The 112780-nt window shown below is 69.2% G+C and carries 111 protein-coding genes and 1 pseudogene (1 of these 112 only partly in view); 62 read left to right on the top strand and 50 right to left on the bottom strand.

Annotated elements, in window-relative coordinates:
* From AVL48_RS03515 to AVL48_RS03505, 3 genes are all read left to right on the top strand, one after another.
* On the top strand, positions 1 to 1574 hold the 3' portion of the coding sequence (locus AVL48_RS03515; protein ID WP_061983616.1) for a helix-turn-helix domain-containing protein. 343 nt of this gene lie to the left of the window's left edge; only the last 1574 of its 1917 coding nucleotides appear in the window; the start codon falls outside the window, past its left edge; it ends in the stop codon at positions 1572 to 1574.
* Between the two features lie 91 nt (positions 1575 to 1665).
* On the top strand, positions 1666 to 3300 hold the full coding sequence (locus AVL48_RS03510) for a tannase/feruloyl esterase family alpha/beta hydrolase (RefSeq protein WP_244162287.1): 1635 nt from the start codon (positions 1666 to 1668) through the stop codon (positions 3298 to 3300).
* A 72-nt stretch (positions 3301 to 3372) separates the two neighbouring features.
* Positions 3373 to 4692: an MFS transporter gene (locus AVL48_RS03505; RefSeq protein ID WP_061983617.1), complete on the top strand. Its 1320-nt coding sequence runs from the start codon at positions 3373 to 3375 to the stop codon at positions 4690 to 4692.
* Positions 4693 to 4895: 203 nt separating this feature from the next.
* On the opposite strand, the gene AVL48_RS03500 is transcribed toward AVL48_RS03505, so the two are convergent.
* Positions 4896 to 5513 carry a PucR family transcriptional regulator gene (locus AVL48_RS03500; RefSeq protein ID WP_061983618.1) on the bottom strand — a complete coding sequence of 206 codons (618 nt, stop codon included), beginning with the start codon at positions 5511 to 5513 and terminating at the stop codon, positions 4896 to 4898.
* Positions 5514 to 5871: 358 nt separating this feature from the next.
* Here AVL48_RS03500 and accD point away from each other — a divergent pair, with 358 nt between their 5' ends.
* The 12 genes from accD to AVL48_RS03440 all read left to right on the top strand — a co-directional run bounded on the left by accD (position 5872) and on the right by AVL48_RS03440 (position 20447).
* Entirely contained in the window at positions 5872 to 7545 is a 1674-nt protein-coding gene (accD, locus tag AVL48_RS03495) for an acetyl-CoA carboxylase, carboxyltransferase subunit beta (RefSeq protein WP_061983619.1), read from the top strand.
* Positions 7546 to 7575: 30 nt separating this feature from the next.
* Complete coding sequence (locus AVL48_RS03490) at positions 7576 to 8175, top strand: acetyl-CoA carboxylase biotin carboxyl carrier protein (RefSeq protein WP_061983620.1); 600 nt, start codon at positions 7576 to 7578, stop codon at positions 8173 to 8175.
* The gene (locus AVL48_RS03485; RefSeq protein WP_061983621.1) at positions 8172 to 9533 is read left to right on the top strand and encodes an acetyl-CoA carboxylase biotin carboxylase subunit; all 1362 of its coding nucleotides are present in this window, start codon (positions 8172 to 8174) and stop codon (positions 9531 to 9533) included. Before AVL48_RS03490 ends, AVL48_RS03485 begins: the two co-directional genes overlap by 4 nt.
* A 55-nt stretch (positions 9534 to 9588) precedes the next feature.
* Positions 9589 to 10551, top strand: coding sequence for an NAD-dependent epimerase/dehydratase family protein (locus tag AVL48_RS03480; RefSeq protein WP_061983622.1), 963 nt, complete (start codon positions 9589 to 9591; stop codon positions 10549 to 10551).
* Complete coding sequence (gene rfbH, locus AVL48_RS03475) at positions 10548 to 11858, top strand: lipopolysaccharide biosynthesis protein RfbH (RefSeq protein WP_061983623.1); 1311 nt, start codon at positions 10548 to 10550, stop codon at positions 11856 to 11858. The genes AVL48_RS03480 and rfbH overlap by 4 nt, the downstream gene beginning before the upstream one ends.
* 32 nt (positions 11859 to 11890) lie before the next feature.
* Positions 11891 to 13117: a nucleotide disphospho-sugar-binding domain-containing protein gene (locus AVL48_RS03470; protein ID WP_061983624.1), complete on the top strand. Its 1227-nt coding sequence runs from the start codon at positions 11891 to 11893 to the stop codon at positions 13115 to 13117.
* Positions 13118 to 13271: 154 nt separating this feature from the next.
* The gene (locus AVL48_RS03465; RefSeq protein ID WP_061983625.1) at positions 13272 to 14861 is read left to right on the top strand and encodes an FAD-dependent oxidoreductase; all 1590 of its coding nucleotides are present in this window, start codon (positions 13272 to 13274) and stop codon (positions 14859 to 14861) included.
* A gap of 215 nt (positions 14862 to 15076) precedes the next feature.
* Positions 15077 to 16549, top strand: a complete 1473-nt coding sequence (locus tag AVL48_RS03460) for an NDP-hexose 2,3-dehydratase family protein (RefSeq protein ID WP_082857532.1) — start codon at positions 15077 to 15079, stop codon at positions 16547 to 16549.
* The gene (locus tag AVL48_RS03455) at positions 16546 to 17586 is read left to right on the top strand and encodes a Gfo/Idh/MocA family protein (RefSeq protein WP_061983626.1); all 1041 of its coding nucleotides are present in this window, start codon (positions 16546 to 16548) and stop codon (positions 17584 to 17586) included. The genes AVL48_RS03460 and AVL48_RS03455 overlap by 4 nt, the downstream gene beginning before the upstream one ends.
* Positions 17586 to 18326 carry an NAD-dependent epimerase/dehydratase family protein gene (locus tag AVL48_RS03450; protein ID WP_061983627.1) on the top strand — a complete coding sequence of 247 codons (741 nt, stop codon included), beginning with the start codon at positions 17586 to 17588 and terminating at the stop codon, positions 18324 to 18326. Before AVL48_RS03455 ends, AVL48_RS03450 begins: the two co-directional genes overlap by 1 nt.
* Before the next feature lie 13 nt (positions 18327 to 18339).
* Entirely contained in the window at positions 18340 to 19647 is a 1308-nt protein-coding gene (locus tag AVL48_RS03445) for a nucleotide disphospho-sugar-binding domain-containing protein (protein ID WP_061983628.1), read from the top strand.
* A 2-nt stretch (positions 19648 to 19649) separates the two neighbouring features.
* On the top strand, positions 19650 to 20447 hold the full coding sequence (locus tag AVL48_RS03440; RefSeq protein ID WP_061983629.1) for an FkbM family methyltransferase: 798 nt from the start codon (positions 19650 to 19652) through the stop codon (positions 20445 to 20447).
* A gap of 212 nt (positions 20448 to 20659) precedes the next feature.
* On the opposite strand, the gene AVL48_RS03435 is transcribed toward AVL48_RS03440, so the two are convergent.
* Entirely contained in the window at positions 20660 to 22186 is a 1527-nt protein-coding gene (locus AVL48_RS03435; RefSeq protein WP_082857531.1) for a right-handed parallel beta-helix repeat-containing protein, read from the bottom strand.
* A gap of 581 nt (positions 22187 to 22767) precedes the next feature.
* Here AVL48_RS03435 and AVL48_RS03430 point away from each other — a divergent pair.
* Entirely contained in the window at positions 22768 to 24030 is a 1263-nt protein-coding gene (locus tag AVL48_RS03430; protein ID WP_061983631.1) for an FAD-dependent monooxygenase, read from the top strand.
* A gap of 47 nt (positions 24031 to 24077) precedes the next feature.
* On the opposite strand, the gene AVL48_RS03425 is transcribed toward AVL48_RS03430, so the two are convergent.
* The 4 genes from AVL48_RS03425 to asnB form a co-directional block, all read right to left on the bottom strand.
* A complete protein-coding gene (locus tag AVL48_RS03425; RefSeq protein ID WP_061983632.1) occupies positions 24078 to 25100 on the bottom strand; it encodes a methyltransferase in 1023 nt (340 codons plus the stop codon).
* A gap of 40 nt (positions 25101 to 25140) precedes the next feature.
* On the bottom strand, positions 25141 to 25998 hold the full coding sequence (locus tag AVL48_RS03420; protein ID WP_061983633.1) for an LLM class flavin-dependent oxidoreductase: 858 nt from the start codon (positions 25996 to 25998) through the stop codon (positions 25141 to 25143).
* A gap of 103 nt (positions 25999 to 26101) precedes the next feature.
* Positions 26102 to 27670 (bottom strand): MFS transporter, encoded by a 1569-nt coding sequence (locus AVL48_RS03415; protein ID WP_061983634.1) that lies wholly within the window; start codon positions 27668 to 27670, stop codon positions 26102 to 26104.
* An 85-nt stretch (positions 27671 to 27755) separates the two neighbouring features.
* Positions 27756 to 29612: an asparagine synthase (glutamine-hydrolyzing) gene (gene asnB, locus AVL48_RS03410; protein ID WP_061983635.1), complete on the bottom strand. Its 1857-nt coding sequence runs from the start codon at positions 29610 to 29612 to the stop codon at positions 27756 to 27758.
* Positions 29613 to 30137: 525 nt separating this feature from the next.
* Here asnB and AVL48_RS03405 point away from each other — a divergent pair.
* Both AVL48_RS03405 and AVL48_RS03400 read left to right on the top strand, forming a co-directional pair.
* Positions 30138 to 31556, top strand: coding sequence for a right-handed parallel beta-helix repeat-containing protein (locus AVL48_RS03405; protein ID WP_158070209.1), 1419 nt, complete (start codon positions 30138 to 30140; stop codon positions 31554 to 31556).
* A complete protein-coding gene (locus tag AVL48_RS03400; protein ID WP_061983637.1) occupies positions 31553 to 32737 on the top strand; it encodes a cytochrome P450 in 1185 nt (394 codons plus the stop codon). The genes AVL48_RS03405 and AVL48_RS03400 overlap by 4 nt, the downstream gene beginning before the upstream one ends.
* A 9-nt stretch (positions 32738 to 32746) precedes the next feature.
* Here AVL48_RS03400 and AVL48_RS03395 read toward each other — a convergent pair whose 3' ends face one another.
* From AVL48_RS03395 to AVL48_RS03380, 4 genes are all read right to left on the bottom strand, one after another.
* Entirely contained in the window at positions 32747 to 33508 is a 762-nt protein-coding gene (locus tag AVL48_RS03395; RefSeq protein ID WP_061983638.1) for an SDR family NAD(P)-dependent oxidoreductase, read from the bottom strand.
* Between the two features lie 4 nt (positions 33509 to 33512).
* A complete protein-coding gene (locus AVL48_RS03390; protein ID WP_061983639.1) occupies positions 33513 to 34262 on the bottom strand; it encodes an SDR family NAD(P)-dependent oxidoreductase in 750 nt (249 codons plus the stop codon).
* 99 nt (positions 34263 to 34361) lie between these two features.
* Positions 34362 to 35411, bottom strand: a complete 1050-nt coding sequence (locus AVL48_RS03385) for an aminotransferase class I/II-fold pyridoxal phosphate-dependent enzyme (protein WP_061983640.1) — start codon at positions 35409 to 35411, stop codon at positions 34362 to 34364.
* Positions 35408 to 36451 (bottom strand): methyltransferase, encoded by a 1044-nt coding sequence (locus tag AVL48_RS03380; RefSeq protein ID WP_061983641.1) that lies wholly within the window; start codon positions 36449 to 36451, stop codon positions 35408 to 35410. The genes AVL48_RS03385 and AVL48_RS03380 overlap by 4 nt, the downstream gene beginning before the upstream one ends.
* A 127-nt stretch (positions 36452 to 36578) precedes the next feature.
* On the opposite strand from AVL48_RS03380, the gene AVL48_RS03375 reads away from it, so the two are divergent.
* The 3 genes from AVL48_RS03375 to AVL48_RS03365 are packed head-to-tail and all read left to right on the top strand — an operon-like array spanning position 36579 to position 39465.
* Entirely contained in the window at positions 36579 to 37835 is a 1257-nt protein-coding gene (locus AVL48_RS03375) for a cytochrome P450 (protein WP_082857528.1), read from the top strand.
* A complete protein-coding gene (locus AVL48_RS03370) occupies positions 37829 to 38062 on the top strand; it encodes a ferredoxin (RefSeq protein WP_208616201.1) in 234 nt (77 codons plus the stop codon). Before AVL48_RS03375 ends, AVL48_RS03370 begins: the two co-directional genes overlap by 7 nt.
* Positions 38059 to 39465 carry an MFS transporter gene (locus AVL48_RS03365; RefSeq protein WP_061983642.1) on the top strand — a complete coding sequence of 469 codons (1407 nt, stop codon included), beginning with the start codon at positions 38059 to 38061 and terminating at the stop codon, positions 39463 to 39465. Before AVL48_RS03370 ends, AVL48_RS03365 begins: the two co-directional genes overlap by 4 nt.
* Before the next feature lie 256 nt (positions 39466 to 39721).
* Here AVL48_RS03365 and AVL48_RS03360 read toward each other — a convergent pair whose 3' ends face one another.
* The 17 genes from AVL48_RS03360 to AVL48_RS03280 all read right to left on the bottom strand — a co-directional run bounded on the left by AVL48_RS03360 (position 39722) and on the right by AVL48_RS03280 (position 54949).
* The gene (locus AVL48_RS03360; protein WP_061983643.1) at positions 39722 to 40888 is read right to left on the bottom strand and encodes a nucleotide disphospho-sugar-binding domain-containing protein; all 1167 of its coding nucleotides are present in this window, start codon (positions 40886 to 40888) and stop codon (positions 39722 to 39724) included.
* Complete coding sequence (locus tag AVL48_RS03355; RefSeq protein WP_169812899.1) at positions 40888 to 42804, bottom strand: AfsR/SARP family transcriptional regulator; 1917 nt, start codon at positions 42802 to 42804, stop codon at positions 40888 to 40890. The genes AVL48_RS03360 and AVL48_RS03355 overlap by 1 nt, the downstream gene beginning before the upstream one ends.
* 699 nt (positions 42805 to 43503) lie before the next feature.
* On the bottom strand, positions 43504 to 44760 hold the full coding sequence (locus tag AVL48_RS03350; protein ID WP_061983645.1) for an FAD-dependent oxidoreductase: 1257 nt from the start codon (positions 44758 to 44760) through the stop codon (positions 43504 to 43506).
* A 121-nt stretch (positions 44761 to 44881) separates the two neighbouring features.
* The gene (locus AVL48_RS03345) at positions 44882 to 45196 is read right to left on the bottom strand and encodes an antibiotic biosynthesis monooxygenase family protein (RefSeq protein WP_061983646.1); all 315 of its coding nucleotides are present in this window, start codon (positions 45194 to 45196) and stop codon (positions 44882 to 44884) included.
* Entirely contained in the window at positions 45196 to 45528 is a 333-nt protein-coding gene (locus tag AVL48_RS03340) for an antibiotic biosynthesis monooxygenase family protein (protein WP_061983647.1), read from the bottom strand. Before AVL48_RS03340 ends, AVL48_RS03345 begins: the two co-directional genes overlap by 1 nt.
* Positions 45528 to 46280, bottom strand: a complete 753-nt coding sequence (locus tag AVL48_RS03335; RefSeq protein ID WP_061983648.1) for an SDR family NAD(P)-dependent oxidoreductase — start codon at positions 46278 to 46280, stop codon at positions 45528 to 45530. The genes AVL48_RS03340 and AVL48_RS03335 overlap by 1 nt, the downstream gene beginning before the upstream one ends.
* Before the next feature lie 28 nt (positions 46281 to 46308).
* A complete protein-coding gene (locus AVL48_RS03330; RefSeq protein WP_061983649.1) occupies positions 46309 to 46779 on the bottom strand; it encodes an anthrone oxygenase family protein in 471 nt (156 codons plus the stop codon).
* Between the two features lie 15 nt (positions 46780 to 46794).
* Positions 46795 to 47262, bottom strand: coding sequence for an SRPBCC family protein (locus AVL48_RS03325; RefSeq protein ID WP_061983650.1), 468 nt, complete (start codon positions 47260 to 47262; stop codon positions 46795 to 46797).
* 1 nt (position 47263) lies between these two features.
* Positions 47264 to 47524, bottom strand: coding sequence for an acyl carrier protein (locus AVL48_RS03320; RefSeq protein WP_061983651.1), 261 nt, complete (start codon positions 47522 to 47524; stop codon positions 47264 to 47266).
* Complete coding sequence (locus AVL48_RS03315; RefSeq protein WP_061983652.1) at positions 47521 to 48783, bottom strand: ketosynthase chain-length factor; 1263 nt, start codon at positions 48781 to 48783, stop codon at positions 47521 to 47523. The genes AVL48_RS03320 and AVL48_RS03315 overlap by 4 nt, the downstream gene beginning before the upstream one ends.
* 98 nt (positions 48784 to 48881) lie before the next feature.
* On the bottom strand, positions 48882 to 49331 hold the full coding sequence (locus AVL48_RS03310; RefSeq protein ID WP_244162284.1) for an anthrone oxygenase family protein: 450 nt from the start codon (positions 49329 to 49331) through the stop codon (positions 48882 to 48884).
* Positions 49332 to 49336: 5 nt separating this feature from the next.
* Entirely contained in the window at positions 49337 to 50218 is an 882-nt protein-coding gene (locus tag AVL48_RS03305) for an NAD(P)-dependent oxidoreductase (protein WP_061983654.1), read from the bottom strand.
* Between the two features lie 5 nt (positions 50219 to 50223).
* Entirely contained in the window at positions 50224 to 50604 is a 381-nt protein-coding gene (locus AVL48_RS03300) for a SchA/CurD-like domain-containing protein (protein WP_061983655.1), read from the bottom strand.
* Positions 50604 to 51341: an SDR family NAD(P)-dependent oxidoreductase gene (locus AVL48_RS03295; RefSeq protein ID WP_061983656.1), complete on the bottom strand. Its 738-nt coding sequence runs from the start codon at positions 51339 to 51341 to the stop codon at positions 50604 to 50606. Before AVL48_RS03295 ends, AVL48_RS03300 begins: the two co-directional genes overlap by 1 nt.
* 33 nt (positions 51342 to 51374) lie before the next feature.
* Positions 51375 to 52901 (bottom strand): peptide MFS transporter, encoded by a 1527-nt coding sequence (locus AVL48_RS03290; RefSeq protein ID WP_061983657.1) that lies wholly within the window; start codon positions 52899 to 52901, stop codon positions 51375 to 51377.
* Positions 52901 to 54505: an FAD-dependent monooxygenase gene (locus AVL48_RS03285; RefSeq protein ID WP_061983658.1), complete on the bottom strand. Its 1605-nt coding sequence runs from the start codon at positions 54503 to 54505 to the stop codon at positions 52901 to 52903. Before AVL48_RS03285 ends, AVL48_RS03290 begins: the two co-directional genes overlap by 1 nt.
* 60 nt (positions 54506 to 54565) lie before the next feature.
* Positions 54566 to 54949, bottom strand: coding sequence for a SchA/CurD-like domain-containing protein (locus AVL48_RS03280; protein ID WP_061983659.1), 384 nt, complete (start codon positions 54947 to 54949; stop codon positions 54566 to 54568).
* 146 nt (positions 54950 to 55095) lie between these two features.
* Here AVL48_RS03280 and AVL48_RS03275 point away from each other — a divergent pair, with 146 nt between their 5' ends.
* From AVL48_RS03275 to AVL48_RS03255, 5 genes are all read left to right on the top strand, one after another.
* A complete protein-coding gene (locus tag AVL48_RS03275) occupies positions 55096 to 55716 on the top strand; it encodes a PadR family transcriptional regulator (RefSeq protein ID WP_061983660.1) in 621 nt (206 codons plus the stop codon).
* Positions 55717 to 55806: 90 nt separating this feature from the next.
* On the top strand, positions 55807 to 56523 hold the full coding sequence (locus AVL48_RS03270) for an SDR family NAD(P)-dependent oxidoreductase (protein ID WP_061983661.1): 717 nt from the start codon (positions 55807 to 55809) through the stop codon (positions 56521 to 56523).
* A 79-nt stretch (positions 56524 to 56602) separates the two neighbouring features.
* Positions 56603 to 56938: a TcmI family type II polyketide cyclase gene (locus AVL48_RS03265; protein ID WP_061983662.1), complete on the top strand. Its 336-nt coding sequence runs from the start codon at positions 56603 to 56605 to the stop codon at positions 56936 to 56938.
* Positions 56935 to 57360, top strand: coding sequence for a cupin domain-containing protein (locus AVL48_RS03260; RefSeq protein WP_061983663.1), 426 nt, complete (start codon positions 56935 to 56937; stop codon positions 57358 to 57360). Before AVL48_RS03265 ends, AVL48_RS03260 begins: the two co-directional genes overlap by 4 nt.
* The gene (locus tag AVL48_RS03255) at positions 57357 to 58637 is read left to right on the top strand and encodes a beta-ketoacyl-[acyl-carrier-protein] synthase family protein (protein WP_061983664.1); all 1281 of its coding nucleotides are present in this window, start codon (positions 57357 to 57359) and stop codon (positions 58635 to 58637) included. The genes AVL48_RS03260 and AVL48_RS03255 overlap by 4 nt, the downstream gene beginning before the upstream one ends.
* Positions 58638 to 58697: 60 nt before the next feature.
* Here the strand turns inward: AVL48_RS03255 and AVL48_RS03250 are convergent, their stop codons facing one another.
* Positions 58698 to 59318: a hypothetical protein gene (locus AVL48_RS03250; protein ID WP_061983665.1), complete on the bottom strand. Its 621-nt coding sequence runs from the start codon at positions 59316 to 59318 to the stop codon at positions 58698 to 58700.
* Positions 59319 to 59650: 332 nt separating this feature from the next.
* Between AVL48_RS03250 and AVL48_RS03245 the strand changes: the two genes are divergently transcribed.
* Complete coding sequence (locus tag AVL48_RS03245) at positions 59651 to 60418, top strand: dioxygenase family protein (RefSeq protein ID WP_061983666.1); 768 nt, start codon at positions 59651 to 59653, stop codon at positions 60416 to 60418.
* A 93-nt stretch (positions 60419 to 60511) separates the two neighbouring features.
* On the opposite strand, the gene AVL48_RS03240 is transcribed toward AVL48_RS03245, so the two are convergent.
* Positions 60512 to 61108, bottom strand: a complete 597-nt coding sequence (locus tag AVL48_RS03240; RefSeq protein ID WP_061983667.1) for a TetR/AcrR family transcriptional regulator — start codon at positions 61106 to 61108, stop codon at positions 60512 to 60514.
* Between the two features lie 516 nt (positions 61109 to 61624).
* On the opposite strand from AVL48_RS03240, the gene AVL48_RS40775 reads away from it, so the two are divergent.
* The 8 genes from AVL48_RS40775 (at position 61625) to AVL48_RS03205 (ending at position 69765) form a co-directional block, all read left to right on the top strand.
* Entirely contained in the window at positions 61625 to 61843 is a 219-nt protein-coding gene (locus AVL48_RS40775) for an alpha/beta hydrolase-fold protein (RefSeq protein WP_425266076.1), read from the top strand.
* Positions 61803 to 62060, top strand: coding sequence for a hypothetical protein (locus tag AVL48_RS40770; protein WP_425266075.1), 258 nt, complete (start codon positions 61803 to 61805; stop codon positions 62058 to 62060). Before AVL48_RS40775 ends, AVL48_RS40770 begins: the two co-directional genes overlap by 41 nt.
* A gap of 177 nt (positions 62061 to 62237) precedes the next feature.
* Complete coding sequence (locus tag AVL48_RS03230) at positions 62238 to 63461, top strand: MFS transporter (RefSeq protein WP_061983812.1); 1224 nt, start codon at positions 62238 to 62240, stop codon at positions 63459 to 63461.
* A 215-nt stretch (positions 63462 to 63676) separates the two neighbouring features.
* Entirely contained in the window at positions 63677 to 64138 is a 462-nt protein-coding gene (locus tag AVL48_RS03225) for an amidohydrolase family protein (protein WP_061983668.1), read from the top strand.
* Positions 64099 to 65745, top strand: coding sequence for a PucR family transcriptional regulator (locus AVL48_RS03220; RefSeq protein WP_061983669.1), 1647 nt, complete (start codon positions 64099 to 64101; stop codon positions 65743 to 65745). The genes AVL48_RS03225 and AVL48_RS03220 overlap by 40 nt, the downstream gene beginning before the upstream one ends.
* 123 nt (positions 65746 to 65868) lie before the next feature.
* Complete coding sequence (locus AVL48_RS03215) at positions 65869 to 67257, top strand: serine hydrolase (protein WP_061983670.1); 1389 nt, start codon at positions 65869 to 65871, stop codon at positions 67255 to 67257.
* A complete protein-coding gene (locus tag AVL48_RS03210; protein WP_061983671.1) occupies positions 67254 to 68156 on the top strand; it encodes a serine hydrolase in 903 nt (300 codons plus the stop codon). Before AVL48_RS03215 ends, AVL48_RS03210 begins: the two co-directional genes overlap by 4 nt.
* A gap of 10 nt (positions 68157 to 68166) precedes the next feature.
* Positions 68167 to 69765: an ABC transporter substrate-binding protein gene (locus AVL48_RS03205; RefSeq protein WP_061983672.1), complete on the top strand. Its 1599-nt coding sequence runs from the start codon at positions 68167 to 68169 to the stop codon at positions 69763 to 69765.
* A 54-nt stretch (positions 69766 to 69819) separates the two neighbouring features.
* Here the strand turns inward: AVL48_RS03205 and AVL48_RS03200 are convergent, their stop codons facing one another.
* Positions 69820 to 70134: a hypothetical protein gene (locus AVL48_RS03200; RefSeq protein ID WP_061983673.1), complete on the bottom strand. Its 315-nt coding sequence runs from the start codon at positions 70132 to 70134 to the stop codon at positions 69820 to 69822.
* Between the two features lie 134 nt (positions 70135 to 70268).
* Positions 70269 to 70682: a hypothetical protein gene (locus AVL48_RS03195; RefSeq protein WP_143104753.1), complete on the bottom strand. Its 414-nt coding sequence runs from the start codon at positions 70680 to 70682 to the stop codon at positions 70269 to 70271.
* Between the two features lie 368 nt (positions 70683 to 71050).
* Here AVL48_RS03195 and AVL48_RS03190 point away from each other — a divergent pair, with 368 nt between their 5' ends.
* The 7 genes from AVL48_RS03190 to AVL48_RS03165 all read left to right on the top strand — a co-directional run bounded on the left by AVL48_RS03190 (position 71051) and on the right by AVL48_RS03165 (position 74041).
* Complete coding sequence (locus tag AVL48_RS03190; RefSeq protein ID WP_244162283.1) at positions 71051 to 71392, top strand: WGxxGxxG family protein; 342 nt, start codon at positions 71051 to 71053, stop codon at positions 71390 to 71392.
* A 207-nt stretch (positions 71393 to 71599) separates the two neighbouring features.
* Positions 71600 to 72070 carry an Asp23/Gls24 family envelope stress response protein gene (locus AVL48_RS03185; RefSeq protein WP_061983676.1) on the top strand — a complete coding sequence of 157 codons (471 nt, stop codon included), beginning with the start codon at positions 71600 to 71602 and terminating at the stop codon, positions 72068 to 72070.
* Positions 72067 to 72363 carry a hypothetical protein gene (locus AVL48_RS03180; RefSeq protein WP_061983677.1) on the top strand — a complete coding sequence of 99 codons (297 nt, stop codon included), beginning with the start codon at positions 72067 to 72069 and terminating at the stop codon, positions 72361 to 72363. Before AVL48_RS03185 ends, AVL48_RS03180 begins: the two co-directional genes overlap by 4 nt.
* Positions 72360 to 72536: a hypothetical protein gene (locus AVL48_RS39455; protein WP_167386328.1), complete on the top strand. Its 177-nt coding sequence runs from the start codon at positions 72360 to 72362 to the stop codon at positions 72534 to 72536. The genes AVL48_RS03180 and AVL48_RS39455 overlap by 4 nt, the downstream gene beginning before the upstream one ends.
* Before the next feature lie 4 nt (positions 72537 to 72540).
* Positions 72541 to 72948 carry an Asp23/Gls24 family envelope stress response protein gene (locus AVL48_RS03175; RefSeq protein WP_061983678.1) on the top strand — a complete coding sequence of 136 codons (408 nt, stop codon included), beginning with the start codon at positions 72541 to 72543 and terminating at the stop codon, positions 72946 to 72948.
* Positions 72945 to 73472, top strand: a complete 528-nt coding sequence (locus tag AVL48_RS03170; RefSeq protein WP_061983679.1) for a DUF6286 domain-containing protein — start codon at positions 72945 to 72947, stop codon at positions 73470 to 73472. Before AVL48_RS03175 ends, AVL48_RS03170 begins: the two co-directional genes overlap by 4 nt.
* Complete coding sequence (locus AVL48_RS03165) at positions 73469 to 74041, top strand: Asp23/Gls24 family envelope stress response protein (RefSeq protein WP_061983680.1); 573 nt, start codon at positions 73469 to 73471, stop codon at positions 74039 to 74041. The genes AVL48_RS03170 and AVL48_RS03165 overlap by 4 nt, the downstream gene beginning before the upstream one ends.
* Before the next feature lie 12 nt (positions 74042 to 74053).
* On the opposite strand, the gene AVL48_RS03160 is transcribed toward AVL48_RS03165, so the two are convergent.
* The 5 genes from AVL48_RS03160 to AVL48_RS03140 form a co-directional block, all read right to left on the bottom strand.
* Entirely contained in the window at positions 74054 to 74689 is a 636-nt protein-coding gene (locus AVL48_RS03160; protein ID WP_061983681.1) for a carbonic anhydrase, read from the bottom strand.
* Positions 74690 to 74824: 135 nt separating this feature from the next.
* Positions 74825 to 75481 (bottom strand): DJ-1/PfpI family protein, encoded by a 657-nt coding sequence (locus AVL48_RS03155; protein ID WP_061983682.1) that lies wholly within the window; start codon positions 75479 to 75481, stop codon positions 74825 to 74827.
* Positions 75482 to 75524: 43 nt separating this feature from the next.
* Entirely contained in the window at positions 75525 to 76703 is a 1179-nt protein-coding gene (locus AVL48_RS03150) for an MBL fold metallo-hydrolase (RefSeq protein WP_061983683.1), read from the bottom strand.
* A gap of 246 nt (positions 76704 to 76949) precedes the next feature.
* The gene (locus tag AVL48_RS03145) at positions 76950 to 77567 is read right to left on the bottom strand and encodes a CGNR zinc finger domain-containing protein (protein WP_061983684.1); all 618 of its coding nucleotides are present in this window, start codon (positions 77565 to 77567) and stop codon (positions 76950 to 76952) included.
* The gene (locus AVL48_RS03140) at positions 77567 to 78784 is read right to left on the bottom strand and encodes an MFS transporter (protein ID WP_061983685.1); all 1218 of its coding nucleotides are present in this window, start codon (positions 78782 to 78784) and stop codon (positions 77567 to 77569) included. Before AVL48_RS03140 ends, AVL48_RS03145 begins: the two co-directional genes overlap by 1 nt.
* 160 nt (positions 78785 to 78944) lie before the next feature.
* Here AVL48_RS03140 and AVL48_RS39450 point away from each other — a divergent pair, with 160 nt between their 5' ends.
* Positions 78945 to 79463 (top strand): hypothetical protein, encoded by a 519-nt coding sequence (locus tag AVL48_RS39450; protein WP_244162282.1) that lies wholly within the window; start codon positions 78945 to 78947, stop codon positions 79461 to 79463.
* A 71-nt stretch (positions 79464 to 79534) separates the two neighbouring features.
* Here the strand turns inward: AVL48_RS39450 and AVL48_RS03130 are convergent, their stop codons facing one another.
* Together AVL48_RS03130 and AVL48_RS03125 are read right to left on the bottom strand one after the other, a co-directional pair.
* Positions 79535 to 80218 (bottom strand): TMEM175 family protein, encoded by a 684-nt coding sequence (locus AVL48_RS03130; RefSeq protein ID WP_061983686.1) that lies wholly within the window; start codon positions 80216 to 80218, stop codon positions 79535 to 79537.
* Complete coding sequence (locus AVL48_RS03125) at positions 80218 to 80721, bottom strand: DUF6790 family protein (protein ID WP_061983687.1); 504 nt, start codon at positions 80719 to 80721, stop codon at positions 80218 to 80220. The genes AVL48_RS03130 and AVL48_RS03125 overlap by 1 nt, the downstream gene beginning before the upstream one ends.
* 56 nt (positions 80722 to 80777) lie before the next feature.
* Between AVL48_RS03125 and AVL48_RS03120 the strand changes: the two genes are divergently transcribed.
* From AVL48_RS03120 to AVL48_RS03110, 3 genes are all read left to right on the top strand, one after another.
* Entirely contained in the window at positions 80778 to 81197 is a 420-nt protein-coding gene (locus tag AVL48_RS03120; RefSeq protein ID WP_061983688.1) for a MarR family winged helix-turn-helix transcriptional regulator, read from the top strand.
* 192 nt (positions 81198 to 81389) lie between these two features.
* Positions 81390 to 82019, top strand: coding sequence for a DUF1707 SHOCT-like domain-containing protein (locus AVL48_RS03115; RefSeq protein ID WP_244162281.1), 630 nt, complete (start codon positions 81390 to 81392; stop codon positions 82017 to 82019).
* Between the two features lie 367 nt (positions 82020 to 82386).
* A complete protein-coding gene (locus tag AVL48_RS03110; protein ID WP_244162280.1) occupies positions 82387 to 85713 on the top strand; it encodes a fibronectin type III domain-containing protein in 3327 nt (1108 codons plus the stop codon).
* A gap of 167 nt (positions 85714 to 85880) precedes the next feature.
* Here AVL48_RS03110 and AVL48_RS03105 read toward each other — a convergent pair whose 3' ends face one another.
* Complete coding sequence (locus tag AVL48_RS03105) at positions 85881 to 86783, bottom strand: LysR family transcriptional regulator (RefSeq protein WP_061983818.1); 903 nt, start codon at positions 86781 to 86783, stop codon at positions 85881 to 85883.
* A gap of 179 nt (positions 86784 to 86962) precedes the next feature.
* Here AVL48_RS03105 and AVL48_RS03100 point away from each other — a divergent pair, with 179 nt between their 5' ends.
* Genes AVL48_RS03100 through AVL48_RS03085 form a run of 4 tightly spaced genes read left to right on the top strand, consistent with a single transcriptional unit; the run spans position 86963 to position 90461 of the window.
* The gene (locus tag AVL48_RS03100; protein WP_061983689.1) at positions 86963 to 87448 is read left to right on the top strand and encodes a nuclear transport factor 2 family protein; all 486 of its coding nucleotides are present in this window, start codon (positions 86963 to 86965) and stop codon (positions 87446 to 87448) included.
* On the top strand, positions 87445 to 88335 hold the full coding sequence (locus AVL48_RS03095) for an alpha/beta hydrolase (protein ID WP_061983690.1): 891 nt from the start codon (positions 87445 to 87447) through the stop codon (positions 88333 to 88335). Before AVL48_RS03100 ends, AVL48_RS03095 begins: the two co-directional genes overlap by 4 nt.
* Entirely contained in the window at positions 88332 to 89153 is an 822-nt protein-coding gene (locus tag AVL48_RS03090; protein WP_061983691.1) for an NAD(P)H-binding protein, read from the top strand. The genes AVL48_RS03095 and AVL48_RS03090 overlap by 4 nt, the downstream gene beginning before the upstream one ends.
* A gap of 30 nt (positions 89154 to 89183) precedes the next feature.
* Positions 89184 to 90461: an MBL fold metallo-hydrolase gene (locus tag AVL48_RS03085; protein ID WP_063816550.1), complete on the top strand. Its 1278-nt coding sequence runs from the start codon at positions 89184 to 89186 to the stop codon at positions 90459 to 90461.
* 84 nt (positions 90462 to 90545) lie between these two features.
* Here the strand turns inward: AVL48_RS03085 and AVL48_RS03080 are convergent, their stop codons facing one another.
* The 7 genes from AVL48_RS03080 to AVL48_RS03050 are packed head-to-tail and all read right to left on the bottom strand — an operon-like array spanning position 90546 to position 97032.
* Positions 90546 to 92075 (bottom strand): FAD-dependent oxidoreductase, encoded by a 1530-nt coding sequence (locus AVL48_RS03080; RefSeq protein ID WP_061983692.1) that lies wholly within the window; start codon positions 92073 to 92075, stop codon positions 90546 to 90548.
* Complete coding sequence (locus AVL48_RS03075; RefSeq protein WP_061983693.1) at positions 92072 to 92803, bottom strand: class I SAM-dependent methyltransferase; 732 nt, start codon at positions 92801 to 92803, stop codon at positions 92072 to 92074. Before AVL48_RS03075 ends, AVL48_RS03080 begins: the two co-directional genes overlap by 4 nt.
* Positions 92800 to 93120, bottom strand: a complete 321-nt coding sequence (locus AVL48_RS03070) for a lycopene cyclase domain-containing protein (RefSeq protein ID WP_061983694.1) — start codon at positions 93118 to 93120, stop codon at positions 92800 to 92802. Before AVL48_RS03070 ends, AVL48_RS03075 begins: the two co-directional genes overlap by 4 nt.
* Entirely contained in the window at positions 93117 to 93458 is a 342-nt protein-coding gene (locus tag AVL48_RS03065; RefSeq protein ID WP_061983695.1) for a lycopene cyclase domain-containing protein, read from the bottom strand. The genes AVL48_RS03070 and AVL48_RS03065 overlap by 4 nt, the downstream gene beginning before the upstream one ends.
* Positions 93459 to 94421, bottom strand: a complete 963-nt coding sequence (locus AVL48_RS03060; RefSeq protein WP_061983696.1) for a phytoene/squalene synthase family protein — start codon at positions 94419 to 94421, stop codon at positions 93459 to 93461.
* Complete coding sequence (crtI, locus tag AVL48_RS03055; protein WP_061983697.1) at positions 94418 to 95935, bottom strand: phytoene desaturase family protein; 1518 nt, start codon at positions 95933 to 95935, stop codon at positions 94418 to 94420. Before crtI ends, AVL48_RS03060 begins: the two co-directional genes overlap by 4 nt.
* Positions 95932 to 97032 (bottom strand): polyprenyl synthetase family protein, encoded by a 1101-nt coding sequence (locus AVL48_RS03050; protein ID WP_061983698.1) that lies wholly within the window; start codon positions 97030 to 97032, stop codon positions 95932 to 95934. Before AVL48_RS03050 ends, crtI begins: the two co-directional genes overlap by 4 nt.
* A 421-nt stretch (positions 97033 to 97453) precedes the next feature.
* Between AVL48_RS03050 and AVL48_RS03045 the strand changes: the two genes are divergently transcribed.
* The 5 genes from AVL48_RS03045 to AVL48_RS03025 all read left to right on the top strand — a co-directional run bounded on the left by AVL48_RS03045 (position 97454) and on the right by AVL48_RS03025 (position 103423).
* Positions 97454 to 98344 (top strand): MerR family transcriptional regulator, encoded by an 891-nt coding sequence (locus tag AVL48_RS03045; protein ID WP_061983699.1) that lies wholly within the window; start codon positions 97454 to 97456, stop codon positions 98342 to 98344.
* A gap of 93 nt (positions 98345 to 98437) precedes the next feature.
* Complete coding sequence (locus AVL48_RS03040) at positions 98438 to 99466, top strand: Rieske (2Fe-2S) protein (protein WP_061983700.1); 1029 nt, start codon at positions 98438 to 98440, stop codon at positions 99464 to 99466.
* Complete coding sequence (locus AVL48_RS03035) at positions 99453 to 100685, top strand: NAD(P)/FAD-dependent oxidoreductase (protein WP_061983701.1); 1233 nt, start codon at positions 99453 to 99455, stop codon at positions 100683 to 100685. The genes AVL48_RS03040 and AVL48_RS03035 overlap by 14 nt, the downstream gene beginning before the upstream one ends.
* Positions 100686 to 100737: 52 nt before the next feature.
* Positions 100738 to 101814: an NAD-dependent epimerase/dehydratase family protein gene (locus tag AVL48_RS03030; protein ID WP_061983702.1), complete on the top strand. Its 1077-nt coding sequence runs from the start codon at positions 100738 to 100740 to the stop codon at positions 101812 to 101814.
* A gap of 16 nt (positions 101815 to 101830) precedes the next feature.
* Positions 101831 to 103423 carry a phytoene desaturase family protein gene (locus tag AVL48_RS03025; protein ID WP_061983703.1) on the top strand — a complete coding sequence of 531 codons (1593 nt, stop codon included), beginning with the start codon at positions 101831 to 101833 and terminating at the stop codon, positions 103421 to 103423.
* On the opposite strand, the gene AVL48_RS03020 is transcribed toward AVL48_RS03025, so the two are convergent.
* Positions 103414 to 103875 (bottom strand): SRPBCC family protein, encoded by a 462-nt coding sequence (locus AVL48_RS03020; protein ID WP_061983704.1) that lies wholly within the window; start codon positions 103873 to 103875, stop codon positions 103414 to 103416. The two genes, AVL48_RS03025 and AVL48_RS03020, sit on opposite strands and share 10 nt — an antisense overlap.
* A 228-nt stretch (positions 103876 to 104103) precedes the next feature.
* Between AVL48_RS03020 and AVL48_RS03015 the strand changes: the two genes are divergently transcribed.
* The 3 genes from AVL48_RS03015 to AVL48_RS03005 all read left to right on the top strand — a co-directional run bounded on the left by AVL48_RS03015 (position 104104) and on the right by AVL48_RS03005 (position 107308).
* The gene (locus tag AVL48_RS03015; protein ID WP_061983705.1) at positions 104104 to 104442 is read left to right on the top strand and encodes a peptidase inhibitor family I36 protein; all 339 of its coding nucleotides are present in this window, start codon (positions 104104 to 104106) and stop codon (positions 104440 to 104442) included.
* A gap of 444 nt (positions 104443 to 104886) precedes the next feature.
* A complete protein-coding gene (locus AVL48_RS03010; protein ID WP_061983706.1) occupies positions 104887 to 105357 on the top strand; it encodes a hypothetical protein in 471 nt (156 codons plus the stop codon).
* A 76-nt stretch (positions 105358 to 105433) separates the two neighbouring features.
* Positions 105434 to 107308 (top strand): helix-turn-helix domain-containing protein, encoded by a 1875-nt coding sequence (locus AVL48_RS03005; protein WP_061983707.1) that lies wholly within the window; start codon positions 105434 to 105436, stop codon positions 107306 to 107308.
* A gap of 105 nt (positions 107309 to 107413) precedes the next feature.
* Here the strand turns inward: AVL48_RS03005 and AVL48_RS03000 are convergent.
* Positions 107414 to 107851, bottom strand: a pseudogene (locus tag AVL48_RS03000) (tannase/feruloyl esterase family alpha/beta hydrolase); the annotation flags it as partial.
* Between the two features lie 277 nt (positions 107852 to 108128).
* Here AVL48_RS03000 and AVL48_RS02995 point away from each other — a divergent pair.
* A complete protein-coding gene (locus AVL48_RS02995; RefSeq protein ID WP_061983709.1) occupies positions 108129 to 109484 on the top strand; it encodes a type I glutamate--ammonia ligase in 1356 nt (451 codons plus the stop codon).
* 89 nt (positions 109485 to 109573) lie between these two features.
* Positions 109574 to 110002, top strand: a complete 429-nt coding sequence (locus AVL48_RS02990) for an AfsR/SARP family transcriptional regulator (RefSeq protein WP_244162279.1) — start codon at positions 109574 to 109576, stop codon at positions 110000 to 110002.
* 135 nt (positions 110003 to 110137) lie between these two features.
* Here AVL48_RS02990 and AVL48_RS02985 read toward each other — a convergent pair whose 3' ends face one another.
* Complete coding sequence (locus AVL48_RS02985) at positions 110138 to 110578, bottom strand: hypothetical protein (protein WP_244162278.1); 441 nt, start codon at positions 110576 to 110578, stop codon at positions 110138 to 110140.
* A 277-nt stretch (positions 110579 to 110855) separates the two neighbouring features.
* Here AVL48_RS02985 and AVL48_RS02980 point away from each other — a divergent pair, with 277 nt between their 5' ends.
* The gene (locus AVL48_RS02980) at positions 110856 to 111101 is read left to right on the top strand and encodes a hypothetical protein (protein WP_244162277.1); all 246 of its coding nucleotides are present in this window, start codon (positions 110856 to 110858) and stop codon (positions 111099 to 111101) included.
* Here AVL48_RS02980 and AVL48_RS02975 read toward each other — a convergent pair.
* On the bottom strand, positions 111084 to 111467 hold the full coding sequence (locus AVL48_RS02975) for a hypothetical protein (RefSeq protein WP_061983711.1): 384 nt from the start codon (positions 111465 to 111467) through the stop codon (positions 111084 to 111086). The genes AVL48_RS02980 and AVL48_RS02975 overlap by 18 nt on opposite strands.
* A gap of 422 nt (positions 111468 to 111889) precedes the next feature.
* Between AVL48_RS02975 and AVL48_RS02970 the strand changes: the two genes are divergently transcribed.
* Positions 111890 to 112741 carry a poly(ethylene terephthalate) hydrolase family protein gene (locus AVL48_RS02970; protein ID WP_061983712.1) on the top strand — a complete coding sequence of 284 codons (852 nt, stop codon included), beginning with the start codon at positions 111890 to 111892 and terminating at the stop codon, positions 112739 to 112741.
* Positions 112742 to 112780 lie beyond the last annotated feature (39 nt).

Raw genomic sequence — 112780 nt, 5'->3', positions numbered from 1 at the left:
TCAAGGCCGCGTCCGGGAACGTCTCCGGGCTGCTGGTCGGATTGCGCCTGGCGCCCGGCTGCGGACTCGGCGGCATGGTCGCCCGCACGGGTGAGCCCTACAGTGTGGCGTCCTACCGGCGGGACAGCGCTCTCACCCATACCGAGCCCGTCGACCGGACGGTCACCGCCGAGGGCATCGAATCACTCCTCGGTGTCCCGGTGAAGCTCGAACAAGAGGTGATCGGTGTCCTGCTCGCGGCGCACCGTGCGGTACGGACGTTCAGCAGTCGCGACATCAACGCGCTCAGCATGCTCGCCAATCACGCCGCCGTCGCGATCCAGAACTCCCGGCTCCTGACCGCCGCCCAATCCGCGGTCGAGGATCTGCGCGTCGCCAATTCGACCATCGGTTCCCACGTCGACGACCTGGAACGCACCGCTGAGGTGCACGAGCGCCTCACCAAACTGGTCATCCAAGGCAAGGGGGTCGACGAGGTCGTCCAAGCGACCGCCGCCGCGGTTCCCGGTGAGGTCGTGATCGTGGACGAACACGGCGTCGCGATCGCCACCTCGGGCGAAGACGGTGACGCGCCGCTGATGGAGCTGGCCGAAATCGGCGTCGAGGCCCGCCGATCCGGTCACACCCTCGTGCGGGACCACCTGTGCGTCGTCCCGATGATCACCGAGTCCGAGCCCTTGGGCACCATCGTCCACATCGGCCCGTCGACCATCAGTGACACCGACCGGCGCATCTTGGAGCGGGCCGCGCTGGTGGCCGCGCTGGTCCTGGTCACCCGGCGGCGGATGGCGGAAGCCGAAGCGCGGGTGCGCGGCGAACTGCTCGGCGAACTACTCACCCAGCAGACCCAGGACTACGACCTGCTGCGGCGCCGTGCCGCGATCCTCGGCGTCGATCTCGACACCTGCCAGGTCATGGTCGTCGCGCATCTGGAAGGCCCCGCTCGCGAGCGGATCTACCCCGCCATCGCCGCGCTGGCCCGCCGGTTCCGCGGTCTGGCCACCCATCATCACGACGCGGTGGTGCTGTTGGCGCCCGGGGACGAACCGCGCGCGGTCGCTCGCACCGCCTCACGCGAGCTCGCCCGCGCCTCCCGCCACCGGGTCACCTCCGGCGTGGCCCGGGTGCCGCACCCGACCGCGATCATCGCGGCGCATGACGAAGCCACCAGATGCGTGCGCGCCCTGCTGGCACTCGGCCGCCACGGTGACACGGCCGAGGCGGGCGACCTCGGTTTCGTCGGAACCTTGTTCAACGGCCAGCCCGATCTCAGTGGGTTCGTCAACGCCACCATCGGACCGATCCTGGACTACGACCGGGTGAACCGGACCGATCTCCTGCACACGCTCGAAGTCTTCTGCGCCACGAACCACAACGCCCGCACCACCGCGCAGACGCTGCATCTGCACCACAACACCGTGTCCCAGCGTCTCAGCCGCATCAGCCATCTCATCGGCGAAAGCTGGCGTAACGCGGATCAGCTGCTGGAGATCCAGGTCGCCTTGCGCCTGTTCAAGGTCACCGAGGCCGCGAGCACCAACACACCACGGGTGTCACCCCGGAACAGGCAATGACCGGATCCAGTGTGCCGCGCGCACATCGCGATGAACGGTCGTCGCTGCCTAGCCTGATGCCCGCCCCAAGGAACAGCCGATGGAGGTCGTCATGAAGGTCTTCCGAACAGCCGCGATGGTGACCCCGTTGCTCGCCACCCTCGCCATGCCGCTCGCGGCACACGCTCAGCAGTCCGCGTCCGGGCACTGCGCCGGTCTCGACGGCCTCGAAATTCCCGCTGCCGCGATCAGCCTGCCCACCTCCGGCGGTCAGGTCACCGCGACCCGGCTGGTCGCCGCTACCGCGACCACCGGTGAATACTGCCTGGTCGATGCCGCGATCCGGCCCGTGGACCCGGCCGCCCCACCGATCAAGATGCAGGTGGCCCTGCCGACCCAGTGGAATCGTAACGCGCTGATGTTCGGTGGCGGCGGCTACAACGGAACCATCCCCAACGTCGCAGGCAATGTCCCGTTCGGGCCCGCCGACCGACCCGTACCGCTCGCCCGCGGCTACGCCGTTTTCGCCAGTGACTCCGGGCATCAGGCGACGCCGGGATTCCCGCCGAGCACCACCCTCGACGGATCGTTCGGCCTCAACGACGAAGCGGTGCGGAATTTCGCGGGCGACGCACTGAAGAAGACCAGGGACGCGGCGCTCCATCTCATCGGTGAGCGGTACGCGGGCGCGCTGCCGGAACACGGCTATTTCGCCGGGGGCTCCACCGGCGGCCGGGAAGCGCTCGCCGTCGCCCAACGCTGGCCCACCGCGTTCGACGGGGTGATCGCGGTCTATCCCGCGTGGAACGCCGCCGGCCTCGACCTGTTCTTCGGCTACGAAACACAAGTCCTTTCCCAGCCAGGCGCGTTTCTCAACCCGGCCGAACAAGCCCTGCTCTACCGCGGCGTCCTCGCCGCCTGCGATCACCGCGACGGCCTCACCGACGGCGTCGTGTCCAATCCGGACGGTTGCCGTTTCCAGCCCCGGACCCTGCGCTGTCCCGGCGGAAAGGACACCGCGGACAGCTGCCTGTCCGACACTCAGATCAACGCGGTCGTACGGATTTCCTCGCCGGTGTACTGGAAGTACCGCCTCGGCAGCGGGGAACGCGGCTACCCGGGATTCCCGTTCCTGTCCGGCGCCAAGATGAGCACTCCACTGCTCGGCATGGGAACCCGGGCACCGGCCCACCCGATGCCGACGACCGCCGGCTACGGGCCGCAGTTCTGGGACCAGTGGACGCGGTACTTCGTCACCCAGGACCCGTCCTTCGATTCGCTCACCCTCGACCCGCTGGCCCCCGGCGAATGGCAGCAGCGGATCAGCGACCTGTCGAAACTGCAGGACGTCAACGATCCTGATCTGCGTCCCTTCGCCCGGGCGGGTGGCAAGCTCCTGCTCCTGCACGGCGCCGCCGACGAGCTGGTCAGCGCACGCTCCACCGCCGAGTACTTCCGACGCGTACAGCGCACCGTGGGCCGGCAAGCCACCGACCTGTTCGCCAGGTTCTACCTCGTGCCCGGTGCCAACCATGTCAACGTCGGCGCGGCCTTCGCCGCCGGGTGGGATTCGCTCAGCGCACTGGAAACCTGGACCTCGGAAGGGAAAGCGCCCGTTCAGCCGACGGTCACCGACGTCAACGCCGGGGCAGGGCAACGCACCCGGCCCTTGTGCCGGTACCCGACGTGGCCCCGCTACACCGGCGGTGACCCGGACGACGCCCGGAGCTTCACCTGCCAGAGATGACCTCTCTCCCCAGTTGAAGGTTTTCACCCACGGCTCCGCCGTGAAGCCATTTGCCTGATCTTTGGAGTCTCAATGACGAGAACAACCACTGCCACCACGCCCCGGACCAGTATGGGCCGCGTCGTCGCCGCCAGCCTGATCGGTACCGCCGTCGAGTGGTACGACTTCTTCCTCTACGGCTCCGCCGCGGCGCTGGTGTTCAACAAGTTGTTCTTCCCCAACAGCGATCCGCTCGTCGGCGTGATGCTGGCGTTCCTGACCTACGCGCTCGGCTTCGTGGCCCGCCCCATCGGAGGCCTGGTCTTCGGGCACTTCGGTGACCGGCTCGGCCGGAAGAAGCTCCTCATGGTGAGTCTCCTCCTCATGGGCGCGTCCACCGCCGCCATCGGCCTGCTCCCCACCTACGGGTCGATCGGCATCTGGGCGGCCGTGCTGCTGACCACCTTGCGGCTGGTGCAAGGCTTCGCCGTCGGCGGCGAATGGGGCGGGGCCGTGCTGCTGGTCAGCGAACACGGCTCGGCCGAACGCCGGGGCTTCTGGGCCAGCTGGCCACAGGCCGGCGTTCCGATCGGCAATCTGCTCGCCACCGCCGTCCTGGCGATCCTCGCCGGGACGATGGACGAGGCGGCCTTCCTCGGCTGGGGCTGGCGCATCCCGTTCCTGCTCTCCGCCGCACTCGTCGTCCTCGGGTTCTGGATCCGCACGGCGGTCGAAGACGCCCCGTCGTTCATCAAAGCGAAAGCGCTGGCGGACGCCGGCGAAGCCCCGCGCCGGACACCCGCCATGGAAGCGCTGCGCCGCCACCCCAAGGAAATCGCGATCTGCATGGCCGCCCGGGTAGGAGAAAACGTCTCCTACTACGTCATCACCGCGTTCGTGCTCACCTACGTCACGACCCACCTCAAACTCTCGAGTGGCGTCGTACTGACCGCGCTTCTGGTCGCCAACGCCGTCCATTTGGTGGCGATCCCGTTGTTCGGCGCGCTGTCCGACCGAATCGGCAGGCGGCCGGTGTACCTGGCCGGCGCGCTCGGGATGGGCGTCTGGGCGCCGGTGTTCTTCCAGCTGCTCGACACCCGCCGGCCCCCGCTCATCATCGTGGCCGTGGCCGGTGGCCTTCTCATGCACGCGGCCATGTACGGCCCCCAGGCAGCGTTCTTCGCCGAACAGTTCGACATCAGCGTCCGCTACAGCGCCACCTCCATCGGCTACCAGGTCACCTCGATCGTGGCAGGCTCCCTCGCGCCGATCATCGCCGTCGCGCTCCTGCAGCGCTACGGCACCGGCACGCCGATCGCCGTCTACATCGCCATCGCCGCCGCGATTTCGGTCATCGGCATACTGGCGGCCAAAGAAACCCGGCGCCGCGACATTTCGCGCCCCAGTACATGATGGCCCCCTTCCTTGCGCCTAGCGCAAGGAAGGGGGCCATCATGTACTTCGAGGGTTCGCGCCGTCTCTCAGCGGGGAGTGCTTGACTGCAAGCAAGTAGCGAAGGCCTCCTTCCCTACCTTCAGGGTAAGCAAGGGCCTTCACGGCAACGTGAACAAATGAAACGTCGGAAAGTGTCCTTAAGGACAGACGCCACGTTTGCCTTACCCCTCACGAAGACGCGTGCAGTTCGTGCAGTAGTAGCGCGAGTTGGATTTCGAGCTTCCGGTCCGGAGCTTGCCGATCCGGTCCAGGCGTTGCCCGACGGTGTTGACGTGGACGTGGATGCTGTCCTTCGTGCGGGGAATGCTGCAACCGCTCGCGAAGTAGGCTTTGAGCGTGCGGAGCAATTCTGTGCCACGGCGGTGGTCGTAGTCGAAGACCGGGCCCAGCGTCTCGCGGATGAAGCAGGCGTGATCCGCGTGGTCGGCGAGCACCAGGCCGATGAACCCCAGCTCCGCCATGGAGGCCCCGGTGCCCTCGCGACCCAGCCGGAGCAGCGCGCGCAGACAACGGTTCGCCTCTTGGTAGGCGGCGGCGAGGCCGGGAGGACCGCAGGCCGGGCCTCCTGCCGCGACGGTGATCGGCAGTCCCGTGCTGGAGCCGAGCGTGGCGGCGATGCGGGCGGCGAGCTCCCCAGGCGCGTCGGTGGAAGCCAGTAGGACGTGTTCGGCGTGGATGCCGCTGAGTACGGCGAAGGGGGTGGCTGCCGCGGCCAGGCGTCGCCGGGACATCCCGGTGGCGTGGAAGATCAGTATCGCGTGCGGGGCGGTCAGGTCCACGCCGAGGCGGTGGTCGTCATCAAGGTCAAATGACAAGACGAGGCCTTGCCCTCGGCCTCGAGGGCGCGGATCACCTCGACCTTCCACCGCAGGCGTTCGGGGCCTCGGCACTCCAGGCCGTTCCAAGCGAACTGTCGTGGCCATCCGGGGTGTGCGGGGCATGCGACACGTACCGGCGAGCCCCTTCGCCGGGACCGCTCCGGCCGTCCTCCGCTCCTGGTAGCCCGGGGCCTGCGTCGTCGACAGCTCCTGCCGCTGTCCGGGACTGGTCGACCGTCCTTCGTGCGGCCGTAGAGCGTGAAGGTGCAGGGTCTGCCTCGCCGGTGCGCCACGCCGGCCCCCGACGGAAGGAGCGGCGATGTCCAGCCAGACTGCCGAGCGGGCGACCGGGGGTGAGACCGCGCGATGGCTCCGGTGTGCCGGGTGCGGGACCGTGCTCTACGCCCGGCGGGTCGAGCGGGAACTCGGGGTGTGCCCGGACTGTGGTCACCACCATCGTCTCGCCGCGGCCGAGCGGATCCGCGGACTGCTCGACGAGGGCTCGGTCGTGCCGATCGAGGCGGACCTCGTGGACGCGGACCCGCTGAACTTCACCGACCGGGTGGCCTACCCCGATCGGCGCGCCGCGGCACGGGCCGCGACGGGGTTGCGCGAAGCCGTGGTCTGTGCGCGCGGCACCGTGGACGGGCACCCGGCGGTGCTGGCCGTGATGGACTTCCGTTTCCTCGGGGGCAGTCTCGGCGGCGCGGTGGGAGAGCTGATCACTCGCGCGGGTGAGGTGGCGCTGCGACGTCGTGAACCGTTCGTCATCGTCAGCGCGTCCGGGGGCGCCCGGATGCAGGAGGGGCCGCTGTCGCTGATGCAGATGGCCAAGACGAGTCAGCTCATCGGCAGGCTGGACGAGGCAGGTGTGCTCGTCGTTTCGATCGTCACCGACCCCACTTTCGGTGGAGTGGCCGCTTCCTACGTCACACTCGCCGACGTGATCCTCGCCGAACCCGGTGCCCGCTTGGGTTTCGCCGGGCCCAGGGTGATCGAGCAGACGATCAGCCGCCCGTTGCCGCCGGGATTCCAGACCGCGGAGTTTCTGATGGCGCACGGGTTGATCGATGCCGTGCTTCCGCGTGCCGAGTTGCGCGCCAGGCTGGCGTCGCTGCTGGCGGTGACCGCGAAGGCCGGTGCGCCCAGTTCGTCCACAGTGGACTTCGACGGGGTGGTGCGGAACCCGGACGCGTTACCGGAGGTCGATCCTTGGGTGGCCGTGCGCGACGCCCGCGACATCACCCGGCCCACGGCGTCCGACTACCTCGGTCGCTTGTGCGCTGACTTCGTCGAGCTGCGGGGCGACCGGCTCGGCAAGGACTGCCCGGCGATCCTCGGTGGGCTCGGCCTGCTCGACGGCGAGCCGGTCATGGTCATCGGAGTCCGGAAAGGACACAGCGCCGCGGAGCTGACCGCGGCCGACTTCGGCATGGCTTCACCGGCGGGTTACCGCAAGGCGGCCCGGCTGATGCGGCTCGCGGAGAAGCTCGGCATCCCGGTCGTCACCCTGATCGACACCCCCGGCGCGGCGGCCGGGATCGAGGCCGAAGAACACGGGCAGGCGTATGCGATCTCGGAAAGCATCCGGTTGATGGCGGGGCTCGGCGTGCCGACGGTCGCGGTCATCACCAGCGAAGGCGGCAGCGGGGGCGCGTTGGCGCTGGCCACCGCCGACGAGGTCCTCATGTTCGGCGGTGCGGTCTACTCGGTGATCAGTGCCGAGGGCTGTGCGGCGATCCTGTTCGGTGACGCGGCGAAAGCGCCTGTCGCGGCCCGCGCGATGCGGGTCGACGCCCGGCAGCTGCTCGGTCTCGGCATCGTCGACGGCGTCATCCCCGAGCCGGACGGCGGCACTCAGGCCGATCACGACGCGGCCGCTCGCTCGCTCCGCACCGCGCTCACCGCCGCCCTGCGCCGGCTGCGCGAGCTGGACCCGGACGTCCGCTCGCGGCGTCGTTACGAGCGGTTCCGCGCGTTCGCCGATCACTGATCCGTTCACCGCCTGGAAGAGGAGAAGACCGTGACCGAAGAGCTGCGCCAAAACCACTTGCGCGACGCGGAACTCGACACCGACAGCGTGATCGACCCGTTCGGCCGCCGGGACGACACCCGCGGGCTGGAGCTCGACGGCCCGCACGACATCGTGCCGTTGCTGCGCGAGGCGACCAAGGTCGCGGCCGACCTGCTGGGCAGGGGCGGCCGACCGCCGACGGCGTTGCACGTGCGGGCGGGTTCGGTGTCGATCGACCTGTCGTGGCGTGAGCCCGCGCCCCGGACCCACGCGCCGGTCGCGCCCGCCGTGCCCGACGCCGTCGCGCCCGTCCCCGGGCCGTCCGCCGACCCGGCCGGGCACGTCGTTTCGGCTCCCACCGTCGGGGTGTTCTACCGGTCGGCGTCGCCCGGTGCGGAACCGTTCGTCACCGAGGGCGCGACGGTCACCGCGGGGCAGCAGATCGGGATCGTCGAAGCGATGAAGCTGATGATCCCGGTCGAGTGCGACCGCGGGGGCACCGTCCGGGAGATCCTCGTCGGTGACGGGGAACCGGTCGAGTTCGGCACCCCCTTGCTCACCGTCGACCCCGCCGGCCCCAGCCGGCCCGGAAGTTCAGGAGCGGCATGATCTCCAGCGTGTTCATCGCCAACCGAGGCGAAATCGCGGTCCGGATCGCGCGTGCCGCGCGTGACCTGGGGGTGCGGGTGGTTGCCGGTTGTTCGACGGCGGACCTCGGCTCCGGGGTCAGTGTCCTCGCGGACCGGGTCGTCCACATAGGACCAGCGCCGTCGCGCCGCAGCTATCTCGATGCCGCCGTCACCATCCAGGCGGCGTTGCTCAGCGGCGCCGAGGCGGTCCACCCCGGCTACGGTTTCCTGTCGGAGGACGCCGACTTCGCCGAGGCGTGCGCGGCCGAGGGGCTGATCTTCATCGGCCCGCCGCCCGAGGTCATGCGGCGACTGGGGGACAAGTCCACGGCGCGTGCCGCCATGACCGCGGCGGGGCTGCCTCTTCTGCCGGGCGCTGTCGAACCGGTGCGCGACATCGAGACAGCCCGATGCGTCGCCGAGGAGGTCGGCTATCCGCTGATCATCAAGGCCGTCGCGGGCGGAGGTGGGCGCGGCATGCGGATCGTCACCGAGGAAAGCGACCTCGTTCCCGCCTTCGAGGAGACCACCGCCACCGCGCGGGTGCTGTTCAACGACGGCCGGGTCTACCTGGAGCGCTACCTCGCCGGCGCCCGGCACGTCGAGGTCCAGGTACTCGCGGACGCGTACGGCAACTGCGTGCATCTCGGCGAGCGTGACTGCTCGGTGCAACGCCGTCACCAAAAGCTCATCGAGGAGTCACCCGCCCCCCGGCTGCCGGAAGGCTTGGCCCGGCGCATCCGCGAGGCGGCCGTGCGCGGCGCGCTGGCGACCGGCTACGTCGGCGCGGGCACCTTCGAGTTCCTCGTCGGCGAAGACGGCGAGTTCTACTTCATGGAGGTGAACTGCCGCATCCAGGTCGAGCATCCGGTGTCGGAAATGGTCACCGGGGTCGACCTGGTGCAGGAGCAGTTCCGGATCGCGTCGGGGGAGAGGCTCCGGTGCAAGCAGTCCGATGTGGAACTTCGCGGGGTGGCCATCGAATGCCGCATCAACGCGGAGGACCCGGCGCGCGGCTTCCTGCCGACACCCGGGCTGGTGGAGGAGTTCGTACCGCCCGGCGGGGCGTTCGTCCGCGTCGACACCCACGCGCGCAGTGGTTACCGCATCCCGCCCGACTACGACTCGTTGCTGGCCAAGGTGATCGTGTGGGCGCCCGACCGGTCTTCGGCGATCACCCGCATGCGCAACGCCCTCACTGAACTGCGGGTCCGCGGCAAGGGCGTCCACACCACCGCCGCCTACCTCGACGCGGTACTGGCCGATCCCCGCTTCGCGGGCGCCACTCACCACACCCGCCTGCTGGACGATTTCGACGTGCCGGTCGCCGTGGCCTGACCCGCTTCCACCGGGGCTACAACGAAAATCGTGTGGGCGTACCTACGGTCCGGACATGTCGAACAGCACGCCGCGGCTCGGGCGCGGGACGGCGCCGGAACGGGTGGTCGTGCTCGGCGGGACCGGCTTCCTCGGGCGGAACCTGTGCGCCGCACTGGCGGCGGCCGGAAACGAGGTCATCGCGGTGGCCCGTCGTCCGCCGACGACGACGCCGGGCTACCGGTTCCGGCGGTTCGACGTCCTCGGCGGCGGAGCGGCGGAGCTGGCGGCGCTGCTCGCCGAAGAGCGGGCGACGGCGCTGGTCAACGCGGCAGGGGCGGTCTGGCGCGGTTCCGATCAGGACCTGACCGACGCGAACGCCGCGCTGGTGGACGTCTTGCTCGACGCGCTCGGTCTGCTCGAGGTAGCGCCGCGGTTGATCCAGCTCGGCACGGTCTACGAGTACGGGAATCCCGCCGGTGCCGTCGATCTGCGTGAATGCTCGCCCGCCGCCCCCACCAGCCATTACGGCCGCGGCAAACTGCTCGCCACGGAGGCGGTGCTCGCCAGGGACGGCCGAGCGGTCGTGCTGCGGCTCAGTACGGCCATCGGACCCGGGATGCCGGCGGAGAGTCTGCTGGGCTCGGTGGCCCGCCAACTCGCCGACGCGGAAGGACTCGCCCTGGTCGAGCTTCCGATCCTCCGTGGCCGGGGCGACTTCCTCGACGTGCGGGACGTCGGTGACGCCGTCCTCGCCGCGCTGCGCACGCCGGAAGCCGCCGGCCTGTTCAACATCGGCCGCGGTGAGCTCGTCGGAGTCGGCGAGCTGGTGCGGCGGCTGATCGACGTCAGCGGGGTGCCCGCGCGCGTGGTCACCCGGGCCACCGGAGGTTCCCGGCGGACAAAGGGATTCGAGGAACGGCGGATCGCGCGGGAAGCCGCCGGCCAGGTGCTCGGCTGGGCACCGCGCAGGGCTCTGACCGACGCGCTGCGCACGTTGTGGCACGACATCAGCATCGAACGGAGACGGCACGCATGAACGACCCGGCAACGCAGTCCATCCTGGAACAGACCCGAAAGCTGCATCGCAGCCGCCGCACCGACGGGGCGTTCGTGCCCGGTGTCACCCCTATCCTGGCGTCCGGCGCCGTGCTCGACGAGGACGACCGCGCGGCCATGGTGGCGGAGGCACTGGAACTGCACATCGCCTCCGGCGCCACCGCCCTGCGCTTCGAGCGCGAGTTCGCCCGGGCGCTGAAGCTGCGCAAGGCACATCTGACGAATTCCGGGTCGTCGGCGAACCTGCTCGCGATGAGCGCGCTGACCTCACCGAAACTGGGGGACCGGCGGTTGAAGCCGGGAGACGAGGTCATCACCGTCGCCGCCGGTTTCCCGACCACGGTCAACCCCGTCCTCCAAAACGGCCTCATCCCGGTCTTCGTGGACGTCGACCTGGCCACCTACAACACGACGGCGGACCGGGTCGCGGCGGCCATCGGCCCCCGTACCAAGGCGGTCATGCTGGCGCACGCGCTCGGGAATCCGTTCGAGGTCGCCGAGATCGCGCAGCTCGCGACCGACCACGACCTGTTCCTCGTGGAGGACAACTGCGACGCCGTCTGGTCGACCTACGAGGACCGCTACACCGGCACCTTCGGCGACATGACCACGGTCAGCTTCTACCCCGCGCACCACCTGACGATGGGCGAGGGCGGCTGCCTGCTCACCGACAATCTGGTGCTGGCCAGGATCGTCGAGTCCCTTCGCGATTGGGGGCGGGACTGCTGGTGCCCGCCGGGCGAGGACAACCGGTGCCTGAAGCGGTTCGACCACCGGATGGGCGACCTGCCGCACGGCTACGACCACAAGTACATCTTCTCCCACGTGGGCTTCAACCTGAAGACGACCGACATCCAGGCCGGGCTGGGACTGAGCCAGTTGCGCAAGCTGCCCGACTTCGTGGCGGCCCGCAAGCGGAACTGGCGGCGGTTACGGGAGGGGCTCGACGGCCTGCCCTGGCTCGTCCTGCCGGAGCCGACCCCCAAGAGCGACCCGAGCTGGTTCGGCTTCGTCATCACGGTCGACCCGGCGGCGCCCTTCGCTCGCCGCGATCTCGTTCACTTCCTGGAGTCCCGCCGGATCGGCACCCGCCTGCTGTTCGCGGGGAACCTCACACGGCAACCCGCCTACATCGATCAGCCGTACCGGATCTCCGGGGACCTGAGGAACAGCGACGTGATCACCGAGCAGTCCTTCTGGATCGGCGTCTACCCGGGGGTGACCGGCGAAATGATCGACTACATGGTCGCTTCGATCGGCGAGTTCGTCACCGGGCGTAGCCACTAGGTCGGGGCACCGGCACACGGAGGAAACCACGGATGAGAGTCCTCGCGCTGCCGTCGCCGTCCGCGGCGACACACATCATGGCCATGGTGCCGCTGGCCTGGGCCCTGCGGGCGGCCGGGCACGAGGTGCTGTTCGCCGGTACCCCGGACATCGCCGCGTCGGCCCACGCGGCCGGGTTCAGCTACGCCGGCCTCGGCTCTTCGAAGAACTTCAACCGGGATCTCTATGTCGACCCCGGCGACCGGTTCCCCGTCGAGGAGTGGAAACACCGTGAAACGACGCGGTACGGCCGGTTCCTGGTGGAGATGCTCGCGGACCTGCATTCGGTCTACGCCACCGACGCGCTCGCGGACTACGAGCGCTTCGCCCACGCCTGGCGGCCGGATCTGTTGTTGCCGGACTCGACGGCGCTGATCGGCAGGGTGCTCGGCGGGGTGCTCGACGTCCCCATCGCGACCCACCGCTACGGCGTCGACGCGACGGGCGCGGTGTACCACGACAGGGCGAGGTGGAATCTCGCCCCGTTGTGCGGGCGGCTCGGTCTCGCGGGACTGCCCGACTCGGATCTCGTCGTCGATCCTTGTCCGCCGAGCCTGCAGTCGCTGGAAGCGAGTCCCGGCCTGCGGATGCGGTACGTGCCGTTCAACGGAGCCGGGATCATGGCCGACTGGGCGATGCGACCGCCGGAGCGCAAGCGTGTCTGCATCTGTTTCGGCAAGACGCTGCTCTCGATCTGCGGGCCCCGGCCGCTGGTGCGGGTGGTCGAAGCGCTCACCGGGCTCGACGACGTCGAGGTGATCGTCGCGCTCAGCAAATCCGACGTCGGACTGGCCGGTGAGTTGCCGGAGCGTTGGCGGGTCGTCGAACTCATGCCGCTGGACTTGTTCCTGCCCACCTGTGACCTCTTCATCGCGCTCGGCGGCAGCGGTGCCGCGCTCACGGCGGCGGCACTCGGTGTCCCGCAACTCGTGCTGCCGCAGGTGTTCGACCACTTCGACTGCGCGAGCCGGATCGAGGAGGCGGGCGCGGGCCTGTCCATCGACACTCGGGCGGCGCAGGCGGACATCGGCGGCATCCGGAAGGCGATCACGACCATTCTCGGCGACCCGTCCTACGCGGCTGCGGCCCGGCGGGTGCGAGAAGAGAACGAAGCAGGCCTGACGCCCGCCGACGTGGTCACCAGGCTGGAAAAGCTGGTGGCCGCGCATCGAACGGATGAGAACCCGGCCGGAAAAGCCTTCACCGCCATCCCGGGTTGACATAGTCATAATTTGACTAGTACTTTGATGGCTATCGGGCCTTTCCGGCCGGTCGTCGCACCTCCGTCGTGTCGATGCCACCAGGCGGGAACTGTGTCCGCCTGCCGGGGAAGCCGGCCGACGACAGCACGAACAATTCAGAGGGTGAGACGTAATGGCAGTCGAGGAACGCGTACCGGTTCTGGTCGTGGGTGGTGGTCTGGTCGGGCTGGCCACCACTTTGTTCCTGGCCGAGCAGGGTGTTCGCACCCTGCTGGTCGACAGGCACCCCGGTGCCTCGATTCAGGGCCGGGCCCGCGGGATCAATCAGCGGACCATGGAGATCTATCGCGCGCTGGGCCTGGAAGGGGCCATCCGGGAGGCGGGCAAGCCCTTCGAGGACGATTGGGGCGTCGCTCGTTGTGACACGCTGGCCGGCGAATGGCACTGGCTGTTCAACGACGACGCGCCGCGGATCTGGCCCAACCTCAGCCCCGGCGAGTTCTGCCAGGCCGACCAGAGCGCGGTGGAGCCGATCCTGATCGACGCCGCTCGTGAGCGGGGCGCGGAGCACCGCTTCAACACCGAACTGGTCTCGATCGTCACCGACGACAACGGCGCGACCGCGGTCATCCGGGACCGTCAGACCGGCGTCGAGGAAACCGTGTCGGCCGACTACGTCGTCGCCGCGGACGGTCACCGCAGCCCGATCCGTGAGCAGCTCGGCATCCACCGCACCGGCCCCGGCGTGATCCAGCACTCGGTGAGCATCGTGTTCCGCGCCGACCTGTCGGAGTTCGTGCCGAAGCCGGCGCTGTTCTGGATCATCGTGAACGACAAGGTCGGGGCCGGCCTGGTGACCACGGCCCAGCCGAACCGCTGGGGGATGAGCGTCGGTTACGACCCGGCCGCGGGGCAGTCGATCGCCGACTTCACCACCGAACGCTGCATCGCGGACGTCCGCGCCGCGATCGGCCGGGACGACCTGGAAGTCGAGATCGAAGACGTGGCCGCCTGGGAGCAGGCCATCGGCATCGCCGACCAGTACCGCAGTGGCCGCGTCTTCCTCGCGGGCGACGCCGCGCACGTGTGGCCGCCCGCCGGGGCGATGGGCGCCAACACCGGCGTGCAGGACGGCTACAACCTGGCGTGGAAGATCGCCGGTGTGGTGCACGGCTGGGCGGGCGACGACCTGCTCGACAGCTACCACGTCGAACGTCACACGGTCGCCGTCGAACTGTCCGACCTCGTGGTCAACCGGCAGATGAAGCGCAACAGCGCCGAAGTCGAGGACGACACGACCGACGACCAGCTCTGGGCGTTCGGCCAGCGCTACTGGTCCTCGGCGGTCATCGGCGCCGAGCACGACACCGTGTTCGGCGACACGCTGAGCAAGGTGGCGGAGCCGGGTGTGCGCGCGCCGCACCTGTGGGTCGAGCGCGATGGCGCGCGGTTGTCGACACACGACCTGTTCGGCCGCGGGTTCGTCCTGTTCACCGGCACGGACGGCGCCGAGTGGGTCGAGGCCGCCGCCCAGGTTTCGGACAAGCTTTCCGTTCCGCTGCAGGCTTTCCGGATCGGCGCGGCCGCCGCCGGTGCCGACCTCGCCGACGTGGAGAACGGCTGGGACAAGCGGTACACGGTCGGTGCGGGTGGTGCCGCGCTGGTCCGTCCCGACGGCTACGTCGCCTGGCTGAGCCCGGCGACCGGGCAGCCGGCGGAAGCCTTGACCGAGGCACTCCACACGGTACTGCGCAACGGCTGAAGCTGAGAGAAAGGCGGCCCCGCGGGCGGATTCGAGTGATCCGCCCGCGGGGCCGCTTCGCGTCCACGGCGTTGTCCTTTGTGGACTCCGGGAGCGGGTGGCCTTCGCGGGGTTCCAGCCGGGCTCCAGGAGTGATCGAGGCGAACCGGAGACGCTCGGCTCAGGGCAGCACGAGTTGTCTAGTGGCGTCAAGCCGAACTGATGAGGATGTGGCGATGGTGCACATGACTTCGGGGAGGGGAACCCGCCTGCGCACGTTCGAGCGCGCGGTTTCCGTCCGTATCGCAGAGTCCGCGCTCACCTTGAACGGCGTCCTCCGCATGGAACGGTTGCACCGCTGGCTCACCGTGCGCAAGCTCCAGGAGAAGTTCGACGTCCGACGCATCGCGTTCGAGCAACTGCGGAAGTGGTCGGTGGCGCCGGACACCGGGAACCTGTCCCACGAGAGCGGCAAGTTCTTCAGCGTCGAAGGGCTGTCCGTCGCGGTTTCCGACGGGCCGGTGAAGGAGTGGTCGCAGCCCATCCTCAACCAGCCGGAGGTCGGCATCCTCGGCATTCTCGTCAAGGAGATCGACGGGGTGCTGCACTGCCTGATGCAGGCGAAAATGGAACCGGGCAACGCGGACGGGATCCAGCTTTCCCCGACCGTCCAGGCGACCAGGAGCAACTACAGCCAGGTCCACAAAGGACGCCCGGTGCCCTACCTCCACTACTTCCGCGACACGGCGGGACATCGAGTGCTCGCCGACGTGCTGCAGTCGGAGCAAGGCTCGTGGTTCTACCGCAAGCGCAACCGGAACATGATCGTCGAGGTCACCACGGACGTCGAAGTGATCGACGGGTTCAGCTGGGTCACGATCGGCCAGCTCCACAGCCTGCTGTCGGAATACGACTTGATCAACATGGATGCCCGCACAGTGCTGTCCTGTCTGCCGTTCTCGGCCGCGGGCATCGCGTCGTTGTTCAGCTTCGGCGGGGACGACTTCCAGTCCTCGGTCATCCGCTCGTTCTCCGAGGACAACGGCAGCCTGCACAGTTCCGGCGACGTCCTCAGCTGGATCACCGAGTCCAGGGTGGGCAACGACGTCACGACGAAGCTGATACCGCTCAACGAGACGACAGGCTGGCGGCGGACCAGTCACGCCATCACACACGAGACGGAAGCCTTCTTCGACATCATCGCGGTGGACGTGAGCGCCGAAAGCCGCGAAGTCCAGGGCTGGTCCCAGCCGATGATCTCGCCGCGAGGCACCGGTCTCGTCGCCTTCCTGGTCAAGCGGATCTCCGGTGTGCTGCACGTGCTGGTCAACGCCAGGGTGGAGCCGGGCTACCTCGACGTTGTCGAACTCGCGCCGACCGTCCAGTGCTCCCCGGAGAACTACGATCATCTCCCACCGGACGCGCGTCCGCCCTACCTCGACGACGTACTCGAAGCACCGGCAGACGCCGTGCGGTACGACACGATCCTGTCCGAAGAGGGCGGCCGCTTCTTCGAGGCGCAGAACCGTTATCTCGTGATCGAGGTCGGCGACGGCGAACACGAGGACGTGCGACAGGACTTCCGCTGGTTGACCGTGCACCAGCTCACCGCGCTGATCCGGCACAGCCACTACGTCAACGTCCAGGCCCGCAGCCTGGTCGCCTGCCTGCACAGCCTGTCCTGCGGCCTGCCGGGCGGCAACGGATGAGCGCACGAACGGTGTCGACCGGGCACGACGGCGGTCCGGTCCGGCTCGGGGTGCTCGGGGCCTCCTCCGTCGCGAGGCGCCGGACACTGCCTGCGGTCGCCGCCGCCCCGAACGTCGTGCTTACCGCGATCGCCAGCCGTGACAAGGGGAAAGCCGCGCGGATGGCCGGGGAGTTCGGCTGTGTCGCGGCGGCGGACTACGACGCGGTGCTGGCCAGTGCCGACGTCGACGCCGTCTACCTGCCGCTGCCCGCCGCCCTGCACCACCGCTGGGCACTGGCCGCGCTCGCGGCGGGCAAACACGTCCTGGTGGAGAAGCCGATGGCGACCACCGCCGCCGAAACCTCGGAACTGCTGGACGCCGCCGCGCGCCGGGGGCTGGTGATCCGGCAGAACCTGACCTACCCGCACCACCGGCAGCACGCCACGGTACGAGACCTGGTGGAGGCGGGCCGGATCGGTCCCTTGATGGAGTTCCACAGCGCGTTCTGCATCCCTCCGCTGCCCGCCTCCGACATCCGCCACCGCGCGGAGCTGGGCGGTGGCGCGTTGCTGGACGTGGGCGTGTACCCGATCAGCGCGGCGCGTTTCTTCCTCGGCGACGAACTCGAAGTGGCGGGCGCGGTCCTGCGCTGGGACGCCGAGTACGACGTCGACATGGGCGGGGCCGTGCTGCTGCGGTCGGGCGACGGCCGTACCGCGACGCTGAGCTTCGGCTTCGAGCACGGCTACGGCGCCCGGTACCTGTTGTGGGGCGGCAGCGGCCGGATCAGCGTCGATCGTGCTTTCACCCCACCCGCCTGGCTGGCCCCGGTCGTGCGCATCGAGGAGCAAGATCATGTCGAGGAAATCGTGCTGCCCTCCGATCACCAGTTCCGGAATTCACTCTCGGCCTTCGCCGAAGCCGTGCTCGACGCCCGGAGCACGGGCGCGGATCCCGAGCGGGCGGTTCAAGCCGCTTCGGCGCTCGGCCTGGCCGAACTGCTCGCGCGGATCGGCACCGAGGCCCAGCGGGTCCCCGCGACACGGGCTTCGTGATGGAGATCGTCGGTGACGGGTTCGTCGCGCGCGGCCTCGCCACGCTCGCTTCCCGGCATCCCCGCGTGACGTTGCTGGCCGCGGGTGTGTCCAGCACCCAGGCCGCGGGAAAGGCGGAGTTCGACCGCGAAGCCGAACTGGTCACCGAAGTCCTCCGACGCTGCCGCCGCCAGGGCATGGTGGTCGTTTTCCTGTCGACGGCGTCGCAGGCCATGTACGGCACGACCGGGACACCCGCCGCCGAGCACTGGCCAGTGGCCCCGGAATCGCCCTATGGCAGGCACAAACACGCGCTGGAGCGATGTGTCATGGACTCGTCGGTTCCGTGGCTGGTGCTCCGGCTGAGTCATCTCGTGGGTGAGGGTCAGCGCGCGCACCAGCTGCTGCCGAACCTCATTCACCAGATCAGGTCCGGCACCGTCCGGCTGCGCCAGGGCGCCCACCGCGACCTGATCGACATAGCGGACCTGAGGTACGCCCTGGATCATCTGCTGGAGAAGGAGATCACCGGCGAGGTCGTCAACGTCGCGTCCGGCACGCCCCACCGCGTGGAGTACATCGTGCGGGGGATCGAGGACAGGCTCGGCACGAGCGCCCGGCGGCTGGTCATTCCGGGGCCACCCGCCAGGACGGTGGTTTCGACGGAGAAGCTGTGCAGCCTGGTGCCACAGATCCACTCGCGGATCACTCGCGACCGTTACGCCGAACACCTGCTCGATCGCTATGTCCCTTGTTACTAGGCAGGAGTGTCGAATGCGCGTGCTGTTCACGGTGTCGGGCTGGCGTAGCCACTATTTCCCGATGGTGCCACTCGGCTGGGCACTCCAGGCGGCCGGCCACGAGGTCAGGGTCGTTTGCGCCGCTTCGGAAACACCGCACGTGGCGGCGGCGGGGCTGGTGCCGGTGCCGATCTTGAGCGGGACGGAGCAGCTCGTGCACGCCCGCTGGGTGAACGCCGTCCAGGCCCGGCGTGGGAAGTGGCCGTATCCGACTCCGCCACCGCATCCGGAGACCGGGGCCGAAGTGCGCGATCTCGACGAGATCGATCTGACGGCGGTCACGGCACGGCTGCGGTCGGCGGGCGTGGCCGCGGCCAAGCGCAGCGCGGACAACGTGGTCGCGTTCGCCAGGAGCTGGCGGCCCGGCCTGGTCGTGCACGATCCGATCAGCTTCGAGGGGCCATTGGTGGGCCGGGTGCTGGACGTGCCGTCGATCAACCATCTTTGGGGTCCGGTCGGTCCGGAGGAGATGGTGCTCGCCTTCGCCGGGCTCGACGAGACGGCCGGGATCCACGACCTCGTCCAGTTCGACGACGAGTACGTCCTGAACCGTCCGCTGACCGACGCGCTCGCCCGTTACGGCCTCCCCGATACCGCTCCCGAACCCGGATACGTGCTGGACCCCTGCCCGGTGAGCACCGAGCCCGGTCTCGTTTCCGCCGTTCGCCTCCCGATTCGCTACTTGCCTTACAACGGGCCGGGGGAGCTGCCCGACTGGCTGCCGGAACCGGATCGCGGCAGGCCGCGGATCTGCGTCATCTGGGGTAACTCGTCCCGGCAGATCTTCGGTGACCGGGCGCTCGCGGTCCCCGCGGTCGTCCGGGCATTGACCGACACCGCGGCCGAAGTGGTGGTCGCCGCCAATGCCGCGGACCTGCGGGACCTCGGTCCGCTGCCGCCGAACGTGCGGCCGCTGGAGAACGTGCCACTGCACCTGGTGCTGCCGCGGTGCGACCTCGTCGTGCACCACGGCGGGGCGGGCTCCGCGATGACGTCGCTCGCGGGCGGCGTCCCTCAACTCGTCATCTCGCACGGTTTCGACCAGCACGTGATCGCGCGCCGGATCGAAGCCGCGGGCGCGGGCCGGAGCATCGCCGGGCACGTGGCGAACGAGAACGACATCCGGAAGGCCTCGCTCGAGATCCTGGCGGACCCCGCGTATCTCCGGAACACCGCCAGGGTGTGCCGGGAGCTGCGGGAACGGCCGGCGCCGAGTGAGGTGGTCGGGGTGCTGGAAGAACTGGCGCGACGCCGGACGACGACTACTTCGGGAAAGAGCTGAGGATGACCGCCGAACCAGCCCGAGACGCGATCGGGACCTACGAACTGCCGAACGGGGTGCGGGTGAGCTGCGCCGACGAAACCGAGGCGCGGATCCTGTGGGCCGAGATCGACGGGGACACCCCCTACGCCGAGGCGATCGCGGGGGTGGGGGCCGACGAGGTCGTCCTCGACGTCGGCGCGCACATCGGCCTGGCATCGCTGTGCTTCACCGAGCGCGCCCCGGCATCCCGGATCATCGCCTTCGAACCCGCCGCCGCCACTTTCTCCTGCCTGGAAAGGAACTTCGCCGAGCATGTGCCCAACGGCACGGCGCTGAAGCTCGCCGTCGCGGCGAAGAACGGCGAACAGGAATTCGTGTATCACCCCTACGTCAGCTCGAAGTCGACTCTGCACACCGACGAGACCGACGAAGATCTCAACCTCGAGGCCTACCTGGACAACGCCGGCTTCGACGAGCAGGCGAGACCGCTCGTCCGGGAGATGCACAACGTCCGGACGATCGAGACGGTCGAGGTGGTCACCCTCAGTTCGGTACTGGACGAGCACCGGATCGAGCGGGTCGGTCTGCTCAAGATCGACGTCGAGCGAGCCGAACTCGAGGTGCTCGAAGGGCTGCGGGAGGACCTGTGGCCGCGGATCCGGCGGGTGCTGGCCGAGGTGCACGACCGGGAGGGCAGGCTCGGCGCGGTGGTGGCCAAACTGGCGGGCCACGGCTACGACGTCCGCGTCCGCCAGGCCCCGGCCTTCGCCGGCGGCAGTGTCTACATCGTACTGGCGACCCGGGATCAGGATTCGTGAGAGACAAGGGCTGCCGAGGGGGTAAGGCAACCGTGTCGTGGGGGAGTCGGCAGAAGCGGGTAGCGGCGGCAAGTGAAGGCTTTCCCCCAGTACATGATGGCCCCCTTCCTTGCGCCAGGCGCAAGGAAGGGGGCCATCATGTACTTCACGCGAACATGACCGCGTACCTCAAGCTTAGACGCGGAGAGGGCCCGACGCGACGTCCGAGACCGTCAGGGGGTGACCCCGGCCCCTTCGTAGGCACCGATGTTCAGTTTGTCGGTGAGCGGGTTGCCGAAGAAGTCCTTGCCGCCGTTGTTCGCCACGGGCGCACCGTGCTGGATCGCGGGTGACGCCTCCCGGAGCCGGTAGCCGTTCGTCGTCGACATCGACGTCGCCGTACCGGGGGACACCAGCCGCGGGTCGCCGATGATCGAGGTGATGCTGTCGGCCGGAACCCCGGAAACCTGGTAGAACACGTTGTTCACATACTGACCGGTGGTGTCGTTGATGGAAGAGCCCGACGGCTGGCCGTAGAAGATGTTGTTGGTGAAGTGGACGCCGGTCGCGCTGGTGCTGACGTTCGTGACCAGCCGGGGGCTGTTCTGGGCGTAGAACACGTTATTGTAGACCTGGGTGTTCGATGCGTCGCCGCAGGCGATGGTCACCGTGCTGGTGTACGGCTCGTCGGTGCCGGCCGCGTCGTTCTGGCTGAGGTTGTACCGAGCGATCCCGTTGGCGTTCTTCAGTTCGTTACCGGAACACTGCAGCAGGAAGCCGCCCTTGTTGTCGTGCGAGAAGTTGTACTCGATGATCGTGTCGATGTTCGCGTCGTCCAGGCTGAACGCCATCGCCTGGCCCTTGCCGTTCGACACGTCGTTGTACCGGATCCGGGTGCCCTCGGCGTTCCAGCCGTACGCACCCGCACTGTCCTGAGTGGACCGTTCGTTGAAGCCGTCGATGATGTTGCGCTCGATGATCGCGCCCGAACCGTTGAACACCACCATGCCCTCGCCGCCGATGTCGCGCACCGTGTTCTCGGTGAACCGCACCTTCGTCATCGGCACCAGCGGTGAACCGAGCCAGGTGGACAGCATGCCGACACCGATCCGGTCCACGTGCGTGATGGTGCTCTTGGTCACGGTGACGTCGTCGAACCGCGTCGGGGTCTTGGAGCCCGCGGCGTAGAACACCACCCCACCGCTCGGCGGGAACCGGCAGTCGCAGCCGTTGACGTCGTGTACGTCCACATTGGACACAAGATAGTGGCTGCCGACGCCGTAGTCCTCGAGCAGGACGTAGATGCCCGCGCGCTGCTGATTCGCCGCGGGGGCCGGGCCGGTGTTCGTGATGTCGAGGTCGCGCAGCTCCCAGCCCGCGACGTTGCGGAGGTGGATCGCGCTGGCCGCGCCCTTGCCGTCGATGCGGGGCTTGGTGCCGGAGCCGAACCTGCCGACCTTGATGGGGCGGCCCGCCGTGCCGGAACCCGTCGGCGCGAAGGTGCCGGTGCAGGTGACGCCGGCTTTGAACAGGATCGTGTCTCCGGCCAGGTACTTCATGGTGTTGGCTTTCGACAGCTTCCAGGCCTGGTCCGGACTGGTGCCGGGGCCGACGTCGAGACCGCGTGCGCAGTCCACGAAGAACGTGCGGGGGACCTTGGGTGGGTCCGCCGCGGCGGGCGTGGCCGCCACGCTCGCGCCGAGGAGCAGTGAGGCCGCGATCGCCAGGACCTTGGCCACGGCGGGTCGTTTTCCGTGCATGGATGTACCCCCTTGTTCGTTCCTGCGTCTGTGATGTCCTCCGGCCGCCCCCAGGCAGGCCGTCACCCTCGGTTATGTGAATAAGCCCGATTCGTGCGAGCGGGTGTACTCCACTGAGTCCGATACCCGCCGTGCGACACCCGACTTGTCACGCAGAGTCTAAGCACGTCGGTTCGACGGCATCCATTAGTGAAATAACTAACTTATAACTATGTCTAAGGTGACTGGTCGCGTCGTGTCACTGGACGCATGGTCCATTACGTTGGGTATAATCATAAGAGGACTAAGGACTTAATAACTAACTCGAATATGACTGTGTGAGGTGTCGCAGTGCGAACGTGGGACCGCGTCACTTGGTGTCTCCAGTGGACGGCCGTGGGTGACTATTCCGCGCTCCGTTCCGGATGCGACAGTCGTTTTGCCTTGTCGCGGCGCCGATCCGGCCGCTCGTCCATTCCGGACCGGTGAGCGACACCGACCCGTCTGGTCGCGGGCGAGTTCTCCCGACGGGACCAGGGCACGATCACCGATCGCGTTCGACCGCTCACACCACTTCGCCGAAGCAATCTAGGTGGGTATCGATGCCGAATGAGCCGCAACGGGTGCTGGTCCTGATCGTCGGCGGGGGTCTCGCCGGTCTCGCTTCGTCGTTGTTCCTGGCTCGGCACGGGGTGCGCGCGGTACTGGTGGAACGGTGGCCCGGGGTGCGGTCGACGGGTGGCGGGGACGGCGTCGACCAGCGGACCATGGAGATCTACCGGGCACTGGGTCTGGAAGAAGCGATCCGCGGTGACTCGCCGCCTGTCCGCGGGCGGTGGCCGGATCTCTGTCCGTGCGCGTACCACGAGGGGGAGCGGCACGAGGTCGAGCCGGTGCTGCTCGAAGCGGCCCGGCGGCGGGGCGCCGACGCCAGGTTCGGCACCGAGCTGGTGTCGATCGCCACCGACGCCGACGGGGCCGACGCGGTCCTGCTGGACCGCGTCGGCGGACGACGCGACGTCGTGCGCGCGGACTACGTGATCGCGGCGGAGGGGGCAGGCGGCCTCGCCGCGGCCGCTCTGGCCATCCGGCTGGAACTCCAGACGGCCGAACGGCAGGCCGATCCGTGGCCGTACCCGTCCGGCACGGCCGAGTCCTTCCGCGTCGGCCGGGTGTTCCTGGTCGGGGACAGCGCGCACCGGTGGCCCGAGGACGGCGCGCTCCGGGCGGGCCTCGCGGTCCAGGAGGCCCACAACGTGGCATGGAAGATCGCCGGGGTGATCCACGGCTGGGCCGGGCCCGGCCTGCTCGACAGCTACGAGACCGAACGCCGGCCCGTCGCCCTCGAAGTGGAAAAGCGGTTGTCGCGGTGGCCGACGTGGACACCTCCGGCCATGAACGAGGCCGAGGAACAAGTGCTGACGCTGGGGCAGCGGTACCCCGAGGGCGCGCTGGCCGGGGACCGGCCGGCCTCGGTGTTCGGTGACCGGCTCGGCGTGCGGGCCTGTCCCGGGGAGCGGGCTCCGCACCTGTGGCTGGAACGGGCCGGGGCCAGGCTGTCCACCCATGACCTGTTCGACGGCTCGTTCGTCCTGCTGACCACTAGCGGCGGAGTGGGATGGACCTCGGCGGCGACCCGGATCGCGAGCCGCAGGTGCCTTCCGCTGCGGGCCTACCGGCTCGGCCGCAGCTCGGCGGACGCCGATTTCGGCGACGTCCAGGGCCGGGCACCGGACCGCTACCCGATCGGCGACGACGGCGCCGTGCTGATCCGCCCGGACGGCTATGTCGGCTGGCTCACCGACGTCGCGCCGGAATCGCCGGAACTCGTGCTGGGCGAGGTGTTCGACAGGCTGCTGCGGTGAGCTCGCCCCCCGCGGCCTGCCGGTACGTTCCCGGCAGGCCGCGGGCCTCAGGGTTTGCGGCAGATGACGAGGGTGTCGTACGCGCCCAGCGGCTGCTCGGTGATGTCCCGGCAGCCCGCGGCCGTGGCGTGGTCCTTCACCTCGGTCACGGTGTACTCGGAACCGCCGTCGGTGACCAGCAGCATGTCGAGACTGATCACCAGGTTCTCCACATGCTCGGGCTCGTCGTCCAGCATGCGGTCGTAGATGAGCAGGCTGCCGCCGGGTTCGACCGCGGCGTAGGCCTTCGCCACCAGCTCCTTGCGCTGCCCGGGATCCCAGTCGTGCAGGACGTGCCCGAGATTGACCAGATTCGCGCGGGGCAGCGGGTCCTCGAAGAAGTTCCCGCCGTGGAAGGTGGCCCGGCCGGTCAACCCCGTCTCGGCCATCAGCTCGTCGAAGAACGGCTCCATCTGGGGAAGGTCGAAGACCGTTCCCGTGAGCCCCGGGTTGGCGCCGAGCACCTTGGACAGCAGGTTCCCCCGGCAGCCGCCGACATCGAGCACCGTGCCGTGGGGAGCGAAGTCGTACGCGGCGACCAGCTGGGGGCCGAGTACCTGGGTCAGCCCGTCCATCATCCCGATGAACTGGCGCAGCAGACGAGGATCGGCCACCACCAGGTCGAAGTTACCCACCGCCTGCGGCCGGCCGGTGCGCAGCGCCTCGGTCAGCTTGCCCCACGCCGGGTACAGGTTCCGGTTGGACCGCTGCAGAAAGCCGCCGATGTAGTCGTCGGTGCCGCGGATGAGGTACTTCGCCGCCGACGGGCTGTTGTGGAACCGGCCGTCCACGTGGTCGAGCAGGCCGAGCGCGGTGAGCAGGTGCAGCATGTCGGGCAGGCCTCGCCCGGCGACGTCCAGCCGCTCTCGGATCTCTTCGGCGGTGCCGGGGTTTTCCCGCAGGACCCCGAAGACATCCAGTTCGACGGCGGTGAGCAAGGCCTTGGCGTCGGAGAATCGGTTGCCGAGACGGATGATCTGCTCCGCGGTGTCCAAAGTGGACGCCGCGGGGGCGGTGCTGGTGCTGGGCATATGCCGGCTCCTCGGGCTCGGTCGGGTCGGGGTTGGAGAATCAGGCGAAGGCGACCTTGGCCAGCTGGTCGAGCTGTCCAGGGTCCGCGGTGGTGGGGAAGAGCAGCAGTTCGTCGCAGCCGGCCGCGGCGTAGTTGTCGATCGTTTCGCGGAGCCTGCCTTCGTCGGAGATCAGGCCTTTGGCCAGGAACTCGGCTTTCGGCCCGATGTAGGAGTAGTAGTCGCGCAGGTACTGGGCGCCGCGAGAGGCGTTGTCTTCGCCAAGGCCGACGTAGGTCATGGCGGCCATCTTCGGTTTGTCGTCGCGGCCGGCGGCGGCGAACGCGGTGGTGGCCCGCTCGACCAGGTCGGGGTAGGCGGCGGCGCTGCCGCCAGGGGAGATCCAGCCGATGCCGTGCTTGGCCGCGCGGGCGAGCGCCGCCTCGGAGTGCCCGCCGATCCAGATCGGGATCCGATCTCGCACCGGCTTCGGGCCGATGCCGGGCACTTGGCCACCGCCCGACCACACCTCGACGAGGTCCTCGAGCAACCGGTCCAGCAGGGCGCCACGGCGCCGGTACGGCACCCCTGTCGCGGCGAAGTCGTCTTCGCGGCCCCCCGCCGCCACACCGAGCACCAGCCTGCCACCGCTGAGCCGGTCGATGCTGGCGAGCTGCTTGGCCAATTCCGCCGCACTCGGCCGGTATGCGGCGAGCAGGATGGTGCTGGCGAGGGTGATCCGTTCGGTCACCGCGGCGGCCGCCGCCAGCGCGACGAGGCTGTCGTAACTGTCGTAGACGAGCCTGTCGAGGACCGCCAACGTACTGAATCCCAGTTCTTCGGCACGTTTGGCGAAGCCGATCAGCTCGGCGCCCGCGGCGCCCGGCACCGTACTGGGTAGCCCTACTCCGATGTCCATGCGCTTTGCCTTCTCCAATCGGGTTCTTGCCTGGTCGTTCCGAGCCTGCCGAGATCCGGTCGGGTGGCGCTGGAGCGGAACTGGGACCCCACGCCGGGGAAACTCATCCGGCCCGTTTCGGTGGCAGGAGCCGGGAAAGGGCGGCCGCGAGCAGGAGGACGCCCACCTGGATCCACAAGGTCGAGGTGGTGGCGTCCGCGAACGCGCGCTGCTTCGCGTCGGCCAGCGCGGCGACGACGGCCGGCCGGTCCAGCTCCGCTGAGCGGCAGGAAACCGGCTGGGAGAACGGGTTCGTGTCGGCGGCTTGGTCGCGTACGCAGGAGGCGAACGCGGCGGCCGGGGTGCCGGGCGGAGCGGCCGCGGCCTGGTTTCCGCCGTGTGCCACGAGAGCGAAGAAAACGGTCGCCGCCACGCCGACGCCGACGGCGCCGGCGAACTGGAAGATCGCGGACAGGATGCCGCCCGCCGCACCGGCGTCACCTTCCGGGACGTCGCGAAGCTGGATGTTCACCAGCGTGCCGACGACCAAGGCCATCCCGGACCCCGCGACGAACAGCGCTGCGGAGACCGCCAGTGGAGACAGGGCGGTCCCGGTCACGCTCACCAGCGAACTCAGCACGGCGATGCCGAGCGCGAGCAGCACCGACCCGGCGGCGACCGTGCCCCGGCCGAAGCGCGGTACCCTGCCGGCGCCCCAGGTGCCGACGGTCACCAGTGCCACCGCGAACCCGACGAGGCTGACGGCGGTCTGCATGGGGGTCCAGCCGAGCGCGAGCTGCGTGAACCAGACGAGGATCAGGTTCACCGAGATGATGGTGGACATGACCAGCGTCGCGAGCAGACCGGCGGCGGAGAACGAGCGCAGCCGGAACAGGCTCGTCGGCAGCACCGCGTCCCCGCCGCGCCTGCGCTCATGGTCGATCAGCACCAGCAGCAGCGGCACCGCCGCGCCGAGCATCGCGAGCAGCCACCACGGCCAGTTCGCCTCCCTGCCCTGCTGCAGCGGGACGATCACCAGCGCGGTGACCACCGCGATCAGCGTGATGCCGATCGGGTCGAGGCGCGGACGGCGCGGAGACCGGGACTCGCCTACGAGCGCCAGGGTCGCGATCACGATCGCGGCCCCGACCGGGACGTTGATCAGGAAGATCGCCCGCCAGCCGAGGCCGAAGAGATCCCGGGTCGCCAGCAGCCCGCCGAGCAGCGGCGCGCCGACCTGGGCCAAGTTGATCACCGCGCCGTAGATCATGAAGCCGGTCCCGCGTCTTTCCGGCCGGAACAGCAGTTGCATCATCGCGAACACCTGAGGCGTCATCAACGCGCCGAAAGCGCCCTGCAGCAGCCGGGCCACGATGAAGAGTTCGGCATTCGGGGCGGCGGCGCAGCAGGCCGACAACACGGTGAAGCCGGTGACCCCGATCAGGAAGATCCGACGCCGGCCGTGGCTGTCCCCGAGCCTGCCGCCGACCACCAGCACGACCGCGAACGCTAGGACGTAGGCGACGACGAACCACTGGCTCTGCGCGTAGGTGGCCCCCAGATCACGCTGGATCACCGGCACCACCACGGTGACGATGCCGACGTCGAGCAGATCCATGAACGAGGCGAAGGCGAGTACGAACATGGCCAGACCGGCATGGCGCGGCACGGACGGCGCCGGGATGGTCGTCATGGGAAGCCTCTCCGGAACGGGAACACGCGGCACCGTGAAAACGGCCCGGCCCGGCCGCCGGGACGGAAACCGGGCCGCGCCGCGGTCAGATGGCGAGGTCGACCTTGTAGTGGCGGAGCCAGGCGTTGAACTGCAGTGCGGTTTCCACGTTGATCCGGCTCTGCCATTCGTGGGCGGAACCGGTCGGGTTCGCCGCTGTCTCCTTCGAGGCCTTCAGATCGAGCAGGGGCAGCACCGGTGAAGACGGATCCGCCAGCACCCCGGCGAATTCGCGGTGCAGTGCCTCGGTGTACGCCGGGTCCTGGGTCACCGGCCACGGGCTCTTCCGGCGCTCCACAATGGACTTGGGCAGCAGGTCGCCGACGGCTGCCCGCAGGAGGCTCTTCTCGCGGCCGTCGAACGTCTTGAACGCCCACGGGGTGTTGTAGAGGTATTCGATCAACCGGTGGTCGCAGTACGGGATGCGGGTCTCGAGCCCGTGTGCCATCGCCAGCCGGTCGCCGCGGGCGAGCAGCATCGGCAGCCACCTGGTGAAGTGCGCGTAACAGATTTCGCGCATCTTGTGCTCCAGACCGTTTTCCCCTTCCTGGTGAGGAGTTTCGTCGATGGTCTGCTGGTAGTTGTCGGCGTAGTAGGTTGCCATGTCCAGCTTCCGGCTGAACAGTCCCTGATCGAACAGCCCGCGGCCGTGGCCGGTGCTGCGCATCTTGTTTTCGTTGGCCACCCAGGGAAAGGTGCCGGAATTGGTGAAGTCCGGGTCGAACATCCAGCGGAAGCCGCAGAACACCTCGTCACCGACCTCGCCGGTGAGCATCACCGTGGAGTGGTCGCGCACCGACTTGAGCATCAGGTAGTGGGAAGTGTCCATGTCGCCGAGAGTGGACGGCATGTCCTGTGCCAGCAGCACCGCCCGCCGGGTCTCCGGGTCCATCAGGTCGGCGGTCCGGATCATGAGATCGGTGTGATCGGACCGGACCAGCGCGGCCATCTCGGCGGCGAACGGGCCGTCCGGGGTGTCGCGGACGTCGTCCGGCCGAAAGTTCTCTTCGTAGCCCTCGAAAGCGTGAGTGACCGTGCGCACCCGGTCGCCACCGAGTTTCCACATCCACTGGGCGGCCAACGCGGTGATGGCGGAGGAGTCCAGCCCGCCGGACAAGCCGACGCACAGCGGTACGTCCGCGACCAGTTCGCGCAGCACGATGTCGGACAGCAGCGAGCGCACGTGCGCGATGGTGCCGTCGAGGTCCTCCTCGTGCGGTTTGGCCTCGAGCTTCCAGTAGGTCTGTTCGTACAGACCCTTGCGGCTCACCGTGAGCGTGTGGCCGGCGCGAAGTTCCTGCATGTCACGGAACACCGCGGCGCCGGGACGTTTGGCCGTGGAGAAGATCTCCCGGAGTCCGTCCAGATCCACCGTCGGCCGGATGGCGGGATGCGCGAGCAGCGCCTTCGGCTCGGAGCCGAAGATGAATCCGCCGGGGATCTTCGCGTAGAAAAGCGGTTTGATGCCCATCCGGTCACGGATCAGCACCAGTTCCTCGGTCCGCAGGTCCCAGACGGCGAACGCGAACATGCCCTCGAGGCGCTCCGCGCAGCGCACCCCCCACTCCAGGTACGACCGCAGCACCACCTCGGTGTCACTGCGGGTGCGGAACTTGTGCCCCCGCTCACGCAGTTCGGTGCGCAGCTGCTGGAAGTTGAAGATCTCGCCGCTGTAGGCCAAGACCGCGGTGGGGCTTCCGTCCTCGTCGGCGATCATCGGCTGCGCGCCGCCCGCCGGGTCGATCACCGCCGTGCGGGTGTGCCCGAGGCAGGCGTGGCCTCGCAACCAGAGCCCGTGATCGTCGACGCCGCGGCTCGCGATCGCCTCGGTCATCAACTCCACGGTCGGCCGTTCCGTGGCCAGGTCACGGTGGTAGTCGATCCAACCGGTGATTCCGCACATGTGCCAGCCCTCTCGTCGCATCGAAGCCACTTCGACGCAGGCTCGTCAGTGAGGCTCGAACAGGGCTCGACGCCATCTGGAAGCGGCGGCGCGTGAAGGCCCCCTTCCCCCTCGGCTGAGCCGAGGAAGGGGCCTTCACGCTTTCCCTGATTCTGGACGCCGACGTGGCCTCTCGTGCGAGCCCGCTCACGCCGAATTCCACCGCCGACCAGTGGTTATGCGACATTGCCGGGACCCTGACCCTGAAAGCAGGGAAGAGGCCTTCGCGTGTTCGGGCGGGATAGCGGCCCGGGTCCGGGATCCAGGCACGCGAGTCACGCTTCACCCAAGTACATGAACGCCCCCTTCCCTGCGCTAGGCGCAAGGAAGGGGACCTTCATGTACTTCACGACCGGCCGCCGAGGTCACAGCCGCCCCACTGTCACCTTGCCTTCCCTCTCGATAACCGGCGTTCGAGCCCGGTTCGAGCGGTCCCGCCCAGGCTCCTCCCGGTACGGACCTCGGTGGGGAACGGGAGAAAACGCGATGACAGCACTGGGAGCACGTTCGGTGGGTGCGCTGGCGGCCGCACTGCTGGTCATCCTGTCGTCCGCCACGCCGTCGGCCGCGGGCACCCGCCCAGCGACGTACTTTGTGGACTGTCAGCGAGGATCGGACGCGGCATCCGGCACGCGCGCCTCGGCGCCGTGGGCGTCGGTGGCGAGAGCGGGCGCGCAGGCCTACCGGCCGGGCGACCGTATCGCGTTCCGCGCGGGCACCCGGTGCGACGGCATGTTCGCGCCGAAAGGCTCCGGTACACCGAGGAAGCCGATCACCGTCGGGTCCTACGGCTCCGGTGCCAAACCCGCCATCGACGCCAACGGCGCGCTCGCGGCCGTACTGCTGGACAACGTCGAAGGCTGGGAGATCGAGCACCTCGCGCTGTCGAATTTCGGGCCGCCGCCCGGCGCGCACGAGATCCGGTTCGGCGTCTACGCCCGGCTGACCGACTACGGCATCGGACGGCACTACGTCGTGCGTGACGTCGACGTACACGACGTCAACGGCTGCCAGTGCCAGAACCCCGGCGACCCCGATCCGAGCGGGGGGATTCTCTTCAAGGCCGCGGGCACCGAGCGGCCGACCGGCTTCGACGACGTCCTCGTCGACGGCAACACCGTCACCAGGACCGGGCGGACCGCCATCGGCACCTCTTCGGACTGGCAACGCCGTCCCGAGTACCCCAGCGGCACCGGGTCCGCGTACGTGCCCATCACCGGGCTGCGGATCACCGGGAACACGCTGCGCACCATCCACGGCGACGGTATCGGTGTCTACAATGGACTCGACGCGCTGGTCGAGGACAACGTGCTCGACGGCTACGCGATCGGCGGGACGAAGTACACCACCGGCATGTTCGCCTACAACTCGAACGGCACCAGGATCCGCTACAACACCGTCTCGGACGGGAAAGGCGGGCAAACGCTGCCGTCACAGGCCTTCATGGTCGAGTCCGCGTCGCTGGGAACGGTGTACGAGCACAACCTCAGCCGCCGCAGCGACGGCGGCCTGCTGATCGTCTGCAACGACCCCGACGCCACTTCGGACCGCACGGTGTTCCGGTACAACGTCAGCCTCGACGACAACTCGCTCGGCCGGTATCCGAACGGCGACCGCACCGGGGTCTTCACGATGATGTGCGGCGATCCCGGCTCGCTTTCGGTGTACGGCAACGTGGTGCGCACCAGCGTCGCCGAGGTGATGGTGAACAACGTCGGGGACTTCGGCGCGTCGTTCGTCGGCAACCTGTTCTCCGGCCGTCCCGGCGGTTCGCGGATCGACGATCCGAAGAGCACCTACCGCCGCAACGTGTTCCTTTCCATCACCGGCCACCCGGGGACGGGCGCCTTCCCCGCGCCGCCGGTCGACGCGGGTGCCCACCGCGACCGGTTCACGGCGCGATGACCGGCGCGCCCGAACTCGTCTTCCCGCTCGCCGACGCCCACGCGCTCGACCCGGACGCCCGGTTTCGTGGGCTGCGGGACGAGGGACCGGTCCGCGTGCGGCTGCCCTTCGGCTCGGCCGCCTGGCTGGTGAGCAGTTACGAGCACGTCCGGACGGTGCTCGGGGACCGGCGGTTTTCCCGGGCGGACTCGCTCGGCGCGGACGAGCCGCGCGTGGTGCCGATGCCGCAGCGGGCCAACCTGATCCTGAACCACGACGAGCCGGAGCACAGCAGACTGCGCGGCCTGGTGGCCGCCGCGTTCACCCGGCCCGGCGTCCGGCGGCTCGAGGCGGTCACGGAAGCTTTCGTGGCAGGCCTGCTGGATCGGCTGAGCGCGCAGGGCCCACCGGGGGACCTGGTCTCCGCGGTCGCGGCGCCGCTGCCCGCGCTCGTCATGGCCGAACTGCTCGGTGTGCCCGGGGAAAGCCGCGAAGAATTCGTCGAGCTGACCGGCTCCCTGCTGGCGACGGCCCTGGCGAGGCAAACCGCCGAGCAGACCAAGGCCGCGGGGCTCCGGCTGTGGGAAGGGCTCGGTGATCTGGTGCGCGAACGCCGCCGATCGCCGGGCACCGGGCTCGTGGCCGATCTGGTCCGGGGCGGGGTGAGCGACGAGGAAGCCGTCGCGCTGTGCGCCACCGTGGTGATCGCCGGCCACGACGCCACCACCATGCAGCTCGGGAACTTCTGCTATCAGCTGCTCACCGCGCCCAGGCAGTACGACAGGCTGGTCGCCGACCCGGGGCTGATCGAGAACGCCGTCGAAGAACTGATGCGGTTCAGTCCGCTCGGTATCAGCACGGCGTTCCCGCGCCGGGTGACCGAGGACGTCGAGCTCGGCGGAGCGCTTCTGCGGGAGGGGGACTACGTGGTGGTGGCGCTGACCGCGGCCAACCGCGACGGCGAGGTCTTCGACCGGCCGGACGAGCTCGAGCTGACCCGGCGGCCGAATCCGCACCTCGGTTTCGGATACGGACTCCACCGGTGTCTCGGCGCGCAGCTGGCGCTCCTGCAGCTTCGCGTGGTGTTGCACGCGCTGGTCACCAGGTTTCCGGGGCTGGCGCTGGCCGTGCCCGTCGCCGACGTGCGCTGGTCGCCCGGCCTGCTCGCGAGAAGCGCGGAAAGCCTCCCGGTCCGCTGGTAAGGCTTCCGCTCAGCAGAGCGCGCCGTCGACCGTGACGGCGGTGCCGGTGACGTAACCGGAGAGGTCGCTGGCCAGCCAGCGCACCGCGTCGGCGACCTCGTCCGGGGTGGCCAGCCTGCCGAGCGCGATGACCGGGTGGAACCGGGCCAGCAGCGCGGCGCGGTCCGTCTCGGCGAGACCGTCGTAGACCTCGGTGTGGACCATGCCCAGCGTCAACAGGTTGAACCGGATACCCGCGGGGCCGTATTCCTGTGCCAGCGAACGGTTCCAGCCGTGCAGGGCGGCCTTCGACGCGGTGTAGTGCACGCGTCCGGCCAGGCCGAGCTCCGCGGACCTGGAACTGATCGCGACGACCGACGACCCGCGGCCGAGCAGCGGGAGCACCGCGGTGGTCAACCGGTGCACGGCGGTGACGTTGGCGGCGAGGGTGGCCTCCCACTCGGCCAAGCCGAGCTTCGGGTAGTCCGCCCGGACGACCGCCGCGGCGTTGTGCACCACCAGATCCAGCCCGCCGAACCGCTCGGCACAGCGCTGGGCCAGGCGTTCGGCCTCGCCGTCCGCGGTGAGATCGGTCTCGCAGACGAGGTGCTCGCCACCGATGGCGGCGAGTTCGGCCCGCAGTGCCGCCACGGCGTCACCGCTGTCACCATGTCCGCGCGCGCAGGTGACGACGTCGACGCCGTCCTTGGCGAGCGCGAGCACGATTGCCTTCCCGATCCCTCGGGTGCCGCCGGTGATCAGTGCGCGTTTGCCCCGCAGTTCCAGGTCCATGGGCTCAGCGGCCGCCCGCCACGTTGATCACTTCGCCGCTGATGTTGCCGTTGGCCTCGGAACAAAGGAAGACGATGAGCCTGCCGACGTCCTCGGGTTTGCTCAGCTGCCCGCTCGGGGTGGTGGCCGCGGCCTGTTCGACGATCGCCGGGTCGACGCCGTCGAAGCTCTCCGTCAGCGTGCCGCCGGGCGCCACCACGTTGCTCAGCACGCCGCCCTTCGTCCACATCAGCCCGCGGACGAACCCGTTCAGCGCGGACTTCGCGGCGCTGTAGATCTCCGAGCCGTACATCCCGTGCTGGGCCGTCACCGAGGACAGCAGGACGACCCGGCCCCAGCCGCGGGCCCGCATGCCGCCCAGCGCGTACTGGACGGTGCGGAGGTGTCCCTCGCTGTTCTCGCGCAGCTTGGTGTACCAGTCTTCCTGGAAGTTCTCGAACTCGGTCAGATCCTCCGGGTTGATCCAGGTGAAGGTCTGGGCGTTGCACACCACGACGTCGATGCCGCCCCAGTGCCGCTCCACCTCCTCGACGGCGGCCTTGATCACGGCCGGGTCGCCGAGATCGTGCCGGACCGCGAGTGCCCGGTCCGGACCGCCGAGTTCGGCCACCAGCTCGTCGGCCGCTTCCTTGCCCGTGTGGTAGGTGATGGCGACCCGCGCGCCCTCGTCGGCGAACAGGCGGGCCGTCGCCTTGCCGATCCCTCTGGTCGCGCCCGTGATCAGCACCCGCTTGTCCTGCAGTCCCAGATCCATAACGTCACTCCGAAGTCTTGGTCGTGCCGGGCCGGAGGCCGGCCGGTACCTTGACCCTAATCGATATAGCCATACTATGGCTATAGTTCGGCGAGTCCGTCAGTCGCCGCGCAGCGCGGCGGCCAGCACCGGGTACTCGGCCTCGGTGGGCGCGGTGATCCGCAGTCCGCTCACCCGGCCGGCCTGGGAGCCGGAAAAGACCCGGACCACCACTCCGTGCCGGAGCAGCCGCTCGTGTTCCCGTTCGGCGTCCTCCGTGTACACGAACCGGTAGTGCACCGGCACGCCGGTGACCACGCCGGGATACCGCGCGCACAGCAGGGCCTCCATCCGGTTCGCGGTGGCACTCAACCGGCTCCGGCTGTGTGCCACCCAGCCGAGATTGCGCAGCGCTTCGGCGGCGACGAGCGCGTCCAGGTAGGAGATCGACCAGTTCAGCTGCCGGGCCCGGATCGCCGCGCGCAAAGCGGCGTCGGGTGTCCACATCACCCCGGTCCTGGTTCCCGCGATGCCGAACAGCTTGTTGGGCGAGAGCAGCACGACGACGTTGCCGAGCCCGGACCAGATCATCGAACGCCGCGAGCCACCGTCGGCGAAGTCGATGTACGCCTCGTCGACGATCAGCGTGGAGCCGGAGTTGGCCCGGCAGATCGCGGCCAGCTCCTCCGACGGCACGTACAGGCCCAGCGGGTTGTTGGGGTTGGACAGCAGGACACAGTCGTAGTGCCGCATCGCGTAGGCGACGCGGGCCGCTCTGGTCTCCGCGGTCTCCGGTACGCCGGCGGTCGGCCCGACGTGGTTGGTGATCCACCGGATGCTGTCGGTGTAGTCGGGGGTGACCACGGCGGTGCTCCGCGCCGGGAAATGGGCCGACAGCAACCGGATGAACTCAGTGATGCCGCGTCCGGCCACCAGCTCGCCGCCGTCGGCCCCGAGGTACTCGGCGTAGGCCGAGACGAACAATTCCTCGGCGTCGTAGGGATGGGCCCGCAGCGAGCGGATGTCCACCGCGCGCAGCGCCGAACCGACGCTGGTCGGCGGGCCGTACCGGTTGATGCAGGTGCCGAGGTCCAGATAGGCCTGCTCGCCGAGCGCGCGCAGATCCCCGCCCTGCCACTCGGTCGCTTCGGCCGTGGTCGTTCTGGTCATCGGTTCGCGGCCTTGTGCAGTTCGACGAGCGTCTCGTTCTCGTCCAGCGCGACCACGGCGCCCTTCCGGAACCCCGCCGCCTCGGCGAGTTCGGTCAGCTCGGCGATGGTGTACTCGGATCCGCCCGGTGTCACCAAGCGCATGTTGAGGCTGGCGACCAGGTTCTCGACGTGACCGTAGTCGTCGGGCAGCATCCGGTCGAAGACCACCAGCGTGCCACCGGGGTTCACCGCACGGTAGGCGTTCTCGACGATCCGCGTGCGCTCCTCCGGCGACCAGTCGTGCAGGATGTGGCCCAGCACCACCACGTCCGCGGCCGGGATCCGGTCGCGGAAGAAGTCGCCCGCCTGGAAGCGCACGGAGCCGGGACTGCCGATCTCGGCGCGGTACTCGTCGAAGAACGGCTCGATCTGTTCACGGTCGAAGACGGTGATCTCCAGCTCCGGGTGCGCTTCGGCGAGCTGGCTCGCGAGGTTGCCGCGCCCGCCGCCCGCGTCGACCACGGTGCGGCGCCCGGCGAATCCGGCCGCCTTGATCACCTTGGGGCCCAGTACCTGCATCAGCCCGTCCATCATCCGGACGTAGGGCGCGATCATCTCCGGATTGTTGAGCATCACTTCGAAGTCGCCACCCGCTTGGGGCTTGCCGGTGCGCACCGCGTCGCCGAGGCCACCCCACACCGGGTACAGGAAGTGTTTGGCCCCACCGAGGAAGTCCCCGATGTAGCCGGGTTCACCCGGGACCAGGTGCCGGGCGGTGGCTTCGGTGTTGCGGTAGCGGCCGTCCGCGGTCTCGAGCAGGCCGAGCGCCACCAGCAGCTGGAGGAAGTCACGCAGGCCCCTGCCGTGCAGGGCGAGGCGTTCCCGCAGCTCCTCCTCGGTCGCCGGGCCTGCCGTGAGGTTGCCGAAGACGTTCAGTTCGACCGCCGTCAGCAGGGCCTGCGCGTCACAGAAAGCGTTGCCCAGCCGGAGAATGTCGGCCGAACCGTCGGTGTGCCGACCGGCCTCTTCCTGAACGGGCCGGGTACTGGTCTTCGTCATCGGCGTTCCTCTCCTGTTTCCGGGTCGCGATCACCGTGGCGAGTCCCGGTCGAAAATCGCTGGGACGGGGCTGGGCGCGGCGCGCTGACCGCCTTTCCAGCGCCACACCAGCGGGTGGTTGAACTGTGTGCACGAGAAAAACGCCCAGTTCGCCGTCGGCGCACGGCTGACCCGAGAGAGGTGCCAGGTGTCCGGTTCGTGCCCTGTTTCCTACCCCTTCCCGTGGACCCCGCCGCTGGAGATCCCGGAGAAATGGCGTGACCTCCGGGAGCGGCCGATCGTGGAGATCACGCTGCCCAGCGGGGATCCCGCCCTGCTGGTGACCCGGTACCGGGACGTGAAGGCGCTGTTCGCGGACGTGCGGCTGAGCCGTAATACCGCGTGGTACCCGACGTCGCGGATCTCCTTGAACAACAACCTGTTCAGCGATCCGGAAATCGATTCGGACCCGCCCCGCTACAGCGCCGAGCGAGGCCTGGTGACCAGAGCCTTCAGCGCCCGGCACATCGAAGCGCTCCGGCCGCTCGCGGTGTCGATCACCGGCGAACTCCTCGACCGGATGGCCGAAGGCGCGTCTTCGGCCGAACTCAACGAGACGATCGCCTTCCCCTTGCCGATCCGCGTGATCTGCCATCTGCTCGGCATCCCCGAGGAGGACATGGAGGTCTTTCGCGGACTGGTCGACGGTTTCCTGTCGATCAGCAAACTGCCGGACGCCGAGGTGGCCCGCTGCCGCGAGGACCTGTGGAGCTACATCGACAAGTTCATCCGGCTGCGCCGCGAAACCCCGGGTGAGGATCTGACCAGCGCGCTGATCCAGATCAGCGACGGCGATCAGGATCGGCTCTCCGACTACCAGCTGCACCACTGGATCCGCACCCTGCTGATCGCCGGCTACATCACCACCGCCAGCCAGATCGGCTCCAGCATGGCCGTGCTGCTGCACCGGCCGGAGGTCGTCGCGGACCTCCGCGCGGACTACTCGCTGATCCCGTCGGCGGTGGAAGAACTGCTGCGCTACGAACTGATGGGGTCCTCGCTGGGCTCGCTCCGGTACGCGCTGGAAGACATCGAACTCGCCGACGGCTCGGTGGTGCCCAAGGGATCCACCGTGCTGCTGTCGACCGAGGCGAACGTGGACGAGACGGCGTTCCCCGACCCCTTGAAACTCGACATCCGGCGCACCAACAACCATCACCTCACCTTCGGCTCCGGTATCCACTACTGCGTGGGCGCGGCGCTGGCGAGGATGGAGCTGCAGGTGGCGACGGAGGGCCTGCTGCGCCGGTTCCCCGGGTTGCGGCTCGCCGTGCCCGCGGCAGACCTGCCGCGCAAATTCGGCGGGTTCCTGGAGGCGTTCGCGGAAATCCCGGTCGAGTGGTGACCGGTGAGGACTCACTGCGTGTCTCGGCGGATCGGAACGTCTGCGTGGTGAGCAGTCTTTGCGTGTACCGGGTGCCCGAGGTGTTCGACCAGGACGAGGAGGGCCGGGTCAAGGTCGTGGACCGGACCCCGCCCGCCGAACTGGCCACCGAGGTGCGCCGGGCGGCACAGGGCTGTCCGACGCGGGCGATCCGGATCGACGATTCCGGTGTGGAGGAACGACGATGACGCAGGAGACGGCCCGATCGGCGCCCGCCGGTGCCCCGGCGAGCCCTCCGGGTGCCCGCGGTGTCTACGTCGCGCTGGTACTCGCCGCGATCCTCGGCCAGATGTCCGGCGCGATGCCGACGGCCGCGCTCGGGGACATCGCGCTTCGGCTGGAGGCCTCCGCCTCGGCGGTGGGATTCGCCCATTCGCTGTGCTTCCTGCTGGGCGGCCTGGTCGCGGTGGTGGTGGCCAGCTACGCGGACTACTCCAGCAGGCGGCGGCTGCTGATCGGCTCGCTGGTGGTGACCTGTGTGGGGCTGGCGCTCGCCGCGGCCACCCCGAACGTCGAGGTGCTCATGGTGGCGCGCGTCCTGCAGAGCGCGTCGGGGGCCGCGTTTCCCTTGGCCCTGCGGGTGTTGTGGGAAACGATGCCGCCGGAACGGTTCGGTCGTGCGATGGGCGTCATCACCGCGGCGTACGGCGGGGTGGCCGGGATCGACTCGCTGATCGGCGGCTGGCTGACCGACCACGGCGGCTTCCGCGCGGTCTTCGGCTTCATGACCGCGTTCGGCGCGCTCGCCCTGTACGCCGCGGTTCGCGCGGTGCCGGGGTCGGAACCGTCGCGGGACGGCAAAATGGACTGGTGGGGCGCGGCGGTGCTGTGCCTGAGCCTGGCCTCGATCCAGGCGGCGGCGGGGATGGCCGACGGCCCGGTGCGCTGGCTGCTCGTGTTCGCCGGGCTCGGGGTGGCGCTGTTCCTCGTGTTCGTCCGGGTCGAGGCGCGCCGGGCGAACGCCCTGATACCGGCGCGGTACCTGCTCTCGCGGCGGATCTGGCCGATGCTGCTGACATCGGTCCTGCTGCTGACCGGCGTGCTCAGCGTCATCAACTACACGGTCCCGTTGCTCGCGATCTTCCCGGCCGGTGGCTACGGCTACTCGGCGACGATGATGACCCTTCTGTTCATGGTGCCGCCGTGCGCGGTGACCGTGCTGGCGTCACCGCTCGCCGGCGCGCTCGCCCCGCGAGTCGGCTGGCTCCGGATCCTGCGGCTGTCGCTGGCCGGGGTGGCGCCGCTGATCGTGGCCATCGCGCTGGCCCATCGCTCGCAGTGGGTGGTGCTCGGCCTGGTGATCCTGCTCGCCGCGGTGAATTCGGTGGCGCTGACCGCGCTCAACGGGCTCAGCGTCGTACTGGCCCCGCAGGGCAAGGCCGGTGTGCTGCCGGGGATCAATTCCGCGTGTCTCGGTCTCGGCGGGTCGATCGGCATCGCGCTCGCTTCCCAGCTGTCCGGCCGGGCGCCGTCGCCCGGTGACTCGCCGACGGCCGGATTCGCGGGCGCGCTGTGGATGGCGGCCATCGCGACCGCGCTCGCGCTGGTGGTCTCCTTCGCGGTCCGCGAACGGCGGGACGGAGAACTCTGAGCTTGGAAAGTGATCCGGGCTATCGAGGAGTAAGGCGAGCGTAGCGCGTCCTGAAGGCTCCCTTTGAGACGTTGAAGGTCTCGAAGGGAGCCTTCAGGACATCGGGCTTCGACGCTGGGACAGCGGTTAGCGTGTCGGTCGCCGTAACTCTCCATAGAAGCGGCGTGAAAAGGGCCCCGGTGCGGCGACCGCACCGGGGCCCTGGCGGGGCCCGGCCCCTTCCGTGCTGGGGGGTTCGGGAGGGGCGGGCCCGGGTTCAGATCGCGGGGGCCGAAGCCACCCGCTCCAGTTCGGCGACCACCGCGGCCGGTGACGGCTGGGCGCGGATCTCCTCCCGCAGTGCCAGCGCCGCGCCCCGGAAGCCCGGTTCGGAAAGCAGGCGTTCGACCTGGGTCGCGACAGCGTCGTCAGTCGCCTCGTCGCGCGTGAGCACTTCGCCCGCCCCCTTCGCCAGTACGCGGCCCGCGTGCGCGGTGTGATCCGGCAGCTGCGGTACGAGCAGCATCGGGACACCGTTCGACAGCGCGGTGAGGATGCTCCCCGCCCCGCCGTGCGAAACGAGCAGGTCGCAGTGCCCGAGCAGGCCGTCCAGCGGCGCGTCGACGTACAGCGACACGTCGTCCGGCACCGGTCCGAGCAGGTCGAGCTGCGCCGACGAACACGCCAGTACGACACGCACGTCCAGCTTCCGCAGGACTTCGACGACGCTTCCCGCCAGGAAGAGCCGCGGGTGCAGCTTCGCCATCGTGTGCCCCCAGCTGACACACACCGTCGGCCGCCGATCGCGCGGCGGCGGGGCCGGGAGCGGGCCGGGGCCGTTGAACGGGAGGTACCGGATCGGGAGGCGCCGATAATCCGACGGCAGTTGCAGAGACGCGGGCGTGGGGTCGATGGTGCACGCCCCGAAGGGGTCGAACCCGGTGACGCCGTGCCGTTCCGCCAGGGGCGCCAGTGCCGAGGGCAGGACGGTGCGGGCGCGCAGCATCAGATCGGTGCCGTAGAGGTGACGTACCGCGGGCACGCCCGCGGCCGCCGCGCAGATCGGCCCGGCCAGTGCGGTGGGGTCGTACACCACGAGATCCGGTCGCCACCGCCCGGCCAGTTCCACCAGCCCGCCGGTCATGGATTCCGCGTGGGCGAGGAACATCTCCATCGCCCTCGGCCCGCTCCCACCGCGCGCCGCGCCTCCCCAAGGGACATCGGTGTCCTTTGTGGAGGGAAGAACGTAGCGGCGGACCATGTCGGCCGCCGGCACGTCGGTCCCGACGGTGGCGCCCGGCAGCCCGGTTCCGGTCACCCAGGTCTCGGCGGCCGGCTGGCTGGCCAGCAGGACGTCGTGGCCCGCCGAACGCAACGCCCACGCCATCGGCACCAGCGCGTACAGGTGAGAAGGCCAAGCCCAGGCGGTCAGAAGTACGCGCATCAGTGGGCTCGCTGCGCGTATTGAAGCCGGAAGCGCTCCTGCGCAGGGATGTCGAACGTGTCTTCGGTGCCCTCGGTGAGCATCTCCGACAGCCGGGTGTGCTCTTCGATGAGCTGATGCCCCACGGCGCGGATGCAAGGCAGGCAGTGGCAACTGCTCGAGTCGTCCTCTTGGATGGTCACCAGGCACAACTCGGCGAGTTCGTCGAGGATCGTCTCCGCGATGTACTCCGGAACGGACAGACGAGCCGCGAGTTCGGCGGTGGACACCGAGCCCGTCGGCGCCTCGGTCACTATCCGGAACGCGGCCCTGCCCGGCGGGGTCAGGCACAGGTAACTCTGCCAGACCCCGGCGCGTAGGCCGAGCGGATCGCTGGTGGCGCCGCCGTCCCTCGCCAGTTCCGCCTTGATCCAGCGGACGGTGCGGGCGGGTGTCCAATGTGGACGGACTTTGAGCCGGTTCGCCACGGTCTCCAGCGCGCCGGGAAGTCCATCGCACAACCGCAGCAATTCCTTGTCGGCGGCGGCGGGTGTGCCGTCCTTGTCACGGCCCAGGCAACCGGCGAGCAACACCCCGCTCTGCTCGAGGTCCAGTGGTGACAGCTCGATCACCGTGGCCGATGGCGACGGGGCGAGCCGTCGCCTGCTGATCACGATCACCGCGCAGTCGTCCCCGGACGGCATCAGCCCAGTCAGCTGGTCCAGGTTCGTCACGTCCTCGAAGACGGTCAGCAACCGCCGGTCCGACGTGAGCGAACGGAAGCGGAGCATCCGGTCGTGGGTGCCGGACGGAAGGTCGGGGTGCTGGTTGTCGAGCGCGCGGAGGAAGTGGCCGAGGATTTCGTTCTTGTCGACCGGGTTGCCGTCGTCGTCGATGAGCCGGGCGTAGAGCTGGCCGTCGGGGTACTGGTGGCGCACCGAATGCGCGATGTCGATGGCGAAGGCGGACTTGCCGGAAGCGGGCGGCCCGGTCACGACGACCGTCGCGGGGCCACTCGATTCGCCGGCGCGCAACGCGGCCAGCGCCACGGACCGCGGTTCATCCCGGCTGACGAGGTTGTTGTGCCTCGGCGGCAGCTGACACTGTGGTTCGACCAGCGTCACCCGCTGCACCTCGTCGTCCAGCGGCAGGTCCAGTGAACTGTCGGCGTCGAGCACGGCACGGTGCAGCCGTTGCAACTCCTCCGACGGGTCGAGGCCGAGTTCCTGATTCAGGGCGGTACGCAGTTGCTGGTAGACGCGGAGGGCCTCCGCCCGCCGTCCGGCCCGGTGCAGCGCGATGATCAGTTTCGACTGCAGGCTTTCGTTGGTCGGCTCCTGACCGACCAGCCTGGCGAGTTCGCCGATCAGTTCGTGATGCCGCCCGAGCCGGAGGTCCGCCTCCAGCCGGAGTTCCAGCGCGTTGCGGCGGAACTCGTCCAGCCGCAGGATTTCGGCGTGCAGCACCGGTCCCACGTTGACGTCCGCCAGCGCCGGGCCGCGCCACAGCAGGCCGGCGTGGGTGAGGGTGGCGGCAGCGTCGGTCCAGCGGCCTGCCGAACTCTCCAGCCGCCCTTGGTTCACCAACTGCTCGAAGCGGTACGCGTCGAGGCATTCGGGTTCGTAGTTGAGGCTGTACCCGCCCGGTGAGGTCTGCAGGCTGGGAAGCGGTCTCGTGTCGTACTCCTCCGACGTCGGCAGTCCGGTGCGCTGGAGGCGGAGCAGCTTGCGCAGCTGGTAGATGTAAGTCTGCATGGTGGTCGTGACGCTGACCGGTGGGTTGTCCTCCCAAAGCTCTTCCAGGATCTGCTCGTTGCGCACCACCCGGCCGGAATGCAATGCGAGCAGGGCGAGTACCTGACGAAGTTTCGCGGCGGTCGGGGTGATAATCGCGTTGAGGTGGACGACTTCCAACGGTCCGAGCACACTGATTCTCAAGGTGGGCCCCCCATGGCTCGACAAGAAGATTACTCGCGCTAATAGTTTCAAAATGACCAGTCGAGGTCTACGGCCAGATGGGCGATAAAAGAACCACGGACCGTAATACCGTGCCCGGGGGCGCATTTCGGACGGCGCCTGAATTTCTGTCGAAGGGGAGTCGGAAATGTGTCGCCGCCGCTCCGAAGAATGGTGCATTACGGACATATGGCAAGCCGTCGGGGGAGGCGCGGGCGACCGCTCGAGGGCGCGCCGCGGGTCCGCCGGGAGCCGGGTAGTCGACGGCGGCATTCGATGCCACGGTGTAGTTCGATATGGTGAATTACTCCCTCCGGTCCGGTTCAGGTCGGTCGCCCTAAGTGGAAGGCAAGCGGCTGACCGGTGAAAAGAGTGAGCAATTGAACCGAGTTGGGTCAATGATGATTAGGCTTAATGACACTATTCACGATCCCGGTGATCTCGGTGTCCCGCTGGTCGGGCCAGGGGCCTGTGACCTGGCCTTGAAGGTCGTTGCGTCCGTGGGGACGGTCGTCCGAGGGGGTGACGGTGTCCGGTCGACGGGGCGGCGCGGAGATCTCCGCCGACCATCCCCGGCGAAACGGGATGGTCGGCGAAAATCGTTCATTCGATTTATTTTATCGGCCTGCCGGAAGTCGGGGCCGGGTTCACTATTGTATTCGACGGAGGCAACCGGAATTCTCACCGTGAATGGTGCGCGGACTTCTCCACCCCGGCGGCGGGCACCTCGATGTCGAGCTTGCGAATGGACCATTGAGCGATTTTGAGCGACAGCGAGACGGCCTGGGTCGCGTGCTCGGTCACGGCGTCTTGATACCGGCCGAACGCGGCGGGCAGGGTAGTGCCGCCGTCGGCGACCTCACGCAACAACCGGGTGAGCAAGGCCGCGTCCCAGGCGGCGCTGTTCGCCCCGACTCCGCCGGACGGCGGCATCGTATGCGCCGCGTCGCCGAGTGCCACTATCCGTTCCGTGCCCCATGGCCGGACCGGAAGGTCGGCCCGCAGCGAGACCGCGAAGGTGTCTGCGGGGTCGCCGAGTCCGAACAGGCCGCGCAGGCCCGGGTGCCAGTCACGCATCCGGACGGTGGCGAAGCCCGCCAGCTCCCGGCCGTCCAACGCGAAGAACTCCGAGTCCGGCATCGCCAGTTCGTCGCGGTGCACGTTGAGCACCGCCATGTAGTAGTCGTCGCCCGGCGGCAGGTCCAGCCCTGGCCAGATCCGGGCCGCCGCACGCGACGGCGGCTCGCGGAAGACCATCGGCATCAGGCCGAGATGATGCCCGTCGGAGCCGATCACATAGCTGAACGCGCCGCGAAGCCCCTCGGGCAGGCCCGCCCGGTGCACCCCGTCCATCGGCAGGCGGGCGAAGACCGTCCGCACACCCAGGTCCCTGGGTTGCTCCGCCAGGCGAAGCTGGTTCCTTACCGCCGAGTTCGCCCCGTCCGCCGCGACAAGGACGTCCCCGGTCGCGGATTCACCGGAAGCGAAGTGGGCGGTGACGCCGTCCGCGTTCTCCTCGACCCTGATGAGCCGTCGGCCGAACCGCACCACGTCGCCGAGACCGGCGAGCAGGACCCGCCGCAGGGTGACGCGATCGACGGCGTCGATCTTGTCCGGCCCCGGGCCCCGTGGATCCTCGAACTCCGGTGCCCACTGTGGATGTAACTGCTCGTCGAAGGCCAGCAGACCGTGCCCGTGGCGTTCGTTCGAGGTCGCCAGCAGCAGTTCGAGCACCCGTGGCGGCAGGCATTCGCGCATCGCCCGCTCGCCGTCCGGGCTGATCCGCAGTCGGTAGCCTTGGGTCCGTACCCGCGGGGACTTGTCACGTTCGTACACCGTGACGGGCAACCCCGCCGCGTGCAGTCCCTGCGCCAGGATCAGCCCGCCGACGCCTCCGCCGATGATGACCACCCGGGGTCCGTGACGTCCTGCGGACATGCCGTTTCCTCTCTCTTGTCGCCGTGCGTGGCTTCCGCCGCGGGAGCCACGACGCAACCGGCGCCGGCGCCGAGCGCCGCCAAACCTCGCAGTGACCACGAAAACCAGCGGTACCAGGCCTTCAATACGGTTCGCCGAAGCCGTCGAGCACGCGGTAGACGCCGAACGGGCGGGACAGGGCCATATCCCGGTACGGCCGGAGTGGCGCGGTGCTGTCCCGGTGGGACGCGCCGGTTTCCCAGGCGTCGAAGGACTCTTGGTCGGCCCAGTCGCTGATGACGATGAATTCGGCGCTGTCGTGCACCGAGCCGAGCAGTTCGTTGCCGAGCAGTCCGGGGGTCCCGCTCAGCGCCTCACTGGTCCGGCGATAGGCGGCCCGCAGCCCTTCTCCGTCGGCGGTGCGGTGGAACAGCAGAACCCGCACCTTGCCGGGCATCAGCCGCCCCCGGGAAGATGGGCGACCACCCGCATGGTGACCATCGAGCCACCGGAGCGGTACGGGTGGAGCTTCTGGCGGTGGGTCAGGTGCCGGTCGCTCGTCTCGAACTCGCGGAACGCCGGTTCGCTCACCCAGTCGCTGACGATGTAGTAGACGCTGCCGCCGTTCTCGGAATCTTCTTCGTCCGACCGCGAAAGCCATTGGCCGAGGTTCGCCGGATGGGTGACCACCGAGTCGCCGACCTCCGACCAGACGCGCTCGAAGTCGGGCCCCATGCCCGGTTTGATCAGCATCCGCAGCATCACCCGGAAAACCGTGTCGGTGGCCATCAGGAGATGCCCCCGTCCACGCTGAGCACCGAACCGGTGACGTACCGCGCGAGATCGCTGGCCAGCCAGAGCGCGGCACCCGCGACCTCGGCCGGGGTGCCCAGCCGCCGGAGGGCGGTCTTGTCGGAGTAGCGCTGCACCATGGTTTCGCGGGTTTCGGCGGGCATCGCGTCCATCGCCTCGGTGGCGATCACGCCGAGGGCGAGCACGTTGAAGCGGACACCGCGGCTGCCGAACTCCTTCGCCAGCGACCGGCTCAAGCCCTGCAGTGCGGCCTTGGTCGCGGTGTAGTGCGCGCGCAGCGGGATCCCGGCGTCGATGGATTTGGAGCCGATGCTGATCACCGAGCCGCCGGAATCGAGCAGTTCGATCGCCTGCTGGGTCACCAGGTGCACCGCGGTCAGGTTGGTCGCGAGCACCCGGTGCCACTCGTCGAGCGGAAGCTCGGCGTAGGGGATGTGGCTGATCGCCCCGGCGTTGTTCACGACCACGTCCAGCGTGCCGTACTGCGAGCGGACGACCTCGAACAGCCGGTCGATTTCGCTCGCGTCGGTCAGGTCGGCCCTGACCACGTGGTGCTTGCCGCCGATCTCCTTGAGTTCCCGCTGCAGGGTGGCCGCGGCTTCGGAATCGGTGCGGTGACAGGTGATCACGTCCATGCCGTGCCGGGCGTACTCGAGCACGATGCCGCGGCCGACACCTCGGCTCCCGCCGGTCACGAGCGCCGTCTTGCCCCTCAAGCCAAGATCCATCGGAATGCTCCTCGTCTTCTTCGTCGGGTCAGATCCGTGTGCTCAGCAGGAAACCGAGCGCGGCGCAGTTCAGCGCGAACGCGAGCACGGCGAGCGTGCCGCGGACACGATTCCAAGCGCCCCAATGTTTTCGGGGGTCCAGCCGAGCGAAGTCGGCAGGCAGGCTGTCCGGGTCGAGGGTGCGGAGCCACTTGTTCACCGGCACGTTCTTCACCACCGAGATGACCATGGCGGTGACGGTCAGCAGCGCCGCGGCGCCGAACGCCACCCGGCGCGGCCCTTCGTCGGTGAACACCAGCGCCAGGTCGCCGGCGAAGGTGAGGACGAAACACACCGGCATGAACGGGTCGTAGCGGGTGGCGAAGAAGGCGTGAGCCTGGACGTACCGGTCCGGCGGGAGACCGCGCAGCAGCGGCCAGCCGCCGAGCTGCGTGCCGACAAGCACCCCGGCCGCCAGGCCGTTCGCCAGCAGTACCAAGGGAAGCAGCAACCCGAGCACGGTGTCTCCCGGTGGCTAGCGGGCGGCGGCGCGGTGACCGGCGAGCTGCTCGAGCCGGTCCCTGATCAGCTTCTGCTGGATACCGGTGTTGTGGTCGAGCCGTTTCCGCATGCCCTCGTCGTCGATCGGCGCGGTGGGCTTCATCTCGAAGTCCTGTACCCAGCGCATCCGGGTCCCGTCCGGGGTTTCGCTGTACTCCCAGTAGATCCACATGTACTTGAACGGTCCGGTCTGCACCCGCTGTGAACGGACGGTGTAGGTCTCGTGGTCCGGCGTCCGCGCCGAGACCCAGTCCCACACCTTGCCGTTCTCGTCGGGGTGCAGTGCCAGCCGGAACACGATGGTGCCGTCCCGTTCGGAGAGGATCTCGACGGCCGAGTACTCGCTGAAGAGCTCGGTCCAGGACTCGACGTCGTTGGTGCGCTCCCACACCAGCTCCAGCGGGGCCTTGATCAGGATCTCGTTGTCGACGTGACCGGACATCTCAGCGGGCCGTCCTTTCCAGCTGGCGGTTGATGGTTCGCAGGGCTTCGGCCGGGGTGCGCATGTCGAGGGCGACGTCATCGGAGATCGTGACCCCGTATCGGCGCTGGAGCTGGCCTGCCAGCTCCAAGATGGCCAGCGAGTCGTATCCGAGTTCGGCGAACTCGACGTCGTCGATGTCGGCGTCCAGATCGACTCCTTCGTCGACCCCGACGCTGCTGCGCAGGATTTCGCGCAGGTCTTCGATGGTGAGCTGGTTCATCGATGGGCTCCCTGGGTGGTTCCGTCGGGTTCGGTCTTTCGAAGGACGAGGGCCGAGGTGAAGCCGCCGTAGCCGCGCGCGAGCACCAGCGCGCTGGTCAGTGCCGCCTCCCTCGGGGCCGAGCGCACCAGGTCGATGTCGCAGCCGGGAGCCAGCCGGGTGGTGCCGTCGGTATGCGGGATGACGCCGTCGCGCAGCGCCAGCAACGCGGTCGCCACGTCCAGTGCGGCCCCGCCGCCGTAGAGCCGTCCGACCAGCGTCTTCGGCGCGGTGACCGGAACCGCGCGGGCACCGAAGACCTCGGTGATCGCCCGCGCCTCCAAGAGGTCTTCTCGGGCCGAGCCGGCCGCGTCCGCGAAGACGACATCGATCTCACCCGGTCCGAGACCGGCGTCGGCGAGCGCGGCGCGGATCACCCTGGTGAGCGCGGGCGGCCTTGGCGATCCCGGTCGCGGGTCCATCCCGGCCGCGTAGCCCGCCACCTCGCCGTAGGAGTGCGCGGCCCCGCGTTCGCGGTGGGCGTGCTTGCCTTCGACGATGAGGATCGCGCCGCCTTCACCCGGCAGGTAGCCCGAAGCCGCCTCGTCGAACGGCAGATAGGCCCGGCGCGGGTCGGGCTCGGTGGACAGCCTGCCGTTGCTCAGCTGGGCGACCAGGGAGTACGGGCACAACGGCGCGTCGGTGCCGCCGGCGACCACCACTTTGGTGTCCTCGGCGGTGAATTTCCTGGCGTGCCCCAGGGTGTCGAGCCCGCCCGCCTGTTCGGCGCAGATCACCCCGCAGGCGCCCCGCATGCCGTGCCGGATCGCGAGCTGCCCGGTCGTGGCCGCGTAGAACCACGCGATGGACTGGTAAGCGCTGATCCGCGGGCCGTTCTGCCACAGGCTCGCCATCTCGCGCTGGCCGAACTCGACCCCGCCGGACGAACTGGACGTCAGCACGGCCATCTCGAACTCGGGGACCGTCGCCGGGTCGAGCGCCGCGTCGGCCAGCGCTTCGTGGCTGGCCACCAGCCCGGTCTGCGTCCACAGGTCGGTTTCCACCAGCAACCGGCCGGGCAGGTGGTCCTCGGCGGCGAACCCGCGGAGCTTTCCCGCGTGCCGGACCGGATAACTCGCGGGATCGAAGCGGTCGATGTAGCCGATGCCGGAGCGGCCATCGAGCGTGGCCCGCCAGTGTTCCGCCGTCCCGATCCCGGTCGGTGCCACTACGCCGATCCCCGTGACGACCGGTCGATCGGCACCAGCCGAATCGGTCATGATCCTCACCTTTTCTTGTCCGGCAGTCCTTCTGCCTTGGCTTCCGATCTTCAGCGCGGTCACTGAAGTGGTTCTCGAACGGTGCTCGACAGGTCCGCTCAGAACAGCGCGGTCGTGTTCAGCCCGGCGGCGAGCACGGCTATCCCGGTGCGGAGCAGGTGCCAGCGACGCCACAACGGCCGCGGATCGGCCCAGTCGGCCGGGATCGCCGCCGGGTCGAGCCGTTTGACCACCCGGTTGATCGGCACGTTGCAGAAGTGCGAAACCACCGATACCGCGGTCAAGGCGAGCGCGCCCGCCCCGAAGAGCCAGGCCCGCTCCGGCACGAGGAAGGCGAGCACGACGTCGGCCACCGTCGACCCGAGCACGAGCGCCGGCATCGTCGGATCCCACCGTTTTCCGATCAGCTGGTGGCTGTAGACGTACTGGGCCGGTGGCATCGCGAACAACGCGGGCAGCACGGCGAGCGCGACGGCGAACAGCACACCGGCGATCGCGCCGCTGGTCACCGTCACCGTGCCGGCCAGCCAGCGTTCCCACGTCGACACGGTCGTCACCGCGAAGACGGGGTGTCGCTGTGGAATCCTTCCGCGATCACTGCCGCGTCGTCGTCGCCGAAACCGGCGTCGACGACGCGGGCGTACCGGTCCGCGGCCGCGACGGTGACCGGCATGGGCACTCCGCGCCCGGCCGCGTCCTCGCAGCCGAGCCGGAGATCCTTGTGCATCAGCACGCTGCGGAAGGCCGCCGGCTTGTAGGCGCGTTCCCGCATGAAGCGCGCGCGGAAGCCCAGGATCGGCGAATACCAGCCGCTGGCCGAGAAGACGTCCAGCATCAGCGTGCGGTCGATCCCGGCGGATTCGGCGAAATCCAGCGCTTCGGCCAGCCCCGCCGTCTGCACGCCGAGCAGGAGGTTGAAGGCGAGTTTGAGGGTGCTCGCGCGGCCGGTCTCACCGAGCCAGGTCACCTGCTGGCCGAGCGCGTCGAACACCGCGGAGACGTCTTCGCCGGGTGGTTCCTCCCCGGCCGCGAACACCCGCAACCGGCCCTCCCGCGCCATTTCCGGATTGCCCATGACGCAGCTTTCGATCCGGCGCACGCCGGTTTCGGCGAGTTTCGCGGTGGCCTGTATCGAAAACCGCGGGGACACCGTGGAGGTGTCGAGCACCGTGTGCCGGTCGGTGAGCATTCCGGCGAGGTCACCCAGCAGCACCTGGGTCACGGCGTCTTCGTCGGCGAGGCTGACCAATACCAGTGATGCGTCTTCGACGGCCTCGGCCGCTGTGGCGGCGACTTGCGCCCCGGCCGCGCGGAGCGCTTCGGCGCGTGCGGTGGTGCGGTTGAAGACCACGACCTCGTACCGCGCCGCGAGGAGCGCGCGGACCATCCCCGAACCCATTTCCCCGAGGCCGATCGCGGCCACCCTGGCGGTCATGGCGGTCACCGGGCGTTCGGGTGGTCGGCGACCGAAAGCTGGGAAACACAGCGCATGGTCGCGTCGGCGAAGTACCGGGCGAAGCCCTCTTCGGTCACGGTCTCGCGCGGTTCCGCGAGATACGGCGCAAGCGCTTTCTCGATCAGGTGTACTCCGCGTTGGGCGCCGACATGCCTTCCTACCGCGGCGAAGTCGCCTTCGTAGTGCACGACCCGCACCACGACATCCTCTTGCACGAACACCGCCGTGCCGAGCAGGCGGGCGCCTTCGTGGTCGTTCCCGGCGGGTGCCTGCGGTGTCGACATCCGCTGGAACCCGGCGAAGATCTCCGCGATCCGGTCCTCATTGCCCGGCTTGACCCGGTAGCAGATGGCCGCGTAGGGCATCAGACTCCTCCGTCCACGTTGAGGGTGACCCCGGTGATGTAGGCCGACGTGTCCCCGGCGAGGAACAGGACCGCCCCGGCGACATCCTCCGGCCGGCAGATCCGGCCGAGCGCGGTCATCCCGACGATCCGGCCGACGGCCTCCGGCGGCAGCCCGGCGCCGGGCTCGGTCTCGGTGAGCCCGGGTGCGACGACGTTGACCCGGATCCCTCGCGGCCCCAGTTCCTTGCACAGCGCCCGGGTGAAGCCGATCAGCGCGGCCTTCGAGGTGGTGTAGTGGACACCGTTCGCCCGTCCGCGCAGCGCCACCGAGGAGCCGACGGTGATCACCGAGGCGCCGTCGGCCAGCGCGTCCGTGACCGCGTGGGTCACGTGGTACACGCTGGTCACGTTGTGGTCCATCACCCGTTGCCATTCGGACGGGGTGAGCTCGGCGAAGGGCACCACTCCGTCCACGCCGACGTTGTTCACCAGCACGTCGACCGTGCCCAGTGTCTCGGTGGCCGCGGCCGCGAGGGCCGCGGCGCCGCTCTCACCGGTGACGTCGGCCCGCACCACGCGGTGCGTCCCGCCGAGCCGTTCCAGTTCCTTTTCCAACGAGGCGGCCGCTTCCTCGTCGTCGCGGTAGCAGGTGACCACGGAGGCGCCCGCCGCCGCGAACGCGAGCACGGTCGCGCGGCCGATGCCCTTCGTGCCGCCGGTCGCCAGTACTTTCTTGCCGTCCAGTCCTTGGTGCATCCGGAGGTCCTTTCACGAGGTTCGGTAGCGGGGTCAGTCCTGCAACGTGCGCGAAGCGGTGGGAGGCTCGCTCGGCCGCGGGACCTCGTGTTCGCCGGGGTCGTGGCGCAGTGCCGCGGTCAGGCGGCGGCGGCTTCGCAGGAACAACAGTCCGGTCAGGACACTGACCGTGCCGAGGCCGAGGTAGTAGTACTGCTCCGGGATCAGCTGCAGCAGGCGGAGCAGGGCGGCGCCGATCGCGCTGCCGAGACCGGCGAAAAGCCAGTAGAGGCCGAGCATCCTGGCGGTGAACGTGCGCGGCAGCACGTCCGCGGTCGCCGCGATGCTGACCGCCGCGATCACCAGTTCGCCCAGCGCCGAGACCAGGTAGGCGCCGACCAGCCAGAGCGGGGAGACCTTGGCGCCACCGCCGGTCTGGCCCGCGGCGATGGCCATGGTCAGGAAACCGGCGCCGATCAGGCAGAGGCCGATCGCGAACTTCACCGCGACGTTGTGCCGCCGCCCGAGCCGGGGCAGCAGCCGCGCGATCAGGGGGGCGAACAACAGTGTGAACAACGGGATCACCGACTGCATCCAGCTCGCCGGGACGAGGAAACCGGCGAAGTCGCGACGCACGTGATCGCGGGCGAACAGGGTGAGCAGCGAGCCGGAATAGGCGAAGATCATCCAGAACAGGGCGGCACCGCAGAACACCGTGAGGAACGCGGTGAGCCGTCGCCGGTCCGCGCCGGTCAGTTCCGGATTCCGGTGGAGCGAACGGAATCCCGTGACGGTCGCGACCAGCAGCAGTACCGCCGCCGCGCTGACGAGGGTGCGGACGCTCAGCACTCCCGCGAGTGCGGCGCACACCGTGGCTACGGCCGCGACGCCGAGTACCAGCCCGGTCCGGCGGAGCAGCCGTGCCCGTTCGGCCGGGGCGAGCCCGGCTCGCGGGGCGAGGCCGATGGGGCCGAACCGGTTCGCCGCGGTGGCGATTCTCGCGCCTGCCAGCACCATCGCCGCGGCGCATGCCAGGAACGCCGCCGACCAGGAGACGCGTTCACCGAGCCAGCCACAGGCCAGCGGGGCGAGCAGGGAGGAGACCTGGGTCGCGACGAACATCAGCGAGATACCGGACTCCCGGCCCCGGCCGTCCCCGAACATCAGGTTGACCATGGCCTGATGGTTCGGTTTGAACACGGCGTTGCCGATCGCCAGCAGGCCGAGCCCGGCCGCGGCGGGCAGTCCCGCGCTCAGCGCGGCGAACCCCGCGGCGCTCAGCGCGCATCCTGTGAGCATCGCCCTGCGTGCGCCGAGCACCCGGTCGCCGAGCCAGCCGCCCGCCAGCGACAGCATGTAGGTGAACGCGATCCAAGCGCCGAACAGCGCGGCCGCATCGGCACCGAGAGCCAGCCCGCCCGTGCTCACCGGGGCCGCCGCGTACAACACCAGAACCGCTTGCAGACCGTAGAAACCGAAGCGCTCCAACAGGTCCGCGGAAAACAATCTGGAGTACCAGTCCGGCATCCGGAACAAGGTGACCGTCCGGTCACCGAGGGCCTGTTCGGCCGGGGACACCATCACGGCCTCCCCGTCGCGGCGGCGAGTGCCGCGCGCAGCGCGTCTTCGGCGGTGTCAGCGGTGGCGCCGGTGCGCCACGCCACGAAGGCGTCGGGGCGGACCAGGACGGCACCGTGCTCCGGAACCCCATGTGCGGCACCGAAAGTGCCCTGCTCCGGGCGAAGATCGCCGCCCTCGCCGAGTACGTGGCCGCGCACCGGCACCCCGAGCAGCTTGCCGGCCCGCTCCGCCGCTTCCAGCCAGCCGCTGTCACGGGAGCCGGTCAGCAGCACGAAATCGTCGAAGTAGAGGTCGATCGTGGACAGTCGTTCGCCGTCGCGTTCGAGCCAGCAATGCGGTGCCCGGGTGCCGGGGCTGCCGGTCAGCGCGAGTTCGGGCGCGAGCACCGGCGCGTCTTCGGGCACGCCGGTGATCGCGGCGGAACGGTACCGGTAGCCGAGGGTGACGATGACGTCGTCGACCATCTTCGCGGCCGTCACTTCGTCCGCGTGCCCGTGCCGGATCCGGTTGCGCACCATGGCCTGGCTCGCCATCGCCTCACCGACCAGTCGTCGCTCGGCGTCGTAGGAGTCGAGCAGCGGCTCTTCCGCTTTACCCGCCAGCACCGCCGCCAGCTTCCACGCGAGGTTGTGCGCGTCGTGGATCCCGGTGTTGGCACCGAAACCGCCGGCAGGCGGGTGCAAGTGCGCGGCGTCGCCCGCGAGGAAGACCCGGCCGGCGCGGAAGGTCTCGGCGACCAGCTGCGCGCCCCGCCACGGCACCTTGGCCATGATCTCGACGTCCATCTCGGGCCTGCCCGCCGCGATGCGGATGATTTCGCGGCAGCGGTCGTCCGTGAAGTCCGCGCGCGTCTCGCCCTTTTCCGGGAAATACAGCGGCGCCGCCAGCCAGGGGTCGCAACCGTGCAGCCGGGACAGTCCCATCAGGGTGCCGGGGGCCGCGGTCGCGTAGCAGAGGATGAACTTCCGATGGGCCAGCATCGTTTCCAGCTCCGGGGCGCGGAAGTAGATCGACATCGCGTCGAAGACGGTGCCCATCCCGGTCCGCTCGATACCGAGGAGGTCGCGGGTGGTGCTGGCCGAGCCGTCCGCGCCGATCAGGTACTGCGCCCGGACCCGCAGCGGCTGCCCGTTTTCCTCGAGCTGAGCAGTCACCCCGGTTTCGTCCTGGGTGAACGAGAGCAGGCGGGTGCTGTGCTTCAGTGTGCCGCCGGTGTCGGTGACCAGCCCCGCGAGTACCCGCTCGTACCGGTCCTGGCCACAGCCCATCACCCGCTCCGGGCTGATGTGCTCCCCGTCGAGGGAGGGTGCCTCGAGGGTCACCGCGTCGTCGATTTCGGCGAACGTCCTGGTCTGGATGATGCCGCCCTCGAAGTAGGGATGCGAGTCACCCATTTCCAGTGCGCGGATCTTCGAGACGAAGCCCGCCGCGCGGAACAGTTCCATCGTGCGTGCCTGGAGGCCGGGCGCCCTCGGCAGGGTCGAGGTGCCGTCGCGCCGTTCGACGACGAGCGCTTTCACCCCGTGCCGCCCGAGGAAGGCCGCGGCGGAGAGGCCGACCGGCCCGGCGCCGACGATCAGCACTGGTACAGCGATTTCCTGCATGGTTGGTTCCTTCGTTCGACCTTGGACGGGGGAGTTCCTCCGAGGCGGATCGCCGTGTGCTCAGGAAGAAGCGGCGGCCTTGGGCAGGGAAAGCTGGGTGACACTGCGAAGCAGGCTGGCCGTGAAGGTGCGCACGAAACCTTCTTCGGTGTCCGTGTCACGGGGCGTCCGCAGGTACGGCTTGAGCTTGCGTTCGACCTCGCGGACCCCGGGCTGGGCGGCCATGAATTTCGCGATAGCGGTGAGGTCGCCTTCGTACTCGATGAAGCGCACCAGCAGTCCGTCGCGGATGAACACGGCGGTGCTCAGGATGCGGCTCGGCGTGCCGTCCGCGGCCGCGGACGGCACCCGCGAGGTGTCCGGCCTGCGGAAGTCGGCGAACACCTCGACGAGCTCGTCCTCGAACCCGCTCTTGACGTCGTAACTGATCGCGGCGAAGGGCATCGGGTCTCCTCGTGAGCTGTCCGGGGCGGGACTCAAACCGTGTGACAGGGGGCTGGAGAGAGGCTCAAGCGGCTGTCTCGGCGCTTCCGGCGCGGCCAGAGGATCGGTGTCCGATGTAATGTTTCTGTTATGATTATAATCAAGCGGTGATCGGACACTCGAAGGACGAGGAAGCAGACACGGCGACGGTCCGCCGCTCTCCGCTGGCCATGGCCGTCCTGCTGCTGCTCGCCGTCGAGCCCAAGCATCCCTACGGGCTGCGTCAGCGGATTCTCGAATGGGAGAAGGACCGCGTCATCAACGTCAGCCAGCGCAACGCGATCTACCAGACGATGCGCAGGCTGGAGCGGCACGGGCTGATCACCGTGCACGAGACGACCAAGCACGAGAACCGTCCGGAACGCACCGTCTTCCGCACCACCGAGAGCGGCGTCCAGCTGTCCCGGGAATGGGTGCGCGACATGCTGCGCACCCCCGCCGTGGAGTACCCGGAGTTCCCCGCCGCGCTGGCGTTCATCGCCTCGATCTCGCGCTCTGAGGCGATGGCCGCCCTGAACGAGCGGCTCGAAACCAGCGAGCGGAACCTCGCCGCGTTCGAGACCGAGGTCAACGCCCGGCTGGCCGATTTCGGCGGCTCACTGGACCCCATCCACCTCGTCGACACGGACTACCAGCGGACCATGGCGCGGGCCGAGATCACCTGGCTGCGCGGGATGCTCGAAAAGCTGGAAGCCGCCCAGCGGAACGGGGCCGTCGGCGGCACCTGACCCCGGCTTCGACCCGGGGCCGATCCACGGTCCAGCCGCTCTGTCCAGCATCGGACGCGTCAAGCTTCGCCGACGCGATCCGGAGCCCTCATGAACGGCACGAGCACTGCCCTGAACGAACACCGTCCGAACGTCCGCACCGCCCTGGTCACCGGTGCCAATCGAGGCCTCGGCCGAGCGGTGGCCGCCGAACTGCACCGGCGGGGTTTCGAGGTCGTCGTAAGCGCCCGTGACGGGGCGCAGGCACGGGAAGCCGCGGCCGGGCTGGGTGAGGACGTCCGGCACATCCAGTTGGACGTCACCGATCCCGGATCCGTGGCCGCCGCCGCGCGCGCTCTGCCCGAGGTGGACGTCCTGGTCTCCAACGCCGGCATCATGCTCGACACCGGCGCCGACCCGTTGACCGTCCCGCCGGAACTGGTCGAGCGCACGATGGCGGTGAACCTCATCGGCTCCTGGCGGGTGGCCCAGGCCTTCTTGCCCGCCATGATCGGCCGCGGCTGGGGTCGGCTGGTGTTCGTCTCCAGCGCGACCGGTTCCTTCACCGCGGGCCTGTTCATCGGCTGTCCGGCTTACTCGGTGTCGAAAGCCGCGCTCAACGGCCTGACCCAAATGCTCGCCGCGCACGCCGAAGGCACCGGTGTGCTGGTGAACGCCGTCAACCCCGGGCAGACCAGGACCAGGATGATGCCGTCGGCGACCAGGACGGCCGAAGAGTCCGCCGTCGCCATCGCCGACGCGGTGACGTTGCCCGATGACGGGCCCACCGGCACCTTCCGCCGCGGTGACCGGCTGATCGGCTGGTGAGCCGGGTTCGAGCCGGATTCCAGCTCCGGTGTGTCAGATCGGAGCACGCCAGTTTCCCGGCCGTTTCTAGGAGGACGCCGTGCACCGGACCCTGATCGTGGCGCGACTCGAGACACCGGACCCCGGCCGGATCGCGGAGGTGTTCGAGGAGTCGGACGCCACCGGGTTGCCGCACCAGGTCGGCGTCACCCGCCGGACGCTGTTCAGCTTCCACGACCTGTATTTCCACCTCGTCGAGGCCGACGAAGACATCTCCCCGCGGCTGTACCGTGCCCGGCCTGGTGCCGAGTACCAGGACATCCACACCAAGCTGCTGCCGCTGGTGTCGCCGTACGACCCGAACTGGAAAGAACCGAAAGACGCGATGGCCCGGCAGTTCTACGTCTGGTCGGCCGAAAACGGGAGGGAACTGTGACCGAGACCGTCCACAAAGTACACTTCACCGAGGTCGCCGCGAACCGGCGGCGAGGCGGGGAAATGCGGGTCACGCTGAGCCCGCGGACAGTGGCCAGCACGTCCGGCTTCGGCGGGGTGCTGTGGCTCGAGCCCGGGGAGTACGTCTCCGAGCACTACCACCCGCATTCCGAGGAGTTCCTGCACCTCGTCCGCGGCACGGGCACCCTCTACCTGGACGGCGAGCCGATCGAGCTGACCGCGGGCGATTCCCTCCTGGTGCCGATCGGCGCGCGTCACCGCCTGGTGAACGACGGCACCGAGCAGGCCCACTACGTCTTCCACCTCTCCCCGCTCGCGCCGAGACCGGAACTCGGCCACGTGGACACCGAGGAGCCTCCCGCCTCGCACGAGTCGCAGCCCATGGTCGGCGGAGCTCGATGAACCGGAGGGCGGCGGTGACCGGCATCGGCGTGGTGGCGCCGGGGGCGATCGGCCGGAAGGCGTACTGGGACCTGCTCAGCGAGGGCCGGACGGCGACCAGGCGGATCTCCCACTTCGACCCGGCGCCGTTCCGGTCCCAGGTCGCCGCGGAGGTCGACTTCGACCCACTGGCGAACGGGCTGACCCCGCGCGAGGTGCGCCGGATGGACCGGGCCGCCCAGTTCGCCGTGGTCTGCGCGGAGGAAGCCATGCGGGACAGCGGGTTCGACGTGGGGGCGATTCCGCCGGAACGCGTCGGCGTCACCGTCGGCAGTGCCGTCGGCTGCACCGTGGGGCTCGAGAACGAGTACCGGGTGCTGTCCGACGACGGCAAGCACTGGCTGCTCGACCACGAGTACGCCGTACCCCACTTGTACGGGTACATGGTCCCGAGCACGCTCGGCGTCGAGGTTGCTTGGGCGGTCGGCGCGGAAGGGCCTTCCTCGGTGATCTCGACCGGGTGCACGTCGGGGCTGGACGCGGTGTGGAACGGCGCGATGCTGGTGGAGCGGGGGGAGGCCGACGTCGTCTTCGCCGGCGCCACCGAGGCGCCGATCTCACCGATCACGGTGGCCTCGTTCGACGCGATCCGGGCCACCACGCCGAATCTGGACGACCCCGAGCATGCCTCCCGTCCGTTCGACGCCCGGCGTGACGGCTTCGTGCTCGGCGAGGGCGCGGCGATCGTCACGCTCGAGAGCGAGGAGGCGGCGCGGAGCCGCGGGGCGAAGATCTACGGTGTCATCGACGGATTCGCCAATCGCACCAACGCTTTCCACATGACCGGGCTCAAGCCGGACGGCCGTGAGATGGCGGAGGCGATCAACGCCGCGCTCCGGTACGCGAAACGAGACCCCAGCGAGATCGACTACGTGAACGCGCACGGCTCGGCGACCAAGCAGAACGACCGGCACGAGACGTCGGCGTTCAAGCGGAGCCTGGGGTCGCACGCGTTCGACGTCCCGGTCAGCTCGATCAAGTCGATGATCGGGCACTCGCTGGGCGCGATCGGCGCCCTCGAGGTCGTCGCCTGCCTGCTGGCGATCGACAATCAGGTGGTGCCGCCGACCGCCAACCTCAAGGAACCGGACCCGGACCTCGATCTGGACTACGTCCCACTGGTGGCCCGCGAGCAGCGCACCGACGTCGTGCTCAGTGTGGGCAGCGGTTTCGGCGGTTTTCAGACGGCCGTCGTCTTGAGTGGGCCGAACAGCCGAAGGACTTCCAGCCGGACCTAGGTGACTGCCGGGACCGCAGCGGCGCGGCGACTGTGCCGGCACCGCGGTTCCCGGCCTGGACTAGGCCAGTTCGTTGACCGTTTTGCCGTCGCCGTCCAGGATCTTGATGGTCGGCCGGTCGTTCTCGTCGACCTGGAGCACGATTCGCGGACGGCCTTGGGAATCGCACAACGCGAGCTGCGCGCCGAAGGTGGTGTGGCAGCCGAAGGCCGCCCGCGGCGTGGCACGGACGCCGGGCCCGGCATCGGGATCCGGAACACCGTTGATGGTCAAGCCCGCGCCGCCCACGCCGTCCTTCGCGGACAAGCTGAGGCTGATGCCGTCCACCGCGTGCGGATAGTCGAAGGCGATGTGACCGCCGGTGGGGTGGACGAGCAGGCCGCCCTTTTCGTCACCGGTCTCGTCGTTGAAGATCAGATAGGAGCCGTTCTCCGGCCCGGAGCGCCGCTCTGGCGGGTAGGTCCGGCCGTCGATGATCAGCGGCGGCTTACGGCTGTCGAGCAGGAACCGCTGCCGTCCTCGCTTGTCCACCACGGTGAACGACGGGGTCGCCCGGGACTTGTCGTCCACTGTTGAGTCCACAGTGGACTCCTTCGCGTCCGCGGTGCCGCCGGTCAGCAACGCGCCACCGGCGGTCGCCGCCATCCCGAAGACCGCCCGTCGCCCGAGATCCCCTGTCATCGCCCCAGCCTCCTCAAGTCGGTTCCCTGGACGGTAGCAAAGATCGGCGCGAGATGTGACAGTTTGCCAAAATCTGTCACTCAAGGCGGATGAGGGCAAGACGGCGGAATTCCTCGAAATCACCTTCGAATGGCGTAGGCGAAATGCCGTAGCGGGATTCGAGGATTCGGCCCATCAAAGGCCGTTGCCCGCTTCGAAGTATGATGCGCGAGAGTGAACCGTCTCGACAGCGAACGGGTCATGGCGGATGATCAGATACGCGCGGCACCCTGCGAGCAAAACCCTTGTTGCGTTCAGTTCCCTGCTCCCATTATTTGGCGAAAAGGAAATCCATGCATGACGATGATGAGCCAGTAGGCCGGGTGCTCGGCAGGCGGCAGGCGTTGATTCTGCTCGGCGCCGCCGGTGCGACCCTCGCTGTCGCCGGAACCACCACGGCACGTGCCGCCACCCCCATCGCGGGATCACCCGAGGTCTGCACGCTGGATTGTGTGGTCAAGCCAGAGCAGATGGAGGGTCCGTACTTCGTCGACGAGCGGCTCAACCGCTCCGATATCCGCAGTGAACCGGCCACCGGGCAACTGGTTCCCGGCACCGCGCTGATGATCAATTTCACCGTTCAGCAAATTCGTCAGCAGCAGTGCACGCCACTGCCGGGAGCGATGATCGACCTCTGGCAGTGCGACGCGTTCGGGCTGTACTCCGATATTCCGTCTCAGGGAAGTTCCGGCCGTCGTTTCCTGCGCGGTTACCAGAATACCGACCAATCGGGAGCGGCTCGGTTCACCACCATTCTTCCTGGCTGGTATTCGGGACGCACGCTGCATATCCACGTCAAGATACGCACGGTCGGGACGAACGGCCGGCCGTACGAGTTCACGTCGCAGCTTTACTTCACGCCCGAGTTCGGCGCGGCGTACCTCCGGACCGATCCGTACCGGCGGAAGGGGCCGGCCGACACGACCAACAGCCGGGACTCGATCTACCGCAACGGCGGCGCCCAAATGCTGCTGCGTCCCCAGCAGGCCGGGAACGGCTACACGGCGGACTTCGCGATCGGTCTCGATCTGTCGAACACCCAAGTCGGCAGGCCCGACTAGCGCAGGCCCGGTAAGTCGCCGGGGCCGGCGAACGCGGGCGGCGACGGTGGGTCCTGCCCGATAGTGAGCGGCACGCGCACGCGCGCGTGCCGCTCACGGCTTCGGATGTGCTGGTGGACCGGGTCGGTTCTTGCTCATGCGCAGGATCAAGTCGACCGCGTCCTCCGAATGGGCTGCCGGAGTCAGGACCTCTTGGAGGAGCAGGCCGCGAATCGCGGCGATGGTGACGGTGGCCGTGGTGAGCGCTTCGTCGGCGTCGAGCCCTTCGCGTTCCGCGAGCGAGGCCAGCATCTTGGTCAGGTCGTCGAGTGAGTCGATGAACTCACGAAAGTCCTGTGGGCTGTACGCGGCCAGCCCTACGACGTGAAAGAAGCCGCGGACACGCGACAGCTGCTCCGGGCGGGTATAGGTCCGCCAGATTGCCACGACGAGGTCGTCGAAGGTGCCCTGCGGGGCGGCCTCGAAAAGCGCCTCGTTGTCGTGGGATCGCCGCGCCTTGAGCATGGCCGCCAACACTCCCGGAAGCGACCCGAAGTGGTATCGCAGGAGGGCGTGGCTGGTCCCGGCCCGGGCCGCGATTTCCCGCAGTGACACCTCCGGGGCGGGAAGGGTCTCGCCGAAGGCGTCGAGAAGCCGAGCCAGGAGGCGCTCGCGTGCGTCACCGGTGCGTTCCGTGCTTGACAAGATCACTCCCACAGTTTATCCATTGGAAAAGAGCGAAGGGAATGACTTGTGGGAAGTTTTCAGCTTGTCGGCGTCGTCCACGCCGGACGTGTCGTGAAGGACCTCCGATGAGCACCATGTGGCACGGCTGCCTCGCTGACACCGACTACTTCGAGACGCGCTCCAGCGGTGGGCACGACTACGGCGTCTGGGTCACCACGCCGCCGGGCTACGACCCCGCCACTACGCGAGCGCCTGCCGTGTATGTGCTCGACGGCAACTGGGCCGTGGGCATGACGGCCCCGCTCATCGTCACCCAGGCGGACCCCATGCAGCGGATACAGCCCTACATCCAGGTCAGCGTCGGCTACGCGGGCGAAGGCGCCCAGCACTGGGATCGGCTGCGCAACAGAGACCTCGTGCCGCCCGGCGAGCCCATCGCCAAGGAACTTTTCGATGCCGTGGAGATGGGGTGCAAGCGGGCGCGAGGACACGCGAGGAATCCGACGCCTACCTCGCCGAACTGCGCGACACCACGCCGACGTGTTCCTGAGCTTCCTCACCGCGGAACTGCACCCGCGGATCGAACGCGACTACGGCACAGCCACGAGCGGGCACGGCCTTTTCGGCTATTCCTACGGCGGGCTTTTCAGCCTCTACACCTGGCTCACCGGCAACACGCTCTTCGAGAGCATCGGAGCGGGCAGCCCCGGCGTCGCCGGTGAAGACACAGATCTTCACCCAACTCCAAGAGCTGGGTGACCGGCAGCAGGCCGCCAAGCTTCACGTGACCCTCAACGAGCGGGAGCTGCTCGGAGACCTGGCCATCTACCAAAACCTCACGAAGAACACCGCCACCGTCCTGCACCGCCTCACCTCTCTCGGCGGAGCCGTCACCAGCGCCGTCCTGCGCGAAACGCACGTGACCGGCCTGCAGGCCTCATTCCTCAGCTACCTCAGGACTTGCCGGGCCCGGTAAGCGCGAACGCCGCGGCCGGGCGACCGCGGCACAGTTCGATACCCGCGAATCCGCTGGACGTACGGCGCGATCCCGACCCATACTCGGGAGTGGATCATGGCGGGTCCCGGCGTGGACGGGACCTGAGGCCCGCGAGGGCCGCCGACGCCTCGGCGAAAGGACCCCCGCGTGCCGACCATGGCCGCCTCTTCCGGCGTGTCCACCCTTGAGTACTCGAAACGGCGTCGCGCGTTCGCGATCGGTGCCCTCGCTCTCGGCGCGTTCGGTATCGGCCTGACCGAGTTCGTCGTCGTCGGCCTTCTCGGGCCGCTCGGCGAGGACCTCGAAGTGTCCATTCCCGCCGCCGGACTCCTGGTCACCGGCTACGCGGCGTCGGTGGCCATCGGCGCGCCGATCATGACCGTCGCCGGGACCAGGCTGCCGCGCAAGATCATGCTCAGCGTGCTGATGAGTCTCTTCATCGCCGGGAACGTGCTCTCCGCCACCGCCCCCGGATACGGCGTGCTCATGGCGGGCCGCGTCATCTCCGCCTTGTGCCACGGCGCTTTCATGGGCATCGGCCCGGTCATGGCCGCGAGCCTCGTCGCCCCGGAGCGGCGCTCCCGTGCCATCGCGCTGATGATGACGGGACTGACGTTGTCGACCGTGGTCGGGGTGCCGTTCGGGACGGCGCTGGGCCAGCGGCTCGGCTGGCGCTCGGCGTTCTGGGCCATCGCCCTGATCGGCGCGGCCGCGCTCGCCGCGATCATCGCGTTCGTACCCGCGCGGCCGAATGACACGGGAGGCGGGCTTCGCCGCGAGTTCGCCGTGTTCCGCCGTCTCCAGGTCTGGTCGGTGTTGACGGTGACGATGCTGGGCTGGGGCGCGGCCTATGCCGCCATCACCTTCCTGGAGCCGATTTTGACGCGGGTCACCGGCTTCGGAACTTCGACGGTGCCGTGGTTGCTGTTGCTCTTCGGCGCGGGGCTGACCGCCGGGAACCTGCTCGGCGGCAAGCTCGCCGACCGAGCGCTGACACCCACGCTCTACGGCACCATCCTCGCCGCGACCGCCGCGTTGGCCGTCTTCGCTTTCGCGGTGCACGAGCGGGTATCGGCGGTGATTATGGTGTTCGTGCTGGGGGTGGCGAGTTTCGCGATGGTCCCCGTCTTCCAGACCCGCGTGATGGACGTGGCCAAGGACGCGCCGTCGCTCGCCTCTTCCGTGAACGCCGCGGCGTTCAACGTCGGCATCGCCCTCTCCGCCTGGTTCGGCGGGATGGCGATCGACGGCGGTCTCGGACTCATCGCTCCGGTGTGGATCGGTGTGGCGCTGGGTGTGGCCGCGCTCGGCGTCGCCTTGGCCTCCGGCGTCGTCGAGCGGCGCCACCGGCATCGAGGGCGCCGTCCGGAGACATCTTGACTCGGACCCCCTGTGGGGAGCGGCCGGGAAGGCGCACACCGGCGCTTGTCGACCGGTGCCCGCCGACGCGCGATTCATCGATCTCGGCAACCCGAACTCGGGTTCCCGGGTTGGTGCCGCCGGAGGGAAGTTCACGCTGGAATTCATGCGGCGGGACGAACGGGCCGCCCGCGAGTCCTCCTAGGGTCGTCACCAGCGAGGCCAGGAGGACAGGTATGCGCACGCTCTTGCGCGGCGGTCGTGTCGTCGATCCGGCCACCGGGTTCGAAGGCACCGTCGACGTGCTGGTCGGCGACGGCGGAATGCTCGCCGTCGGATCGGGACCGCCGCAGGCCGGGGACCAGGCCGCCGTCGCCGGGTACCTCGTCGGACCGGGCTTCGTCGAGCTGCACAGCCACGTGCGTTCGATCGCGGCCCACCGGCCGCAAGCGATGGAAGGGGTCACCATGGCGCTCGACCCGGAGGCCGGGATGAGGCCGGTCGGCCGGGCTTACGCGGCGACGGCCGCGGCGGGACGGCCGCTGCACGCTCGGCTTCGGCGTGCTGCTCGGATACGCGCCGGTCAGCGTCGAGTCCGGAATACCATTCCGTCCGGTCGAACCAGCCGGTTCGGACGAGGCCGGACCTACCTTCGGGAGTGCGGACACCGGTGCCGAGCAAACCGCATACGAGTCTGAGCCGCGTCATCGAAGCACTCGGGGACGTGCTCCTCGAGCCGATCGCGGTCGGCCGGGACACCCGTCGCCACCTCGGCGGCGTGGTGATCCACGATCCGTACGACGACGCCGAGTTCCCCGACCGGGCAGTGGTCCTCGGGGTCGGGGTGCGCGATCCCGGGGAGATCGTGAAGCTACTGCACGAGGTCGGCGAACGCGGCGCGTCCGCGCTGATCGTGCGCTCGCCGACCTCCGCGCCGGCCGAGCTGGCGCGGGCGGCCGCCTCCTCCGGGGTCGCGTTGGTCGGGCTGGCGAGCAGGGCGTCGTGGACGCAGCTGGCCGCGATGCTCCGCACGTTGCTGGCCGAGGGTGACGTCGGCGACGTCTCCCCGCAGGCACTCGGCGGAATCCCGACCGGCGATCTGTTCGCGCTCGCCAACGCGATCGCCGCGCTGCTCGACGCGCCGATCACCATCGAGGACCGCGACTCGCGGGTGCTCGCGTTTTCCGGCCGCCAGGACGAAACCGACCCGCCGCGGGTCGAAACGATCCTCGGCCGCCAGGTGCCGGAACGCTACACCCGGGGCTTGGAGCAGAGCGGCTTCTTCGACCGCCTCCACCGCGAGACGGGACCGGTTTACTTCTATCCGGACGACGACGATGGCGAGAACCGTCCCCGGGTGGTGGTCGCCGTCCGGGCGGGCGATGAGGTGCTCGGCTCGATCTGGGCCGTGGTCGATCACGCGCTGAGCGAAGAACGTGCGGTGGCGCTGGTGGAAGCTTCGAAGATCGTGGCGTTGCACCTGCTCCGGCTGCGGGCCGGAGCCGATGTCGAACGTCGGCTGCGAGCCGATTTGGTGAGCACCGCGCTCGAAGGCGGGCGCCGGGCCCCGGAAGCCGTCGGGCGCCTCGGCCTGCTGGGCCAACCCGCCGTCGTGCTCGCGATGGGTTTGCTCGACCCGGCCGACGACGGCCCCTGGCTCGCCACCGAACGCCAACGCGTCGCCGACGCCCTCGCCATGCATCTGAGCGCGGTCCAGCCGCGCTCGGCGGTCGCGCTCATCGGCGAGGTCGCGTACGGAATCGTGCCGGTGCCCGGAAACCACGGCGATCATCAGGAACGCGCGGTGCGCGTCGCGACCGCGTTCCTGGAACGAATCGGGCACCGGGTCTCCGCGGCGATCGGCGTCGGACCGCCGGCACTCGAGGGCGCGGACCTGTACGACTCCCGCAGCGGGGCGGACCGGGCGTTGCGGGTGCTGCTCGCCAACGGCGGCGCCAAGCGGGTGATCACGGCCGAAGACGCGCACGTCGACGCGCTGATGCTCGAGCTGGCGGACCTTTCCGCGGCCCGCGGCGACGCCGCGACCGGGCCGATCGCGAGGCTGCTGGCCTACGACCGGGAACACCAGTCCCAGTTCGTGCACACGCTGCGGTGCTGGCTCGATTCGTTCGGGGACATCAACGCCGCGTCGGCGGCGGCATATGTGCATCCGAGCACCTTCCGCTACCGGTTGCGCCGGCTGGCCGAGGTAGGCGGAATCGACCTCGACGACCCACGGGACCGGTTCGCGGCGATGGTGCAGCTGCATCTGCTGCTCCATGGCATGCGGCCCGGAGAAGCCTGACACCCCTGTCCGAGCGGATGAACTTTCCCCGCCGGTCTCCTCGGTCCGGACGAACAAGGGACGTCCCGCCGCGACCTAGCATTCCCGCAACGCCGGACCATCCACACCGGACAAGAGGTGCGCATGTCGAAAATTTCCGAGATCGATACCTGGCTCCGGGAGAACTTCTCCCTCTTGCTGGACAAGCACCAGGTGCCCGGTGCCGCGATCGCGGTGTTCGCCGACGGCGAGGTCGTCGAGCACGCGGCGGGTGTCGTGAACACGGCAACCGGCGTGGAGTCCACAACGGACTCGGTGTTCCAGATCGGGTCGATCACCAAGATCTGGACGATCACGCTGATCATGCAGCTGGTCGACGAGGGCCTGGTCGACCTCGACCGTCCGGTGCGCGACTACCTGCCCGAGTTCCAGGTCGCCGACGCCCGCGCCGCGGCCACGATCACCGTCCGGCAGCTGGCGTGTCACACCGGCGGGTTCGAAGGCGACGTCTTCGCCGACACGGGGACCGGCGAGGACGCGGTGGCGAAGCTCATCCCGTTGCTGTCGGACGTGCCGCAGCTGTTCCCGCCGGGCGAACGGTTCTCCTACAGCAACGCCGGCTACTGCGTGCTCGGCCGCATCGTCGAGGTGCTGCGAGGCAAGTGCTGGGACGACTGCGTGCGCGAACGGCTGATCGGCCCGCTCGGCCTGACCCATGCCGGCTGCGGGGCCGAGGACGCCGTCCGCCATCGTGCCGCGGTCGGTCACATCCTGCCGGAATCGGGCGGCGAGCCGGTGCCCACGAAGGTCTGGTCGCTCGCCCGCTCCAACGCGCCCGCCGGTGCGACGCTGGTCATGCGCCCGCGCGATCTGCTGACCTTCGCCCGCATGCATTTGAACGAAGGTAAGGCCGACGACGGTGTCCAGGTGCTGTCGCCGGAATCGGTGCGCGCGATGCGCGAACGGCAGGTCGCCGTGCCGGATCTCGGCATCATGGGCACGCACTGGGGCCTCGGCTGGGTGGACTTCGGCTGGCAGGGCGGCACGGTGGTCGGCCACGACGGCGGCACGATCGGCCAGTCGGCCTTCCTGCGGGTCGCGGTGGAGCACGACGTCGCGTTCGCGTTGCTGACCAACGGAGGGGCGACGCTGAAGGTCTACCACGAGATCGCCACCAAGCTGATGCGCGAACTCGCCGGGATCACGGTCCCGCCGCTGCCCGAACCGGGTCCCGCGCCGGCCCCGGCCGATCTTTCCCGGTATGTGGGGGAGTACTCGTCGCGGGTCCTCTCCACCGTCGTCACCGCCGAGGGCGGCCGGCTCTGGCTGCGGCGCACCCCGAAGGGGGAGTTCGCCGAACTCGACGAGCCGTCGGGCACGGTGGAGCTGCTGTCGTGGCACGGCGAAACCTTCGTCGCCGCCATTCCGGAAGTCCCCGGCGCCTACGTGGCCCACGTGTTCGTCGGCGACGACGGCACCGGCCGGGCCCGGTTCCTCCACACCGGACGCGCGGACCGGCGGGTGGCGAAGTGAGCGACATCCGCGAACGGATCGAGGCCGTGTTCGCCGCAGCGGGTGCCGAAGGGTCGCTGCACGCGAGGGAAGTCGGTGTGCCGGACGGTGCCGAGGTGTCGGTCGGCGCCGACGATCAGGTGGTCCTCGCCTCGGTGTTCAAGATCCCGATCGCGCTCGCCTATGCCAAGGAAGTGGTGGCCGGACGACTCGACGAGACCGAATACACGAAGGTGACCGCGCGGTACCGGATCGGCGGCATCGGCACCGCGGGCTGCGCCGACGACGTCGAGATGACCTGGCGCGACCTCGCCTGGTTCATGCTCACGATGAGCGACAACGCGGCGACCGACCTGATCTGGAACCGGATCGGCCAGGAGACGATCTGCCGGGCGGTCGCCGACCTCGGGCTGTCCCGCACCCGGCTGATCGGCTCCTGCGAGGACTCGTTCCGGATCGGGATCGCCGAACTCGGCGGGACCGATCTCGCCGAGATCGACGCACTGCTGGCCGCGGCCACCGAAGAACAGGTGCGGAACCTGTCGATGTGCGACCCGGAAAGGGAAACCTCGTCGACGCCGCGTGAGACGACCGAACTGCTCGACGCGATCTGGACCGACCGGGCGGGCGAACCCGAAGCCTGCGAACGCGTCCGGACGATCATGGCCCAGCAGATCTGGCCGCACCGGCTGTCGTCCGCATTCCCCTCCGGTGTGCGGATAGCCGCGAAAACCGGGACTCTGCCGGGCATCCGCAACGAAGCGGGAGTGGTGACCTTGCCCGAGGGCCGCCGGTTCGCGGTCGCGGTGTTCACCCGCGCCCATTCCCTCGACGATCGCCTTCCCGAAGTCGACACGTCCATCGGCGCCGCCGCCCGGCTGGCAGTCGACCACCTCCTTGCCGAGAACGCGACACCGTAGGAGAACTCCCGTGAAAACTGCTCGGCACACCGCCGTGACGGCAGTAGTAGTGGCTTTGACCGTGAGCGCGTGCGGGGCCCCGGCGCCTTCCGGAACGGATCCGACCGCGAACCGGAAACCGGCCGACGGCAAGACCTTCACCTACGCCGTCGGTTCGGATCCGGGAACGCTCGACCCGGCGCTCACCGTGCTCTCGATCGCCGGCGAGATCGGTCGTTATCTTTATGACGGGTTGCTCGGCGTGGACGGCAAGGGGCAACCCGAGGCCGGGCTCGCGGCACAGTGGGAGGCCACCACGACCACCGCGTCCTTCACCCTGCGCAAGGGCATCACCTGTCCCGACGGGAGCCCGCTCACCGCGACGGACGTCGCGGCGAACATCAACTTCGTCGGCGACCCGGCGAACAACTCACCGATCGCGGGCAACACGGTGCAGGTGGGCACGAAGGCGGTCGCCGACGACGCGGCGGGCACCGTGAAGGTCACCAGCGGGGCACCGGACGCGTTCCTGCTGCGCAACGCCGGCAACGTCCCGATCGTCTGCGCGAAGGGCCTCGCCGACCGCAAGACGCTGGCCAGGGGCGAGAACGGCACCGGCATGTTCACCATATCCGAGGTCGTCCCGAACGACCACTACACGCTGACCCGGCGCAAGGACTACAACTGGGGCCCCGGAACCTTCGATCCCGGGCAGAAGGGCTTGCCGGACAAGGTGGTCATCCGGGTCATCCCGAACATGACGACCGTCACGAACCTGCTGCTGTCCGGCGAACTCAACGCCGCACAGGTGAGCGGACCGGATCAGCAGCGCCTGCGGGCGCGCGGGTTGTTCCACGCCGACACCACCGTGGCGTTCGGGGAGTTGTGGTTCAACCAGGCGCCCGGCCGGTTCGGCGCGGACCAGGCGATGCGCCGCGCACTGGTGCAGGCACTCGACCTCGCCCCGGTCGCCAAGGTCCTGACCCGGGACGCCGGCGCCCCGGTCCGGGGCTTGATCACCATGGAACCCCTGGCGTGCACCGGCGACTCCGCCACCGGGCACATCCCCGGCTTCGACCTCGCCGCGGCCAAGACCGCGCTCGAAGCGGCAGGCTGGAAACCGGGCCCGGACGGCATCCGGATGAAGGACGGCAAGCGCCTCGCGCTGACCGCCATCTACGGCACGCAGCTCGGCGCGACCATGACACCGGCCGCCGAGCTGATGCAGCGGGGCTGGAAGGAGGCAGGCGTCGACGTCACGCTCAAGGGCCTGGACAGCCCGGCGACCAGCCAAACCCTGTTCGCCACCGGCGACTGGGATCTCTCGATGGCCCCGGTCAGCTTGAATCTGCCGAGCCAGCTGATCCCGTTCGTGTCCGGCAACCGGCCCCCGGAGGGCACGAACTTCGCGCACATCGACAACCCGCGGTACGACGCGCTGGTCGCCAAGGCGGCCACCCAGGTCGGGACCGCGGGCTGCCCGGACTGGCTGGCCGCGGAGACGGCGCTGTTCGAACGCCAGGACGTCGCACAGTTCGCGAACTCGCTGCTCCCGACCTTCGGGAACAAGGCACGGTTCGAGATCTCGAACACCTTCCTCCAACCGTCGTCGATCCGGATGTACGACTGACGACCGGCGTGGTCGCCGCGGCCGTCGTCGGATACCGACAGGCCAGGCGGCGGCTCAGCAGGCCTTGACGATGACCGAGTGTGCCTTGCTGCCGAGGTCGAGGATTCTCACGTCCTTGTTCCCGGCGGGCACGCGGACCTGATAGGTGCCGGGGTCGACCGGGTAGCCGAAGTAGCTGCCGGCCGGGGCGGCGCCGGTGCCCGCGATCATCCTGTCGCCGCGGTGGATAGTGGTGGAGACCGCTTTGCCGCAGTTGTTGGAGATGTAGATCTTGCCTTTGGTCGCGGCGGAGGCGGAACCCGCGCCGAGGACCGAGATGGCCAGACCCGCGGTGGCCAGAATGGTGAGAGCGCGCCGGGCGGTCGTCATGGTGCTCCTTCAGGTGTGGTCGGACTCAGCCACAAGGTATCCGCGAGCGCGTCCGCACACTGTCGGTCGAACGGACCACATTCCCAAGCACCGCCAGGATGTACGCGAGTTCGTCCGACCGTGGTTCGCCAGGCTCACTGGCTCGATCGCTTCCGGCGGAGCCTGTGCTTGACCCCCTTGGCGTTACGGACGACCGGATCGAGCAGGTCGCGCGGTCCCGAACCATGGTGCTTTCGCGAGGCGCCTTCGGCAGATTTTGCCGGGACCGGAGTTTGAGCCGGTTCGGATCCCGGCTCCGCCAAGGCGGTGTCTTCAGGGTCCGGCCAGTCGGGGACCGCGGATTCGAACCGCGGACCCGCCTGTGCCGGAACAGGGCCGGGGTCACCGGTGCCGGGGTCGGTGACCGGCGCGGCGACGGCCGGTGCTCCGCCGAGGTTCGGCCGGGCCATCGGCGACCGAGGCCCGCTGGGAGCGTGATCCCCGCCCGACCGGGGAACTCGCCTGGGGCCGGCGCCGAGGATCATCTCCGGGGTGACCGCCGGGATCATGAGTGGTGTGTGCGCGGTATCGGCGTTCGGCACCGCCGGTTCACGGGCCACGGGATACCGGGCCAAAACATCCGCTGCCGGAGTCCGGGCCCGGGTATTTGTTCGTTGGCCGACCCGGGCGAGGCCATAGACGCCCAGAAGGCCGAATAGTCCGGTCAGACCCCACAATGCCGCCGTCATTGCCTTCCTCCCTTTCCTCGTTTCGTTGGAAACCGGGTGACCGGTTGGCGGTCGTCTAATCCGAAAAGCCCCGTGTGGGTGACACGAATCGGGTGAATCGCGTGTGAGCGGGCTGGGGGCGGGTACGCAGAAATCGATCGATCTACCACCGAGGGAAGGATCATCGAATGCTTCACAGGACAGCGAAATTGATTTCCGCATGTGCGGTGTCCGCGGCCATTGTTTTGACCGGAGCGGTCCCGGCCGACGCGGCGCCGGCGCCCGCGATCGCGACACCGGCGGGGCAGCAGGCCGACAACAACCCCAACGACCCCAACGACAGGAACGACAGGAACGACAGGAACGATTCCGACGGGGACAATGGTTTATGGGGCCTGCTGGGGCTGCTCGGTCTCCTGGGCCTTGCCGGGCTCGTCCGCCGTGAACCGAAACCGGGTGCGATGGCGGGATATCCGGCCGCGGGTCCGGGGACGCCGCCGGCGAACACCTATCCGCCCGCCGAACCACGACAGAACCCGCCGGGTGCTTGAGCGTCGTCTCCAGCCACCGCCGAAGTGGGTCGGCGCACACACCGCGTGTTCGGGCGCGGTCGTCGGCAGGCTCCGGACGGGAGAGACGGGTGTCACACGATGGGGTCGTGACGATCTTCTCAGGACGGGGTCCCAGTGGTGTGGAAGTAAGGATGGAACGGGCTTGAACTTCCATCGAGACCGCAAGAACCGACCCGAGGAGAAGTCATGACGAATTCGACCGCGGCCAAGGCCCCCAGCCAGTCGGCCCAGGTAGAGAAGACCGGTACGGGCGCGTTGGAGTCGAGCAAGGGCGCCACCACCATCGCCGACACCGTCGTGGCGAAGGTCGCCGGCCTGGCCACTCGGGAGATCTCGGGTGTGTACGACCTGGGCGGCGGTGCGGCCCGGGCGTTCAGCGCGATCCGTGAGCGCATCCCGGGCGCCACGGCCTCGGCGAGCCAGGGTGTCTCGGTCGAGGTCGGCGAGAAGCAGGCCGCGGTCGACCTGCAGATTCTCGTCGAATACGGCGTGTCCATCGCCGACCTCTCCCGCGCGGTGCGCAGGAACGTCATCGGCGCGGTCGAGCAGATCACCGGGCTCGAGGTCGTCGAGGTCAACATCAACGTGTCCGACGTGCACATTCCCGGCGACGACGAGGACGAGGACGCCAAGAGCGACACCGGCCGCGTCCAGTGACCCCCGGCGTCGAGATCGACGCCGACCGCATCGCCGCCGCTGTGCAGGCCCAACCTCATGTCGCGGGCCTGCACAGCGGCCGGTTCGGCGAGATCGCCACCCTCCTGCGTGGTCGCCGGATCCCGGGGATCCGCATCCGCGACGACGAGATCACCATCGGTGTCACCGGCCGCTATCCGGCGACCGCCGTCGAGATCAGTGACGACGTCCGCGCGGCGGTGGGGCCGGTCGGCCTCCCGGTACACGTGCGGATCGGCGATATCGCCTCCGCACCAGCCAAGGAGAAACCATGAATTCCACGCATCTCGGCCTTCTCACCGGCCTCGCACTCGGCCTCGCGGCCGCTTTCGGCGGGTTCAGCGCGTTCATCGTCGTTCTGGTCCTCGGCGCCCTCGGACTGCTGGTCGGCCGTGTCCTCGACGGCAAGCTCGACCTTTCGCAGCTCACCGGCCGTGACAGGGGTTGAGCCCATGACCGCCACCCTGTCGAGCGCGACCCTCGGAACGGCTGCTCCCGCCGACGCCGAAGACCGGGGCATCCTCACCATTTCCGACAGCACGGTGGAGCGGATCGCGGCGCACGCGGTGACCGAGGTCGACGGTGTCGGCGGTGCCGCGAGCCGTGTGCTCGGTGTCGCTGTCGGTGGCGAAGACCTCGACAACAGCGCCAAGGTCACCGCGAAAGTCAGCGGTGGTGCCGCCAGTCTCGACGTCAGGCTTTCCCTCAGCTATCCGATGTCGGTCTCTCGCACCACGGAGAACGTCCGCCGCCATTTGATGCGCCGTGTCGAGGAGTTCACCGGTCTCACGGTGTCGCAAGTGGACATCACCGTCACCGCGCTGCACACCGCCACCGCCGAAACGAGGAGGGTCCAGTGAAACGCCGCCCGCGCCGCAGCATTCCCGCGACCCTCACCGGGATCGTCCTGCTCGCCGCTTGCGCTCTCGTGGCGGTCGTCGCGGTCCAGATGCTTCTCGGTGAGACTCCCTGGATTCGTTACGACACCGTCGCCGGCACCTTGCACGATCTGCGCTGGAGTGACGTCGCGACGGCCGTCATGGGCGGCGTCGCGGTGCTCCTCGGGTTGGTCCTGGTCATGGCGGCGGTGCTGCCCGGCAGGCTCACCGTCCTGCCGCTCCAAGGCGATTTGGACTCCGGAGCCTCGCGTCGGAGCTACCGCTCCACCCTTCGCGCCGCGGCCGCGGCGGTGGACGGTGTGTCCAGCGCGACGGTGAAGCTCAAGTCTCGCAAGGTTTCCGCGAAAGTGATCACGGGGCGGGCGACCACCGATGGTCTCGCCGAAGCCGTTCGCGGCGCGATCGCGCACCGGCTCGACCAGATCGACCCCGCCATCCGCCCGACCGTCAAGGTCAAGGTCCGCAGTGCCAGGAGCGTGTCATGACCAGCCTCAACCGGCCGTCCCGGCTCAATCGCACGTTGCTCGCCTTGTGTGGTCTCGTCCTGATCGCGGCCGGTGTTTTCACCCTGCTGACCCATTTCGGCAAGCTCACCGTCCTGCGACCGGAATCCGCGTTGGTGGCCGGTACGGGGCAGCCGCCCACCTGGACGCTCTACGTCGCCGCCGCGGTCGCGGTCGTCCTGGGTTTGCTCGTGCTGCGATGGCTCATCGCGCAGCTGACCCGTAAGCCCAAGACCCACACCTGGCGCTTCGAAACCGATCCCGCCGCCGGTCGCACCGAGCTGGCCGCGGGCGCCGCGATCGAGCCGTTCGTCGCCGAGGTCTCGAACTATCCCGGCGTCCACGCCGCGCACGCGACGCTCGCGGGGACCCGCCACACACCGGCCCTCGCGCTGGTGATCAGTGCCGAACAGGACGGCGACGTCACCGAGATCCGCCGCCGGATCGACACCGACGGCCTGCCGCGGCTGCGGCAGGCACTCGATCTCGACACCCTGCCGGTGACTGTGGAGTTCCGCTTCTCCGCCAAGACGGGCGCCCGCGCCCTTTAGCCGTTCCCTTCGTCAGCCGGTGGCCTCTTCCGCGGCCACTCCGCGGGTGGTGATCACGCGGGCGCTGCCGTCGGCGAGCCGGTAGGACAGACCGGCGATGGCGGTTTCGCCGGATTCGATCTTGTCGGCGAGGAGCCGGGAGCGGTCGATGAGGAGATCGACGGTCTGGCGGATGTGTTCGGCGATGATGTCGTCGTCTTCGGTGAGTCCGGCGGCGCGGGCGGCGAGCACGCTGGGCGTGACGCGTTCGATGACGTCGCGGACGAAACCATTGGTGCCGAGGCCGTCGGTGAGGGCGGCGCGGGTGGCGGCGACCGCCCCGCAGGAGTCGTGGCCGAGGACCACGATCAGGGGGCAGTCCAGCACGCTGACGGCGTACTCGATGCTGCCCAGCACTTCCGCGCCGGCGACGTGCCCGGCGGTGCGGACGACGAAGAGGTCTCCCAAGCCGCGGTCGAAGATGATCTCGGCGGCCAGTCGTGAGTCCGAGCAGCCGAAAAGGGCGGCGAAGGGGCGTTGTCCAGGCGCGGTTTCGGCGCGTCGGGTGGCGTCCTGGTTCGGATGCTCGGGTGTTCCGGCGACGAACCGCCGGTTTCCGGCCAGCAACAGGTCGAAAGCCTCGGAGGGGGTCAGCTGCGCGTCGATCATGGGGCAGAGAATAACCGGTGGAGAACCGGCGAATCGGACACGAAGCGGGTCTCGTCGCACATGTCACAGGACGCGCAAGCCATTCGGCTGGTCGGGGAGGTCGCGGATGGTGAGGAGGATGCGGAAGGCGCAGGGTCAGCGGGTTCGCGCGGCGGACGGTGAACGCCAGGGCGTTCCGCGGCGTTCGTGGACGAAGAGCTGTTCGATGGCGTGAGCGACGTGCGAGCCGTATTCGCGTTCCAGCAGGTAAAGGCCGAGATCCAGGCCTGACGTCACCCCGCCGGCGGAGACCAGGTCCCCGTCGTCGACGACTCGCGCGTGGACGGCTCGCACACCGGTGGCTTCAAGCGCTTCCATGCCGAGCGGGTGGGTCACGGCGTGGCGGCCTCCGATGAGTCCGGCCATGGCCAACGCGAGCGAGCCTCCGCACACGGTCGCCACGGTCACGTCGGGATTGGCCAGCGCCCGCTTGATCAGCGGCGTGGCGGCGCTCTCGACGAACCTCCCCAGCAGCACGGGGATCGTTTCCTCTTCGTCGGGGTCGCCGTCCACTGGCCCGGAGGCGCCCGGGACGACGAGGTAGCCCGGCCTCTCCGGATCGAGGACGCCGTTCGCTTCCAAGGCCATGCCGCGGGTTCCCGACACGACCCGCCGGGCGCCCTCCGCGGAGACGAACTCGACGTGCAGCGTTCGGCCGGCCTCGTCACTGCCTGCGGCCAGTACTTCGAACGGCGCGATCGCGTCCAGCGGGTCGAACCCGTCGAACAACACGATTTGCGCGGCTTGGGTCATCGACGGAACTCCTTGTGATGGTCCCGGCGGGGTCGCCGGTGGCTCAGCTCGGGTGGACGTTCAGGCTTTGGAGATCGGTGCCGACGACGAGGCGGCCGGAGTACCCCCGCTGTGCCGCCCGCCACCGCGTCACGGGATTGTTCGCCGGGACGAGGTGAGTGAGCACAAGGGTTTTCACGCCCGCGGGCTCGGCGACCTGAGCCCCGACCTGCTCGATCGTCGTATGCGACGAAAGCAGGTGCTCGCGCAACGCGTTGGCCGTCTCGGGTGGAAGGACGGAGACGATCCGCTCGACGAATCGCACGTCGATGACCTCATGGACGAGATAGTCGGCGTCACGTGCGAGATCGATGAGGTTCTCGCTGACCGTCGTGTCCCCTGAGACCACTATCGACCCGTCGGGGGTGTCGAAACGGTAGGCGAAAGCCGGTGCCGTGGGGTGATGGTCGACGAGAGTCGCCGTGATCTCGACGTCGCCGTCCCGCCAGAGGTGGATAGGGGAGGAGAGACGCGGTGGCCTGCCGCCCGGATCGGGCGACCAGATTCCGGTCAGGTCGATGTCGTGGAGCCGGAACAGGCTGTCGGGCCCGGCGAGTGCGCTGTCCCGCGCCCGGTCGTTGAGATCCGTCGCGAAGGCTTGCCGGAGGTAACCGGTCATGCCCACCAGACCGGGTGTCGGATCGCCGGGATTCACCACCGGCGGTTGCGGCCTCCCGGGAGGAAAGACCCGGGGCAGAGTGCTCCGGTCTCCCGGTCCCCACACCTCGATCGGCGGTGTGGTGCGGCCGATCGAATTGGACATGCCGGTGCTGTACATCGCGGGCCAGTCCGTGACGTGGTCGCTGTGGAGATGGGTGAAGAACAGCCCGCGTACGTTGCCGAGCATGTTGCCTTCGTCGACGCCTGGCGGTAATCCAGCCTGTGCCAGGCGCTGATAGGCACCCATTCCCAGATCGACGACGTAGACGCGGTCTTGATGAACGACGGCCGTGGACGTCCCGGACCTCCGGTGGTCGAGAACCGTCGGGCCACCCGCGGTTCCCAAAAGGACGAGCCGGGTCCGGCCGCCGACGTCCGTTCGCTCCGGAGCGGCGTCGGCGATTCCCGTTCCTGCCGCCAGTGATCCCACGGCCGTCGCGCCCATGACCTTGAGGAAACGGCGGCGACTGGAGCCGTCCTGTGCCTGAGCCTCGAGCACGGCGCGGGCGATCACATCACACATGGTGCTCTTTCTGTCGAGTACGCCATCGGTCGGCGGAAGAAGTCTCCGAACCCCGACAACGACACTAAGCAGGTTTGAACCGGCCCGACACTCGTTTGTGGACAACTATCGGCGGGATATGGCCAACTGCCGCGGCGCTCGCACTGTTGTTGCCTCACAACGTTTGGCGGCTCAGGACCTAGCTCCGCTGATGTCGACCACACCGCCGCGAGGTGACCGGCGTCGCCGTCGGCGAGCTTCGCGGTGTCATCCCTTCCTGGAAGTCGAACCGCGCCGGCTGGTTTTCTCCCACGTACCGCAGGCGCTCATGCTGCACCACCGGCGGGAGCCGTTCTTGCTGGTGTCGTAGAACAACCAGCCGCAGCTGCCGTCATGGCCGAGGCACTCTTTGATCCGGTCGAAGTCGGCGTTGATCGCCGTTTCCACGGCGGAGCGGGCGACCGGCCAGAGAACGCAGTCGAGTTCTCCGCGAGGTGACCAGCTCCAGTCCAAACCGGTGGGGGTCGAGACCAGGTCGGCATGTCGCAATGCCTCGGCGTAGGCCTGCTGGAGATGGGCGAGCGCCTGGCCGGGCGGTTCGTCACCTTGGGCGATGGCGGCGAAAATCGCGTAGATGGCCTCGCGTAGTTGTTTGGCGCGCGAAAGGGTGCCCCGGGCGGCCTCGGGGTCACGTCGGACGCGTTTGCGGAGCAGGCCCGCGCGGTTCGCCCCGATGATCCCGGCGTCCGTGGACCACTCGATGAGGCTTGCGAAGTCCGAGAGATAGTCGTGAGCGTCCTTGTCGGGCCGAGTCCGTCGAGGGCCCACGGTGTTGGCGAAATCGAGGCACACCAGGCCTCCGATGTGTTCCAGCGGTTCCGGCATCACGATCCTTCCGGACCTTCCGATCGGTTACGAGAGCGACGTGGCAGGGCCGCCAGTGTGGCGAGGGCGAGCAGGGTGGCGATCGCGAAGGCGGTGGGAAGTCCGGCGTGGTCGACGACGCGTCCGAGCACCGCAGGGCCCACCACGGCGCCGAGGGTGATGAAGGCGACCACCACGCTGAAGCCGCGTGTGGGCTGGTCCGGGAACACCAGCGAACTCCACACCGAGAGCAGCGTGCCGCCGACCATGAAGCCGCAGCCATAGAGCGCGGCGGAGGTCAGGGCGAATCCCCAGCCCGCGGGTGCCAGCCACAGAACGGCCGTCGAGAGGGAAAGGACGATCTGCGCGGCCACGAAAATCGCACGAAGACCGTGATGGCGCACGAACCGGCCCGTGAACACGCCGATCGTTCCCGCGATCCCGATGACCGTCCACAGTGCCGGGGCGACGCGTTCGTTTCCCCCGTTGGCCGTCGAGACCGCGACTCCCGCGAACGACCAGTAGGCCGCACCGATGAGCCCGGATGACGTGGCTGCCACGAACAAGGGCCACGCGTCCCGCCTGCCGGCCAGTTCACGCCATCGAACCGTCGCATGTGGTGGTTCGCGTTTCACCGGTGCGGAGGGCAGTGCGCGGATGTTCCAAGCCAGCACGAGGAACGCGACCGCCGCGGCGCCGAGCCAGACCAGCCTCCATCGAGAGTCCGTGGCGAAGAAAGCGGCCGGTCCCGCGAGCACGACCCCGAAGGTCGTGCCGGTGCTGATCATCGACAGCGCGTGCGTCCGCCCACGGGGCTTCACGGTCTCTTGGACGACGTCGGAATACGGCGTCCAGACCCACCCGGGTGCCATTCCGGACACCGCGACCCCGGCGGCCAGGACCCACGTGCCGGGAGCGACGGCGATGAGCAGCATCCCGATACCGGCGCAGCCCAGTCCGATCCCGATCGGCAAACGCGGCGACCTCCGGCCCGCCCACCAGCCCACGACGCAGAGAGCGACCAGCTCGCCCAGATAGCCGATGCTGGTCACGGCTCCGAGCGCCCCGGTGGAACCGCCGAATTCGGCTTGAAAGCGGGGAAGGAAAAGACCATATCCGTAGCGGCCGAACCCGTAGGCGACCGCGAGGGTCGCCAACCCGGACAGACCGGGAAGCCACGGACCGGCCCGGCCGTCCTCCGCGTTTCGAGCCGTGGTGGCTGCTGCTCCGGTGTGCATGCTGTTCGTCTACCCCGGGAAAGGATTACTTACGCACCGTCTATCGAACTTTCACTGGATAAGGCTAGATGGCCGATTCTGATCAGCATATCCTTGTTCGGGCAGGGCCTGTGCACCGCCAATCGCCGTTATGGTGGTAAGCGCATGGGAGGATGTTCAGATGTCGTCTCGTGCGCATACTGTCGATCCGGCGCGCCTTGCCCAGTGGTGCGTGGAGCATCTCGGCAGTCCGCCGGCGGAGGAGATCTTCAGATCCGGGCACCTCTCCACCGTCATCGGGCTTCGGCTGACCGACGACCGCGAGGTCGTGGTCAAAATTCGTTCGGACACGCCGCGGATAGCGGCCTGCGTCGAGGTCCAACGTCGGATGTTCGAGGCTGGTTATCCGTGTCCCCAGCCGCTCACCGGCGCAGAGCCGCTCGGCGAGGACGTCGCCACCGCGGAAACCTGCATTTCCGGCGGCGCCCTGCTTCCGAGCGCGGACAACGCGGCCCGGGCCTTCGCCGAGGCGTTCGCGCGGCTGATCAGGCTCACCCCACGGCCGACTGAGGTGTCCACGCTCGAACCCGCACCGTCGTGGGCCGCGTGGGATCACGCCGAGGACGGCCTGGACCAGGGCCTACGACGCCGAATATCAAGCCGCGGTCGGGCAACCCATCACCTCGCTGTCCGAGGGTGAGGCTCGCGAGCGCCTGCGCCGCGGTGGGACCGACTCGCGGAGGCCGTGAACGGACCTTTGCGTAGCCCCGGCTATCCGCCCGTGCTCGATCGTGAGCCAGGGGTGGGACACCGCTCGCGAGCCACGACGCGGCGGGCGACGGCGAGTGTGCTGGGCGCGGCGAGCCAGCACAGGTACGCGCCGGTGTCGCCGGTCAGGAACGAGACCGGAATCGACAGCCCGAACACCGCTGCCAGGCAGACACTGCGCGTCAGGCTCTGGGCGAACAGCCGGGGCGGGTCATCGGTCCGGTAGAGGTGTCCGCGCCGGATTTCCCGGATGATCAGCGCGAACGACGCGGATGCCAGGACCTGCACCATCGCATACAGGCTGAACCGGAGCGGAAAGGCGCCGTCGGCGGTGATCACGCGGGTCGCGAACGGCATCAGGACCTGCATGAACAGCCAGGCCAGGGTGAGGCTGATCAGGCGGCCGCTCAGCGAGCGGACATGGGGGAAGATCTCGTGGTGGGCGCGCCAGTGTGCGGCGATCACCACGAAGCCGAGCGCGAAGGCGATGTACTCCTTGCCGTGGGCCGACACCGAGCTCAGCATGGCGCCGGTGGTGTCGCCGTGCGGGATCGGGAGATCCAGTGCCAGCAAGGTGAGCGCGATCGCGATCACCGCGTCGACGAAGGTGGTGAGCCGCTCGGCGGCGGCCGCTCGCGCCTTCCCGATCGAGTCGTCGAGTTCGTGGCAGGTAGGTGCCGTGGGCATCAGACGGCGATGTTCGCGAGGCGCCGGGATCGCAGGGCGAGGATGATCATGACCGCCGGGATCAGGATGTCGTCGACGAGGACTCCGCCGGTGTTGCCGGGTGCGTGGTCGCCGCCTGCGATCCATTGGTGGACGTGGCCGATCGCGGCTCCCCAGAGGAACATTCCGCCGCCGAGGCCGATGGTGACGCGTTCGCGCGCGGAGGCCGAGGCGGCCCGGAAGCCCATGACGGCCAGGCCGAGGTTGGCGAAGGCGATTTCGAACATGAAGGGGGTCCGGTCGAACCCGATCGCGGTGGCCATGACATCCGGGAAGGCGAGGAAGGCGATCGTCATCCACAGGCTGCCGCAGCCGAAGGCGCCGATGGCCCACCAGCGCTGCCAGATCTCGAGCCGTTCTTCGGAAGACGTGGCCCGGCGGGCGTGGATGGCGGCTCCGATGGCGGGCACGACGATCCAGACCAGCGGGAAGGCGGTTTGGGCGAGGTAGGAGAGGTTGTTCACGACCTCAGTCTTACCTAGTTAATATTAACTCGTCAACACTCTGGTACGGTGAAGGAGTGGACGACGGACTCGCAGACTTGCTGCACCGCGTGGTCATGCTCATGGGTGAGGCGACCCGGCGGCGCACCGATGACCTCGACGGTTTGACCTACAGCCAGATACGGCTTCTGGGGACGCTGGAGGACATCGAGCCGACGACGCAGCATCGGCTCGCGCAGGCACTGTCGATCTCCGATCCGGCGGTCAGCCGGGCGCTGCGGCCACTCGAAACGGACGGCCTGGTGCGGATCACCGTCGACCCCGAACACGCGCGGCGACGGCTGGTCCGCCTCACCGAGCTCGGCCGGAAAGCCTTCCATGCCGCCGGAAAGCCTCTCTACGACGAGCTCCGCGAGGCGCTCGTCGCGGCAGGCTTCCCTTACGAGCGCTATCTCGAAGACACCCTTCGGCTGGCCGAAATCCTCGCGTCCGACTGAGGTGCACGACGAACTCGGCTTTCTCGCCGGCGGAGTTCGGTCATTTCTTGTGCGATGCGTGAGCCTCTTCCCGCTATGAATGCTGATGGTCGTTATAGCGCGCGGATCAGGGTGATTTCGAGGATGGCGCGCCGATGAAGAATGTCCTGTGCGGCGGATACATGTCCTATTACGCGTTCTATAGTCGCTGTCATGTCCAACCTGGAGCGATCGGCGATGCGGGTGGCCGATTCCGACCGTGAGCGGATGGCACAACTCCTTTACGAGGCCATGGGGGCGGGACGGCTCACCACCGCCGAAGTGGAAAGCAGACTGGATCTCGTCTACGCGGCCAAGACTTTCGCCGATTTCGAGCCGATCATCGCGGACCTCCCGGCCGCGTCACCCGCTCGGCCGGTGCATCCGGATGACGGCGTGCCGGGGCCGCGGGGGTCGGTCGCGGTCATGTCCGGAGTCGCGCGGCGGTTCGACGGGGTGTTGCCCGCGGAACACGTCAGCCGGGCGTTCTGGGGGAGTGTCCGGCTCGACCTGCGTCACGCGGAATTCCCCGACGGCCTCTGCACGATCAAGGCCAGGGCGGTCATGGGCGGGATCAGGATCGTGGTCCCCGAGGACGTTGTCGTCGATGTCCGTGGTGTCGGGCTCATGGGCGGGTTCGGTGGCGGCCGGAGGCCGGGAGGACAGCGATCGACGGTGGGCGCGCCGGTTCTGCGGGTGACCGGGTTCGCTTGGTGGGGTTCGGTCAAGGTAGTCCGCAAATCCCGGGAGTCCCCGCGGAAGAGCCGGCGCGAGCACCGGTCGTCCCGCCGGGCACGTCGATGAGCATCGGCTCACCGCGGCCGCGAAAGCGCCTGTTGGACAATCTCGACATTCTGCCGGCAGTTGGTCAGAACCCACCGGTCATCGCGTCCTGACCGGTTTCGATATATCCCGCGCTTGACAGGTTTGCGGATGGCGAAGCGCCTGCCCGTGACAAGTGTTTCGAATCGTCCTGCGGGTCTCGGCTTTTCTCTTGCCTGGCCTGTGCTTCGGGTGTGTTAATTCCGTGTGGCATGCCGGTAGCGCGTCTGAATTCGTTGGGTGGACGGGCGGCGAAAGGCATTTTCGTGTCGTTGTTTCTATGGGTTTTGAGTGAGCACTGGGAGAGTGATCTGTGAAGCACAGAAGACGTGATCGAAGACTGACCGGAGTGGTGGCAGTGGCGACCACGACGGCTCTGGTGGCGTTGGGTCTCGTGGCCGGTTCGGGTGCCGGCGTCGCGGCACCCGGTGAGCTCACGCAGACCTATTCGTGCCCGTTCCCGTTGATCGGGAACCAGAACGTATCGGTGACGATCAAGACCACCCAGCCTTCGACGATCGAGGCGGGAAAGCTGACTCCCGCGATCGAGATCGCGGCCGTGTCCAATGCGGGCAAGACCGCGACCGACGGCCTTCGCCTTGTCGGAGCGGAAACCATCAAGGGCACCGCGAAGGCGACTTCGACCGTGACGATGCCCGGCACTCAGGGCGCGTTGACAGTGAAGGTCGACGCGGATGTGCCGAATCAGCCCCTGCCGGCGGCGGGCAACGACCTCGTCGTCAACGCCAAGGGCAGCGCGCCCGCGCTGCGCTTCGATCAGCCGGGAGCCGCGACCCTGGCGGTGAACGGTCTCCAGCTGGTGATGACCCCGCTCAAGGCCGACGGCACCCTGACCGGTCTCGGCACTTTCACTTCGGACTGCACCCTGTCGGAAGGGGCCGCGACCGTCCTGCAGACCTATACCGTGACCGGCGCGCCGGTCACCCCGGAAGCCGTTGTCGGCGCGGGAAATCATCCGCCGCTGCACCAGGTCTACAGCTGCCCGTTCCCGCTGATCGGCAACCAGGACGTGGCGGTCGACATCAACGCCACGCTGCCCGACACGATCACCGCGGGCCAGTTCACCCCGAAGATGGACATCACGGCGGTGTCCAACGCGGGCAAGACGGCGACCGAGGGGCTTCGGCTCGTCGGCGCCGAAACCATCAAGGGATCGGCGCTGGCCACCTCGCTGGTTTCGAGCCCGCAAGGCCACCTGGCCGTCGGTGTGCCGACCGCTGTCCCGCTGCAGCCGATTCCGGCCAAGGGCAACGATCTGGTCATCAACGCGAGCGGGGCCGCGCCGTCGTTGCGGTTCGACCAGCCGGGGACGGCGACCTTGTCGGTGCACGATCTCGTGCTGACCATGACCCCGTTGACGGCCACCGGCGCGGAGACCGGCCTCGGTACGTTCGTCGCCGACTGCACGCCCGCGGCCGGACAGACCAACGTCCTGCACACCTTCACCATCACGCCCGCGCTCGACACCACCGCGCCTTCGGCTCCGGGTGCGGTGACGGTCGGTGAGGTCACGCAGAACAGCGTCGGGCTGTCCTGGGGCGCCGCCACCGACAACGTCGCCGTGACCGGCTACGACGTTTACGAGGGCACCAACCTCGTCAAGGCCGTCACCGGCACTTCGGCCACGATCGACGGTCTGGCGCCGGACAAGGACTACAGCTTCACGGTCAAGGCGAGGGACGCGGCGGGCAATCTCTCCCCGGCCACCGCGCCGGTGACCGCTCACACGGCGAAGGCCCCGGACACGCAGGCACCGACGGCGCCCGCGAACCCCCGCTCCACCGGGACCACGCAGACCAGTGTGACGCTGGCGTGGGACGCCTCGAGTGACAACATCGGTGTCACCGGTTACGACGTGCTTCGCGGTGGCGAAGTGGTCAAGACGGTCACGGACACGAGCGTCACGATCGAGGGGCTGAGCGCCGACACCGAGTACTCGTTCACAGTGGTGGCGAAGGACGCCGCCGGGAACAAGTCACCCGCCAGTTCCGCGGTGACCGCTCGAACGCAGGCCGCGCCGGACACGCAGGCTCCCGCGGCGCCGGGCGATCTCCACTCGACCGGCGCGGCCGCGGCCAGCGTCGGACTGGCCTGGGCCGCTTCGACCGACAACGTGGGTGTGGTCGGCTACGACGTCTACAACGGCACTGCCTTGGTGAAGTCGGTGACCGAAACCAGTGCCACGGTCGACGGCCTTGCCGCCGACACCGACTACACCTTCACGGTCGTCGCCAAGGACGCGGCCGGGAACAAGTCGCAGCCCAGCGCACCGGTGACCGTCCGGACGGCCACTGTCCCCGACACCGAAGCGCCGAGTGTTCCGGGAGGCCTCGCCGCGGCGGATGTCAGCCAGTCCAGCGTCAAGCTGTCCTGGACGGCGTCCAGCGACAACGTGGGTGTCGTCGGTTACGACGTCTACAACGGTGCCAACCTGGTGAAGACGGTCACGGAGACTTCCGCGACGGTCGATGGCCTCACGCCGGACACGGAGTACTCGTTCACGGTGGTGGCGAAGGACGCGGCGGGTAACGCGTCGGCCGCCAGCGCCGCGGCGACCGTCCGGACGCAGGCCGCGCCGGACACGCAGGCTCCCGCGGCGCCGGGCAACCCGCGCTCCACCGGAACCACGCAAACCAGTGTGGCCCTGGAGTGGAACGCCTCGACGGACAACGTGGGCGTCACCGGCTACGACGTCTACAACGGCGCGAACCTGGCGAAGTCGGTCTCCGGCACCACTGCGACGGTCGACGGCCTCGCGCCGGGCACGGAGTACTCGTTCACAGTGGTAGCGAAGGACGCGGCGGGCAACCTGTCGGGCCCGAGCGCCGCGGTGACCGTGCGGACGCAGGCCGCGCCCGACACGATGGCCCCGGGGGTCCCGGGCAATCCGCGGTCCACCGGCACGACCGAAACCACCGTCGCACTGGCCTGGGACGCCGCGACCGACAACGTGGGCGTCACCGGGTACGACGTCTACCAGGGCGCTTCGCTGGTCAAGTCGGTCACCGGCACCACAGTGACCGTGGACGGCCTCGCAGCGGACACGGAGTACTCGTTCACGGTGGTAGCGAAGGACGCCGCGGGCAACAAGTCGGCTCCCAGCGCACCGGTGACGGCGAAGACGAAGCCGAAGACCACGCCTGGCGTGAAGTACAGCTACGACCTGATCGGTAAGTCCCAGCTGAGGAAGCTGACCGGCCCGATCGATCTCCGCGGCGGGATCAACGCGGCGATCACCCTGGCGAACGGGACCTTCGACGCCGATCTGACACTGAACCCGACGAGCGCGAATTTCACGCTCTGGGGCTTCGTCCCGGTCAACGCGAAGGTCGAGTTCTCACCGGTGGGCAAGACCAAGGGCACCTTGGCCGACGGGATGCTTAAGTCGACCTCGGCGGTGACGGTCAAGCTGCCGCGGATCAGCGTCTTCGGGTTCCCGGTCTCGGCGAGCCCGACCTGTCAGACGAAGACGCCGGCCCAGATCCCGCTGCAGTCGAAGGCCGGTTTCGATCCGTTGGCGGGCGGCAAGCTCACCGGGACCTACACCCTGCCGCCGCTGCAGGGCTGCGGAGCCCTGAACGATCTCGTGTCAGGGGTCGCTTCCGGCCCGGGCAACACGGTGGAGGTGAACCTCATCCCGCGTCCGGCCAAGTGAGCTGATCAGACGCGAGGAACCGGTCCTGCCGCAGCCCCGCGGCAGGGCCGGTTTCCTTGCGGACCGGTGCGGGGTGTCGCCCGCCAGCAGGGCCTAGAGCGGCGCGTGCTCTCAGAAGTACGCGCGGACGCGTTGGCTGGTCGACGTCCAAGACCAGGAGCGCCTCCTCAAGCCTCGTAGCCCGTGATCGCCCGGACCTCCGCGATCAGTCGCGTGAGCAACGGCCGCGGCGCGTGGTCGGCCCACACGACCGCGAGGTCGAAGCTCTCCGCGTCCGTCAGCGGGATCCAGCGCACGTTCGCCGACGGCATGAACGCGGCGAGCGGCCGCGGCGCCAACCAGACGCCACGGCCGCGGCCGACCTCCAGCAAGCAGTCCTCCACCAGGGGAACCAGCGGCCCGCGAGGGGCCGGGGTGCCGTCCGGCCGGGGGTCGGCCAGCCAGAACCGTTCCGCTTCCGCGGACACCAGCACGTCCGGGCGCACTACCGGTTCACCGGCGATGTCCGCCAGCGTCAGCGCGGAGCGGCCGGCCAGCGGGTGGGTGGTGGACAGGGCCACCGCCGGGGGATCGGTGCGGACGACCGCGTGGTTCAGCCCGACGTCGCCGAGCGGCAGCCACATGAACGCCGCGTCCGCCTGTCCGCCGGTGAGCAGTTCGAGTTCGTGTTGGGGATGGCGCGCGCCGGTCAGCGTCACTCGCACGCCCTCGACCGCTTTTTCCAGGATTTCCGCGACATCGACGGCGAACAGGGAAGTCGCGATCGGGCAGCAGGCCAGGCGGAGGGTGCCTGACCCGGCCCGTGCGGCGGCGCGCACCCGTCCGGCGAGCCGCTCGACGTCGTCGATCACCGCGGCACCACCGGCGGCCAGTTCCTCTCCCGCGGCCGTGAGCAGGACGCCGCGCGAAGTGCGCACCAGCAGCACCACACCCAGCGCGCGTTCCAGCCGCCGAATGTGTGTCGACACCGCCTGCTGGGTCAGGTGAAGCCCCGCCCCCGCGGCGGTGATGGACCGCTCCCGAACCACCGCCAGGAACGAGTTCAGGTGCCGGAGATCGATGTCGCTCACGACGGACACCCTAGCCACGGCAACGATTTCGCCGACGCCTGGAGGGAAGACGAGCGCCGCCACAACGATGCGCTGTGGCGGACACAACAAACCGTCGTTTCCACGGCGGGCGGTGTGGCGTCCACACTTTTGCCGACCCGGGCCGTCAGGTCCGGAACCGAGACAGGACAGGAGATCCAGTGAGCACGACCGACCTCGTCGACCGCCTCGCGGTGGTCGAGGTGTGCACCCGGCTGGGATGGCACACCGATCAGCGCGAATGGGAAGCGCTCAAGACCGTTTTCGCCGACGAGGTGCGGCTCGACTACACGAGCCTCAACGGCGGCGAACCGGCCGTCCTGACACCGGAGCAGATCGTGGACGCCTGGTCAGGGTTGCTCGGCGGGTTCGACGCCACCCAGCATCTGATCACCGGCCACCTGGTGACCCTCGACGGCGACACCGCCGTCTGCACCGCGTCCTTTCAGGCCACCCACCGGTTGGCGGACCCGTTCGGCGGACCACTGTGGACACTCGGCGGCACCTACCGGTTCGACCTGGTCCGCGCCGGTGACAACTGGAAGATCCGCGGCCTTGTCATGACGGCCAAATGGGCCGACGGCAACAAAGACCTGATGGCGAGGGCCGCCGAAGCCGTCTCAGCACCCCGAGAGGACCGTTCGTGACCACGACCCGGCAGAAGATCACCTTCCCCAGCGGCGGGGCCACCCTTACCGGCACCCTGTTCCTGCCGGGTACCGGGACCCCGGCGCCGGGAATCGTGGTGGCCGGCACCTGGACCAGTGTCAAGGAACTGATGGCCGACCGGTACGCCGAGCAGCTCGCCGAGCGAGGATACGCCGCGCTGTCGTTCGACTTCACCGGTTTCGGCGAGTCCGGCGGCGAACCGCGCGACGTGGAGAACCCGGCGGCCAAGGTGGCGGACATCCACCACGCCGTGACGTTCCTCGCTGGACATCCGTCGGTCGACGGCGACCGCCTCGGCGCGCTGGGGATCTGCGCCGCCGCGATGTACATGGCCGCGAACGCCGCCGAAGACCCCCGGATCGGCTCTCTGGCCCTCGTCGCGCCATGGCTGCACGACACCGCCATCTGCGAGGTCGCTTACGGCGGAGCGGATGCGGTCGCCGAGAAGATCGCAGCCGCCGGGAAGGCCCGCGCCCGTTTCGAGGAGACCGGCGAGATCGAGTACGTCCCGGTGGTGAGCGCCACCGACCCGCGGGCGGCCATGCCGTACGACATCGACTTCTACCTCAACCCGGCCCGCGGCGGGATTCCCGCTTGGCCCAACCGTTTCGCGGTCATGGCGTGGAGCGACTGGCTCACCTACGACTCCATCTCCCTGGCCCCGCGGATCACCCAGCCCACCGTGCTCGTGCACAGCGAGGACGCCGCCATCCCCGACGGTGCCCGCCGGTTCCACGCCGGGCTCGCCGGACCCAAGGACATTTTGTGGTCCCAGGGCACCCAGTTCGACTTCTACGACCAGGAACCACAGGTCACCCTGGCGGCGGACTCCGCGGCCGCGCATTTCGGAAGGACCCTCCGTTGATCCTCGTCACGGGAGCCACCGGGAACGTCGGCGGGGAGGTCGTCCGGGCCCTGGCAGGCACCGGACGGCCGGTCCGCGCCCTGGTGCGGACCGCTGCCGCCGGCCTGCCGGTCGAGCAGGTGCTCGGTGAGCTGAACGAACCGGACACGCTCGGCCCCGCCCTCGACGGCGTCCGCGGGGTCTTCCTGTTGCCCGGCTACCGCGACATGCCCGGCCTGCTCGCGCGGATGCGGCTGGCTGGGGTGGAGCGGGTGGTGTTGCTGTCCAGCCTGGCCACCGTCGCCACCGACACGCGCAACGCCATCTCCCAGTTCATGATCCGCTCCGAGACGGCGGTCCGCGAGTCCGGACTGGCGTGGACGTTCTTGCGTCCCAACGCCTTCATGTCGAACGCGCTGCGCTGGTCGCCGCAGCTTCGCGCGGGCGACGTCGTCCGGGACGCCTTCGGTGACGTGCCCATCGCTTCCGTTGACCCGTATGACATCGCCGCCGTCGCCGTCCGGGCCTTGCTCGACCCCGGCCATGAGGAGTGCGTCCATGAACTGAGCGGCCCGGAACGGCTCCGGCCGGCCGAACGGCTGGCCGTCCTGGCCGAAGTACTCCATCGCGACCTGCGCTTCCAGGCGCTCACCGATGAGGAGGCCCGTGCCGACATGACCGGAAAGGTGCCGGAGGAGTACATCCAGGCCTTCTTCAGCTTCTACGGCGACGGGACTTTGGACGAGTCCCGGATCTACGACACCGTGGAGAAAGTGACCGGGAACCCGCCCCGCACCTTCGCGCGGTGGGCCCAGGCTCACGCCGCCGACTTCCGCTGAACTCGCGTTCCCGATTCCCGAAGGCTCCCGATGGATCACCGACTGCGGCGTTTCTTCGCCGCGGGCCTCGCCGCCGTGTGCGTGGCGGGCTGCTCACCCGACGACACGCCCGCCACGCCGGAGGCGCGGCCGGAACGGTTTGCCTCGCCGAACCCCGGTTCGGTCAACACCTACTGGATCCCGGTGCCGGACGGCCTGGTCGTCGTCGACACCCTGCGCACCCCGGACGACGCCCGGCGGGCGGTCGCCGAAATCCGGAAGACCGGGAAACCGGTCGCCGCCATCCTGCTCACCCATTCCCATCCCGACCACGTCGGTGGCGCGAGCGCCTTCCACGAGGCGTTCCCGCGGGCGCCGATCTTCGCGTCCCGGTCCACCGACCGGGCCATGCGCGAGGACAAGCGCGGTTTCTACCCGCTGGCCCGGTCGGCGAACCCGAACTTCCCCGCCACACTCACCTACGCCGACCGGACCTTCGAAGACGGATCTCCGGTACAGGCGGGCGGAATCGGCTTCGAGACCGCGACGTTCGCCGACGGCGAGTCCGACACCGCGACCGTCTACCACCGCACCGACACCGGCGATCTCTATTCCGGCGACCTCGCGACCGGCGGGGTCACCCCCGCGCTGATCGAGGGCGACACCTGCGGCTGGCTCGGAAATCTCGACCGGCTGAGCGGACGATTCCCCGGCGCCAGGACGATGTATCCCGGACACGGTGCCCCGGGCCAGGCCACCGCGCTGATCGACGAGCAGCGCGACTACCTCCGGCGGTTCCGTGCCTTCGTCCGGCCGGCCGTCACCGCGCAATCCGCCGGTGGTACGACGCTTGTGGCCGACGAGGAGAAGTCGATCATCGCCGAACTGGAGCGCGCCTTCCCCGGGAGGCCGCCGGTGGCCGACCTCCCGACCATCGTGGCGGAGAACGTCAAGGCCGTCGCGCGGGAACTGGCCGGTCCGGGCCCCGCCTGCCCGGCGGAGGGGGACCAGCTTCTGGAACCCGTGCGCCGCTACGTCGACGCGGTCAATTCCGGCGACCTCGACGCGCTCGCCGGTGTGTTCGCCGCCGACGCGGAACTCGTCGACGTCGGACGGAGATTCACCGGCCGCGCCGCGATCCGCGACTGGGCCGGGCGGGAAGTGGTGGGCGGGAAGCTGACGGTCACCAGGATCGACGAGAACCGGCCGGGGTACCAGCGCCTGCTGGTGCGCTTCGCGCCCGGCGGCAACGGGGGCTTCTCCGCTTCGTATGCCTTTACAGTGGCGGGTTCGGCCATCACCCGCGCGGAACTCACCTACGCCGGTTGAGCGCGAGATTCGCCAAGGCATCGCGAGTGGTACCCAGGAAGTCACGCGGGCGGCGGTATCGCGACATGAGCAGCGGACACCGGCTCAACCGGGCATCGAGGTGGCCAGCCGGTTCAGCAGGCGGATCCGGCCGTGGTTGGGGACCGAGCGAATCGGGTGCCCGGCAAGCCCCCAGTGCCCGAGAAGCGAGTTCGCCGCGGTCCAGCCGGTGGCGGCCGCGCGTTCCATGAGGGCGACCGGGAGGTCGATCCGGATGCCGTCGCCCGCGAGCGCCAGTGCCGGGTCGGGTGTTTCCACCGTGGGCCGCCGGGCGAAGTCACCGACTCCGAAGAGCGGGCAGTCTTCGCGCCACAACGTGATATCACCGACGACGCGGGCGTTCCTGGTCTCCGGGTAGATCTCGTGGAGACGGCTTTCCAGTGCTTTCTCCAAGCCGCTCGAGTCGTCGGTGGAGGCCGCGTAGGCGTGCAGTTCGACGACCGAGCCGCCGGTGCGGGCGGCCCAGCGACGGGCTTCGCCCTCGTACCGGTCGAGCAGGCTGATGTTGTCCAGCGGCGGGATGCTGCCGGTGCCGAGGAACGGCGACCGGTGTGGCTCGACCGGGCGGTCGAGCCAGAGCCGCCGGACCAGGAACGGCGGGGCCGTCCGCAAGCCGCCGATGTCGGCCCGCCAGGCCTCCGTGCCGATCTCCGGGGAAGCGGCCACGATTTCGCGCAGGCCGGCGACATCGCAGGCGAGGACGACGCCGTCGAAGTGCTCCGTCCGGCCGCCTGCTTCGAGTGTGAAACCTTCCAGGGTCCGGCCGAGGCCGGTCACCGCCGTGCCGGTGCGGAGGTCGACACGGCGGCCGGTGAGATAGCTCGCGAGCGGGTCCCAGAGCGCCTGGGGGAACGGCTCGGTCGGTACGTCGAAGACGAGACCTTCGCTGGAGCCCAGGAAATACAGGTGGAACATGGTCGCCAGTTCCGCGGCCGACAGTTCGCGCGGGTCGGCGAAGAAGCTGCGGGAGAAGACCTCGAACGCGAGGTGTTTGGCGGCGGGCGGGAAGTTGATCGCTTCGAGGAAGGTCGCGGCGTCGGTGCGGTCGAGCCGGTGATAGATCTCCGGCACGCTGACCGTCGCCAGCGGCAGGGCTTCCCGGCCGCTGAGGTGCAGCAAGTCCTTGCGGGTGAAGGTCGGGCTGCGCCAGGCGAACGCCACCGCGTTCCACGGCGGGGTGCGCGGAAGTCCGGCGAAGGTGTCGATGCGGCCGTGCGCGTCCATCAGCGGATAGTCGGTCAGCGGGGTGAGCCGGTCCAGCCGCGGATCGGTGCGCGCGAGCAGGGCGCGCAGGTTGTAGTACTGGCGGAAGAACGCGTGGAAACCGCGGCTCATGGTCACCGCGGTGCCGTCCGGAAGCCGTTCCGGCCAGCCGCCGACTCGTCCGCCGAGATGGTCTTCGCGTTCGAAGACGGTGACGCTGACGCCGCGTTCGGCCAGTCCGGTCGCCGCGGTGAGCCCGGCGATGCCGCCGCCCACGATCGCGGCGGTGGGCCGCCGTCCGAGCAGCGCGGCGTCGGGCAGGCCCGCCGGTGCCTGGCGGGTGACGCGGCGGCGGTCCCGGGGTCGGGTCACGGTGTCTCCAAGGGTGCGGTGCCGACGACGGTGTGGACGATGCCGCGCTGCCAGCCGCCGACGGTCGCGGTGTGGACGTCGGTGAAGCCGGCTTCGGTGAGGCGCCGGGTGAGTGCGGCGATGCCGTCGAATTCGAGGACGCTGCGGCGAAGATGCCGGTAGAGCGTGGCATCGCCGGTGGTGAGCTTCCCGAGCGGGATGATCACGCCCGCGCAGACGGCGTTCCAGACCAGCCGGGCGCGCCGGGAATCGCGGACGGAGTACTCGTGCACGGCGATCCGGCCACCGGGTCGGAGCAGCTCACGGAGCCGGCGCAGCTGCGTGGTCGGCTCGGTGAGGTTGCGCAGCAGATACGCCGCCAGGATCCCGTCGAACGGGCCGTGGATGCCGGCCAGCTCCTCGACCGGGGTGTGCACGAATTCGACGCTGCCGGGCCAGGTCTTGCTCCGGGCCCGCTCCAGCATCTCGCCGGACGCGTCGAAGGCGGTGATCCGGGCGTTCGGCACCACGGACAGGAGCGCCGCCGTGGACGCGCCGGTTCCGCAGCCGACGTCCAGCACGCGCGGTCCAGGTGCCTTGGCGGGGAGGCCGAGCCGCCGGGCGGACAGGCGCAAATGCTCGTGGTAACCCGGATTCGCGCCGACGAGGCGGTCGTAGAACCGGGCTTCGGTGTCGAAGGCCGATGGCACGGTCCCGCGCGGCAAACCGTCGCGCGCCATGGCGTTCATCGCGCTTCCTCTCGTGCTCGGGCTCGTTCCCACAGCAGCAGGACGGCGGTCACCATCGCGAAGCCGAAGAGGAAGTCCTCGACCGGGATGTCCCAGGGGAACCGCCAGCCGGTGATGTGCTCGGGCGCGTACCGGACGATCGGCGCGGAAAGCTTCGTCAGCCAGCCGTCGACGGGAATCTGAAACCCGGTGACGATCACCATCGTGAGCCAGTAGGCGGGTTTGCGGAACAGGCCGGTCTTCAGCACCGTCAGTTCGACGAGGATGACCACGATCACCGCGGCGACGGCCGGAACCGTGTAGCCCCAAGGGATCATCGCCGAACCCCCTGCTTCCCACTCCGCCGGAGGCCGGTAAGGGTGAGCTGGACCGCTTCGTAGGTCAGCACTCCGCAGATCGGGATCACGACGAAGAACAGGATCTCTTCCAGCGGAAGGGAAAACGGCGCGCGGATACCGGTGACGAATTCCGGCGCGTAGGTCCAGACCTCACCCGCGATCGCCAGCGCGTCCCAGACGAGGAAGACGACGGCCACCGGGAGCAGCGCGCGGGCCAGTCGTTTCGGCTGCCGGTAGACGCGGGCGCCCGCGAGTTCCAGCGGCAGCGTCACCAGGACGCACGCCGCCAGCACGACGAGGTATTCGACCTTGCCCACTCAGGCCACCCCCGCCGGGGGAGCGGGGGCGGGATGCCGTGTGCGAGCCCACTGTGCGCGAGCGAGGGCGCCGCAGGCGACCCCGAGCCGACGGCGCCGGGACACCGTCGCCCGGCCGGCGAAGACGTCGTGGTCCGCCTCCTCGATCCGGTCGAGGATCTCCCCGTAAAGGGTCGCGGCGGTGGCCACACAGGGCCGCGAGACCGGATGCAACATCGCGATCCCCGCCCGCGCTTCGGCGTAGACACGCCGGGTCACCGCGATCTGTTCCTTGATCGCGGCACGGACGCGGGCGTCGGATCGGCCGTGCTCCGCGCACCAGGACAGCCGTTCGCGATCGACGTCGTGTTCCTTGAGTTCGTCGGCGGGCAGATAGACCCGTCCGCGTGCGAAGTCCTCGGCGACGTCACGGAGGAAGTTGGTGAGCTGGAAGGCCTTGCCGAGCGCGGCGGCGCGCGGCGCGGCCTCTTCGCGGGGCGCCACCGCGCCGAGGATCGGGAGCACCTGCAGGCCGATCACTTCCGCCGAGCCGTGCACGTAATCGTCGAGGTCGGTCCTGGTCGCGTAGTCGGTCACGCTCAGGTCCATCCGCATCGAGGCGAAGAAGGCGCGAAAAAGCCGCTCCTCCAGCTCGTACCGGGCAGCCGTGTCGATCACCGCCGTCAGCAGGGCATCGTCACTCGTGCCCGCGGTCAGGTCGGCGAGGAAGCGATCCTCCACTTCGGACAGTCGTGCGGCCAGGGACTCCGGAGTCGCGCCGGGATCGGGCTCGTCGACGATGTCGTCCAGCCGTCGAGCGAAACCATAGAGCGCGTGGACGGCGGGCCGCTGCGCGGGAGCCAGCATGCGCGTCGCCAGGAAGTATGTCCGGCCGTGCCGGGCGTTGACGTCGCGGCACCAGGTATAGGCGGCTCGCAGGTTCGGGTCGTGGATTTCGGCGGCGTCGAGTTCGCGTCGGGTCATCGGTTCGCCTCCGCGGCCAGGTCGAGCACCCGCGAGCGACGTCCGGGCACGCCGGTGATCCGGTCGGCGGCCAGCCTGCCGGAGATCAGGACGGTCGGCACGCCGACTCCCGGCACCGTCGCGCCACCGGCGAGGACGACATTTTCGGTGCCATGCGGGAGATTCCGAGGACGGAACGGTCCGGTCTGGACGAACGAGTGCGCGTAACTGAAGGGGGTTCCGGCCACCAGCCCGCGGTCGGCCCAGTCGGCGGGGCTGATCACCTCGGTGAATTCGGGTTCGAAGCCAGGCAGTGCTCGCTGCTGTGCGATGGCGAGGATCTCCTCCGCGTACGGTCCGGCGTCGGCGGCCCAATCCGCGGGGCCTCGGTCGAGATTCGGCACCGGCGCGAGGATCGAGTAGAGCTGACGACCAACCGGTGCGAGGCCCGGATCGGTCGCGGTCGGCCGGGTGATCAGCAGGGACGGATCGGTCATGCGCTGCCCGGAAGTGATGAGTTCGTCGAAGGTCGAGCGCCACCGCCGCCCGAAGGAGATGGTGTGGTGCCCGACCTCGGGCTGGGGATCGGGGCCACCGGTGTGCAGGACCAGCGCCGACGGCGCGGGCCGCAGCGGAACGGGCCGCTTCGGGGTCCGGCCGAGCAGCCGGTAGCTCTCGGGCAGTTCGGTCGTCAGGATCACGGCGTCGCAGGGATGGCGTTCGCCCGCCGCCGTGCGGACCGCGTGGACCCGGGCGCCTTCGCGCTCGAGAGTGTGCGCGGGGTCGCCGTAGCGGAAGGTGACGCCGTTCTCGGCGGCGACCCGGGCGAGTGCCTGGGGGAGTGCCGCGACCCCGCCGGGAGGGAAGTACACGCCGCCGACGGTGTCCATATAGGAGATGATCGCGTACAGCGCCAGCGCCCGCATCGGCGACTCGCCCGCGTAAAGCGCTTGGAAGGTGAACACCCGCTTCAGCCGTTCGTCGGACAGGAAGGATCCGATCTTGGGGTCAAGCCGACGGAAACCACCGAGTGCCACCAGACGGGCCAGATCCGGGTTGAGCATGGCCAGCGGTGAGTCGATGTTCGAGTCGATGAACCGGCCGAATTCGGTGCGGTAGAGCCGGGTCAGCCACTCGCGCAGCCGGAGGTATCCCGCGGCCTCGGCGGGACCGGCGAACTCGCGTACCGCGTCCGTCATCGCCGCGGCGTCGGTGTGCACGGGCAGGGCGCTGCCGTCGGCGAACCGCGCGAGATAGGCCGGATCGAGCCGGGTGAGCGGTAGTTCCTCGTCGAGGTCGGCGCCCACGGCGCCGAAGGTGTCTTGCAGGATCGACGGCATGGTCAGCACTGTCGGGCCGGTGTCGAGCAGATAGCCCTCGCGTTCGACCCGCCCCGCGCGGCCACCCGGACCGGGGTCGCGTTCGAGGACGGTGACGTCGCGGCCGCGGCCTGCCAGGTGCAGCGCCGCCGCCAGACCCGACAACCCCGCGCCCACCACGACGATCCGGTTCGTCCGGCCGGGCACCGTTTTCACTGCTCGCGCTCCGTGCAGCGGGTGGCGAGGAGGGCCAGCGCGTCCGCGGCCTGTCGCGGGACGACGGCCGCGTCGATCACCGCTTGCGCCTTGTCCGCCCGTTCCCGGATGAGTTCGCCGAGGCGTTCGCGGGCCCCGGTCGCCGCGATCAGCCCGCACCAGCGGGAGACGGCGTCGTCGTCCACCGTGACCAGGTTCAGCAGTTCGCCGAGTTCGTCGTGCTGCGCCCGGTCGGCCATCTCGGCGGCGAGTACCACGACGCTGGACGCCTTGCGATCGCGAAGGTCTTGACCGGAGGGCTTGCCGGTGACGGCGGGATCGCCGAAGACACCGAGCAGGTCGTCCTTGAACTGGAACGCCTCGCCGACCAGGCCGCCGTACTCGGTGAGCGCGGCCAGGACGTCCGGCCCGCAGCCCGCCAGCGCCGCGCCGAACTCCAGTGGCCTGCGGACGGTGTAGTTGCCGGACTTCCGGCGCAGCACGTCGAGCAGAGAGTCCCAGCCGGGAAGGGTCCGTGCGTCGTTCACCAGATCGGCCAGCTGCCCGACCGCCAGCTCCGCGCGCATCGCGTCGTACCTCGGCCAGCCGCGCGACAACGCTTCCGCGGCCAGACCGGATTCCCGGAGCAGCTGCTCGGACCAGACGAGGAAGAGGTCACCGGCGAGTATCGCCGCGGATTCGCCGAACCGGTCGGCGGATCCGCTCCATCGCTGTTCGGCATGCCACCGCGAGAATCGCACATGCAGCGCGGGACGGCCCCGCCGCAGCGCCGAGCCGTCCATGACGTCGTCCTGCGCCAGCGCGAAACAATGGAGCAGTTCCAAGCTCGCCGCGGCCCGCACGGCGGCGTCCGATTCGGGACCCCCGCACCGCCAGCCCACATAGGCGAACATCGGCCGGAGGAATTTTCCTCCGGCGAGGAACTGGGGGATGACGGTTTCCGCGAGTTCGCCCTCGGCGCGGCCGGAGAAGTGCTCGGCGGCCCGTGCTTCGACGAAACCTCGCGCTTCGGCGAGGCAACGCGCGCCCACAGCGTCCAGCCACCCGGCCGGCGCCTCCTTCGACGGCGCCTCTTCCGCCGCCATGGTCGACGCCATCCGACTTCCTTCCGCCGATCCGGTGATTCGTTTCATAACCGTTTCACTTCTGAGGTAACCTTGTCTACTAGATCCGGCGAGGGCCCCGCAACTCGGGCGGTATCGCCTGTGGAGCAAGGAAGACCTGGGATTTCCCGGGATTTCCCGGCGCAAACCCGCACCGCTCACGGATCGAAGAAGGTCGTCATGCGAACGAGGGTGGTCCGGACCCCGCCACCCTGGGAAGCCCGGTGCCCCTCGGGCCGGGTTCTCCGACGCCCGGCGGCACCTGGCGTGAACCGGTATTCCCGGGGAACGCCGTGGTGCCGCCGGGCGTTCGTCCGTCCCTGAGCCGGTATGCACCTGGTCACGTCCGGTTACCTCGTAAGCTGCCCGCAGTGATCGCCGCGCGAGCGGGCACCGCACCGGAAACGTGGAATGGATGGGCGTCGAGGAGATGAACGGCCGTGGCGGCCCCGTAGCCGGAGGTTCGTGGACTCCTGGCAAGGTCGCCGAAGTGCTGGGAGTCTCGCCGGTCACACTTCGGACCTGGGCCGCGCGGTACGGCGTCGGCCCCACCTTGCGCGGTGAGGGGCGTCATCGCCGTTACTCGGACGCGGACGTCCGCAAGCTGCAGCACATGCAGCGGCTGATCGACCGGGGGATTCCTGCCCGCGAGGCGGCCGCGGCCGCCTTCTCCGGTGCCGACGTGACGATCCCCGGCGTACCCGTCGACAGGCTGGCCGGCGAACTGGAGCAGGCCGCGGATGACCTCGAGTTCGCTTCCATCGCGGCGTTGCTGGACGAGACCCTCGACGCGATCGGCGCGGCGGCGACGTGGGCCGAGGTGTTGCTGCCGATCCTGCGCCGACTCGGGCGCCGCTGGGCGGGCGGTGACGTGTGCTTCGAGTCGGAATGGGCACTCACCACCGAGATTTCCCTGGCGCTGCAACGCTACGTCACCCGGTTCGCCACCGTGCCGACCGAACGCGGAGTGCTCATCGCCTGTTGCCCGGACGAGCGGCACAGCCTGCCGGTCGAAGTTCTCCGCGCGTCGCTGCTGGAGATCGGTATTCCCGCTCTCTATCTCGGTCAGCTGGTGCCCGCGGAAACCATGGCAGGTCTGGCGTCCAAACTGGATCCGGTGCTGGTGGTGCTGTGGTCGATGTCCGCCGGAACCGTCGACGTCCTGCTGTGCGAGCGTCTTCAGCGGCAGGAAATCGAGGTCGCCGTCGCCGGTCCCGGCTGGGAAGGGCTCAACGTCCATGACGCGCCTTGGGTCAACGACCTGACCACCGCGCTGGAGGTGGCCGCCGCCCGATTCAAAGCCTGAGTCCGCGCGCCGAACCGTTGCGGGATCGCTTCAAGTGCCAGAGGATGAGAGCACGGCCATTCCGGCACGCGACGCTCGGCAGGAGGATTTCCGGTGGATCTCAGGCGGCAGGTGGTCGGGCGTTGGCCATCGAAATGGCCCGTCCAGCCGTTCCGTGAACCGGCTTGGGCCCGGCAGGAACCGACCTACCGCGAATGCGGCCCCGCGCTGATCGACGCCGCGGTCAAACGCGCCGACGCCCGTCCGGCCGGCAACTGGTTCGTCGTCGCGGCCAGCCGGGAGATCCGCGAGGATCAGCCGCTGGGGCTGCGCGCCGGTGGCCGGGAACTGGTGGCCTGGCGTGGCCAGGACGGCGACCTGGTCATCGGACCCGGTGCCTGCCCGCATCTCGGTGCCCCGCTCGCTCAGGCTCGTGTCCATTGTGGAGAGTTGGTCTGCCGGTGGCACGGGTTGCGGATCGGGCCGGAGCGGCCCGGCTGGTCGCGGTTGCCGTCCTACGACGACGGCGTGCTCGCCTGGGTGCGCCTCGACCGCTTCGGTGGCGAAAACCCCACGGAACGGCCGATGGTGCCGGTCCGTCCGCGAGGTGACCTCACCATCGACGCGGTCGCGACGCTGACCGGGACGTGCGAACCCGTGGACGTCGTCGCGAACCGGCTCGATCCTTGGCACGGCGCCTGGTTCCACCCGTACTCGTTCACGCGTCTGCGGGTTTTGTCGGCTCCGCAAGGGCACGACGTCACCGACGCCGAGGACAAGTTCGTCCTCGAAGTGACCTTCCGGCTCGCCGGGAAACTGGGCGTGCCGGTGCTCGCCGAGTTCACCTGCCCCGAGCCGCGCACCGTGCTCATGACCATCGTCGAGGGCGAAGGCGCGGGCAGTGTGGTCGAAACCCACGCCACCCCGCTCGGGAACGGCCCCGACGGACGACCGCGCACCGCCGTGATCGAGGCGACGATAGCCACCTCCGACCGGCCCGGTTTCGCCAAGGCCGCCCGGATCGCACCGGCACTGCGGCCACTGATGCGCCGCGCGTCCGCCCGTCTCTGGCGGGACGACCTCGCCTACGCGGAGCGGCGCTACGCCTTGCGAGCGGGGGACATCGCCGATGGCCGGGCATGAAACCGACGTCGTCATCGTGGGTGCGGGACTCGCCGGTCTCGCCGCGGGTCTGCACCTGCACCGGGCCGGGATCGCCTGTGCGGTCCTGGAAGCCGGGGACGAGGTCGGCGGCCGGGTGCGCACGGACGTCGTCGACGGCTTCCGGCTGGACCGCGGCTTCCAGATCCTCAATCCGGCTTATCCCGCCATTCAGCGCCTTACCGATGTGGACGCACTCCGGCTGGGCAGGTTCTGGCGCGCGGTCAGGGTTTCCGACGACGCTCGCACGAGCCTGCTCGGAAATCCCCTCGACACACCCAAGGCGCTGCGCGATGTCGCGGCACGGCGGTACCTCTCGGCCAAGGACCTGGCGGCGCTCGGGGCGCTGACCGCTCGCGTCGCGGCCGGCCCGGCTCGATCGATCATCCGCGGTGACGACAGCACGACCGCCGACGAACTGCGCCGGACCGGGCTGTCGGACCGGGCTGTCGACACCGTGCTCCGCCCGTTCCTGTCCGGGGTCTTCCTGGAAGCCGGTTTGAGTACCTCTTCGCGGTTCTTCCGGCTGGTGTGGCGGAGTTTTCTCCGGTCCGCGCCCTCGTTGCCCGCACTCGGGATGGGAGAACTGCCGAGGCAACTCGCGCGGCTGTTGCCCGTTTCCGCCGTGCGGACCGGCTGTCCGGTCGAGGAAGTCGAAGGCGGCCGGGTGCGGACCTCCGGCGGAGACGTCTGGAACGCGCGAGCCGTCGTCGTCGCCACGGACGGGACCACCGCCGCGCGGCTTGTCGGTGGCGTACCGGAACCCCGGTGGAACAGCGTCACGACGTGGTACTTCACCCCGCCGCGGTCACCGTTGCGGGAGCCGGTCATCGTGATCGACGCCCGTGGCGGGCCGATCCTCAGCACCGCGGTGCTCAGCGAGGTCTGTCCCACCTACGCCCCGGACGGTGCCGCGCTCGTCAGCACCTCGGCGCTCACCCCGCTCGAGGAAGCGGAAGTGCGGCGAGAACTGAGCCGGATGTACCGCGACGACGCGTCCCGATGGCCGCTGGCCGGGCGCTACGAGATCCCGCACGCGCTACCGGACATGACGGCGCCGCATGACATTCGCCGCGAAATCCGTTTCGGCGAAAGGATTTACGTTTGCGGCGATCACCGGGACACCAGCTCCCTGCAAGGCGCGCTGGCGTCCGGCGCCCGGACCGCCCGAGCCGTGGCACGCGACCTCAGAGCGGGGTGAGTGGTACGCCACGCCACGTTTCCGCGATCTCCGGCCCGGGTACGCGCAGGCTGTGCGGATTGTGATCACCGGGGCGACCGGAAATGTCGGGACGGCGCTGCTCCACGCCCTCGAACCCGGCGACGACGAGCTGATCGGCGTGGCCAGGAGGCTGCCCGACACCACGGCCGCGCCCTATCGCGCGGCGGCCTGGTCGGCCATGGACCTCGGGGACGACGTCGGCCGCGCGAAGCTGACCGACCTGGTGGAGGGCGCCGACGCGGTCGTCCATCTCGCCTGGGCGATCTCGCCGGAGCGCGGGGACCCGCCGATGTGGCGGACCAACGACCACGGAACCCGGAACGTGCTCGCCGCGGTGGCCGCGGCCGGGGTACCGCATTTGGTCGTCATGTCGTCCGTCGCCGCCTACGGGCCGGCGCCTCGGTGGAAGAAGGTCACCGAGGATTGGCCGCGCGAGGGCATCCCGACCAGCGCCTACAGCCGAGGCAAAGCCGGACTGGAGGCCTTGCTCGACCGGTTCGAGGCGACCCATCCGGAGACCGCGGTGGCCAGGTTGCGGCCGTGCGCGATCCTGCAGCGACGGGCGGCGGGGGAGTTCGAGCGCTGGCTGCTGGGCCCGGCCGTCCCCGCCGGGGTCGTGGGCCGCCGGTGGCTGCCGCTCCCGCTCTGGACGGAGCTGCGGGCGCAGGCGGTGCACAGCGCCGACGTCGCCGAAGCGATCCGGCTGGTGCTTGCGCGGCGTTTCACCGGAGCGGTGAATCTCGCCGCCCCGGGTGTGCTGGACGCCGACGCGCTGGCCGGTCTGCTCGGCGGGCTCCGTGTTCCGGCGCCGCGATCACTCGTCCGGGTGGCCGCGCACGCCGCCTGGCGGACGGGCGCCTTGCCGCTGCATCCCGGCTGGCTGGATCTCGCCGACGGCGCGCCGCTCGTGGACACAACCCTCGCCGAGACCACACTGGGCTGGAAACCCGAACACGACGCCGCCAGTGTGGTCGCGGAACTGGTCGCCGGACTCCGGTCGGGTGAAGGGGCCGCGAGCGCGCCACTCGCCCCGCCGCGCGGGCACGACCTGCTGGCCCGGCTCCGCTCGCTCGCCCGTGGCAGGCCCAGCCACCAATCACAATCCTGACGATCGGGAGGCTCGGATGAGCACGGAAGTCTTCGACGCGGTCGTCATCGGCGCCGGCCACAACGGCCTGGTCGCGGCGAACCTCCTGGCCGACGCCGGCTGGTCGGTGCTGGTGCTGGAGCAGGCGGAAAAGCCGGGCGGCGCCGTACGGACCGACGAAGTCACCGCGCCCGGGTTCCGCAACGACCTCTGCAGCGCGTTCTTCCCGCTCACCGCGGTCTCACCGGTGATGCGGGGACTGCGGCTGGAAGACCACGGGCTGAGCTGGCGGCACGCTCCCGACGTCCTCGCGCACGTCCTGCCCGACGACCGGTGCGTGGTGCTCTCGCGGGACATCGAGCGGACGGCGGCCTCGGCCGACGAATTCGCGCCGGGCGACGGCGCCGCGTGGCGAAGCTTGTTCGGGCAGTGGCAGGACATTCGCGAGCCGCTGCTGAACGCGTTGTTCACGCCGTTCCCGCCGGTGCGCCCGGCTGTGCGGCTGCTGCGGCGGACAGGGGTCGCCGACGCGCTGCGGCTGGCGCGGATGCTCACCCTGCCCGCCCGCCGGTTGGGGGAAGAGCATTTCGACGGCGAGGGTGCCCGGCTGTTGCTGGCCGGGAACGCCGCGCACAGCGACCTCTCCGTGGACAACGCGGGCAGCGCCGTCTTCGGCTGGCTGCTCGCGATGATCGGGCAGGACGTCGGCTTCCCCGTGCCGGTCGGCGGAGCCGGTGAGTTGATCGCGGCACTGGTGCGACGGCTCGCCGCCCGCGGCGGTGAGATCCGCTGCGGTTGTCCCGCGACGGAGGTGCTTGTCGCGGGTGGACGGGCGATGGGCGTGCGCGACGCCGACGGCAACCCCATCCGGGCGCGCAAGGCGGTACTCGCGGATGTGCCGGCGCCGACGTTGTACGGCGAGATGGTCGCGCCGGAATGGCTGCCCTCGCGGCTGCTCGACGATCTCGGCCGGTTCCAATGGGACAGTGCCACGGTGAAGGTGGATTGGGCGCTGTCCGGTCCCGTTCCGTGGACGGCGGAAGGCGCTCGCGGGGCGGGCACGATCCACCTCGGCGCGGATCTGGACGGTCTGTCGGCCTTCGGCGGCGAACTGGTCCGCGGCCGGAGCCCGCGAAATCCGTTCCTGCTGTTCGGGCAGATGACGACGAGCGATCCGCACCGTTCGCCCCCGGGTACCGAAGCGGCGTGGGCGTACACCCATGTCCCCCGCGGGCTGATGGAGCACCGGGAGGAACTGGACCGGCAGATCGCGCGGATCGAAAAGACGATCGAGGCCAGTGCGCCGGGGTTCCGCGAGCTGATCCAGGGCCGGTACGTGCAGGGCCCGCTCGAACTGGCCGCCCATGACCCCGGGCTGGTCGGGGGCGCGATCAGCGGCGGGACCACGGCCATCCACCAGCAGTTGTTCTTCCGGCCAGTCCCCGGCCTCGGCCGCGCGGACACCCCGGTGGACCGCTTGTTCCTCGCGGGCTCGTCGGCGCATCCGGGCGGCGCGGTCCACGGGGGCCCCGGCGCCAACGCGGCCCGCGCCGCGCTGGCCAGGGCGGGCCTGCTCGGCGAGGGCTACGCGGCGGTGATCGGCGCGGCGAACCGGGCCGTCTACCGCTGAGCGTCCTTGCGGTTCGCGTACTTCCCGGTCGCCAGATCCGCCAGACGGGCGAGGGCTTCGGTGTTGCGCGGCTTGGCGACGAGCGCCTGAACCGCGTCGGGCAGCACCTTGACGGGACCACCCACGACGCTTTCCTTCATCCTGACCTCGGTCTTGCCCGCACCGTGGGGAACGAGCGTGAGCTCGACCGCCGCCGCACCGAGCGGCCAGCCCCTCGCCTCCAGTGACAGGGAAACCCCCGGCTCGACCGCCTTCACGACCGTCACGTCCTGGATGTGGAAGGGCCACGGCCCGACGCTGTGGTGGATCCGCGAACCGACGGCGGGCCAGTCCTCGTCGACGTCACGGATGTGGGAACTGCCGACGACCCAGCTCGCGTACAGCCAGCCGTCGGCGAGCACGGTGAAAACGGCGTCCGGTGGTACGTCGACGACTCGGCTGACTTCGCTCACGGCGTCCTCCTGTTGTGGGTTGGCAGAGCCCGGATACCCGGACGGCGCGACTTGAATCGAAGACGCAACGCCCGGGTGATACCCGCCACGGGCGAATCGATCGGCGAGAGCCGGTTCGCGACCGGTGCTTCCCATGTCACCGTTGGGCAACTACGCCGTCCCAGTGGCCGATTTCGTGGTTACGCTCCGGCGGAACCGGGCAAAGCGCCTGGTCGAGGAAGGAAACCGATGAGCCGCAAGTATCGCCTGATGACCCTGCTGGCCGCCGGCGTAGCCGTCGCGGGAACGGTGGTCGCACCCGCCACCGCCATGGCCGCGCCGAGCTGCACCTCGGATCTGTGCCTGTGGTCGGGTACCAACTACACCGGGACGAAGAGCACGGCAGGCTATTTCGACAAGAACACCCACTGCTATCCGGACAAGCACTACAACTCAGCGGTCAGCCGCACCGGGTACAGCATCCGGATGTACAACGGCTCCTCGTGCAACGGCCCGTCGTTCGTGCTCGCGCCCGGCAAGCAGATCGCGCAGACGAGGTTCGTGGTGCACAGCTTCCGCCGCGCCTGATCGAACGCGCGGCCTGGTCGCCGACAGCCGACCGGCGCCAATGTCTACAAGGGACACACTCTTGTGACCGGACGTCCGGTTTATGCCCTTATGTCCCGTCTGTAAGGGTGCGTGTGTTGTGAAAGTGGCTTTCACGTGAGCGGGCGCGCGACTCCTGGCCCGCGCCGTAGACCGTAGAGATCGCGGCACTGTCCCTGTTTCCACACACCCCCTCACCTCTTCACGAGTCTGGCCGGTGTGACTGGACCGGTCACGCGCGACTGTGTGGATTTCTGGTCATCCAACGTCCCGAAATCCACACAGTCGCTTTCGGCCCGCGTTCCTTGCCACTACCCTCAAGGTAGTGAAGGGAGCCTTCGCCGAAGAACGTCCCTTGTGGACAGCGGGGGACACGATCCGCTCGTTGTCGAACTGCCCTCGACGACGACGTGCCGTGGAGGCGTGATGCGGGCTGGCGAACATCCACGGATACACCTCCAGCACAACCACAACTGGCGGTTGGAAGGATCACTGGGAATCCTCACCTACTCGCTGCACCCGATCCCGGTGCCACGGCCGGCCAAGGGAGTGAAGACCGCCCCCGTGCGGTGCGGCGCCTGTGAAACCGAACTCGACGTACGGGTCTACAGCGCCCAGCTCACCAGGATCACCCGTTCGCTGTTGTTGCTGGTCGGCGTCGGAGCGCTGGTCGCGACGGTGCTGGTCGCCGTGCTGCTCATGGGATCGGACGAGCCTCGGAACGGCAGCGAACCCCCGGAGTCGACTCTGTCCTACCTTCCGGTCGGCTTCGGCATAGTCGCCCTTTTCACCGTCGGCACTGTCGGAATCGTCGGTTCGTACTTCTACGACGGGGTGCGGCTGCCTCGGCGCAGTGGCCACGCGCTTCGCCGTCCGCGACGACGCTCGCGATCTTGATCAGGCGGGGACACACTGGGGCGGGGTGCTCGCGGCGTCCGTCCGTGACGGCCGCGGGTGGCCCTGAGGAGGAACGATGGGCGCTGACGCCAGATCGCTGCTGCAACTACTCGTCGAGGACGCCGACGCCGACGCTTTCGACGCCGCCGTGGCACAGGCACGCGCGAGGAACCTGCCCGCGCGGGAGCTGGACGCGCTCGAACGCGACCGGGCGATCGCGTTGCGGCTGCGGGACACCCTGATCCGGCACCGGCGCAACGAAGCCGAGCTGCAGTTGCTCAACGACACCGCCAACGATCTGGCGGCGATGCGGGATCTCGACTCGATTCTGCAGGCCATCGCGGACCGTGCCCGCCGTCTGCTGGAATGCGACCTGGCCTACATCAGTCTCAGTGACAGCGACCGCGGCGACTGCTACATCAGGGCCGCGGCGGGCAACATCTCGGGCTTACTGGTCGGCCTCCGGCTGGCCCCGGGCAGCGGGCTCGGCGGCATGGTCGCCCGTACGGGGGAGCCCTGCAGTGTCGAGGCCTACCTGCACGACACGACGCTGCACCACACCGAGCAGATCGACCGGACCGTGGCCGCGGAACGGATCGAGTCGCTGCTGGGCGTGCCGGTGAAACTCAAACAGGAGGTCATCGGCGTCCTGCTGGCCGCGCACCGCGCCGTGCGTTCCTTCAGCAGCCGCGACATCACCGCGTTGAGCATGCTCGCCAACCACGCCGCGGTGGCGATCGAGAACGCCAGGCTGCTGGCCGCGGCCCAGACCGCCGTCGGAGATCTCCGGGTCGCCAACGCCACCATCGGCTCGCATGTGGACGATCTGGAACGCACCGCCGACGTCCACGAGCGGCTCACCAAGCTGGTCATCCAGGGCAAGGGCGTCGACGAGGTCGCGCACGCCACCGCCGGGGCGGTGTCCGGGCACGTGCTGATCGTCGACGAGCACGGCAGCGTCGTCGCCGGCTCCAGTCCCGAGAACGGGCAGCCGCCGCTGCCGATCGCCGAACTCGGCGTCGAGGCACGCCGATCCGGTCACACCCTGGTTCGGGACCGGCTGTGTGTGGTGCCGATGATCACCGAGTCCGAGCCGCTCGGCACCTTGGTGCATGTCGGTACGAGCAGCATCAGCGACATCGACCGGCGGATCCTGGAGCGTGCGGCGCTCGTGGCCGCGCTGGTGCTGGTCACCCGGCGGAGAATGGCCGAGGCCGAAGCGCAGGTCCGGGGTGAACTGCTCGGCGAGCTGCTCACCCGGAAGGCACAGGACGTCGACCTGCTGCGGCATCGCGCGTCGATCCTCGGCGTCGACCTCGACGCCTGCACCGTCCTGATCGTCGCTCATTTGCACGGGCCGGTACGCGAGCGGATCCATCCGGCGCTGGCCGCGCTGGCCCGCCGCTTCCGCGGCCTGGCCACCCACCATCACGACACGGTCGTCTTCCTGGCACCCGGCGACGAGCCGGGCGCGGTCGGCCGCGCCGTGTCATGGGAGCTCGCCCGCACCGCTCGCGATCAGGTCACCGCCGGGGTGGCGCGCGTGCCGCATCCCACGGCCGTCACCGCCGCGCACGACGAGGCCGAGAAGTGCTTGCGCGCGCTGCTGGCACTCGGCCGCCACGGTGACACGGCCCAGACCGCCGACCTCGGTTTCGTCGGGGCGCTGTTCAACGGCCGCCCGGACATCGCGAACTTCGTCGAGGCCACCCTCGGGCCGGTACTGGCTTACGACCGTGACCACGGCTCCGATCTGGTGCGGACACTGGAGGTGTTCTGTGCCAGTAACCAGAACGCCCGCACCACCGCGCAGGAACTGCACGTCCACCACAACACCGTGTCCCAGCGCCTGACCAGGGTCGCGCGGCTGCTGGGGGAGGACTGGCGGCAGGCCGAGCGCCTACTGGAGATCCAGGTCGCCTTGCGGTTGAACAAACTCGGCGGCTGCTGACGGTGGGTGCCGAGGTCATCATGAGCGCGAAAGAAACCTCATTGCCCCTCAAGGTGGGAGCAGGGGTGGCGATTCGGGTGAGTGCTCGAATCGCCACCCGCGACCTCAGAACCTCGTGCAGCGGTAGCTCGACGCCAGTGCCGGGTCACCGTGCCCGGTGTAGCGCGACCGCTGCGGCAGCGGGCACAGGTCCCGCGACGCCGAGCCGTCGAGGGTGGTCGCGGCCAGTGTGGCCGGGGCCTTCCCGTGCTCGACCCAGTCGACCAGCGCGCGCAGCGCGCCGACCGGCTGCGCACCCGCGCCACCACCACAGTGCTGCACACCGGGTGCCAGGAACAGGCGGTAGAAGTCGTTCACCCGCGCCGCTCCGCCCATCCGCCGCTCGACCTGCTCGCGGTAGGCGAGCGTCCCGCCCGGCGGGATCAGCTGGTCCGCCGTGCCGACGACGGTGATCAGCTTGCCGCCGGCGCGCCGGAAGTCCGACAGGTTCGAATCGGAGGTGCCGATGACCCGGTCGTACTCCCGCACCGACTGGCGGAACAGTCGAGCGCGCCGTCGTCGGACCTCGCGTGGCCCCCGTTGCGGCCCTCGGCGGTGGAGGAGGCGACCGCGGTGTAGGTGACTTCAGACATCGGCTTTCCTTTGCGTTCCGTGGTTTGTGCCGACCACGTCACGAACGCGGGAATCGCCGCGGCGACCGTCGGACGACGTCACCGGTGTACGTCACCGCGATCGGTGAACCGGACGTCTATCGGTTGTGTGCGCCACTGCAGTAGGAATGGTGTGCTGACGGGAAAACGCGACGGATGAGGGGTACCCGGTGGGCAAGGACGTGCAGGACACGGTGGCGGAGCTCGTGGATCAGGGTGTCGTCGGCGTCATCGTCGCCTGGGCCGACAACAACGGCATCACCCGGTCGCGCACCGTCCCCGTGCGCGGGCTGGCGTCGGCCGCGCGCACCGGGATCGGCATCACGCCGCTGTTCGCCGTTTTCGACTCCCACGACGCGATCACCTTCGGGCACAAGGGACTCGCCACCCCCTCCGGGGACATCCGGCTCATGCCCGAGATGGACCGCCTCGTGCGCCTGTCCGGCCAGCCCGGCTTCGCGTGGGCGCCGGGACACCAGGTCGCCGCCGACGGCTCGGCCTGGGCCTACGATCCGCGGCGGGTGCTCGAGCGGCAGGTGGAGCGGGCCGCGAGCGCGGGCCTGACCGTGCGCGCGGGCTACGAGATGGAGTTCCAGCTCACGACCGTGGACGCGGACGGGTTCCGCCCGGTGCACGACGGCCCCTCTTACGGGCCCGTCCGCACGCTGGCCGTCGACGGGTTCGCCGAGCAGCTGCTGCGGGACCTGGACCGGAACGGGGTCGGGGTGCACCAGTTCCACGGCGAATACGGGCCAGGGCAGTTCGAACTCAGCATCGTGGCCCACGACCCGCTCACGGCGGCCGATCACCAGCTGCTCGCCCGCCAGACCATCCACGCCGCCGCCCGCTCGCACGGTCTGCGGGCGAGTTTCTCGCCGCTCGTGGAGACCGGCACCGTCGGCAACGGCTGGCATCTGCACACCTCCGTCAGCCGCGACGGCGTCAACCTGCTCGAAGGCGGTACCGGACCGCACGGCCTCACCGCGAACGGTGCCGCCTACCTGGCCGGGCTGTTGCGCGACCTGCCCGCTGTCGTCGCCGTGAGCGCGCCGAGTGTCGTATCGCTGTTGCGCCGGCGTCCTGGGTTCTGGTCCGGCGCCTATGGCTTCTGGGGTGCCGAGAACCGGGAAGCGTCGCTGCGGCTGGTCCCGGGCTCGGAGTTCCTGGGCGCCGGGCACGCCAACGTCGAACTGAAGCCGTCGGACGCCTCGGCCAACCCGTACCTCGCGCTGGCGGTCGTCATCGCGGCAGGGGTGTCCGGCATCGAGGACAACCTCACCCCGCCGGACCCGGTCCAGCAGGACCCCGGCACATGGACCGACGCCGAACGCGCGGACGCGGGTATCCGCCTCCTTCCCTCCACAGTGGACGAACAGCTCGCCGCGCTGGCGGACGACACGCGGATCTCCGCGGTCCTCGGCGCGGAGCTGGCCGACGCCTTCCGCGCGGTGCGGGAGTCCGACGCCGCGTGGGCGGCGCCGCGGTCGCCCGAGGAGGTGGTCGCGGGACACCGCTGGCTGTACTGACCACGAAGTGACGTACAAGCTCGGCGTCACTTGACGCTCGCGGGGGCCGTTCCGGCAAGCCTGCTTCCGATATGCGGAGCCGGGCAGTCGTGATCGGACAACAGCAAGGGGTGTCGCCTCGATGCCGGTTGACCGTCCTCGGACCGCCCGGGCTCAGCTGTGGGGGCGCGGAGCTGGACCTCGGCGCGCCGCAACAGCAGGCCGTGCTGATGCTGCTGCTCGCCCGCAGCGGCAGTTTCGTCCGGGTCGGCGAGCTCGTCGACGGCCTGTGGGGCTATCGGGCCCCGGCGACCGGTGAGGCCGTCATCCGGACCTACATCTTCCGGATCCGCCGGGTGTTCTCCGCGCACGGCCTCGCTTCGGCGATCCGCTCGCAGGCCGGTGGTCTGTTCCGAGTCGATCTACCCGTACGCCGTCTTCGGGCACGACTGGACCGCCGATCCACCGTCGCGGTGGCAAAATCAGCACTTGGAGACCGAGCTGTGGGCGCCGCGCCGGCCGGCTTTGTTCGTCCGTGATCCGCTTGGCAATGCCCCGTCGATGTAGCGGATGTCCGTACGAAGCGCGTCACGGGAGCTCCCCGACCTGAGCGACGCGCGCGCCGCCGACGTCATCGTCGACACGTTCCTGCGCGGGTTCGGCGCGGGCGAGCATCAGCGCGGCGAGGTCGACAATTTCGGTGTCGGCGGTATCGAGCCACGGTCGAGGGAAAAGACGGCGAGGAAATAGTTCGCTTGAACGCAGCGAACGTTCTCCCCGCCGGTGAGCCGCACGGTCAGCGCGCCGTGCGCCACGGTCAGCTCGGCGCTCGTCTCGGCGCAACCGGGCACGGCGAAGGCGAACGCACGCCGGTCGGCAGGCGGAACGAACGACAAAGCCGCGCGGACCTCGTCCACGTTCGTGATCTCGGCGCTCTCCAGCGCTCGTCGGAACGCCTGTGCCTCGGCTGTGCCCAGTTCCGCGGGTCGCAGGTCCGCCGACCTCTGGTGCAGGCCGTCGAGGCCCACGAAGGACTCCAGCCGCGTCGTCCCCTCACCGCCGACCGCGCCACATCCCGCCAGCACCAGTACCAGACACGCCGCTGTCCATCTCATGTGCCTGAGACGTAGCCGGACACCTCTCCGGTTGCGCGGCGGCACCGGACTCCGGTCGGCCCGCTCGCCAGAGGCCGCGGACCAGACGGGGTCAGCGGGCTCAGAGACCGGCCGCCCGGACCAGTTCCGGCGGACCACCGGCCACGGCTAAGGACCATCCACGGTGCCCGTCTGATCGGCTTCTGGACTTCCTTCGCGAGATCCAGGAGAGCACCCCGTGGACGGTGGTGGTCACCGCGGAAGCCGGTACCCCGGCGGGTCGACCTGGCGAGCGACCGTGGTCGTCGACCCGCGGCGCTGGCTCGGACTGGCCTTCGAAACGCTGGATCCCGTGACCGGCAGGCGCGCCACCTACGACATCGACACCGACCTGTACGACATCTCGCAGGACGAACAGCGCGAATTCGCGGAGGAGATCGAAAGCGACATCGTCGAATTCCTCGACAACCTGCGAAATCGGGTCGTTCTCCGAGGAAACGGTGGGTCGAAATTCGTGATCGTCTTTCTATGGCGCCTCCGGTGAAGAAGCTTCGTTGGGGAAAGCGCGGAAGTCGAACCGGATGATCCCCGCCGCGCCCGGTGCGCGAGTGGCCACCGGCGTGATGATCCCCGCCGCGCCGGAGTCGGCCAAGCGGGCCAGCAGAGCGGCCAGCACCTCGGGGGCCTCGACCGGTTCGGTCGGGGTCTGCATGAGCGTGCGATGCAGGATCCCGACGTCCCAGCCACTGTTGTTGCCGCTGCCCGCCGGCACGGCGACGGTGACGTCGAGCAGCCACCGCGGGGATTTGCCGGGTATCGAAGGTGTGGCATGCGCGGTCAGGCCGATGATCTGGTCGGCGCGCAGGAGGCCATCGCTGAGCGTACGGATCCAAACCTTGTCCAGCCCCATGAAAAGCCCTTCGTTTCGATTCGCGGGGGGTTTCTGTCAGTCTCGGCTGAGATCGTCCAGGTGATATCTCCGTGCGGCGGCGACGACCATGCCGACGATGCCGGTTACCACGGCGCTGAAGATGATCACGACTGTCATGTCACGTGCTCCGGTGATGCTCAAAGGGTCATGGGATCGCCCGACGGCGCGACGGGCACCCGATTAGCACTCGGAGTTGCAGAGTGCTAATTCTCTCTTAGCACTTCCGCGCCCGTGGTCGCAACCATGTCGTCGGCACATCGGGCATGGTCACCCTCGCGAACTTGGCACGTCCATGACAAATCGGCGGTTCGTTCGCGTAGCCCGCGAGTGACGGTTCAGCGGCGGGTTGACAGCGGTGGTCGGTGCTGCGATTGTCCCTAACAATCGTTAGGGAGGAAACAATGACGTTGTTCCCTGGTCGCGTATTTCTCGCTGTCGTGGTCGCGTTCGCGGCGGTTCTGGTCGCGCCGGCCGCACACGCCGCCGAGACCGCCGATCCGGCGGCTTCCTCGGTCGACCCGCGGTGGGCGGAACCCGGGCCGTTCGCCGTCGCGGTCGACACCGGGCTGAGTCACACGTTCTACCGGCCGGCGGTGCTCGACCAGGGCGCTCCGCATCCGGTGATCGTCTGGGGGAACGGCACGGGAGCGACTCCGGCGGCTTACGACGGACTGCTGCGGCATTGGGCCTCATACGGGTTCATCGTCGCGGCGGCCAACACGCCGTTCGCCAATGACGGCAAGGCGATGCTCGGCGGTGCCCGATGGCTCATCGGAGAGAATCAGCGGCCGGGAAGTCGCTACCACCGGAAGGTCGACACGAAGGCGATCGGATCGGCGGGGCATTCGCAGGGCGGGGCCGGCGCGATCAACGCCGGGGCCGATCCGATAGTCACCACGACGATCGCGCTGCAGCCCGGGCCGCTGGCCGACGCGGGCAAGCTCCACGGGCCCACGCTCTTCCTCGCCGGGCAGACGGACACCATCGTCAAACCCGGCTCGATCGTGCTTCCGTTCTATGAGGCGGCCGAGCAGATTCCCGCGGTCTACGCGGAACTGAAGGGCGCGGGCCACTTCGAACCGGCGCTCGACGGCGGCAGGTTCCGTGGTGTCCTCACGGCGTGGTTCACCTATCGTCTCAAGGGAGACGAGCGGGCCAAGGCCGAGTTCGCCGGTCCCTCCTGTGGGCTGTGCACGGATCCGGAGTGGAGCGACGTGCGGCGGAACGACAAGGCCGAGAGCGGCCAGGTCTGAGGAAAGGGCCGGCACACTGAACGAGAACCCGCAACCCCG

Origin of the sequence: Amycolatopsis regifaucium (assembly GCF_001613935.1) — a bacterium.
Taxonomy (GTDB): domain Bacteria; phylum Actinomycetota; class Actinomycetes; order Mycobacteriales; family Pseudonocardiaceae; genus Amycolatopsis; species Amycolatopsis regifaucium.
This window is presented reverse-complemented; position numbering and strand designations above follow the sequence as displayed.

Excerpts from the sequence above, each read along its gene's own strand:
- AVL48_RS03300 (WP_061983655.1), bottom strand. The coding sequence starts at position 50,604 with ATGCCCTACGCGGCCATCTGCTACCGGGTCAAGCCGGGCAATGAGGAC.
- AVL48_RS03255 (WP_061983664.1), top strand. The coding sequence starts at position 57,357 with ATGAACCGGAGGGCGGCGGTGACCGGCATCGGCGTGGTGGCGCCGGGG.
- AVL48_RS03155 (WP_061983682.1), bottom strand. The coding sequence starts at position 75,481 with ATGACCCAAGCCGCGCAAATCGTGTTGTTCGACGGGTTCGACCCGCTG.
- AVL48_RS03215 (WP_061983670.1), top strand. The coding sequence starts at position 65,869 with ATGTCGAAAATTTCCGAGATCGATACCTGGCTCCGGGAGAACTTCTCC.
- AVL48_RS03470 (WP_061983624.1), top strand. The coding sequence starts at position 11,891 with ATGAGAGTCCTCGCGCTGCCGTCGCCGTCCGCGGCGACACACATCATG.
- AVL48_RS03075 (WP_061983693.1), bottom strand. The coding sequence starts at position 92,803 with ATGAACGCCATGGCGCGCGACGGTTTGCCGCGCGGGACCGTGCCATCG.
- AVL48_RS03385 (WP_061983640.1), bottom strand. The coding sequence starts at position 35,411 with ATGACCAGAACGACCACGGCCGAAGCGACCGAGTGGCAGGGCGGGGAT.
- AVL48_RS03415 (WP_061983634.1), bottom strand. The coding sequence starts at position 27,670 with ATGACGACCATCCCGGCGCCGTCCGTGCCGCGCCATGCCGGTCTGGCC.
- AVL48_RS03150 (WP_061983683.1), bottom strand. The coding sequence starts at position 76,703 with ATGTGTGATGTGATCGCCCGCGCCGTGCTCGAGGCTCAGGCACAGGAC.
- AVL48_RS03230 (WP_061983812.1), top strand. The coding sequence starts at position 62,238 with ATGGCCGCCTCTTCCGGCGTGTCCACCCTTGAGTACTCGAAACGGCGT.
- AVL48_RS03320 (WP_061983651.1), bottom strand. The coding sequence starts at position 47,524 with ATGAACCAGCTCACCATCGAAGACCTGCGCGAAATCCTGCGCAGCAGC.
- AVL48_RS03250 (WP_061983665.1), bottom strand. The coding sequence starts at position 59,318 with ATGACAGGGGATCTCGGGCGACGGGCGGTCTTCGGGATGGCGGCGACC.
- AVL48_RS03425 (WP_061983632.1), bottom strand. The coding sequence starts at position 25,100 with ATGCCCAGCACCAGCACCGCCCCCGCGGCGTCCACTTTGGACACCGCG.
- AVL48_RS03295 (WP_061983656.1), bottom strand. The coding sequence starts at position 51,341 with ATGCACCAAGGACTGGACGGCAAGAAAGTACTGGCGACCGGCGGCACG.
- AVL48_RS03185 (WP_061983676.1), top strand. The coding sequence starts at position 71,600 with ATGACGAATTCGACCGCGGCCAAGGCCCCCAGCCAGTCGGCCCAGGTA.
- AVL48_RS03315 (WP_061983652.1), bottom strand. The coding sequence starts at position 48,783 with ATGACCGATTCGGCTGGTGCCGATCGACCGGTCGTCACGGGGATCGGC.
- AVL48_RS03440 (WP_061983629.1), top strand. The coding sequence starts at position 19,650 with ATGACCGCCGAACCAGCCCGAGACGCGATCGGGACCTACGAACTGCCG.
- AVL48_RS02985 (WP_244162278.1), bottom strand. The coding sequence starts at position 110,578 with ATGAGATGGACAGCGGCGTGTCTGGTACTGGTGCTGGCGGGATGTGGC.
- AVL48_RS02975 (WP_061983711.1), bottom strand. The coding sequence starts at position 111,467 with ATGGGGCTGGACAAGGTTTGGATCCGTACGCTCAGCGATGGCCTCCTG.
- AVL48_RS03480 (WP_061983622.1), top strand. The coding sequence starts at position 9,589 with ATGTCGAACAGCACGCCGCGGCTCGGGCGCGGGACGGCGCCGGAACGG.
- AVL48_RS03015 (WP_061983705.1), top strand. The coding sequence starts at position 104,104 with ATGAGCCGCAAGTATCGCCTGATGACCCTGCTGGCCGCCGGCGTAGCC.
- AVL48_RS03175 (WP_061983678.1), top strand. The coding sequence starts at position 72,541 with ATGACCGCCACCCTGTCGAGCGCGACCCTCGGAACGGCTGCTCCCGCC.
- AVL48_RS03160 (WP_061983681.1), bottom strand. The coding sequence starts at position 74,689 with ATGATCGACGCGCAGCTGACCCCCTCCGAGGCTTTCGACCTGTTGCTG.
- AVL48_RS03305 (WP_061983654.1), bottom strand. The coding sequence starts at position 50,218 with ATGACCGCCAGGGTGGCCGCGATCGGCCTCGGGGAAATGGGTTCGGGG.
- AVL48_RS03395 (WP_061983638.1), bottom strand. The coding sequence starts at position 33,508 with ATGGACCTGGAACTGCGGGGCAAACGCGCACTGATCACCGGCGGCACC.
- AVL48_RS03445 (WP_061983628.1), top strand. The coding sequence starts at position 18,340 with ATGCGCGTGCTGTTCACGGTGTCGGGCTGGCGTAGCCACTATTTCCCG.
- AVL48_RS03280 (WP_061983659.1), bottom strand. The coding sequence starts at position 54,949 with ATGCCCTTCGCCGCGATCAGTTACGACGTCAAGAGCGGGTTCGAGGAC.
- AVL48_RS03025 (WP_061983703.1), top strand. The coding sequence starts at position 101,831 with ATGAGCACGGAAGTCTTCGACGCGGTCGTCATCGGCGCCGGCCACAAC.
- asnB (WP_061983635.1), bottom strand. The coding sequence starts at position 29,612 with ATGTGCGGAATCACCGGTTGGATCGACTACCACCGTGACCTGGCCACG.
- AVL48_RS39450 (WP_244162282.1), top strand. The coding sequence starts at position 78,945 with ATGTCGTCTCGTGCGCATACTGTCGATCCGGCGCGCCTTGCCCAGTGG.
- AVL48_RS03005 (WP_061983707.1), top strand. The coding sequence starts at position 105,434 with ATGGGCGCTGACGCCAGATCGCTGCTGCAACTACTCGTCGAGGACGCC.
- AVL48_RS03400 (WP_061983637.1), top strand. The coding sequence starts at position 31,553 with ATGACCGGCGCGCCCGAACTCGTCTTCCCGCTCGCCGACGCCCACGCG.
- AVL48_RS03270 (WP_061983661.1), top strand. The coding sequence starts at position 55,807 with ATGAACGGCACGAGCACTGCCCTGAACGAACACCGTCCGAACGTCCGC.
- AVL48_RS03060 (WP_061983696.1), bottom strand. The coding sequence starts at position 94,421 with ATGACCCGACGCGAACTCGACGCCGCCGAAATCCACGACCCGAACCTG.
- AVL48_RS39455 (WP_167386328.1), top strand. The coding sequence starts at position 72,360 with ATGAATTCCACGCATCTCGGCCTTCTCACCGGCCTCGCACTCGGCCTC.
- rfbH (WP_061983623.1), top strand. The coding sequence starts at position 10,548 with ATGAACGACCCGGCAACGCAGTCCATCCTGGAACAGACCCGAAAGCTG.
- AVL48_RS03450 (WP_061983627.1), top strand. The coding sequence starts at position 17,586 with ATGGAGATCGTCGGTGACGGGTTCGTCGCGCGCGGCCTCGCCACGCTC.
- AVL48_RS03340 (WP_061983647.1), bottom strand. The coding sequence starts at position 45,528 with ATGGCCACCGACACGGTTTTCCGGGTGATGCTGCGGATGCTGATCAAA.
- AVL48_RS03430 (WP_061983631.1), top strand. The coding sequence starts at position 22,768 with ATGCCGAATGAGCCGCAACGGGTGCTGGTCCTGATCGTCGGCGGGGGT.
- AVL48_RS03245 (WP_061983666.1), top strand. The coding sequence starts at position 59,651 with ATGCATGACGATGATGAGCCAGTAGGCCGGGTGCTCGGCAGGCGGCAG.
- AVL48_RS03485 (WP_061983621.1), top strand. The coding sequence starts at position 8,172 with ATGATCTCCAGCGTGTTCATCGCCAACCGAGGCGAAATCGCGGTCCGG.
- AVL48_RS03435 (WP_082857531.1), bottom strand. The coding sequence starts at position 22,186 with ATGCACGGAAAACGACCCGCCGTGGCCAAGGTCCTGGCGATCGCGGCC.
- AVL48_RS03465 (WP_061983625.1), top strand. The coding sequence starts at position 13,272 with ATGGCAGTCGAGGAACGCGTACCGGTTCTGGTCGTGGGTGGTGGTCTG.
- AVL48_RS03380 (WP_061983641.1), bottom strand. The coding sequence starts at position 36,451 with ATGACGAAGACCAGTACCCGGCCCGTTCAGGAAGAGGCCGGTCGGCAC.
- AVL48_RS03115 (WP_244162281.1), top strand. The coding sequence starts at position 81,390 with ATGTCCAACCTGGAGCGATCGGCGATGCGGGTGGCCGATTCCGACCGT.
- AVL48_RS03365 (WP_061983642.1), top strand. The coding sequence starts at position 38,059 with ATGACGCAGGAGACGGCCCGATCGGCGCCCGCCGGTGCCCCGGCGAGC.
- AVL48_RS03455 (WP_061983626.1), top strand. The coding sequence starts at position 16,546 with ATGAGCGCACGAACGGTGTCGACCGGGCACGACGGCGGTCCGGTCCGG.
- AVL48_RS03405 (WP_158070209.1), top strand. The coding sequence starts at position 30,138 with ATGACAGCACTGGGAGCACGTTCGGTGGGTGCGCTGGCGGCCGCACTG.
- AVL48_RS03505 (WP_061983617.1), top strand. The coding sequence starts at position 3,373 with ATGACGAGAACAACCACTGCCACCACGCCCCGGACCAGTATGGGCCGC.
- AVL48_RS03085 (WP_063816550.1), top strand. The coding sequence starts at position 89,184 with ATGGATCACCGACTGCGGCGTTTCTTCGCCGCGGGCCTCGCCGCCGTG.
- AVL48_RS03460 (WP_082857532.1), top strand. The coding sequence starts at position 15,077 with ATGGTGCACATGACTTCGGGGAGGGGAACCCGCCTGCGCACGTTCGAG.
- AVL48_RS03335 (WP_061983648.1), bottom strand. The coding sequence starts at position 46,280 with ATGGATCTTGGCTTGAGGGGCAAGACGGCGCTCGTGACCGGCGGGAGC.
- AVL48_RS03200 (WP_061983673.1), bottom strand. The coding sequence starts at position 70,134 with ATGACGACCGCCCGGCGCGCTCTCACCATTCTGGCCACCGCGGGTCTG.
- AVL48_RS03510 (WP_244162287.1), top strand. The coding sequence starts at position 1,666 with ATGAAGGTCTTCCGAACAGCCGCGATGGTGACCCCGTTGCTCGCCACC.
- AVL48_RS03050 (WP_061983698.1), bottom strand. The coding sequence starts at position 97,032 with ATGGCGTCGACCATGGCGGCGGAAGAGGCGCCGTCGAAGGAGGCGCCG.
- AVL48_RS03390 (WP_061983639.1), bottom strand. The coding sequence starts at position 34,262 with ATGGATCTGGGACTGCAGGACAAGCGGGTGCTGATCACGGGCGCGACC.
- AVL48_RS03290 (WP_061983657.1), bottom strand. The coding sequence starts at position 52,901 with ATGGTGTCCCCGGCCGAACAGGCCCTCGGTGACCGGACGGTCACCTTG.
- AVL48_RS03130 (WP_061983686.1), bottom strand. The coding sequence starts at position 80,218 with ATGCCCACGGCACCTACCTGCCACGAACTCGACGACTCGATCGGGAAG.
- AVL48_RS03420 (WP_061983633.1), bottom strand. The coding sequence starts at position 25,998 with ATGGACATCGGAGTAGGGCTACCCAGTACGGTGCCGGGCGCCGCGGGC.
- AVL48_RS03070 (WP_061983694.1), bottom strand. The coding sequence starts at position 93,120 with ATGATCCCTTGGGGCTACACGGTTCCGGCCGTCGCCGCGGTGATCGTG.
- AVL48_RS03165 (WP_061983680.1), top strand. The coding sequence starts at position 73,469 with ATGACCAGCCTCAACCGGCCGTCCCGGCTCAATCGCACGTTGCTCGCC.
- AVL48_RS03145 (WP_061983684.1), bottom strand. The coding sequence starts at position 77,567 with ATGCCGGAACCGCTGGAACACATCGGAGGCCTGGTGTGCCTCGATTTC.
- AVL48_RS03140 (WP_061983685.1), bottom strand. The coding sequence starts at position 78,784 with ATGCACACCGGAGCAGCAGCCACCACGGCTCGAAACGCGGAGGACGGC.
- AVL48_RS03285 (WP_061983658.1), bottom strand. The coding sequence starts at position 54,505 with ATGCAGGAAATCGCTGTACCAGTGCTGATCGTCGGCGCCGGGCCGGTC.
- AVL48_RS02970 (WP_061983712.1), top strand. The coding sequence starts at position 111,890 with ATGACGTTGTTCCCTGGTCGCGTATTTCTCGCTGTCGTGGTCGCGTTC.
- AVL48_RS03035 (WP_061983701.1), top strand. The coding sequence starts at position 99,453 with ATGGCCGGGCATGAAACCGACGTCGTCATCGTGGGTGCGGGACTCGCC.
- AVL48_RS03225 (WP_061983668.1), top strand. The coding sequence starts at position 63,677 with ATGCGCACGCTCTTGCGCGGCGGTCGTGTCGTCGATCCGGCCACCGGG.
- AVL48_RS03010 (WP_061983706.1), top strand. The coding sequence starts at position 104,887 with ATGCGGGCTGGCGAACATCCACGGATACACCTCCAGCACAACCACAAC.
- AVL48_RS03345 (WP_061983646.1), bottom strand. The coding sequence starts at position 45,196 with ATGCCCGGCAAGGTGCGGGTTCTGCTGTTCCACCGCACCGCCGACGGA.
- AVL48_RS03045 (WP_061983699.1), top strand. The coding sequence starts at position 97,454 with ATGGGCGTCGAGGAGATGAACGGCCGTGGCGGCCCCGTAGCCGGAGGT.
- AVL48_RS03195 (WP_143104753.1), bottom strand. The coding sequence starts at position 70,682 with ATGATCCCGGCGGTCACCCCGGAGATGATCCTCGGCGCCGGCCCCAGG.
- AVL48_RS03360 (WP_061983643.1), bottom strand. The coding sequence starts at position 40,888 with ATGCGCGTACTTCTGACCGCCTGGGCTTGGCCTTCTCACCTGTACGCG.
- AVL48_RS03325 (WP_061983650.1), bottom strand. The coding sequence starts at position 47,262 with ATGTCCGGTCACGTCGACAACGAGATCCTGATCAAGGCCCCGCTGGAG.
- accD (WP_061983619.1), top strand. The coding sequence starts at position 5,872 with ATGTCCAGCCAGACTGCCGAGCGGGCGACCGGGGGTGAGACCGCGCGA.
- AVL48_RS03350 (WP_061983645.1), bottom strand. The coding sequence starts at position 44,760 with ATGTCCGCAGGACGTCACGGACCCCGGGTGGTCATCATCGGCGGAGGC.